We start from the raw sequence: 113,091 nt of genomic DNA, 5'->3' as shown, positions 1-113,091 counted from the left end.
GCGTGATCGCGTTCGGCGGCGGCAGTGGCCTGGACATGGGCAAGCTGATTGCCTTCATGAGCGGCCAGACCCGCCCGGTTTGGGACTTCGAAGACATCGGCGACTACTGGACCCGCGCCGACGACAGCCGCATCGCCCCGGTCATTGCCGTGCCGACCACGGCGGGGACGGGCTCGGAAGTCGGGCGTGCGGCGGTGATCATCGACGAGCGCACCCACACCAAACGCATCATCTTCCACCCGAAAATGATGCCGCGCGTAGTGATCAGCGATCCGGCCCTCACCGTCGGCATGCCGGCCAAAATCACCGCCGGCACTGGCATGGACGCGTTATCCCATTGCCTGGAAGCGTACTGCGCCCCCGGTTTTCACCCCCTGGCCGACGGCATTGCCGTGGAAGGCATGCGTCTGGTGGCCAACTCACTGGTGAAGGCGGTACACACGCCGTCGGACCTTGAGGCGCGCGCGCAAATGCTCGCGGCGGCGGCGATGGGCGCCACGGCATTCCAGAAAGGCCTGGGCGGGATGCATGCGCTCTCGCATCCGGTGGGTGCGCTGTACGACACCCATCACGGCATGACCAATGCCACCTTCATGCCCTATGTCCTGCAGTTCAATCGCACGGCCATCGAGGAGCGCATCACCCGCCTGGCGGCGTACCTGCGCCTGCCCTCACCCGGCTTCGACAGTTTCATGGCCTTCGTCCTCAAGCTGCGCAAGGACATCGGCGTGCCCCACACCCTGTTTGAACTGGGCGTGGATGACCGGCAGGCCGACCTGATCGCGGACATGGCGATTGTCGACCCCTCCGCCAGTGGCAACCCGCTGCCATTGACCCGGGACGGCGTGGCAAAGATTTTCGACGCGGCGTTTCACGGCCGCCTGTAGAGCAGTCGCCTGGCCAGCATTGCGCATGGACAGGTGTGATCCGTTGCAAACAGGAGCAGTACGACAAGGGGTTGAAAGCCAGCCCATCCGGCCACCCGGATGGTTGCGTATCAAAACCTGAAGGGGCACACATGATGAACCCAGCAAGCCAGCCGGGCACCGAAGCGCACGACGATGACGTCAAGGTGCTGCACAGCATGGGCTATGCCCAGCAACTCTCACGACGAATGGGGGTTTTCTCCAACTTCGCCATTTCCTTTTCGATCATCTGCATCCTCTCGGGTGGCATCAACTCCCTGGCCCAGGGCACCTCGGGCGCGGGGGGAATATCCATCGGCATCGGCTGGCCGATCGGCTGCCTGATCTCCGGGGTATTCGCCATGGCCATGGCGCAGATTTCCTCGGCCTACCCCACTGCTGGCGGCCTGTACCACTGGGGCTCGATTCTCGGTAACCGTTTCACTGGCTGGCTGACCGCGTGGTTCAACTTGCTGGGGCTGGTCACGGTGCTGGGCGCGATCAACGTCGGCACCTATTACTTCTTTTTCGGTGCCTTCGGACCGGCACTGGGCATGGAGGATACGACCACGGTCAGGGTGATTTTCCTGGCAATCCTCACCGGCCTGCAGGCCTTGTGTAACCACTTGGGGATCGGCCTGACGGCAAAGCTCACCGACTTTTCCGGCTACCTGATCTTCGCCACGGCGTTGGCCCTGACCATCGTCTGCCTGATGTCGGCACCCAGCTATGAATTCGCGCGGTTGTGGACCTTCAGCAACTATTCCGGCGAGGTGGGCGGCAGCGTCTGGCCGCAGGTCTCGAACGGCTGGGTTTTCATGCTCGGCCTGCTGTTGCCGATCTACACCATCACCGGCTATGACGCCTCTGCGCATACCTCCGAGGAAACCCGCAATGCGGCCATGTCGGTGCCGCGCGGCATGGTCATGTCGGTGGTCTGGTCGTTGCTGTTCGGCTGGCTGATGCTCAGCGCGTTCGTGCTGATGCTGCCGAACATGGACGAGGCGGCCAAGCAAGGCTGGAACGTGTTTTTCTGGGCCATGAACACCCAGGTCAACCCGACATTGAAACTGGTGCTTTACGTGGCGATTTTCATCTCGCAGGTGCTCTGCGGGCTGGCCACCGTCACCTCGGTTTCACGGATGATCTTCGCCTTCTCCCGGGACGGCGGCCTGCCCTGCTCAAAAGCGCTGTCCTCGGTCTCATCGACCCATCGCAGCCCGGTCGCGGCCATCTGGACCGGTGCCACCCTCGCGGTGTTGTTCGACTGGGGATCGTCGGTGATCTCGATCGGGGCAACGCCGGTCTATACCATCGTGGTGTCCTGCACGGTGATCTTCCTGTTCTTCTCCTTCGCCATTCCCATCGTGCTCGGCCTGTTTACCTTTGGGACGTCGAAGTGGCCGACCATGGGGCCGTGGAACATGGGGCGTTTCTGGTACTCGGTGTTCGCCATTCTCTCGATCCTGTCGATGATCATCATTTTCGTCATCGGCATCCAGCCACCGAACGACTGGGCGCTGTACATCACCATCGGCTTCCTGATCCTGACGGCCATCGTCTGGTTCGGCTTTGAAGCGCGGCGGTTCCAGGGGCCGCCGGTGGGCGACATGATCGCCAAGCGCCAGGCTGAAATCGCTGCGGCGGAGGCGGCGTTGAACAAGCAAACCGGAGGTTGATGGCGTGCAATGGTCTGGTCCTGAAACAGGTTTACCTCTGAGGCAGGGCCAGACATCCCGATTCCGCTGACAATTCTTAATCAAAAAAAGGAATCGCCCTACATACAAGCTATTTCATAAGCGAGTTAATTCCCGCCTTTGGGTTTGGCCAGGGGCATGGATGTGCATTTCCTGAGGCAAACACGGGTTGCTGATGCCGCAGGAAGCTTGTTAATGGAACTGACAAAGATTTTTTCGCCGCAGAACCGGCGGTTGATCACGTTTACCGCCCCGATTGCAAACCGGCAGGCACTGCTGCTCGAGCAGTTTTCCGGCTCCGAGGGTATGTCGACCTTATTCAGTTTCGAGTTGTCGCTGATCAGTCAGGATGCCTGCCTGGAACTCAAGTCGTTGATTGGGCAACCGGCATCGCTCGAGATTGAACTGGCGACCGGCGAGGCGCGCTACATTCACGGGTACATCAGTCGATTCAGCCTGCAAAAAAGCGACGGTGGCCTGGCCTACTATTCGGCCACCTTGAGCCCCTGGCTGTGGATGCTGTCGCGCCGCTTCGACTCGCGGATCTTTCAAGAGCAAACCCTCGAAGACATCCTGCGCACGGTATTCGCCCACTATGGCGCGCTGCCCAGGTTCGAGTTCCGCCTGGAGCAGCCGCTCAAGTCCCACAGCTACATCACGCAATACCGCGAGCACGATCTGGATTTCGTCCTGCGGCTGCTGGAGCGTGAAGGGTTGTTGTTCTACTTCGAGCATACGAAGGCCGAACACCGCCTGATCATCACCGACCATTCCCGCCACCTTGAGCCGTTAGCCCGGCAACCACGGATCCGCTACCACAGCGCTTCGGTCACCGAGACCGCCGACTCGATCACCCAATGGAGCAGCCACCGGGTGTTGCAGTCCGGCAAGATGGCCATCCAGACGTTCGACTACCGGCAACCGCGCAATCCGCTGCCGGTGAGCATGCCCAGCCTCAACGCCCAAGGTGAGGTGCCCGCCTACGAAATCTACGACTTTCCCGGTCACTACAGCCACGGTATGCCCGAAGATGGCGAAACGCTGGTGCGTCATCGACTCGAAGCCCTGGAAGTACAGGCCAAGACATTTCAGGGCGCCAGCAACTGTCGCAGCATGCTGCCCGGCTATACCTTCGAACTGACCCAGCACTTCGATCACGATGGTGATCCCGTTGAAGACCGCCATTTCCTCCTGCTCAAGGTGGAGCACCGCGGCCGCAACAACTACCTGACGGATCAACCGGCGAGTTACGACAACACCTTCGTCTGCATCCGCCACAAGATTGCCTATCGCCCACCGATCATGACGCCCCGACCGACGATTTCCGGGCCGCTCACCGCCATTGTGGTGGGCCCGAAAGGCGAGGAGGTGTTTACCGACGAGCTGGCGCGCGTGCAAGTGCGCTTTCATTGGCAGCGGGCGCAGGATGCTGCCCAAGGCACGACCTGGCTAAGGGTTGCCATGCCCAGTGCGGGCACCGGTTTTGGCCATCAATTTTTGCCGCGCATCGGTCAGGAAGTGCTGGTCACGTTCCTCGGTGGCGACATCGACCGCCCCCTGGTGACGTCGGTGCTCTACAACGCCGACCATTTTCCGCCGCACTTCAGTAACGCCACGGGGTTGCCGGGCAATCGAACGTTATCGGGAGTCCAGACCCGGGAACATCAGGGCAAGGGCTTCAACGAACTGCTCTTCGACGATACCCCCGGCGCGCTGCGCGCCCGACTGGGCACGACCCATCAGGCCACCGCGCTGAATCTGGGCAAGCTCGTCACGCCGCGAACCGACGGGCAGGCCCAGGCACGCGGCCAGGGCGCCGAACTGCGCAGCGATGCCGCGATTGCCTTGCGGGCGGCCCAAGGGATGTTGTTGACCACCTATGCTCGCCACGATGCGCAGGGTTCACAGTTGGACCGCGAAGAACTGCTCAAGCTATTGGCCGAGTGTGGCGAGCTGTTCCAGTCCCTCGGCCAGACCGCCGCTGCCCGTGGCAGTCGGCAGGTCGACACCCAGGGCATCGAGGTGTTACGCCAGTCGTTGAGTCAATGGCCTGAACCGACCAGCGACAGTCCGGGCGAACCGGTGGTCGCGGTGGCGGCTGAAGCCGGCATTGCCAGTGCCACGCCACGTTCGCAGGTGCATTACGCCGGTGAAAACCACGACACCACCGCCCAGGATCACCTGCAATTGACCAGCGGCGCGGCCATGCGCCTGCAAGCCGGTAAAGGCATCAGCGCCTTCGCCCAGGACGAAGGCATCAGCGCCATTGCCAATCGCGGCAAGGTGCTGGTGCAAGCCCAGGACGATGACATGGTGCTCAACGCACAAAAGCACCTGCACCTGTCGGCAGCCGAAGGCGAGGTGCTCATCACCGCCCCTACCATCCGCCTGGTGGCCGATGACGGCAGCTACATCAGGATCGGTGGCGGGGTCGAGATCGGTACGCAAGGCAAGGCCATTGTGCATGCCGGCGAGCATGACTGGGTGGGGCCCAAGACTGACAGCGCCGCCATTCCTGTTTTCGGACGGGACGGTGCTGACCAACGGCATCGTATGCACTACGAAGGTGATCCCACCGCAATTGCTCAAGGCCAACCTTACAAAGTCGCATTGGAAGACGGCAGCCTGGTGCAAGGCATCACGGGAACTGATGGTCTTACCGAGTTGCTTCAGCGAACCGGTATGCAACTCGCCGGTCTCGAGGTTTTCCGCAATCCATCGCCCCAGACAGCGAACCCCGGATCGAGCAGCAAAGGGACGGACGCCAATAGCGACGAAAACTGAGGGCATTGAAGCCTCTCGATAAAAGGACAGTGCTCCTCTATGGCTTAGCGGGAGGAGCATGATTTCAGAAGGATGTGGAACACATGAACTACATGGACAACACCGTGATCGCGACAAGCAGGAGTCGTTTGCTGCCGAATCGATCCACTGATCGCAACGTCGCTGTGCCGCGAGACCTGCCCGGCGTGGTGATTTTCCTCCACGGCGTGAATGACCCCGGGGCGTCCTATGAGTCGGTGGAAACCGGGTTGTGCCAGGGGGTTAACGAGCGGCTGGATCGGTCGGATTTGAAGGCGGGGCGGTATGGGGCTGATTACAATGCAGCTGAAGCGTTACCGCCTGAGTTGCGGGAGGATGAGCACAAGGCTGCGCTCGATGATCCGGACACTTACCTCTACCAGCGCGATACAAACTCCCCCAAGACCCGCAGCCTGATGATTCCGTTTTATTGGGGCTATCGGGCCGAGCCCGGCGAAATCAAGCGGGACAAAAATGGCGACCCGGCCCGGCTACGCGATCAATTCCAGGACCGGTTCGACAACCGTCTGGACCGTCACTTCGCCAAGGGCGGTGGATTTTTTGCTAACGCCACCAACAATTTGCTGGAGATGTACGAAGAAGGGTTCGCCAAATGGCTGCGCCATTGGGTACAACCCACGATGCCCAACTCCCTGTACATGGGCAAGGCGCCGCATCGACGGTATTTCGTGCTGGCCGCGACCCGGCTAGCGATGCTGATCAGCGAGATCCGCCGCGTTTCCCCCGATGAAACCATCACCATAATGGGACACAGCCAGGGCACGCTGATCACCTTGCTCGCCCAAGCCTTGCTGGCGGATCGCGGTGAACGCTGCGCCGACTGCGCCATCATGGTGGCCTCGCCCTATTCCGTATTGCCGGATGCCACGCCGAAAAATTTGCGAACCCTGAAAACCCTGATCGACATCGTGCAACACACCACCCAATCCCCCCATGCGCAACCACCGCTCAGTGCCCTGCGTTGTGGCGTGCCGGGTTATGGCGGTCGCACGGGGCCGCGCTGGTCACCCGAACAAGGCCAGCGCTTGGGTGCCGACGGGAAAATCGTGGTGTTTCCCGAGCGCGACAACCGCGGCAAGGTGTACCTGTATTTCTGCCCGGACGACACCACCGTGGCGCTGGATGATGTGCAAGGCATCGGCACTTACGGCGTGCCGGACGAGTTGCCCAAAGGCGAGCCGGCCATGAACGCGCTGCAATCCATGCGTTTCTACCAGCGCCTGTGGACCAAGCGCTTGCGCGACAGCGAGCCAGTACTCGTAGGCAAGGCTGCGCAACCAGACTTCACGCGCGCCGAAGGAGAGCCGCGCTATCCCGGTGGCTGGTCAGTGGCGGCGATAGCCTCGCAAGCCGGGATCAGTGAAGGCCAGACGCGCAACATCAATGCCGAACAACTGCACCCACCCCATGCGCCGCAGATGTTCGGCGGCGAAGCCGTGACGGGATCTACCCAGGAGGCAGGCAAGGATCGACCGGATGCGGTGTCGCAAAACGCTGCATTGGGCAACCCCGGTGCCTCTTTCAAATGGATTTATGTGACCAACAGTGACAAGCGACTCGACCTGGACGATGGGCTTGTTCGCTGGAATCACGGCAAAGAGCCGGACGACCAGACCGGAGCCCTGCGCCAGACGCCAGTGTCCGGCAACCCAATGCTCAATCGTAAGGACCACTACCGCATCTACCGCGAGGAAACCCCTAACGAAATCCGTGCGCGCATGCAGGTTGATCAGAAGGAATGGACTGACAACAGCTATCACTCGGCTGTGTTGCGTAGCCCGGAGAACCATCGCTGGGTGACGGCGATGGACATTGCGATTGGGCAGGCCAGGTGTCTGGATGATCCGGTGATGCGGGAGGTGTTGGTGGCGATTGCGGATTGGAAGATGGACAAAAAGCGGTTCTTTGATGAAGTCATGAAGATGGATGGTTGGTCACGGCTGAGTGCGCAGGCACGGACACTGGTGAAGGCCGCCTATCTGTATTACCAAAATGGCGAGTTCCCTTCCATCGATCTGGTGTCGTTGACGCCGCCAAGTTTGGTTTCGCCCCTCCCGAGAAAAGGAGTGTCTCAATGAGGGATCGCCAGCAGGACAAATCACAGCGGCCGAAGCTGAAGGGCTATCTCTGGACTGCGGGAATACTGACAGCTATTTGGCTTGGTTTTTTACTCATCATCTACACAGCACAGGCTATAAACAGGGAGTTGGGGGATATGAGCGCCGTGATGCTTAAGGGAATAGCAAGTATTTTTGGCGCACTAGTGTTGACCTACAGCGGGCACTGGTTTGGTAAGGCCGTAGCCTACGAAGAGGCAGAACTCGCGGCCTACAAATCAAAAATCATGGCCGAAAGAGCCGAGCACATCGCTACCCGGGAGCGTACTTATGCGTTGGAAATTCGAGGGGTGGGACTCGCAGTCCAAGGATGGTATCAATCATCGGTGTGGCAAAAAATCGAGAAAAAAGCAGACAACTTCGCTTCGATTTTTTCGAAGGACCCGAATGATTACAAGGCCTCATTAACCTCCAGAACAAACACCAATCGCCTAGCTGTGCGAGCTGCCTTCACCTATTCAGGCAGCGACTCGGTGGCCTATTGGCCAATCCCGGTATTCGCGATAGCACCGCCCAAGCAACCTGAAGACACGGGTGCTGCTGCAAATATTTTGGACGGGCGCAATGCTGCCACCTTGGGCGTCACGCTATTTCTCTGGCAAGACGCGGACAATACCACCCATGCCCAGAGCATGATCGAGCGTTTGTTCAAGTTCTTTGATGACAATCCACAGGTACCGCAGGCATTGATCGTGAGTGAGGACGGCGATGTCACTCGAAACGGCTACCGCGTGGCCGGCACGCCAGGACTGCAAAGCGTGCAAGTGGTGCCAGCGGTGTACACAAGCACAACCGGTCTGCTGGTCACCCGTTCGGATCGGGTAGACCGCTACATCCGCCCCTTTGCCACCCATGATTCGGAGGACAACCAGAACACAAACACCGACATGGGCAAGTTGTGGGCGTTTTACTGGAAACATTCGCCGCTGTTCAGAAAGGTGTACGAGGATGCTGAGCGTGCCAAAGGCGCTAAAGACCCGAACGGCCCCGGCACCATGTCCTCCACCTACTGGCAATCTCAACTCCCCACCCTCTGGCAAACCCTGAGCAACCGAGGCCCTGGCCACTTCGAACCCTCCGCATGGCTGCCGGTGCGCTGGGCCGAGCACCAAGTCCAAGAGTTCGATAAAGCCCCGGTCCTGGGCTACCTGCACCGCCCGATCAAAGTCTCGATGCATGACGACAACGGCAAACTGCTCAAGCCCGCGTTACAGGCCAAAGCCCTGCAAGCAGGCTGGCTGCTGGCACTGGAAACCCTGCCCAAAGGTGAAAAACCGGCACGGGTGTTCTACGACAGCACCGACAACACCCCTGGCGAAATCGCCCTGACCATCGCGCTGCATGGTCTCAATGTCGATGGAGCTGGCCTCGAACTGGGCAATGTCGACGAGGGCTACGACATCGGCCGGCGACTGGGCAACACCGGCGTCAGTAGCGCCCTTGTTGAAATCAACCTCGCCACGATTGCCAGCTATCAGGAAGGTGGTGTCAGCGCGGTGGTGTACACCGGCGAAGACGGCAGCGTCACCGTGCAAATGGTTCGCCCGCCAGACGAAGCCCGCAAAGCAAAAAACCAGCAAACCCACGGTGCCGACCCGTTCAGGTTTCGCATGCCGGGAGCAAAACCATGACCAATCCCATTTGCCTGGGTGATGCCACCAGCAGCGGCGGCACCGTCGTCTCCTGCCAGCTCGAAGGCACGCATACCCTCAATGGAAAAACACCGGCGGTGGTAGGCGACAAGGCTACCTGCCCGCTGCATCTGGGCGAGTTTGCCTTCGTCGAAGGGCATCCGCGCCGGCGTATGAACGGCATTCCGGTCGTATTGCAAGGCCATCTCCTGGCCTGCGGTTGTCATGCGGTGGCGAGCAAGGCTCAGAATGTGCAGGTGGTCTAGGCCGAAACACCGGGTTTTCTCTTTGTTGCGGGGCGGCTAGTGGCTCCCGGCGTCATGCCCGGTCTCATCAGCCGTTTTTTTTGCAGGCTGATGATCTATCCTGTGCCTCCCCGATTTCACCCCGGAGACACCTTGTGCCCGCCCTCACCGCCCGCGAGGTTTACCAGTCGTTGCGCGATGCCGCCCAAGGCATTTGCACTTTCCAGCGAGTCGACGACGCCTGCGAGTCCGGCCACGTTCGGATCGACATCGACGGCTGGCAACTGACACTGGAGGTCGATGCCGGTCACTTGCGCCACTGCCTGCACGGCCAAAGCCCCGACGGCCGTGAATATGTGTTCGACAACGGGCAACGCTTCGGTACCGACCCGGTGAGTTTGCTCAGTACCTGGGAGCTGGCGCAGATTGAACGGCTGCTGGCCTGAATCCTTCGCAACCTGTCGTTCCCTGTCTGCACTTGTGATACACAAGCCGGAGTGATTTCTGCGCCCAAGGAGGTTCCGCCCATGCCCCGTTCCCCTCGCCTGCCGCACTGGTTGGCCTGCACCCTGCTCGGCTTGTTCGCTGGCGGCGTGCAAGCGGACACGTCGCCCCCGGCGCCCAATGCCTTGCAACCCTTGCTGGCGACGATGAATGAGCGGTTGTACATCAGTGAACTGGTGGCGCTGACCAAGTGGGACAGCGGCAAACCGGTCCAGGACAACGCCCGGGAAGCGCAAGTCATCGCCAACGCCCGCAAGCAAGCCACCCAGCGTCAGCTTGACCCCGACGACGTCGCCGACCTCATCGCCGCCCAGATCGAAGCCAGCAAACTGGTGCAATACGGCCGAATCGCACAATGGCAAGCGGCGCACAAGGCACCGGACACGCCACGGCCGGACCTCATTAACGACATCCGGCCCAAGCTCGACACCCTGCAAAACCTGCTGCTCACGCAGTACGCCGCGTTCCTGCCCTATCGCAAAGACCCGAACTGCCCGCAATGGCTGGCCACCGAACGCTCCGCGCTGATCAAGGATTACCTGCATGGCCAGGCGATGATTCGTGCGACCGGAGAGCTGTGCGTTGTAGGTCGATGACAGCGAAGTGATCCAGACGAAGAGCCCGGCCCAATCGGCCGGGCTTTCATGGACGCTCTTTCTTCTTCAGTTCGCCGCCGCTTGAAACCGCTTGCGGTAAGCCGCCGGCAGTAGCCCGACGCGTTGTTGAAACAGCCTGCGAAACGAGTTGCCATCCTCGTAGCCCACGGCATAGGTGATGCTGTCCAGCGTCATGCGTGTGGATTCAAGCAACTGTTTGGCCTTTTCCAGACGCAAGGTCTGCAGGTAGGTAATCGGCGTGTAGCCGGTGGCGTCCTTGAAACGTCGCTTGAAGTTGCGCACGCCGAAGCCGAATTGTTGGGCCACATCATCGATCAACAACGGCTGATCGAAGCGTTCTTCCAGCCAGTTTTGCACCCGCAGGATGTCGCCATCACCATGGCTCTTGGGCATTGACCACATCACATACACCGACTGCTCGCTGCGCACCGAGTCGACCAACAGGTACTTGCCACACTTTTGCGCCAGTTCCAGTGACGCAAAGCGACGCACCAGGTGCAGCAACAGGTCCATGGCCGCACTCGCGCCGCCACTGGTGACCACGCGATTGTCCTCGCAAATGATTTGCCCTTCGTCCAGCAACGCTTCGGTATAGCGGCGACGGAAAAGCTCGGCAAAAGCCCAGTGCGTGGTCGCACGGGTGCCGTTCAATAGCCCGGCCTCACCCAACATGAACGCCGCCGTGCACATGGAAGCCACCACCGCGCCTTGGGCGTGCTGCTCACGCAGCCACGGTCCATAGGCGCAAAACGCCGGTAAGGCGTCCTTGAGGGTGAAGAGGAATCCCGGGATCAGGACCAGATCGGTTCGCGGGATCTCGCGAGTGGAACGGTTCACATGCAAGCGCTGCCCGCCCCAGGCGGCCACATCGGCGCCATCGAGCGAAGCGCTGACCACCCTGAACGGTGGTGGGTCGCTATCGGCGAACAGGTTGGCGGCACTGAGCACTTCCAGGGCCATGGTTGCGCTGGCGGCGGAGCATTGATCGGCCAGTAACAAGGTGATGTGCATAGCGACTCCCTTGCACTTTCCGCATGAAAAATGTCATTTGCGCACCTACCTTAGCCGATTTCCATGGCCTAAAGTGCAGCCATCAACCCAACGGTGGCGCACTTATGAATCTCTGGTTTCGACTTTTCCTTATGCTGTTGCGTCGCCCGTGGCGCAACCCCGTGGACGCCTCGGCGACCACCGTTGTGTGCATGCGCGTGTGGCCGCTGGATCTGGACCTCAACCGGCACGTCACCAACGGTCGCTATTTCACGCTGGCAGACATCGGGCGAATGGATTACGTACTGCGCAGCGGCGCCTTTCGCGTGGCGCTTCGTCATAAGGCCGTGCCGATTGTCGGCGATACCTGGGGCAAGTTCCGCCGAGAGTTGCGCCTGTTCGAAGCCTTTGAAATACATACCCGCATGCTTGGCTGGGACGACAAGTGGACCTTTATGGAGCACCGTTTCGTGAGCAAGGGCCGGGTGGTCGGCGTGGTGGTGATGCGCGGTCTGTTCCGCGCGGGCAGAGGCACGGTGGCACCCGGTGAATTCGCGCTGGAACTGGGTTTGCCAGAGCAATCGCCGTCGATGCCGCCATGGCTGACGGACTGGTCGCGTAACTGCAACGACATGAGCCATCAGTTGCGTACACAAGAGGCTCCGCCTGCGCGGCAACCGGAGACAGTCGGCTGACCGCCAACCTGTGTACGCTCTATTCTGTGCCTACCTCGCGCAACGGGCGAGTTGTGTGTTGTGTGTTGTGTGTTGTGAGTTGTGAGTCGATCACAGCGAAGTGATCCAGACGAAGAGCCCGGCCCAATCAGCTGGGCTTTTTCATGGGCCGGCCTCATCAATGTAAAACACCCTTTACATTCGCGAAATCTCCGGCGAGTATGTAAAGGGACTTTTACATCAGGAGGATGCAATGAAGCGCTACTACATCGAAATGGGCGTCGCGATTACGCTGTACACCGTGCTGTTGCTGGTGTCGGTGATCTTGCTTGAAGACCAGCAAGAAATGGCCATGGCGCTGAAGATCATCATCACGCTATTGCCTGTGATTCCTGCGGGGCTGATGTGTTGGGCGGTGGTGCGCAATATGCGGGCGCTGGACGAAATGCATTTGCGTATTCAGTACGAAGCTCTCGGTTTTGCCTTTGCCGCGTCGGCATTGCTGACCTTCACCTACGGTTTTCTGGAGAATGTCGGTTTCCCGCACGTGTCCTGGGTCTGTGTGTGGCCAGTGATGGGCCTGATGTGGATGGTCGGGCTCAGACTTGCCAAGCGGCGTTATCAATGAAAAACCGTCTCAAGGAACTGCGCGCCGAACGCAAGTGGTCGCAGGTCGATCTGGCGGCGTTGTTGAATGTTTCGCGGCAGACCATCAATGCCATCGAAAATGGTCGCTATGATCCCAGCCTGCCCTTGGCGTTTCAGATTGCCCGGGCATTTGCGCTGCCTATCGAGAGCATTTTCGATGATGAGTTCGCCGGCTGATCACCCTCTTCAATCAGGCAACTGCCCATGAGCCATACGGAAACCCTCGCCAGAATCCTCCTCGGCCCGCTGTTGCTGGTGCAGGGCCTGTACACGCGGCGGGTGACGCCTAGGTTGCCGGAGGCCGAAGGTGAACGCCAGGGCAAGACCGGCAGCGGTGACGTTCTGGGCTTGTTGATTGTTGGCGACAGCGCCGCTGCGGGTGTGGGTGCGGCAACTCAAGGTGAAGCCCTCAGCGGTCGGCTGGTCGAGCGTCTGGCCGATGATTATCAGGTGTCGTGGAAACTCTGGGCGCGCTCGGGTCTGGATTCGCAAGGGTTGCTGGAGTTGCTCGAGCAGCACGCCCCCGAGCCGTTCGATGTGGCGCTGTTGTCGATTGGCGTCAACGATGTCACCAGCTCACTCACCCTGGATCAGTGGCTCGCTCGGCAACGGTGTTTGATGGCGCTGTTGTGCGATAAATTCGCGGTGAGGCAGATTGTGGTGTCGCCGCTTCCGCCGATGCATTTGTTCCAGGCGCTGCCGCAACCCTTGCGCTGGTTCCTGGGTTTCAGGGCGCGACGTTTCAATGCACATTTGGCGGATCTGGCAGATCGTGTGGATCGATGTACGATGCTGACAACCCCGCTGGTGCCCGAACCGGGCTTGATGGCCAGCGATGGTTTTCATCCGGGGCCGATGCTCTACCGTCAATGGGCCGACGATGCCGCCAGGGTGATCGACCAACGCTTTCGCACCACAACAATAAAAAACAGGAGTTGAAGATGTCCGAGCTGAACCTGAACCACGACGTCGCAGCGTCCCTGGAGCAGTGGCACGCGATGATCGGCAACCGCGACTTGAGCGGCCTGCCCGAATTGCTCGATCCGCAGGCGGTGTTCCGCTCGCCGATGGCGCACACGCCGTATCCGGGAGCGCCGGTGGTGTCGATGATCCTCAACACGGTCATGAACGTGTTCGAGGATTTTGCCTATCACCGCGAGCTGGCGACAGCGGATGGCTTGAACGTGATTCTCGAATTCAGCGCCAAAGTCGGTGAGAAAGAGCTGAAGGGCATCGACATGATCCGCTTCAACGAACAGGGCAAGATTGTCGAGTTTGAAGTGATGGTGCGCCCGCTCAGTGGCTTGCAGGCGTTGGGTGAGGAAATGGGGCGGCGCCTCGGTGCTTATCTGAAGGCCAGCAAGGCCTGATTTTTTCTGATTCACCAAAATACCCTGTGGGAGCGAACTTGCTCGCGATGAGGGAGTGTCAGTCGGCATTTTGTTTACTGACCCACCGCTATCGCGAGCAAGCTCGCTCCCACAGGTTTTGTGTAAAGCCTGGAATCTTCACACCATCGGCTGATGACTGGTCACGCAATGAATCCCGCCACCACCCGCGGAGATCGCGTCGATGTCGAGCTGCACCACCTTGCGGTCCGGGTAGAGTTCGGACAGCAGGTCGAAGGCTTTGCCATCGGCTTCTTCGTCGCCGAACTCCGGCGCGATGATCGCGCCATTGATCACGAAGTAGTTGATGTAGCCCGCAGCGAAGTCCTGATTGTCTTTGCTGAACCGGCTGTTGCGCGGGTTGAGTGGTGGCGACACGGTATGCACCTGCAACTTGCGGCCATCGGCATCCGTGGCATTCTCCAGGATCTGCAGATGGGCTCGGGTGACCTTGTAGTCGTAGGACTCGGGGTCGTTGTCGAGGTTGGCGATGACCACGCCGGGCTTGACGAAGCGCGCATAGAAGTCGACATGGGCGTCGGTGATGTCCTTGTCCTTGATACCCGGCAGCCAGATGATTTTGCGCAGGCCCAGCCGTTGTTTCAGTTCCTCTTCGACCTCGGTCTTGCTCCAGTCGGGATTGCGATTGCGGTTGATCCAGCTGCTTTCGGTCATGACCCCGGTGCCGTGGCCATCCACTTCTATGCCACCGCCCTCGCCCACCAGTTCGCTGCGCAAGTATTGCGCCTTGGCGTTTTCGGCGACCAGGGCGGCCAGTTGCGCATCGTCCGCATGCTGCTGTTTGTTGCCCCAGCCGTTGAAGTTGAAGTCCACGGCGCCGAGGCCGCCGTTGCCATCGACGACAAAATTGGCCCCGATGTCGCGCATCCAGATGTCGTCCAGTTCGGTGATCACGAAGGTGGTGTTGTGGCTGCCGCATTTGGCTTCGGCCAGGCGCCGTTCGCTCTGGCGACAGAACACGGTGACTGGCTCGTATTCGGCGATGGTGCGGGCGATCAGGCCAAGAGCATCTTGCACGTGGGGCGTGAAGTCTTCCCAGATCGCGGCCTGCGCCCCGAAGGCGATAAAGGCCCGCTGGTGTTTTTCACCCTCATCCGGCATGTACCCGTTGCCTTTACCGGCCGCTCGCACCGGTGGGGAGGCAAAGCCCAATCCCATGGACGCTACCGCGCCCATTCCGGCGACGACCGATACCTGCTTGATGAATGTTCGACGTGTCGGCATGTGTTTTCCTGAAATCGAGGTTTGGCCGGCCCTCGGGCCGGCCGGTGATCATTTGACTGTAGCGGTCTTGAACTTGGTCCAGGTGCGCATGCGTGCCCGCATGTCGGCCTGGGGAATGTCCTTGCCGGGAATCAGCCGCGCGTAGGTGGCTTCATCAAGATAGATGTCCGGATTGTTGCGCATCGCGGCATCGACGTCCGGGCGTGCCTTGGCGTTGGAGGTCGGGTAGCCGGTGAAGTTGCTGATGGCCGCCATGTTCTGCGGGCGCATCACGAAGTTGATGAACGCGTAGGCGTACTCCGGATGCCGGGCGTCGACAGGAATGGCCATGGTGTCCATCCACACCGTGGTGCCTTCCCGGGGGATGCGGTAGTGGAAGGTGGTTGTCTTGCCGGCGCTGTCCGACGTGCGTTGCGCCTGGGTCATGTCGCCGCTGTAGCCCAGGGACATGCACAGGTTGCCGTTGACCAGGTCGGTCACTGGTTGCGACTGGAACTTGCGAATGTACGGCCGCGCCTTCATCAGCAAGTCACTGGCCGCCGCCAGGTCCGCCGGTTTGGCGCTGCGCGGGTCGCGGCCGAGGTAGTTGAGTACCACCGCCAGCACTTCGTCCGGCGAGTCGATCATCGAGATGCCGCAGTCGGCGAATTTCGCCGCCAGTTCCGGCTTGAACAGCATGTCCAGGCTATTGACCGGCGCGTCCGACGCACGCTTGGCGATCTGCTCGGCGTTGTAGGTCAGGCCGATGGTGCCCCAGGTATACGGGACCGTGGCTTGGCTCGAATGCTCATAGTGCGAGCGCAATTTCTGCAACCCCGGTTCGACGTCGTTCAGGGCGGTGATTCTGGACTGGTCCAGCGGTTGCAGGCTGCCGGCGCGCATCAGGCGTTCGGCCACGGTGTCACCGGGGAAGATCAGGTCATAGCCGCTGCCGCCAGCGAGCATCTTGGCTTCCAGGGTTTCACTGCCGTCCATGACGTCGTAGATCACCTTGATCCCGGTTTCGGCGGTGAACTTGCTGAGGGTGTCCTCGGCAAAATAGTCGGCCCAGTTGTACAGCCGCAGGGTTTTCTCCTCGGCGTGCAGTGCGGGTACCGCAAAGGTCAGCGCCAGCCCCATGGCCAGGCACAGCTTGTTGATCGCGTTCATGTCACACCCCTTGGGTTGCCCAGCGTGAGTGGATCTGGCGACCATCCTGGGTCAGCAATGCCCCGTACATTTCCGGACGGCGGTCGCGGTAGATACCCCAGGTCAGGCGGTCTTCGCGCATGGCCGCCAGGTCCAGGCTGTGGACCAGCACGCCGGTGCTGTCGCGGTCGGCTTCGGCGAGCAATTTGCCCTTGTGGTTGCAGATGAACGAAGAGCCGTAGAAGTTCATTTGTAAGGTCGGGTCGGTGGTCGCCGCTTCCCGGCCGACACGGTTGGCCGCCACCACCGGCAGCAGGTTGGCGGCGGCGTGGCCGCGCATGGTCATCTGCCAGTGATCCCGGGAATCGAGCGTGGCGCAGCCCGGCTCCGAGCCGATGGCAGTCGGGAACAGCAGCACTTCGGCGCCCATCAAGGCCAAGCAGCGGGCGGTTTCCGGGAACCACTGATCCCAGCAGATGCCCAGGCCGATGCGCCCGAACGCTGTGTCCCAGACCCGGAAACCGCTGTCGCCGGGGCTGAAGTATTCCTTCTCTTGATAGCCGATGGCGTTGGGGATGTGGGTCTTGCGGTACACGCCCAACAGGCGCCCGTCGGCGTCGGCCACGCTCAATGAATTGAAGTAGGCATTGCCGGCCTTCTCGTACCAGCTCAGCGGCAGCACCACGCCCAACTCTTTGGCCAATGCGGCAAAGCGCTGGAGCACATGGCTGTCGCGATACTCCTCGGCCAGCGCCAGGTGTTTGTGATGTTGCTCGATGCAGAAGTACGGCGTGGCGAACAGCTCCTGCAACAGGATGACCTGTGCGCCTTTGGCCGCGGCCTCGCGGACCAGTTGCTCGGCCTGGTCGAGGTTGTGTTTCAGGTCCCAGGTGCAAGGCATCTGGGTGGTGGCGATGGTCAGCAGTGTCATGGCATCAACCCCGCACCGGCCAGGCCGGCTGTTGCTGGGTGATGCAATGCACGCCCCCGCCGCCATGGGCCAGATGGTTGATTCGCACCGGCACCACTTCACGTCCGGGGAATGCCTGCGCCAGTACTTCGGTGGCGACCTTGTCGGCATCGATGCCGTAGGCCGGCATGATGATCGCGCCGTTGGCGATGTAGAAATTGGTGTAGGAGGCGCAGAACACTTCAGCCTCGGTGTCCACCGCGTCGCTGGCTTCATAGAGTTCGATCAGCTCGAACTTGCGGCCTTGAGCGTCGGTGGCCAGTTCAAGGGCACGACGGTTTTCCCGCGCCACTTCGGCGTACACCGATTGCTTGTCGTGGGTGGCGTCCACCAGCAACACGCCGGGGCGGGCAAAGGCGCACACGCCGTCGACGTGGCCGTCGGTCATGTCGCCGGTCACGTAGTCCGGATCGCCGGGCAGCCAGATGGTTTTCTTCACGCCCAGCAGGCGGCTGAAGATCTCTTCGATCTCAGCCTTGGTCACCCCCAGATTGCGGTTGGGGTTGAGCAACACCGACTCGGTGGTGATCAACGTGCCCTCGCCGTCCACATGAATCGCGCCGCCCTCGTTGCTCAGCGCCGTGCCGAAACACTCCAGCCCCAAATGGTTGAGCGCACGGCGGGCCAGGCTTTCGTCCAGATCGTGGGCCGACTTGCCGCCCCAGGCGTTGAAGCGCCAGCTCACACCGGCCAGACCCTGCTGCGGGTGGCAGACGAAGCTCGGGCCGGAGTCGCGGCACCAGCTGTCGTTGACCGCCAGTTCGATCAACTCGATGTTCGACCCGCACAAGGCCTTGGCGCTGGCGACGGCCGAAGGATCAACCACCAGTTTCACCGGTTCGAAGCGGGCGATGGCGTTGGCCACCCGGGCGAAGTCCTCTTGAACCTGTGGCAGCGTCACCCGCCAGCCTGACTCCCAAAGCGTCTTGTTGTGCGGCCAGACCATCCAGGTGGCGGCGTGGGTGACCCACTCGGCCGGCATCGTCCAACCGCTGTTTTGAATAACGTTCTGCTGCATGACAAGCACCTCTGAGTTAAGTCATTGTGTTCAATGAAAACGGCCTTGGCGGTCTTGGCATGCATGCTACGGCTGGTAAAACGGGCAAACAAACGATGGATTTTGCAGGTAACTGATTAGAGGAACTTATCGATATGCTCAAACACTGGCCGCCCCTGAGCACCCTGCGCGGCTTCGAAGCCGCCGCCCGGCTGGGCAGTTTTCACAAGGCCGCCGAAGAGTTGCACCTCACCCAATCGGCGATCAGCCAGCAGATCCGCAGCCTTGAGGCGTACCTGGAACAACCTCTGTTCCATCGCAGCGGGCGCAGCGTCAGCCTGACCGATGCCGGTCACGATCTGCTGAGCACTACCCAGGCGTTGTTGCAGCAACTGGCGGTGGGCATTCGCCGGCTGGGGCAGTACCAGAAACCCAATCAACTGGTGCTCAACACCACCCCGGCGTTTGCCCGGCACTGGTTGTTGCCACGCCTGGGGGATTTCCGTCGACAGCATCCGCAGGTCGATCTGTGGATTTTCAGCACCGATGAAGTGCCGGACATGGCCAGCCAGACCATCGACCTGGCGGTGCGTGACGACATCAGTTCCCAGGCCGAATGCAGCTTCAAGGTGCTGCACGCCGACCGCCTCTACCCGGCGTGCCACCCGAGCCTGTTGGCCGTGCCGGTGGAACAGCGCACCACCCTGCATGGCGAACGGGAAATGGACTGGAGCCACTGGGCGGTGGAATCGGGAATTGATGTGGGGCAGATGGATCAGGGGCTGAATTTTTCCGATCCGGGTTTGCTGCTGGACGCGGCCTGCACCGGGCTCGGCATTGCGCTGGTGAGCCAGTTGCTGAGTCGGCAGGCGCGGGCCACCGGGCTGTTGCAGCCGATGGTGGAGCAAACCATCCGCGGCCCGAACTGGGCGCTGCTGACCCACCGTGACAGCGAGAACACCCCGATGGCGCGGGCCTTCACCCAGTGGCTGGTCGACAACCTGGCGGCCGAGCAGCAGACCACGGCCTGATCATTGCGCCGGGAAGGTTTGCAGGTAGGCCAGCAGGTCTTCGATTTTTTCCGGGTCACTGAGGCCCCAGAAAATCATGCGGGTGCCGGGCACGACTTTCTTCGGCGCTTCGAGGTAGGCGATCAGGGTTTCGCGGTTCCAGACCAGGTTGGCGGATTTCATCGCATCGGAATACACGTAGTCCGTGGTGACGGCAGAAGGGCGACCGATCACGCCATTGAGCTGCGGGCCAAAGAAGGCGCGAGCCGATTCGCCGATCTGATGGCAGCCGCTGCAGAGGCGCTTGTACACTTTTTCCCCGGCCTGGACATCGCCCGCGGCAAGGCTGGGAGTGCTGAACAGTCCAGCGCTGAGGGCGAGGGTCAGGGCGGCGATTTTCTTCATGTTGCGTTTCCAGTCTGCGAGTACTCGCTATTGGAACATGACAGCTGAGGATCTCCAAAACGGTCAGGTGGGCGCCGTCCCCTGTGGGAGCGAGCTTGCTCGCGATAGCGATCTGTCAGACACCTTTGATGTCGACTGACACTCCCTCATCGCGAGCAAGCTCGCTCCCACAGGGGGTCTGTGTACTGAGTTATTTTTTGGTTCGGGAGGTATTGAGCTCAATGGCCGCCTGAATCAACGCCGTCAGCGCCGCTTCATCGATCGGCTCGCCCTCGCGAACATCGATGGCACGCCGTGTGTTCCCTTCAAGGCTGGCATTGAACAGCTTCGACGGATCATCCAGCGAAGCACCCTTGGCGAAGGTCAACTTCACCACTTGCTTGTAGGTCTCGCCGGTGCAAATGATGCCGGCATGGGACCACACCGGCACGCCGCGCCACTTCCATTCTTCAATCACGTCAGGGTCGGCCTGGCGGATGATCTTGCGGATGCGGGCCAGGGTTTCGCCGCGCCAGTCGGCCAGTTCCCGGATTCGCTCGTCGATGAGCCCCGAGGCTCCGTTTGATTCAACCTTGTCCGTTTCCATAACCGTCTCGACCCTCATCATGATGGTTGTGACCGATGAGGGTAGACGCTGTTCGAGGTTTTTCAGGAATCGCTGACTGACGGCGCCAGGGGCACGGGGCGGGTTTTCACGGTGACGAACATTTTGATCCGGTCGCCGATTTCCTGAAGGGTATGGCGGAACGGGTCGTGTCTTTCGCTGGTGGTCGGGTCTTCGAAACTCCAGACGATCACTTCACCGGTAAACGGTATGCGCGAGACCTCTTCGGAAGACTTGTCGCACAGGGTGATGACGTAGTCGAACGCCTGGCCTTCGAAATCTTCGAAGGACTTGCTGCGCAAGCCGCTGGCATCGACGCCGATGTGATCGAGGGATTCGAACGTGCGTGGATCGATCTCGGTAGCCTCAAGCCCGGCGCTGAAGGCCTGGAAGTCGGCAGGATCGGTGTGGCGAAGCAAGGCTTCGGCCATGGGTGAGCGGACATCGTTTCGGGCGCAGACGAACAGCACGCGACGGGGGTCGGTCATGGGTTTACCTCGGCTGGCGGACTTTAGTGTTTGCTCATCAATCCATGCATCACGCCGAACCGCAAACCCGGTTCAGACGCAATCATGTGCGTGATCCCGAACACCTTGAACGCCGCCAGCATCAACACCAGGCCGCCGGGCAAAATGCTCAGGCGATGGGTGGGCAAACCGGCCAGCTTGAGGTGTTTCACATGTTTGACTTCCAGCAGGCGCAACGACAGGCGCAACAGGCCGCCATAGGTGATGCCGCTTTGCCCGTCATCATTGAGGCCATTGGCCTTGAGCACCTTGGCCAGCATCCGCGCCGTCCCGGAAGAACCGATCGTCTGCTGCCAGCCCATGGCGCGGTAACGGCGGGCAATGCGTTCGAACTGCACGGTGGCCGCGCGTTCGGCTTCCAATAGCGCTTCGGCCACGATCCGCCCGCCATGGAAGTAACGTGCACCGAAGGTGCCGCTGCCGATGGCAATACTCTCGGTGACCAGCAATTGATCGCCACGGCCGATGATCATCTCCGTGGAGCCACCGCCGATATCCACCACCAGCCGCGTGCTTTGCGCCGGCAAGGTGTGGGCCACGCCGGCGTAGACCAGTTGCGCTTCTTCGTGACCGGAAATGACGTCGATGCGAAAGCCCAGGTGCCGTTCGGCACTGGCCAGGAACAGCGGCGCGTTGTCCGCTTCGCGTACTGCGCTGGTGGCCACCGCCCGCACGCGCCCGGCCTCGAAACCACGCAACTTTTTGCCGAATCGCGCCAGCGCCTGCCAGCCCCGGTCCAGCGCCAACTCATCGAGCGCCCCGCCCTGCAGGCCTTCGGCCAGACGCACCGGTTCACGCAGGGTTTTCACTTCCTGGATGACCATCTGCTGGTTCCGTCTTACCGACTGGCCAATCATCAGGCGAAACGCATTGGAACCCAGGTCAATGGCGGCAAACAGCGGGGCGTCTTTCATACGGGGGTTCCTTGCACATTCATCTGCCGGCGGACTGGCGGCCGTCGGGCACTCAAGACGGATTGCGAGGATCTTGCCATTACTTCGATGACACCCAGATGACACCACCGGGCATCACCACTTCGTAACAAACTGTGACTAACGTCGGCTGTGCCACCCATGACGCGAGTGTCTCACCATGCTTTCCAATCAGGACACCTTGATCCAGCGCATCCACCGCGAGTTGCTCGATATCAGTGACGAGGAGCTGGAACTGGAATTATCGGAAGACGGACACAACCTGGACGCCCTGTTCGATGAACACATCGAGGATGGCAGCGAGAAAGAAGCCCGGCGCCGTTACTTCGCCGAACTGTTTCGCCTGCAAGGCGAACTGGTGAAATTGCAGAGCTGGGTGGTGAAAACCGGGCATAAGGTAGTGATCCTGTTCGAAGGCCGCGATGCCGCCGGCAAGGGTGGCGTGATCAAGCGCATCACCCAGCGCCTCAACCCCCGGGTCTGCCGGGTGGCCGCCCTGCCCGCGCCCAACGACCGCGAGCGCACGCAGTGGTATTTCCAGCGCTACGTTTCGCACTTGCCCGCCGCCGGGGAAATCGTGCTGTTCGACCGCAGCTGGTACAACCGCGCCGGCGTTGAAAAGGTCATGGGGTTCTGCAATGACGACCAGTACGAAGAGTTCTTCCGCACCGTGCCGGAATTCGAGCGCATGCTCGCCCGCTCCGGCATCCAGCTGATCAAGTACTGGTTCTCGATTTCCGACCAGGAACAGAACCTGCGCTTCCTCAGCCGCATTCACGATCCGCTCAAGCAGTGGAAACTCAGCCCCATGGACCTGGAGTCGCGCCGGCGCTGGGAGGCCTATACCAAGGCCAAGGAAATCATGCTCGAACGCACCCACATCGCCGAAGCGCCATGGTGGGTGGTGCAGGCCGACGACAAGAAAAAGGCCCGGCTCAACTGCATTCATCACCTGCTCAGCCAGATGCCTTATGAAGAAGTCGAGCTGCCGGTGATTGAATTGCCCCAGCGCGAGCGCCAGAAAGACTATTCACGGGGACCTGTACCGCAGGAAATCATCGTGCCGGAGATTTACTGAAGCTCGCCACAGTTAATCACTCGTAGCAGGATTTTCGGCATCCTGATGAATAGCCATCAAGCTGTCATCGAATCGTCATGAACCGGGCGGCATAATCAAGTCATCCAATGCGTGCTTTAACTTTCTGCTGCCACTCCCGGCGGCTTTTTTTTTTGCCTGAAATTCTGCTTACAGACACTCCTGCGCCGCACGCTCGAACGTCGATGGCACGAACGCCGAGGCCAGCAGCTTGCGCTCGTAAAGGAACACCTTACCGCCATTCGAGGCTTTGTAGGTTTCCAGTACGTTGTCCGCCGCCACTTTGCTCGATACGACGATCCGGTAGCTGCGCTGGGTCTGCGACACCGTGGGCGCCAGCGCATCGTGCTGCAGCTTCGGCACCACGCAATGGGTGTATTCCTCGGGTGACTTGCTGGTCTGCAAGGTCATCGTCGGATCGTTCGGCGTGGCACAACCGGCCAGCAGCAGCGAGGCAAAGGCCAGGGTCGGGGCAAAAAAAGTGCGCATGGATCAGGTCCTGAAAAGAAATCTACGTTTGGTTAAGCACCCGCCGTTCAGTGGACGTCGGGCTTATTAATTTGTTGCTGCGGTTAAACCGGCCGTTACCAGCGCCTTCAACGACGCATCGAACTGTTTCAGCGCAGTCAGTTGCAGGTCGCGTTGCTGTTCGATTTGCGCGGCGATCTCGGGGGCAGCCTTGTCATGCACCCACACCGACGGCAGTTGTTTTTCCACCGCGCCTTCGGCCTTGCCGATGTACTGCAGGTTGGCGTCGTAGAACCGCGCGGCGAAACGCGCCTCGACCCGGTCATTACGCTGGGTCAGCAACTGGTTGTGGGTATCGAGCATCACCACCACATCCGGGCGAGCCTGCACCAGGGCATCGAGGCTGTCGTAGACCGTCACCGACAGAAAGCTGTGGTGCAATGAACTCATCAGCCAGTCGATGGCCAGGTCCGGATCAGAGCTGTTGACGAACGCCTGGCGAATCCGCGCATCCAGTGCGTTTTTCGCGCCACTCACCGCCACCGAGTGGTATTGCTCAAGGTATCGCAGGTTTTCCACGGTGTTTTCGCTGTAGAGCACCCCGACCGTCTGCCCGTATTGCAGCCCGCCCTGACTATTGGTGATGGGCGACAGATGGCAGGTGCGTGCGTCTTCGGCAAAGGCCGATGCGGTGGATGCAACACTGCCCAGCAACAGGGCAATCACAGCCAGTCGGGTCAAGATTTTCATCGCGCAGGTTCCTTGAGCAGCGTGTTCAATGCAGGCAATTTTCCGCCTTTGCGAAAAAAACAGAACTTGCGATTCTTGATGGTGACTATTGACTGAACCAATAGTGCGGCGGCGCCAGCCAAGGCGGTTGACGCAAACCTGCCGGTCAATGTCGAACAAGCGGCTGTGCCGGGCGCCCACTGTTGATTACAGTGGCGACTGCCCTCAATACCTGATCAAGGAACGAAACAATGGTGACCTGCTACCTGAAATACGTGCTCGATCCCTACCAGCTCGACGCTTTCGAGCACTACGGCAAGTTGTGGATGCCCCTGGTGGAAAAGTTCGGCGGCCAGCACCACGGCTACTTTTTGCCATCGGAGGGCGCCAACAACATCGCCCTGGCGCTGTTCACCTTCCCCAGCCTGGCGGCGTACGAACATTACCGGCAGCAGTCGATGAACGATCCGGAGTGCATCGCCGCTTTCAAGTACGCCGAAGAGAGGAAATTCATCCTCAGCTACGAGCGTTCGTTCATGCGGCCGGTGTTTGGCTGACAGGATCGCTGACTCAGTCTTTTTTCAGATCCAGGCAATAGGTGTAGTAACCGGGGTCGCGCACCCAGCCCAGGGATTCATACAGGCGCTGGGCGGTGAGGTTGTCGGTGGCGGTTTCCAGGGTCATGCCTTTGCCGCCGGCCAGCTTCGCAAAATCCCGGGCGGTGTTCATCAGCAGTGTGCCGACGCCTTTGCCCCGGGCGGCGGGCGTGGTGAACAGATCACCGAGCAACCAGGTGCGATGAGCATCGATGGAAGAAAAAGTCGGGAACAGCTGGACGAAGCCGAGGTTTTCACCGTCGGTGTCCTGGGCAAGAAATATCACCGATTCATCCCGGGCGAGTCGCTCGACAATGAAGGCGCGCGATTGCGCAAGGTTCGACGGCTGCTTGTAGAACATCCGGTAGGCGTCAAACAAAGGGGCGATCTGGTCGATGTGCGATGCGTCGGCGCGCAGGGCCTGAATAGCCATGAGGGTGCTCCATTGCGGTCTCAAGGAATTACAGACTAGCAATGGCGAAGGACCAGCGACGTAAAATTTTCTGAAAGCACCGAGATCCCTGTGGGAGCGAGCTTGCTCGCGATGGCGGTGTTTCATTCAACATTGAAGTCGACTGACACTCCGCTATCGCGAGCAAGCTCGCTCCCACATTAGATTTCCACATTGGATTGCGGGTTGCCGTCAGACCCGCACGTTACGCCCTGGCAGCGAAGTACGCTGGCTGCTTTCCCAGCCTTCGACCAGACCCACCGGCACATCCGCTGACGGCAACATCTGTGCGCCACGCACCAGATCGGACGCCCGCTCAGCAAGCATGATGGTCGGCGCATTGAGGTTGCCGTTCGGCTCGGTCGGGAACACCGACGAATCGATCACCCGCAGACCGGCGATGCCACGCACGCGCAATTCGGAATCGACCACCGCCATGTCGTCCTCGCCCATGCGGCACGAACCGCACGGATGGTAGGTGCTTTCCAGGTTGTCACGCACGAAGGCATCGAGGTCTTCATCGCTGGTCACCTGCGCGCCCGGGGCGATTTCGCCATCGCGGAAGCGGTCCATGGCTTTCTGCCCGATGATCTCGCGGGTCAGGCGAATGCAGCGGCGGAAGCCTTCGCGGTCCTCTTCCCGCTCCAGGTAGTTGAAGCGAATCTCCGGATGCTCGTACGGGTCGGCCGAGCGCACGCGCACATAACCACGACTTTTCGGTTTGTTCGGACCTGTGAGCACCATGAAGCCGTGGCCCTTGATCGGCTTGTTGCCGTCGTAGCGCATCGCCGCCGGCAGGAAGTGAAACTGGATGTCCGGCCAGCGCAGGCCCTTCTCGGAGCGGATGAAACCACCCGCCTCGAAGTGGTTGGTGGCGCCCAGGCCGTCCTTGAACAGCAGCCAGCGCAGACCGATCATCAGCTTGCTCAGCGGGTCCATCTTGCTGTTGAGGGTCACCGGCTCCTTGCAACCGAACTGGATGTACACCTCGGCGTGATCCTGCAGGTTCTCCCCTACTCCCGGCAGGTCGTGGCGTACGCCGATCCCGGCCTTGCGCAGGACGTCCGCCGGGCCGATGCCCGAGCGTTGCAGCAGGTGCGGCGAGCCGATCGGGCCGGACGAGATCAGCACTTCGCGGTTGCAATACACCTGGTGGGTCTGGCCGCCGTGGTCATACATGACCCCCACCGCACGCTTGCCTTCTAGAATGATCTGGCGCGTCATCGCATGGGTGATCACCGTCAGGTTCGGACGGCCCATGGCCGGGCGCAGGTAGGCGTTGGCCGTGGAGCAGCGCACGCCGTTCTTCACGGTCATGTGCATGGCACCGAAACCTTCCTGCATGTAGCCGTTGCAGTCTTCGGTCTTGATGTAGCCCGCCTCCGCGCCGGCTTCGACCCAGGCGCCGTACAGCGGGTTTTTCATGTGGTTGCCGTTGGTGGTGTGCAGCGGCCCGGTCTGCCCGCGATAGCTGTCGCCACCCGACTCATAGCTCTCGGCACGCTTGAAGTACGGCAGACAATTGCGATAACCCCAGCCTTCGGCACCCAGGGATTCCCACTCGTCAAAGTCCAGCGCGTGGCCACGGATGTATACCAGGCCGTTGATCGACGACGAACCGCCCAGCACCTTGCCCCGTGGGCAGTGAATGCGTCGGCCGTTGAGGTGGGTCTCCGGCTCGGTTTCGTAGCGCCAGTTGTACTTCTTGGTGTTCATCGGGATCGAGAAGGCACTGGGCATCTGGATCACTACGCTCTTGTCACTGCCGCCGAACTCCAGGACCAGCACCGAGGTGGCCGGGTCTTCGCTCAGGCGGTTGGCCAACACACAACCTGCCGAGCCTGCGCCAATGATGATGTAGTCGTATTTTTGCGTAGCCATGGTCATCTCCCGACCGTCGATTCAGTGAATACCGGCAGTGGTTGCTGTTTGTGGGTCAGCGTGTCGCCGGTGGTGTATTGCGGGGAGTTTTTCTCAATCTGCTGGATCACCGCTTCTTCGCGTTTCAGATCAATCGAGCGGCTAAGCAAGTAGTACGCCACGCCCGACACGATCAGCCCGACCAGCCAGGCGATGTCGATGCTGCCCAGCGCCTTGGCGAGCGGGCCGACATACACCTCGCGCTGTTCAACGCCGTCGAAGATGTAGAAGAACGGGATCATCGAGATAAAACCGATGGCATAGGCGGCGATGCCGCGCAGCCCCCAGCTGCCGTAGATGTTGCCGTGGGGCATGAAGAAGTGCGGGATGGCGTAGCGGCCCTTGCGCACGAAGAAGTAGTCAGTGAGGTTGACCGAGGTCCAGGGCACCAGGAAGTACAGCATCACCACCAGGTAGATCCCCAACACCGACAGGCCTTTGCCGGAACTCTGGATGCTCAGGGCCACGCCCAGTTGCAGCAGGATCACGAAGCCGATGGCCAGGATGCGTGCCCTGCGTGTTGGTTCGATGTGCTTGATCGAATCGACGCAGGTCAGCGTGGTCAACTTGGCGCTGTAGATGTTCATCGCGATCACCGGCAGGAACGCCAGGATGGTGACGACCACCACCGCCGTGCCCACCAGCGGCGACACGGTGTTGCCGACTTGCCCGAGGGCCACCAGCACGTCAGTGGAGTGCAGGTGGTCGGCGAGCCAGCCACCCACGGAAATCATCCACGCGCCGGACAGCGAAGCCCCGAGGAACACCACGGCGATCAGCTTGCCGCTGGAGGTGTTTTTCGGCAGGTAGCGCGAGTAGTCCGACACGTACGGGGCGTAGGCGATGTTGTAGCTGGCGGCCGCCGCAAACTGCGCGATGAAACCGGTCCAGTTGAAACCCAGCGGCTCCCGGGCCACTTCGCCTTCCGCGAGTGCCGGCAGCACCGCATCCGGCACCCAGCCCATCACCACCGCCACGGTCACCAGGCCATACAGCGGCAACGACAGGTACAGCGCCCATTTGAAGCTGCGGTGCATCCAGTCATGGCCGAGGATCGCCAGCACCGCCGCCGGTATGGTCACCGCCACCGCGATCACCGCCGGGTTGAACCCGAATAGCGTATGCAGCCCCTGCATCATCAGCACCAGGTTGACGATGTTGAAGCCGGCGAACACGAACAGCGTCGCCAGTAGCACCAGGATCACCCCGCGATAACCGAACTGCGCCCGGGACTGGATCATCTGCGGCAGGCCAAGGTGCGGGCCCTGGGAGCCGTGGAACGCCATGAACAGCGTGCCGAACATGATGCCCAGCGTGCCGGCGAGCGTGGTCCAGAGCGCGGTCAGGCCGACGCTTGGGCCAACGAAGCCGATGGTCATGGTGAAGAAGGTGAAATTGCCGAGGAACCAGAACGGGCCCTGACTGGCCAGCTTGTCAGTGCGCTCGTTCTCGGGGATGAAGTCAATCGAATGCCCCTCGACGACGGATTTTTCGTCGAGGCTGGACACGCTCGGGGCGGACTTGGCGTTAGTGTTCATGATGGACTCTTATTGTTGGAAGATCATGACGAGATAACCGCGTTCTTTCGGGTGAACGACTCCCCTGTGGCGAGGGCCACAGGTCCAGTGTTACCCGTGCCTACCTGGCGTTGTTGCTGGAACCGAAAACCTGTGGGAGCGAGCTTGCTCGCGATAGCGGAGGGTCAGGCAACACAGATGTTGAATGTGCAACCGTCATCGCGAGCAAGCTCGCTCCCACAGGGATTGAGTCAGCCTTGACTCAAGGCAGCGTGATCCACACCGCCTTGGTTTCGAGCAGGTAATCGAGCTGCTCGGCGCCCAGGTCCTTGCCGAATCCGGACTGTTTGTAGCCACCGAACGGCATCGACGGATCGAGGGTGCCGTGGGCGTTGACGTAGACCGAGCCTGCTTTCAAGCGTGGAATCAGGCTGTGCACCTTGCCCAGGTCGTTGGAATACAGTGCCGCCGCCAGGCCGTAAGGCGAGTCATTGGCCAGGGCCAGCGCCTCTTCTTCATCGTCGAACGGTGCGGTGACCAGCACCGGGCCGAAGATCTCTTCCTGGACAATGCGCATGTCGTTGCGGCAATTAGCGAAAATGGTCGGCTCGACGAAGAAGCCAGGACCATCGACCGGTTGGCCGCCGTAGACCAGTTCGGCGCCTTCGGCCTTGCCGGTTTCGATGTACTCGGTCACACGCTGCTTTTGCAGGGCCGAAACCAGCGGGCCGATGAAGCAATCAGGATCCAGGCCCGGGGCCATTTTCAGGGTGCGCGTGTAGGCGATCAACTCACGCAGGAATTCGTCGTAGACGCTGCTATGAATATAGGCCCGTGTACCGGCGTCGCATACCTGCCCGGAGTTGAAAAACACGCCATTGGCGACCGCTTGGGCGGCGGCCGGGATGTCGGCGTCGGCGCAGACGATGACCGGTGATTTTCCACCGAGTTCGAGGGTCAGGCGCTTCATGTCATCCAGCGCTGCGCGGCCGACAGTCTGGCCGACCGGGGTCGAACCGGTGAAGGTCAGTTTGTCGATGCCGGGGTGGGTGGCCATGGCCGCACCGACCACACTGCCGCGCCCGGTGACGATGTTGATCACGCCATCCGGAATGCCCGCTTCCTGCACCAGTTCAGCGAAACGCAGGGCCGACAGCGAAGTCAGTTCGGCGGGCTTGACCACCACGGTGCAACCGGTCGCCAGCGCCGCGCCGAGCTTCCAGGCCATTGTTTGCAGCGGGAAGTTCCACGGCACGATGGCGCCGACTACGCCTACCGCTTCCTTGCGGGTATAGGCCAGGTAATTGCCCGGTAGCGAAGGTTCGACGGTACGGCCGTGGAGCTTGGTGGCCCAACCGGCGAAGTAACGCAGGGTATCCACGGTGCCCTGGATGTCCACGTCCTTGGCGAAGGCCACGGATTTGCCCATGTCGATCGATTCGATTTCCGCGAGCTCCGCGGCGTTCTGTTCGATCAGGTCGGCCAGGCGTTGCATCATGCGCTCGCGCTCGGCCGGTTTGGCCTGGCGCCAGGCGCCACCGTCGAACTGCGCGCGGGCGGCTTGCACGGCGCGGTCCAGGTCATCGGTGGTGCCCATGGGAATGCGGGTGATCAGGCCTTCGGTCGACGGCTCGATCACATCGGAAGTCTGGCCGTCACTGGCTTCGACCCAGGCGCCGCCGATGAACATTTTCTGGACCTTGCTGAGGAAGGTCTGGGTGGCTTCGCTGACGCCGAATTTTTGCAGGTAACTTTTGACGATCGTGTCCATTTTTGTTCTCTCTGCCCGGCAGTCAGAGCCTGCCGGGTCACTGGTTTCGATGATCAGGCTGATGCGGCTTCGCTCTCGGCGGCTGCCCGCACCTTGCCACGCTCGTGGAAGATGAAACCGATGCTGTTGAGCAGCAGTTGCGCGGCCAGGATCGAGGTCATGCCGGTCGGGTCGTAGACCGGTGCCACTTCCACCAGATCCATGCCGACGATGTTGCCTTTGCTGCGCTTGGCCAGGGCCTGGATGATTTCCAGCACTTCGTAGTAGAGGAAGCCGCCGTGGCTCGGGGTGCCGGTGCCGGGGGCGATGGACGGGTCGAAACCGTCGATGTCGATGGTGATGTAGTAGTTGATGTCCTGCGGGATCAGCGCCAGCACACCCTCGACGCCAAGGCGACGCACGTCACGCACCGAGAGGATTTTCGAGCCGGCTTCGTGGGCCGCTTCGTAGTCGTCGCGGTTGGACGACGAGACGTTGCGGATGCCCATCTGGGTCATGCCGACAATGTGGTTCATTTCCGAGGCGCGGCGCAGCGGGTTGCCGTGGCCGTAGCGAACACCGTGGCGTTCGTCGACGAAATCCAGGTGCGCATCGAAGTGAATGATATGGATCGGGCCGCGGCCTTCGAAGGCCTTGATCACTGGCGCGTGCACCGAGTGATCGCCGCCGAGCACCACTGGCATGACACCAGCGTCGAGGATCTTGCGCACGGCGTATTCGGTGTTCTTGTTGCTGGTGGCCATGTCGGTGTGGACGATGTCGGCATCACCGACGTCGACCATGCGCACGTCCGATGCGGTGAGGTACATCACGTCATCTTCGTGGTCGTAGGCGCCGGCGTGGCCGAAGGAAAACAGCGTCGATGCTTCGCGAATCCCGCGTGGTCCGAAGCGTGCGCCGGAGCGCCACTGGGTGCCCATGTCGTTGGGCACGCCGAGCACCGCGACGTCGGCATCCAGTGCATCCCAATCGGTGCACACCGGGGATTTGCCAAAGGTGCAATGACCCACGAATGGCAGGTTCAGGCGACCGGATTCATAACCGTTGTTCGACATTTCTAGCCTCTCCACTTCTTGTTATCGGCTTGGCGGACTGCAAGGCGACCGCCGTTGGAAAGACTATGGGCGCAGGTTTTCGTGGAAAAAATGCTAAACATCAGATACTCATATCGGTATTCCCGATGCGTCCCCATGCCGGAGGTCCAAGATGATCCAGCTGCACGATGTCGACCTGAAACTGCTCAGGGTGTTTGCCACGATTGTCCGCTGCGGCGGCTTCTCGGCCGCGCAGGCGGCGTTGAATGCAGGGCAATCGACGATCAGCGAACAGATGACCCATCTGGAAACCCGCCTCGGGGTCAAGCTGTGCCAGCGCGGCCGCAGCGGCTTCCGCCTGACCGAGCAAGGGGTGGCGATCCATGAAGCCACCCAGCGCCTGCTGTCGGCGGTGGAAAACTTCTGCATGGACGCCGACGTGCTCAAGCAGCACATCAGCGGCAAGCTCAACCTGGGGATCATCGACACCACGATCACCGACCCCGACTCGCCGATCCCGCGCACCACCCAGCGCTTCGTTTCACGGGGCCATGACGTGCACCTGAACGTGTACGTCGGCACCCCGGCTGAACTTGAAGAACGGGTGCTCGACGGTCGCCTGCACCTGGCCATTGGGCACTTTCCGATCCATGTGCCGGGCCTGCTGCAATCACCGCTGTACCAGGAAGCCCTGGGCTTGTATTGCGGGCGGCGTCACCCGTTGTACGGCAGCCACGCTGAAGGTGAGGAGCTGCTCGAAGAAGTCGCTGCGGGGCGCATCGTCGTGCGCGGCTACATGCAGCAATACGACCTCGAACACCTGGGCGTCAGCAAGGCGGCAGCCACCGTGGACAACATCGAAGCCACGGCGATCCTGATCATCTCCGGCGCCTATCTGGGCTTTCTGCCTGAGCACTTCGCCGCCCAGTGGGTCAAGAGCGGCGAGATGCACCAGTTGGCCCCGGGGAGTTTGCGTTTGAAGTCGCCGTTCGACGTGATCACCCGTCGCGGCACGGCACCGCCACCGATCCTCCAGGCGTTCCTCGAGGACCTGGCCGCCAGCGCCCGTAAAACCGGCAAGCCGTGATGTGACACTCGCCAAATTCAAATTTTGCCGGGCATACTGATTCGGTTCTCCAACCTTGCAGGCCCGTCATGCGTATCCACGTCACCTTCATCGACCGCGTCGGCATCACCCAGGAAGTGCTGGCCCTGCTCGGTGGTCGCAGTTTCAACCTGGACGCCGTGGAGATGGTGCCGCCGAACGTTTACATCGACGCCCCGACCCTCGGCTCCGAGGTGCTCGAAGAATTGCGCGAGGCGCTTTTCGACGTGCGCGGCGTACAAGCGGTGACCATGGTCGACATCCTTCCGGGGCAGCGCCGGCGCCTGCAACTGGACGCGTTGCTGGCAGCCAGTTCCGACCCGGTGCTGGCGGTGGATGACCGTGGTCACGTGCTGCTGGCCAACCCGGCGCTGATCGCCTTGTGCGGGCGCGAACCGGCCGGTGAGTCGTTGACCGCACTGTTCGACGATGCCGATTTGCAACGCACCCTGATCGCTCAGCATTTCCGCCTGCCGATGCACGAGGTCAGCCTCGGCGGCCAGACCTTGCTGCTCGATGCGATGCCGATCACCGACGCGGGCGCCCTGCTCACCCTGTATCAACCCAATCGCATTGGCGAACGCCTGTCGGCGCTGCATCACGACCATGCCGAAGGCTTCGATGCGCTGCTCGGCGAATCGCCGCCGATCCGTGCGCTCAAGGCCCGCGCGCAACGGGTGGCGGCCCTCGATGCGCCGTTGCTGATCCAGGGTGAAACCGGCACCGGCAAGGAGCTGGTGGCCCGCGCCTGTCATGCCATCAGCCCACGGCACGACGCGCCGTTTCTGGCCCTGAACTGCGCGGCATTGCCAGAGAGCCTGGCCGAAAGCGAGCTGTTCGGCTACGCCCCCGGCGCCTTCACCGGCGCGCAACGGGGCGGCAAGCTCGGCCTGCTGGAACTGGCGGATCAGGGCACGGTGTTCCTCGATGAAGTGGGAGAAATGTCGCCCTATCTGCAAGCCAAGTTGCTGCGTTTCCTGAGCGATGGGTGCTTCCGTCGGGTCGGTGGCGACAAGGAAGTTCGGGTCAATGTGCGGGTGCTCAGCGCGACCCACCGTGACCTGGAAAAAATGGTCGCCGAAGGGCGTTTTCGCGAAGACCTGTTCTACCGCCTCAACGTGCTCAACCTGCAAGTACCGCCGCTGCGCGAACGCGGTCACGACATCCTGTTGATGGCCAATCACTTCATGCAACAGGCCTGCGCGCAGATCCAGCGACCGGTGTGTCGTTTGGCACCGAGCACCTTCAGCGCCCTGCTCGGCAACCGCTGGCCGGGCAACGTGCGGCAATTGCAGAACGTGATCTTTCGCGCGGCGGCGATTTGCGAAAATCCGCTGGTGGACATCGATGACCTCGACATTGCGCGCACGGCGGTAGAGCGGCAGAACGACGGCGAAGTCGGCAGCCTGGAAGAGGCTGTGGGCGACTTTGAAAAGAACCTGCTGGAACAGCTGTATCGCAGCTATCCGTCCAGTCGGTTGCTGGCTGCACGACTGCAGACGTCCCATAGCGCTATTGCTATTCGCTTGCGCAAATACGGGATTCCCGGCAAGCCCTGAGTGATCTGTCGGAACACATTGTCACCGACAACACATTCCCCTGTGGGAGCGAGCTTGCTCGCGATGAGGCCGTGTCAGTCGATATCAATTTTGCCTGTCACACCGCAATCGTCGGAACGCCGCCCGGAGCAAGCTCGCTCCCACAGGGGGATCAGTGGTGTTGCTGAATTCTTCGTCTGCAAATCGATACAGCGTAGCGAAATCAAGACAAAACCCTTCCCACCCGCATTTACGGCGTCTGCGCCCACAGCCCTGCTTGTCTGTATTGATTTCAATACGAATGAAATCTATCGCACTTAATAAAATCACTTCAAGCCATTGATTTAAAACAACTAATCAACCTTGGCACCACCCTTGCTTTCACTCCTCCAACCCCGCTCGTCGCCCCGCCACGAGCCTTAAAACAATAAGGAGTTGATATGAGCCAATTGCGTTTTACCGTCGATCACGAATGGTTGCGCCTTGAGAGCAATGGCCTGGTCACCGTCGGCATCACGGCGTTTGCCCAGCAGGCGCTGGGGGATGTGGTGTTCGTTCAGGTGCCTGAACTGGGCGCCTTCGAGGCAGGCGCTGAAGTGTCGGTGCTGGAATCGGTGAAAGCCGCCAGCAGTATCGGCATGCCGCTGGACGGTGAAGTGGTCGAGATCAACGCGACGCTGGAGAGCACCCCGGAACTGGTCAACGAAGACCCATTGGGCGAAGGCTGGTTCTTTCGCTTCAAACCGGTCGATGCCCTGGCGCTGGGAGATCTACTGGATCAAGACGCCTACGAACGCCTGACCGCAGAACACGCCGACGCTTGAAGCCCCCTGGGCATTTCCCGAATCCGCAAAAGGACCACACCATGTTCAGCAAGCACGACCAGATCAAAGGCTACGACGACGAACTGCTGGCGGCGATGAACGCCGAGGATGCGCGGCAGGAACACCATATCGAACTGATCGCCTCGGAGAACTACACCAGCCAGCGGGTGATGGAGGCACAAGGCAGCGGCCTGACCAACAAGTACGCCGAAGGTTATCCGGGCAAGCGTTACTACGGCGGCTGCGAGCATGTCGATGTGGTCGAACAACTGGCTATCGACCGCGCCAAGCAGCTGTTCGGCGCCGACTACGCCAACGTCCAGCCGCACTCCGGCAGCCAGGCCAACGCCGCGGTTTATCTGGCTCTGTTGCAAGCCGGCGACACCGTGCTGGGCATGAGCCTGGCCCACGGCGGTCACCTGACCCACGGCGCCAAGGTGAGTTTTTCCGGCAAGCTGTACAACGCCGTGCAGTACGGCATCGACACCACCACGGGCCTGATCGACTACGACGAAGTCGAGCGCCTGGCGGTCGAGCACAAGCCGAAGATGATCATCGCCGGGTTCTCGGCCTATTCGAAGACCCTGGACTTCCCGCGCTTCCGCCAGATCGCCGACAAGGTCGGCGCGTACTTCTTCGTCGACATGGCCCACGTCGCCGGGCTGGTGGCCACGGGTCTGTACCCGAATCCGCTGCCCTACGCCGACGTGGTCACCACCACCACACACAAGACCCTGCGCGGTCCGCGTGGAGGATTGATTCTGACCAAGGCCAATGCGGAGCTTGAGAAAAAATTCAACGCCGCGGTGTTCCCCGGCGGTCAGGGCGGCCCGCTGATGCACGTGATCGCCGCCAAGGCCGTGTGCTTCAAGGAAGCGCTGGAACCAGGCTTCAAGACTTATCAGGCACAAGTGATCCGCAACGCCCAGGCCATGGCGCAGGTGTTTATAGAGCGCGGTTATGACGTAGTGTCCGGTGGCACCGACAACCACCTGTTCCTGGTCAGCCTGATCCGCCAGGGCCTCACCGGCAAAGACGCCGACGCCGCCCTCGGCCGTGCCGGCATCACTGTGAACAAGAACGCCGTGCCCAACGATCCGCAATCGCCCTTTGTGACCTCCGGTTTGCGCATCGGCACGCCGGCGATCACCAGCCGTGGCTTCAAGGAAGCGCAAAGCATCGCGTTGGCGGGCTGGATCTGCGACATCCTTGATCACCTCGGCGATGCCGACATCGAGGCCAATGTCGCCCGCCAGGCTGCTGCCCTGTGTGCCGACTTCCCGGTCTACCGCGACTGATTGCACCACACAAAAACCCTGTGGAAAAAACCCTGTGGGAGCGAGCTTGCTCGCGATGAGGCCATTACATTCAGCATTGATGTTGAATGAAAGTCCGCCATCGCGAGCAAGCTCGCTCCCACAGGGTCTGCTCCCTGCTGCACAAGGAAAGCATCATGAATGACATTGTCGAATCGACCGGCAACAGCCCTGCCAAAGTAGAAATCGGCACCAAACTGCGCGGTGCGGAAAAGGTCGCGCGGATTCCGGTAAAGATCATTCCCACGGATGAATTCCCGCGCAAACCCGACTGGATTCGCGTGCGCATGCCGATCTCTCCCGAGGTCGACCGGATCAAGCAGCTGTTGCGCAAGCACAAGCTGCACAGCGTTTGCGAAGAAGCCTCGTGCCCGAACCTCGGTGAATGTTTTTCCGGTGGCACGGCGACCTTCATGATCATGGGCGACATCTGCACCCGTCGCTGCCCGTTCTGCGATGTCGGCCATGGCCGGCCCAAGCCGCTGGACGCCAACGAGCCGATGAACCTGGCCGTGGCCATTGCCGAGCTACGCCTGAAGTACGTGGTGATCACCTCGGTGGACCGCGACGATTTGCGCGATGGCGGCGCCCAACACTTTGTCGATTGCCTGCGCGAGATCCGCAAGCTGTCGCCCGGCATTCAACTGGAAACCCTGGTGCCGGACTATCGCGGACGCATGGACGTGGCCCTGGCGATCACCGCCAATGAGCCCCCGGATGTGTTCAACCACAACCTGGAAACCGTACCGCGCCTGTACAAGGCCGCGCGGCCGGGTTCGGACTTCGAGTGGTCGCTGGACTTGCTGCAAAAGTTCAAGCAAGCGGTGCCGCAGGTGCCGACCAAATCCGGCCTGATGCTGGGCCTTGGCGAAACCGATGAGGAAGTTATCGAGGTCATGCAGCGCATGCGCGAGCACGACATTGACATGCTGACCCTCGGCCAATACCTGCAACCCTCGCGCAGTCACTTGCCGGTGCAGCGTTTCGTGCATCCGGACACCTTTGCCTGGTTCGCCGAGGAAGGCACGCGCATGGGTTTCAAGAACGTGGCGTCCGGGCCGCTGGTGCGTTCGTCCTATCACGCCGATCAACAACTTCATGGAGGTACGGACGGTTTCAAGCCATGATGGAATGACTGGTCATGCATGGAGCCGTTTCCGATGTTTCGTTCACCCTGTCTGTTGTTGCTGTGCCTGAGCCTTGCCACGCCGTGCATGGCCGACGAGTCGAAACCCGGGCACATGGTGTATGTGCGCAGCGTCGACCCGGGCATCGCGCAGGACATCCGCTACGCCAGCGCGCACAATTTCACCGGGCACCCGCTCGACGGCTACCAGGCCGCAGAGTGTCTGTTGTCGGCAGACGCGGCCAAGGCCCTGGCCCGGGTGCAAACGGCCCTCAAGGCCGAAGGCTACGGCTTGAAAGTATTCGACTGCTATCGACCCAAGCGTGCAGTGGCCGACATGGGCCGCTTCGCCACCGAACCCGGCGACCCGCTCAAGACCGAGTTCTATCCACGGGTCGACAAGCAGGACTTCTGGCACCTGGGTTATGTGGCCCGGGTGTCCAATCATTCCCGGGGCAACACCGTCGACCTGACGATGACCGGCTCCGACGCCCTGCCCGCCGACACCTGGACGCCTTCGGTCACGCCAGTGGATTGCACCGCCCCGTACGGCCAGCGCTGGCACGACGGCGCCCTCGACATGGGTACCGGTTTCGATTGCTTCGATGAGCGGGCCCACACCGACTCGGCGCTGATTAACGCCACGGCCAAAGCCAATCGCCAGCGCCTGACCAGTGCCATGGCCAAGGAAGGCTTCGTGGGTTATTCGGCCGAGTGGTGGCACTTCACGTATAGCGGGAATGCGCAGAAGCCGGACGTCATGGATTTCCCCATCACGCCGCTTGTGCCATGAACATTCTGCTCAAGACCCTGTTGGTGGCGTTTTTTCCGCTGGCCGCAATGGCCCAGGGACTCGACGGCCGCGACCAACTGATCGTGGTCACCAGTAAAAACTGGGATGACATCCAGGGCACTGCCCAGCGCTATGAGCGGCACGGGCAGACTTTGCAGAAATTCGAAGCGCCCTTTGCAGTGGTGCTCGGCAAGAACGGCATGGGCTGGGGCAAGGGGCTGCTCGATATCGGGCAACCTGAAGGGCCGGTCAAACAGGAAGGCGACGGCAAGGCCCCGGCTGGAATGTTCAAACTGGGCACAGCGTTTGGCTACGAGCCTTCCACCGAAACCCGCCTGCCTTATCTGGCGTTGACGCCGACCATCGAATGCGTGGATGACAGCCAGTCGGTGCGCTACAACGAATTGGTCGACGGTTCGGTCATTGCAAAAGACTGGACCAGTTCCGAACGCATGCGCCGCAGCGATGATTTGTACCGCCAAGGCATTTTTATCCAGCACAACACCCCGGCCACTCCCGCCGTTGGCTCATGCATTTTCTTCCACATCTGGCGCGGCCCCACGGCACCGACCCGTGGCTGTACGGCCATGGATCCGGCGGATATCGCGCGGCTGTTCAACTGGCTGGACCCGGGCAAATCCCCGGTGCTGGTGCAACTGCCTGAAGCGCAGTACGAGCAGTTGCGTGAGCGATGGAAGCTTCCCGAACGTTGATCAGGTGCAACACCAAACCTGTGGCAAGCTCCCTCGCCACAAGAACTCGGTGCTCTGACGGGCATCAACCCCGCTCAACCACCACGCCACTCATCGACGGCTTGGCCAGCGCGTAATAGATCACACCCGGCACCAACAACCCGACAATCCACGAAATATCCACGCCGCCCAGTTGCGCAACCATCGGCCCGGAGTAGAAATGGGTGTCGACAAAGGGCAGTTGGATCAACACACCGATCACGTACACGCTGATCCCCAGCACGTTCCAGCGACCGTAGCGCCCGTTCGGGTCGGACAGCGCCGGAATGTCGTAACGCTCCTTGTTGATGAAGTAGTAATCCACCAGGTTGATCGCGCTCCACGGGGTGAAGAACGTCAGCAAAAACAGGATGAAGTACTTGAACGAGTTGAGGAACGAGTACTGCCCCAGCACTGCCAGCGCGGTGGACGCCGCGACGATCAGCAGCACAAACAGCATGCGCTGGCGGGCGGTGATTTCCAGGCGACGACGAAAGCCACTGATGATGGTGGCGATGCACATGAAACTGCCATAGGCGTTGAGGGTGGACACCGTGACCTTGCCGAACACAATGCTCAGGTACAGCAAGGACGCAATCACACCGCTACTGCCCAGGCCGACAATGGTCGCCACTTCGTGCCCACGGAAATTGGCCCCGGCCAGTGCGGCGGCGAACACCCCCAGCACCATCGAAGTCTGAGCCCCCAGCACTGTGCCGAGGCCCACGGCGGTGAAGGTTTTCCAGGACGAAGTCTTGCTCGGCAGATAACGCGAGTAGTCCGCCACGTAGGGGCCGAAGGCGATCTGCCAGGATGCCGAAAGCGAAACCGCCAGCAGGAAGGTGCTCCAGGCAAAATGACGATTATCGAGCAGCAGGCCGATGTCGTTGAGGGTCACCAACCGGGTGAACAGGTAGGCGAAGGCGATGATGCCCAGCACGCTGGCCACCCGCCCGACCAGGTGAATCACCCGATAACCGAAGATCGTCAGGAACGCGATGCACGCCGCGAAAATCAGGATGCCGGTGCTGTCGCTGACACTGATCAACTGCGCAATCGCCTGCCCCGACAAGACCGCGCCGGTGGCGCTGAAACCCAGGTACATCAGGCACACCAAAACAATCGGGATCGCCGCGCCATACACCCCGAACTGCACGCGACTGGAGATCATCTGCGGTAAGCCGAGCTTCGGCCCTTGCGCCGCGTGCAGCGCCACCACGGCACCGCCGAGCACCTGCCCGATCAGCAAGCCGATCAGCGACCAGAACACATCGCCGCCCAGCACCACGGCCAGGGCACCGGTGACGATGGCGGTGATTTGCAGGTTGGCGCCGAGCCACAGGGTGAACTGGCTGTAGAGACTGCCGTGTCGCTCAGCCTCGGGAATGAAATCGATCGAGCGGGTCTCGATCAGGGGACTGCGTTGCGCACTCATGACGGTGTTTCCTTTGTGAAACTGTTTTTGTTGTCAGGGACGGGATTTAAAAGGTCTTGGTGGCGCTGGCTACAACTGTCGCCGAACAGAGGTCGTCATAACCGTACCAACTGCTGCACTCGCTTTTCGACAAGTCGGTGTCGACGTAGCTCAGCCCCCAGGTCACGCCGACGAAGTCGCGGGTCAGCTTGGCTTCCCACTCGTAGTAAGACTCACGGCTATCGCCATTGGCGGACCAGAACGCGGGGTCATTCACATCGTTGCGCCCAAAGCGCAGGTCCAGGCCGACTTCGGCCGGCAAATCGATTTTGTAGCCCACGTAGGTGTAAAGGGTGTCCTGGTCCTCGCCGAAGAAGTTCGGCGTGTCCTTGGAGTAATAGGCACCCAGCTTCACGCCGTACAGGTCGAGAACGGCGTACGCCTCGCTGAGGTTGAATTCGGAATTTTTCGGGTAGTCGTACTTGATGTAGCCCAGGTCCAGGCTGATGGCGTCCGTCGCCTGCCAGTAGTAACCGGCGTAGTACTCACGCTCCTGGCGGGTGTCGAAGCCGCCGCCAAAATCGACGTTGGAGGTCCAGGCGCCGATGTACAGGCCGCTGCTGTGCAGCAGCGTTGCGCCGCCCTGTACCGCCGGATCGCCCAGGGTCTGCGAGATGCCCCGGGTGCGGTAGTCGCTGACGACGCCCAGGGTCATCTCCAGGCTGAAGTCATCGTTGAGTGTCAGGGCCTGGCTGGTCAGAGGGATCAATGCCAGTGTCGCGAGGGTCAATGCTGAAAGTGCGTTCATACAGTTCTCTTGTTGTTATGGCGTACGGGGAATTTCAGGCATGGCGATGCCAGGCCCCTCGCGCTACGAGGGGCTGGCTGGTTTTTTGCGTGTGTTGGGTGTTCGCAGGTCAGGATGCGGGGGCGTAGACCTGCTTGCCGGCGAAGAAGGTGTTCAGGACTTTGGTTTCGAACAGGTCGTCATCGCTGACCTTGAACACATCGCGGTCGAGGATGATCAGGTCGGCCTGCTTGCCCGGTGCCAGCGAACCGATCTGCTGCTCCAGGCGCAGGGTTTTCGCCGCGTTGATGGTATAGGCGTAGAACATGGTCTGGCGGTCGATGCTTTCCTTGGCATTGAGTACGCCCAACGGACCTTTGCGCGTGCTGGCCTGGGCAATGGCGTTGAACGGATTAGCGCTCGACACCGGCCAGTCGCTGCCACCGGCAATCGTCGCGCCGGCGTTATGCAGGGATCGCGCGGGATACTGGTAACCGTAGGCAAAGGCGCTGATGTAGGGTTTGACCAGTTCGACGGTGTAGGACTCGCCGGTGGCCCACAGCAGTTGCATCGAGGCGATCACGCCCAGTTGCTTGAAGCGCGGAAACTCCTTGGGGTTGACCAGTTGCAGGTGCGCGATGCTGTGGGGTACAGGCGTCGGGCTGATCTTGCGCGCATACGCCACGCCATTGAGCGCTTCACGCACCGCGCGGTCGCCGACGGCGTGCATGTGCACGATCCAGCCGCGTTTTTCCGCCGCCACCACCAGTTCGCCGAAATGCGCCGGGTCGGTCAGCAGTTGACCGTCCTTGTGGCTGTTCTTGTACGGCACCACGACCGCCGCTGTTTGCCCGGGGAATTCGAGAATACCGTCGACAAACACCTTGACGCCGGGGAACGTCAGGTTAGGCACACCCTCGAATTGCTTCATCACCGTGGCGATCACTTCCAGGTCGGCGGGTTTGCTCTTCGGGTTGGTGACCATCAACGCGGCGACGTGGGCACTGAGTTCGCCGTTCTGCGCCAGCTCCTTGTACAGCGGCAGCACGCCGACACTTTCCGCGGTGGCATGGAAATCGAACAGCGAATCTTCACTGCCGCCGTTCGCCGCCGCATCCATCCAGGCGGTGACGCCGTATTGATTGTTGATCTTCACCGCCTCGCGAGCAGCCTTGAGCATGGCCTCCGGGCTGGGCGCCGGAATACCGTTGCGCACCACGTCCCAGCGGGATTCGGCAAAGTAGCCGTTAGGGGTGAAGTCCGCTTCATGGCCAATGTAGCCGCGTTCTTTTTCCGGCAGACTTTTCACCAGCGCCGCGTCGATGTTCAAGCGCTTGAGCATCGCGTTGTTGGCCCAACCGGTGTGGCCGTCGATGCCGCTGAAGACGATGGGCTGATCGGCCCAGCGTCCCTGGTTGAACACCTTGCCCAGTTCACGACTCTTCTCCCAGTAGGCCGAACTGACCCCGGCCACGCTGATCACATCACCGGACCGGGCACGTCCGGCCTTGTCTTCTTCGATCAACCATTGCTCCAGTTCCGGCAAGGGTTTGACCTCGTCCAGCAGGTTGGCCTTCATGCTGTCGAAAGCGCCCGAGACCGGGTGGCTGTGGGTGTCGATCATGCCCGGCATCAACACTTTGCCCGCCAGGTCGATGCGCTGGGTCTTGGCATCGGCCAGGGCATTGATTTCGGCATCGCTGCCCACTTTCAGAATCTTGCCGTCTTGCACCGCAACAGCCTGCACCAGCGCCTGGCCGGGTTCAGCGGTAAAGACCTTGCCGTTGAACAACACCAGGTCGGCGGCGGCCATCGCCTGCACCGACGACAAGGCCAGCGCGGCGGCCAACAGGTTTGGAATCAATCGCATCGGAACGCTCTCTCGTTATTATTGGGCGGATCGGGAAGTGACGGTCTGGGCGACAGCCTGTGGCGCCAGCCCGAGGAACGGCGCCCTGGCCCACACGACCTTGCCGCCGACCAGCGTCAGCAGCACGTCATTGCGGCCCAACTCCTCCTCGGGCACCTGCATGAAGTTCTTGTCGAGCACGATCAGGTCAGCGAACTTGCCGACTTCGACCGAACCCAGCACCGCGTCCAGCTTCAACTGCTCGGCGGAACTGAGGGTGATGCTGCGCAGCACTTCGGCTCGCGACAGCGCCGGATCGGCATTGAGTCGCCCGGCATACTTCGGACCATAGCTGTGCGGATTGGTGGGGTCGCCGGAACGGGTGACACCGACTTTCAGCGCCAGGAACTCATCGAGGGGATCGACCGGCCAATCGCTGCCAAATGCCACTCGACCGCCGGCATGGGCGATGCTGCCCGAGGGCTCCATGCGTTCGAATCGCTCGGCGCCAAGGTGATCACTGGTGCCATCGACCGTGGACGGTGCCTGCTGAGCCCACTGGAACGACATGGTGGCCGTGACGTCCAGTGCCTTGAAACGCGAATAGTCGGCAGGATCGACTGACTCGGCGTGCGCGATGGCCGGGCGGAAATCAGTACCGGGCAGTTCCTTGCGCACATAGGCGACGCTGTCCAGTGCATCGCGTACCGCGCGCTCGCCGGTGGCGTGCAGGTGCGGATCGAAACCGGCCTTGACCGCTTGCAGCAACAACGGATTGAGCACTTGCGGCGGGAAATACAGTTCGCCCAGGTTCTTGCCCGGCGTCCACTTCGGCGCCTGGTCGGTGCCGCTGTTGTGCAGGTATGGGGTCAACATGGCGCCGGTGTCCGCCGGGGCATTGATGATGCCGTCCATGAACAGTTTGACGTGGCGCATGTTCACGCCCGGCGCGACATGCACTTCGCCCTGGTCATAGGTGCTGGCCAGGGCCTTGGCCTCGGCGATGGTTTTCACCGGGTCGACGGCAGCGGCGGCCGGGTCCAGTTTGATCGCCAGCAAGGCCCGGGCGGTCAACTCGCCGGACTTTTGCAGGCTGGTGAAGGCTTTACCGTTTTCCGGGCCGGACAGCGCATCCATGAAGCTGGTGATGCCTTGCTGGCGCATGGCGTCGAGAGCTGCGCGAACCTGATTGAGTTTTTCCGCGTCGGTGGCAGGCGGTACCACGGCGGCCAACGATTCGGCGGCGCCGTCTTCGCAGATGCCGTTCGGGTTGCCGGCGCTGTCGCGGCGGTATTTGCCGTCTTCCGGGTCGGCGGTGTTCTTGTTGATGCCGGCCAGTTCCAGGCCGCGAGAGTTGGTCAGCACGGTGTGGAAGTCGGTGGAGCGCACCTGGATCGGGCGCTTGGTCTTGAGCGCGTCCAGGGTCGATTTGTCGGCGTCGCCGTCGAGCCCGGTCATGCCCATGCGGTCCCAGCTGCCGACTTCGAGCCAGACGTCCGGGCCCTTGTCCTTGTCGGCATCGAGGCAAGCCTGGATGCTCGCCTGAAACTGCGCGCGGGTCATGGTCTGGTATTTCAGGTCGCACAAGGTCATGGCCCGACCGCCATCCCCCGGGTGCATGTGCGCATCGACGAAGCCCGGCATCAGCATGCGCCCGGCCAGGTCGATCAGTTGTGTTTGCTTGCCGATGTAACCGTCGACCCCGGCATCGCTGCCGACATAGACGATCTTGCCCCCCGCAATGGCAATGGCCTGCTGCACGGAGTTCTGGCCATCGACGGTGTAGACGTAGCCATTGCGCATGACCGTGTCGGCGGGTGTCGCCGCCAACGCCATACCGGAAAATGCCGTCGTCGCCGCAACGGCGACAAAAAGCCTGGAAAGTCTCAAATGCCTCACCCCTGTTCTTATTGTTTTGAAGCGGCCCGAAGCGACTGCGCAAGCCCCCGATAGACAGGGCCTACCCTATAGGGCGCAGCGTTCGAATGGACCTCTGCAAATGAGGAGGGGTAAGGCAAATAATTGAAACGGCTGGGATTAATCCCGGCGCACGGACTCCGCCAGCGCACCCGGCGAACGCAGGACGGAGCCCAGCTCCACCTTGCTTTTCACACCGAGCTGCAGGTAGCAGTTACGCAAATAGGTGCGCACGGTCGCGGGGCTCAGGACGAGGATTTTGGCGATTTCCTTGTAGGAGTGGCCAGCGGCGAACAGCATCGCTGCGGTGCGTTCCCGTGGTGCCAGGCCATCCCCGCCTGATGGCGCGTCGAGGGAGAGGATGACGTGTTCGGCGTTGGGGCTGAGGGTCAGGGCGCAGCGGCCCAGGCGGATCACGCAGGGGGCTTTCGATAATTGCGCAATGGCTTCGACCGGCAGTGTCGAACCGCTCCAGCCGGGTAACTCGCGCTGAATCGCGGCACACAGGCGGGCGCCCACATAGAGCAGACTGCCATCCATGCGCGCGACGCCAAAATCACTCGCGCCGTTTTCGCTATCGAAGCGGATCATGTCCTGCACCTGAAACCGCCACAGCTGGAAAAGGTGATCGCAGAACGCCGAAAACAGCTCGGCTTCGTTCTCCTCGAACGCCTGTTCATCCAGGCCACGGTAGAGACAGACGAAAAACATCAAGCCGCTTTCGGGCAGCTCAAAGGTGATGCTCATCAAATGGTAGAGATCGTAGCGCCGGGCGAAAGCGTTGACCTCCTCGCAAGGGTCATTGAAACCCTCGTCGCGCACCACCTCACCGGGACGATTGAGCGTGGCGTGGGAGAACTGATCGTTTGCCGCCACCGGATGCCATTCGGCGGCAAAGGATTCGGGGAGATTGATGCTGCCGTGCATCCAGCTTTGAAGGGGCACATCAGGACCTGGCGTAGACATTTCGCCCCACCAGGCAGACGCGAAGGGCACCAGTTGACCGAATGCCTGCAGGCCATCGGCGATGAATCGCGACGCCCCGCTCTCCCGCGCCAGCCGGCCAAGGTGCAATACGCAATGATTGAACGCCTTGAGCGTGACCATCGTCGCGTCACCGTCGACTCTATTTCCCTCCCCCATCATTGCGATCCCGTTCACTGCATGGCCTTTGGTTTCGACGATGCCATAGGCCCGTGACGGGCGTCCAGCAGGCAATGACATCAACGGTTACAAAGTGCTGTTCAACCCATACAACTGCGGCCTGCGGTCCTGATGCAGGTCATTGCGCGCACTGATGCGCTTGTTGCGCGCCTCGGCGAGGTTCAGGGTGGCCAGCAACATCTGCTCACCGCCCTGCTCCGCCGGCCCGGCCAACGGATAGCCGTCAGCATCGACGATGACCGAGCCCTGGACCCAGCCGACACCGCGTTCATGGCCATAACGATCGCATGCCGCGATGAACATGCGGTTCACCGAGGCATTGGCCTGCACCCGCAGCACTTCGGCCGGGCGTTCGGTCTGTGGTCGCGGACCGTCGGGCCAATTGACCGGCGCACACAGCAGATCGGCCCCGGCCAGCGCCGCAAGACGCACCCACTCAGGGAATTCCAGGTCGTAGCAGATCAGCATGCCGAGCCGTCCATGCACCGTTTCGACCACAGGCGGTTGCACATCGCCGGCCGTGAAGATGTCCTTCTCGGCATCCCACAGATGCGCCTTGCGATACACCGCGCGCAGGCCATTGGCGTCGATCATCGCCGCGCTGTTAGCCAGCTCATCACCGGGCAGGCGCTCGCAGAATCCGCCGACGATCACCAGATTCAGCTCTCGGGCCAGGGCCTGCCAAAGCTGCAATATCGGGCCATCAGTGGTTTCCGCCAGCGACAGCGCCTCAAAGCGGTCGGCAAACAGATAGCCGCTCTGCACCAGCTCGGGCAACACGATGATTTGCGCGCCCTGAAAGGCTGCCTGGCGAATCGCCCGCTCGGTGAGCGTGCGATTGTGGGCCAGGTCACCTATTTTCGGCGCCAGCTGGCAACAGGCGACCACGGTATTTTTTACACTGCTCAACGTCCTGCCTCCGCAGATGAATGGGTCATGGCGACGATGTCGCTTTCAGTCAGCGCGTCGATCACCCGGCGTTCGGCGGCCAGATCAATCGAGCGGCTGAGCAGGTAATAGGTCAGCCCCGAGACCACCAGGCCCACCAGCCAGGCGATGTCCACGCCTTCCAGCACCCGCGCCAGTGGACCGACGAAAACCTCTTTGCCGGCGGCGGCATCGAAGATGTAGAAGAACGGCACCATCGCGGCAAAGCCGATCAGGTACGAAACGATGCCGCGAAATTGCCAGGCGCCGTAGATGCCATTTGGCGTGAAGAAATGCGGGATCGCATAACGGCCCTTGCGCACGCAGAAGTAGTCCACCAGGTTGACGGCGGTCCACGGCACCAGGAAGTACAGCAACAACACCAGGAAGGTGTTCAACAGGGCGATACCGTCACCTTTGATCGACAGCACGCAGGTCAACAGGATGGCGCTGATCACACTGATCGACAGCACCCGGGCGCGGGGTGTCGGGGTGATTTTTTTGATTGAGTCGACACCGGTCAGCAGCGTCAGCATGGCGCTGTAGGTGTTGAGGGCGATGATCGGCAGGAAACCCGCCACCGAGACGATCACCAGCAGATTGCCCAGCCCTGGCACCATCGAGGAGCCGACCTGGTTCAACGCCACCAGCGCATCCGCTGCTTTCAGCTCCTGGGCCAGCCAGGCGCCAAGGCCGATCATCCAGCTGCCGGACAACGAGGCGCCGATGAACACCGCCGCGATCAGTTTCGCCCGGCTGGTGTTTTTCGGCAGATAACGGGAATAGTCAGACACGTAGGGTGCATAGGAGATGTTGTAGCTCGCACCGATAGCGAACAGCGTGGCGAAGGCCACCCAGTTGAAGCCCAGGTCGGTCGCCGGCGTGACGCCTTCCTGGCCCGCACCGAACATCAGGGCGATGGTCACCAGTGCGTACAGCGGCAAGGTCGCCAGCAAGGCCCACTTGAAGGCCTTGTGCATCAGGTCGTGGCCGTAGATCGACAACAGCGCGCCGATCAGCACCACCACGACGGCGACGATGGTCGGGTCGATGCCAAACACATGTTCAAGGCCGTTCATGATCAGCGAGATGTTCACCACGTTGAAACCGACGAACACAAACATGGTCGCCATCAAGGCCAGGATCACCCCGCGATAGCCGAACTGGGCGCGGGACTGGATCATCTGCGGCAGGCCCATTTCCGGGCCCTGGGAGCCGTGGAACGCCATGAAGATAGTGCCGAACATGATGCCCAATGCACCCGCCAGCATCGTCCACAACGCCGATAGACCGAGGCTCGGGCCGACAAAGCCGATGGAGATGGTGAAAAAGTGGAAATTGCCCAGGAACCAGAAAGGTCCCTGGCTACTGAGTTTGGCGTGGCGTTCGTTTTCCGGGATGTAGTCGATGGAGTGGCCTTCGATGGCCAACCCGCTGCTCGCCTCGGCGGCGTGCGCAGACACTGGGGAACCTGACATACGATTGTTCCTATGCTGTTGTTTGTTGTTTTTGTGGGTACAGCGCTCGCTACGACGTCCAGATCGGGTGAAACTCCATAAAAAGCTGACGATGATGCAGGCTTCACGGCAATGTAGGGCGTGAGTCCGGGCAATAAAATATCGCAGGCACACTGTTCACATAGATCGGCATCTATGTAAGCGAGAATCGGGAGCCCCCATGCTGGGAACTGTAACGGAGCTGGATCTGCGCCTGATCCGGGTATTTCTGACCGTCGTCGAAGCGGGTGGCATATCGGCGGCGCAAACCGCCCTCAACACCACGCAACCCACGATCAGCGCGCAACTGGCGACGCTGGAAGCCCGGGTCGGTTTCCGCTTGTGCGAACGCGGGCGCGGCGGGTTTTCGGTCACGCCCAAAGGCATTCAGTTCATCGACGCGGCCCGACGCTTGCTGGCGGCGGCCGAGGGTTTTCGGGTCGAGGTGCAGCACATCAACCGCAAAGTCTCGGGCAGTATCAACATCGGTTTGCTGGGGCAAATCGACCCGGTGGCGAACAAGAAAATCGGCCAGGCCATTGCCCGTTTGCGGGCTCGGCACGAGGGGCTGTACTTCCATTTCACCGAGCTGTCGTCGTCGCTGCTGGAAGAAAAAATCATCAACGGCCATATCGACCTGGCCATCGGTTACTTCTGGCATCGCTTGCCCAGCATCGATTATTTCCCGTTGTTCCCGGAAACCCAGATTGCCTACTGCGCGCCCTCGCATCCGCTGTTCGGGCAAGTCGGCGCACTGACCCGCGAAGATGTCAGCGGGTTCGATTGGGTCTGGCCGAGCCATCCGCTGCCGGAAATGCCGGCCCCCACGTCCATCGAGCGCCTGACCGTACTCACCGACAGCATGGACGGCGCGGCCCTGCTGATCCTGTCCGGCCAGCACCTGGGGTTTCTGCCGCAACACTACGCGACCCGCCATGAACAGCTGGGGCAATTACACCCGCTGAACCCGGACCTGTTGCGCTATGAGGTCAGCTTTCATGCGGCGGTAAGGCATTCGGCGCGGCAACGGGATCTGGTGAGCGCGTTCCTGAACGAGTTGATCGAGATTTTCGGAGCGCTGTAGGTCCTGTGGGAGCTGTGGGYCAGCYGACATCAATGCTGGCTGTAATGACGCCATCGCGAGCAAGCTCGCTCCCACAGGGGTTGGTGGGTGTACRCAAGATCYGSGAGCAACCGGGATTACTGTGGGAGCGAGCTTGCTCGCGATAGCGGTGGGYCAGCCGATATCAATGTTGAATGTGCTGGCCTCATCGCGAGCAAGCTCGCTCCCACAGGGAAACAGGGTGGGTTCAGAAGTGGATGTCCTTGGCCGGGACCACATCGATCCGCGCCACGGAACCGGTGAGATGCGCCAGGTCCTTGTTGTGCTCGGCAATGATGTCTTCGGCGCTGAGGTTGCCGTTGTCGACGGTGGAATGCGCGTCGCCCGCCAGCACCACGTCATAGCCCAGTTTCAGCGCCTGACGCACCGTGGCATTGACGCAATAGTCGGTCTGCAGGCCGCAGATGACCAGGCGCTCGAAGTCCTCTTTCGGCAACAGTTTTTGCAGATTGGTCTGGTAGAACGAATCCCCGGTGGTCTTGCGTACACGCAGGTCCTTGGGCGAGGTTTCCAGCCCTTCGGCCAGTTGCCAGCCGGCAGCGTCATGCGCCAGCGGACTGCCTGCTTCTTCGTGCTGGATCAGTACCACGGGCACTCCGGCCTTGCGCGCCCGGGCAGAAAGGTCATTGATGGTGTCGATGACCCGTCCAATCTGGAAGCACTCGTACTCACCGGAACACAAAGCCTGTTGAACGTCGATGATTAACAACGCAGTGATCATGATTTCCTTCCTTGATATGCCGAGGGATCAGGGGACGAACATAAGCCCGTCCCCCTCCGGACACAACCCTCAATAACCCAGCGACAACCCGGTGTTACGCCGTGGGTCGTTCGCCCCGTAGAAACGGTTCTTGCCAACCGGTTTGCCACCCAGGGACGGCGCGCCGAACAGGATCGCCGCCAGGTGGTTGGCGTCCTGGGGACCGGCGAACTTGTGGCCCCAGCTTTCGAGGATTTTCACCGTGTCCGGACTGGTGGTGAAGGCTTTCAGGTTGGTTTCCTCCGGCAGCCACTGCTGGTGGAAACGCGGTGCATCCACCGCTTCCTGGATGTTCATGCCGTAGTCGATCACGTTGAGCATGGTCAGCAAGGTCGCGGTGATGATGCGACTGCCACCCGGCGTGCCGACCACCATCACCACTTTGCCATCCTTGGTCACGATGGTCGGGCTCATGGACGACAGCGGCGCTTTGCCGGGCGCGATGGCGTTGGCCTCGCCCTGCACCAGGCCGTACATGTTCGGTACGCCGATTTTCGAGGTGAAGTCGTCCATTTCATCGTTGAGGATGACCCCGGTCTTGCTCGCCATCACGCCGGCACCGAACCAGTCGTTGAGGGTGTAGGTCACCGACACTGCGTTGCCCCACTTGTCGACGATGGAGTAATGGGTGGTGTTGTTGCCTTCATGGGGCGCTACACCGGGCTTGAGTTCGCTGGATACCGCGCCGCCGGAACTCGGTGGCGGTGCGGAAACCTCGTGGTAGTCAAGTATGGTCGGGTTTACGTATTGCGCCTCCCCGTCGAGACAGTATCCTTAACGCCTGTTCAGCAATTTCGCGTGTGCCCTGACATGACCTATACCTGCATCACCGTGGCTTCCCCGGTCGGCCAGTTGAAGCTGGTGGCGAACGGTTCACGACTGGCGGCCATCCTCTGGGAAAACGACAAACCCGGCCGGGTGCGTCTGGGGCCGATGAGCGAAGCGCCGGACAATCCGATCCTGGTGCGCACGGCTGCGCAGTTGCGCGAATATTTTTCCGGCACCCGCGATCGCTTCGAACTGGATCTGGATTTTGCCGGCACGCAATTCCAGAAGAAGGTCTGGGCGGCGCTGCTGACCATCCCGTTCGGCGAGACCCGCAGCTACAGCCAGATCGCCGAACAGATCGGCAACCCGGCGGCGGTCAGGGCGGTGGGCGCGGCGAATGGCAAGAACCCGATTTCGATCGTGGCGCCCTGTCATCGGGTAATTGGCGCGTCGGGCAAGCTCACCGGGTTTGCCGGTGGTCTTGAGGCGAAGGAGTTGTTGCTGACGCTGGAGGGTGGGCAATTGCCCGGCACCGCGCGCCTGCCAGGCTTTTGATCATGCTTGGACGAAGAGGTCTTTCATCGCCGCATACTGCAACAACATGATGGTCTTGGCGTCGCAGATTTCGCCGCGGTAAAACGCTTCGAGCGCGTCCTCGAACGCCCACTCCAACACTTCCAGTTCCTCGGTTTCCGCCTCCAGCCCACCACCGTCGCTGACTTTCGACTTCGCGTCGTATTCAGCAATGAAGAAGTGCAGTTTTTCCGTCACCGAACCGGGGCTCATGTACGCCTCGAACACCTTCTGCACATGGTGCACGCGGTAACCCGTCTCTTCCTCCGCTTCATCGCGGATGCGGTCTTCGGGTGCTGCGCCTTCCAGCAGCCCCGCCGCCACTTCGATCAACAGCCCATCGTGACCATTGACGAACACTGGCAGGCGAAATTGCCGGGTCAGTACCACGGTTTTCTTTTCGCGGTTGTACAACAGAATCGCCGCGCCGTTGCCACGGTCGTAGACCTCTCGCGTCTGGCGTTGCCACTCGCCGTTGTTGCGCTGGTAATCGAAGGTGATTTTCTTGAGCAGGTACCAGTCGTGGGACAACACCTGAGACTCAAGGATGTTGACCCGCTCGGCTGTGTTCGACATGACAACGCGTCCTGTTATTTGTCTGAGGGTCCACATGTTAAGTGAAAACGGACAGCGTTTGCCCCCTCAATCAGGCTGCGCGTTGGCGACGGTTCAACTTTTCCGGGGATGGAACAATCGCTGCAACCGGGATAGGCTGCGGCTTCCATGCCATAAGGATATAGCCATGAACCTGCGTATCGAGCTGTCGCAAAACCCCACGGATGAACAACGCCAGGCCATCCTCAAACCCTTGCGCGCCTACAATGGCTCGAAGGCAGAAGGTAACGTGCCTGAGCACATCGCCTTGCTGGTGCGCGACGACAACGACGAAATCCTCGGCGGCCTGCATGGCCGACTGTTTTACCAGTGGCTGTACATCGACTTGCTGGTGGTGCCGGAACAGGCGCGTGGGCAAGGCATGGGAACGAAGCTGATGAATATGGCCGAGGACCTGGCGCGGGAACGGCGCTGCGTCGGGCTGTGGCTCGACACCTTTGAATTCCAGGCGCCGGCGTTCTACAAGAAATGCGGCTACAGCGAGATCGGGCACATTGCCGATTACCCGCCGGGCCATAAGCACTTCTTCTTCCAGAAGCGCCTGAATTACTGACTCGACACAAAACCTGCGGGAGCGCGCTTGCTCGCTCCCACAGGGGACTTGCGTTAGCCATCAGGTCACAGGCAAGTCGCCAACGCCGCCAACCGGCGCTTGGCCACGAAATCATCCTTCTGTGCGTAGTAGCTCAACACCGTGCCCGAGGCATCGGTGGTCACGTCGACGAAGGACTCCGCCGAACGGGTGTAAACAGTAGTGCCGCCCTTCTCGCCAGGTTGCAAATAGGCAGCGGCATCGACACCGAACACGGCCTCGTCCTGCCAGGAAAACTGCACGCACTGGGCGACGTCTTTTGCCGGTTTTTCCGAGTTCAGGGTCTTGTACGGGGCCTTGGTGCGGGCATCGTTCATCGCCGAGCCGGCGCATCCCGCCAGCAACGTCACGGCCAGCGCCACCATCAGAATTCGCATTGCATTCACTCATCAGGAAAAAGCGGACTTTATCACCCCGGTAGCCCGTACCGTTCTGCTTTACTGCATTTATACCGCGACAGCGTGCAACGATTCGCGCACCCTGTCGCGCCAATAACGCCGCATCGCGCCTATCACTGGAATTCTGATGACACCCAATGCCGAGTTTTACAAACCGACCGCTGAATATGCCGACAAGCTGATCAGCCAGATCGGTCAGACGCCTTCATGGATCGCCAAGCGAATCGGCGTTACCGACAAGCGGATTCGTTACATCCTCAACGGCGAAAGAACCGTCAAAGGCGAAACCACGCCGATCCAGATGACCTACACCGAACAATTTGCCCTCGAATGCCTGGCGGCAGCGGCCAAGGCCAGCAAGAAGCAATCCTCGTAATCCGTTCTCAAGGAGCGACCATGGCGGCAAGCGAACAGCAACATGAACAGGCATTGAAGCGGTTTCTCGACGAACGCCCCGAGTTGCGCCACGACCTCGATCATCTCAACCCGTTGCTGGCCCAGGCCAAGGGCGAAACCCCGGCGCAGTACCGTGACGAACGCTTGCACGAAGCCTTCGAAGCCGAAGCCGAGCGCCTCGGGCTGTTCGCCTGGGAACTGACCCTGAAATTGACCGCCGCCACCCCCCGGGACTATGAGGCCCAGCGCCTTGAAGTACACCGCGAAGTCGCGGAAATGGCCGGGATGGATTGGCTGGAGTATTGCGACCTGTACGGGATAGCACCCTAGCCAGCACTCCCGGCGAGAAAGCTTTATCATGGCCGCAGTTTCGCTGATCGAGTCCGTCATGAAATTCGCCATAGCCGTGTTTTCCGCCGCCCATGCGCCCTCCTCGCGCCGCGCCTTGCTGTTCGCCCAAGCGGCACTGGCCGGCGGGCATGAGATTGTCCGGCTGTTTTTCTATCAGGACGGCGTCTACAACGCCTCCGCCAGCGTGGTCACGCCCCAGGATGAACTGGACTTGCCCAAGCAATGGCGCGCCTTCGTCAGCGACCATCAACTCGATGGCGTGGTGTGCATCGCTGCCGCGTTGCGTCGTGGCGTGTTGAACGAGGAAGAAGCCAGGCGCTATCAGCGCGAAGCTGTTGCCGTCGGTCCGCCGTGGGAATTGTCCGGCCTCGGCCAATTGCATGATGCGGCGCAGGATGCCGACCGTCTGATCTGTTTCGGAGGCGCATGACATGGCCAAATCCTTGTTGATCATCAGCCGCCAATCGCCATGGTCCGGCCCAGGCGCGCGGGAAGCGCTGGATATCGTGCTGGCCGGCGGCGCCTTCGACCTGCCGATTGGCCTGTTGTTTCTCGATGACGGCGTATTCCAGCTGGCCACCCGTCAGGACGCCAGAGCCCTGCAACAGAAAGACCTGAGCGCCAACCTGCAAGCCCTGTCGATGTTCGGTGTCGAAGACTTGTTCGCCTGCGGCGACAGCATCACCCAGCGCGGCCTTGACCCGAGCGGCCTGTCACTGGAAGAAGCCCAGGTATTGGCCGCCCACGAAATCACCGCCCTCATTGACCGTTACGATCAGGTGATCACCCTCTGATGTCGACTTTGCATGTGTTGTCTCATTCCCCGTTCGGTGACGAACGCCTGACCAGTTGCCTGCGTGTGATCGGCGCCAACGATGGCTTGCTGCTGTCGGGCGACGCGACCTATGCGTTGCAGCCAGGCACCGCGCCGTTCACTGCGCTCAGCGCACGAGGCCTGAAGCTGTTCGTCCTGGCCGAAGATACCCAGGCCCGTGCGCTTGTGGTTCCAGACTGGGCCAAGGCCATCGATTACCCGGCCTTCGTCGAACTGTCGATTCACTACGACAAGGTCAACAGTTGGCTATGAATGCATTGACGGTCGGCGCCCGCGCCATCGAGCTGGACAAGGATGGTTTCCTGGTCGAACTGAGTGACTGGTCCGCCGATGTGGCCAGCGCCCTGGCGGCTGCCGAAGACATCGAGTTGACGCCCGATCACTGGGAAGTCCTCGAACTGCTGCGCAGTTTCTACGCCGAATTCCAGCTGTCACCGGCCACCCGCCCGTTGATCAAATACACCGCCCTGAAACTCGGCCCGGAGAAAGGCAACAGCCTGCACCTGAACCGACTGTTCAAAGGCACTCCCGCCAAACTCGCCGCGAAACTGGCGGGCCTGCCCAAACCGACGAATTGCTTATGACCGATTACCCAGCACTGACACTCGAAACGCCCGCCGAGCATCCGTTCGCCCAGTTCGTGCGGATCCTTGGCAAAGGCAAACGCGGCGCCCGTGACCTGACTCGGGTCGAGGCCCGTGAAGCCATGGGCATGGTGCTCGATGAAAAGATCGAGGAAACCCAGCTCGGCGCATTCCTGATGCTGTTGCGGCACAAGGAAGAAAGCTTCGAGGAGATGGCGGGCTTCACCGAGGCATTGCGCGAACGCCTGAATCCTCCGGCGCTGGCGGTAGATCTGGATTGGCCGACCTACGCCGGCAAGAAGCGGCACTTGCCGTGGTATCTGTTGGCGGCCAAGTGCCTGGCACAAAACGGCGTGCGGATTTTCATGCACGGCGGCGGTGCCCACACGGCCGGTCGCTTGTACAGCGAGCAACTGCTGGGCGAACTGAACATCCCGCTGTGCCGCAACTGGCAACAGGTGGGTTCGGCACTGGATAACGGCGGCCTGGCCTTCATGCCATTGATGGACTGGGCACCACAGCTGCAACGGATGATCGACCTGCGCAACACCCTGGGCCTGCGCTCGCCGATCCACTCCCTGGCGCGGATTCTCAATCCGCTGGGCGCCCGTTGCGGTCTGCAAAGCATTTTCCACCCGGGTTATCAGGCCGTGCATCGCGATGCCAGTGGACTGCTCGGTGATACCGCCATCGTGATCAAGGGCGATGGCGGCGAAATCGAGATCAACCCGGATGCCGACAGCCACCTGTACGGCACCACCGGCGGTGTTAGCTGGGATGAGGAATGGCCGCAGCTGTCCGCGCAGCGCCATGTCAAACCGGCCTCGCTTGAACCTGAACATTTGAAAGCGGTGTGGCGTGGTGACGTGGTCGACAGCTACCCGCAAATGGCCTTGATTTCGACAATGGCCCTGGCCCTGCGTGGCCTCGGACAGAGCCGCGATCAGGCCTTCGAAACCGCTGAAAAATACTGGGCTGAGCGGGACAAATCGATTTAATCGATCATTCGCGCCCGATCTTTGCGCTTTTTGTTCGAACTCATCGGAATAGACTCAGCCCCAACGATTATGGGTTTCGGGAGTCTTGAACATGGGTTTGTTAGTCGATGGCCGCTGGCAGGACAAGTGGTACGAAAGCAGCAAGGACGGCGCGTTCCAGCGTGAACAGGCGCAGCGTCGCCACTGGTTGACCGCTGACGGCAAGCCGGGACCGACCGGGGTCGGTGGTTTTGCGGCCGAACCCGGGCGCTATCACCTGTACGTGTCCCTGGCCTGTCCGTGGGCCCATCGCACGCTGATCCTGCGCAAACTCAAAGGCCTCGAAAACCTGATCGACGTTTCGGTGGTCAGTTGGTTGATGCTGGAAAACGGCTGGACCTTCGACCAGAGCCTGGGTTCGACCGGCGACAAGCTCGATCACTTCGACTTCATGCACCAGCGCTACACTGCCGACACCGCCGACTACACCGGCCGCGTCACCGTACCGGTACTGTGGGACAAACAGCAAAAGCGCATCGTCAACAATGAATCATCGGAAATCATCCGCATGTTCAATGGCGCTTTCGATGATTTGACCGGCAATGACCTGGACTTCTATCCGGCGCCATTGCGGGGTGAAATTGATGCGCTGAACGAGCGGATCTACCCGGCTGTGAACAACGGCGTGTACCGCGCCGGGTTTGCCACGTCGCAACAGGCTTATGAAGAAGCGTTCGACGATGTGTTTGCCGAGCTGGATCGACTGGAGCTGTTGCTGAGCGCCAACCGTTACCTGGTGGGCGAGTACCTGACCGAAGCGGACATCCGCCTGTTCACCACGCTGATTCGCTTCGATGCGGTGTACTACGGGCACTTCAAATGCAACCTGCGGCGGATCGCGGATTATCCGAACCTGTCGAACTGGCTGCGCGAGATCTATCAGTGGCCGGGTGTTGCCGAGACGGTGGATTTCACCCACATCAAGCACCACTACTACGCCAGCCACCGCACCATCAACCCGACGGGTGTGGTGCCGAAAGGCCCGGCACAGGACTTCACCGCGCCCCATGATCGGGAGCGGTTGAATGGGAAAGGGGTTTGGCGCAAGGCCTGAGATTTGTGCAGGTTTTGAAGGCCTCATCGCGAGCAAGCTCGCTCCCACATTTGATTTGTGTCGTTCACAAATCCCCTGTGGGAGCGAGCTTGCTCGCGATGGGGGCAACTCGGTCTAGACCTGCCCCTGAGCCCCTTCAAACCACGCCAGTTTCTCGCGCAGTTGCACCACTTCACCCACAATCACCAATGTCGGCGCATGCACTTCATGCTCCGCCACCAGCCGTGGCAGGTCTGCCAGGGTGCCGGTAAACACCCGCTGGTTGACCGTGGTGCCCTGCTGGATCAACGCTGCCGGGGTATCTTTGCTGCGACCATGCTTGATCAACTGCTCGCAGATGATCGGCAAGCCCACCAGTCCCATGTAGAACACCAGGGTTTGCGCCGGGGCGACCAGGTCGGCCCATGGCAAATCGCTGGAGCCGTCCTTGAGGTGGCCGGTGATGAAACGCACCGACTGTGCATAATCGCGGTGAGTCAGCGGAATCCCGGCATAGGCCGCGCAACCGCTGGCCGCGGTGATGCCCGGCACCACCTGGAACGGAATGCCTTGGGCCGCCAGTTCTTCGATCTCTTCACCGCCACGACCGAAGATGAACGGATCGCCGCCCTTCAACCGCACCACACGCTTGCCCTGTTTGGCCAGATCCACCAATTGCTGGTTGATCTGATCCTGCGGCACCGCGTGATCGGCACGGCGCTTGCCGACGTAAACCCGCTCGGCGTCGCGGCGGCACAGTTCGAGAATCGCCGGTGCGACCAAACGGTCGTACAACACCACGTCGGCTTGCTGCATCAGACGCAATGCCTTGAACGTCAGCAGGTCGGGGTCACCCGGCCCTGCGCCCACCAGATAGACCTCACCGGTCGCCACTGGCGCTTCGCCATCGATTTTCGCCTGGAGCAGACGCTCGGCTTCACCGCCCTGCCCGGCCAGTTGCCGATCGGCAACCGGGCCCTGGAAAACATCTTCCCAGAACGCCCGACGCTGCTGCACATCCGGAAACAGGCCTTTGACCTGATGACGAAACCGCGCCGCCAGCCCGGCCAATTGACCGTAGGTGGAAGGAATCCAGGTTTCGATCTTGGCCCGAATCAAACGCGCCAGCACCGGCGCATCGCCGCCGCTGGACACCGCGATGATCAGTGGGGAACGGTCGACGATCGCCGGAAAGATCACGCTGCACAGGGCTGGCGCGTCCACCACGTTGACCGGCACGCAACGCCGATGGGCATCGGCGGAGACTTGTGCGTTCAGCGCTTCGTCGTCGGTGGCGGCAATGATCAGCCCGCAACCGTCCAGGTCCGTTTCTGTGTAGCCGCGCAACAGGCACTCGCCACCGCTGCCGGCAACCAGTTCGCGCAGTTGTGCTTCGATTTCAGGTGCAACCACCCGCAGCAGCGCACCGGCATCGGCCAGCAGGCGGGATTTGCGCAAGGCAATTTCCCCCCCGCCGACGACCAACACACGACTGCCGCGAAGGTTGTGAAACAGCGGCAGATAGTTCATTTAGCCGATGACCTCAAGGCCACCCATGTACGGCTTCAGCACGTCCGGTACGCGGATCGAACCGTCGGCCTGCTGGTAGTTTTCCAGCACCGCGACCAAGGTACGACCCACCGCCAGGCCGGAGCCGTTCAGGGTGTGCACCAGTTCCGGCTTACCGGTTTCCAGGTTGCGGAAACGCGCTTGCATGCGACGGGCCTGGAAGTCGCCGCAGTTGGAGCACGACGAGATTTCGCGGTACTTGTCCTGGCTCGGGATCCACACTTCCAGGTCGTAGGTCTTGACCGCGCTGAAGCCCATGTCGCCGGTGCACAGCGCCAGGGTGCGGTAAGGCAGTTCCAGCAGTTGCAGGACTTTCTCGGCGTTGGCGGTCAGGCCTTCCAGCGCTTCCATCGACTTCGACGGTTCGACGATCTGCACCATCTCGACCTTGTCGAACTGGTGCTGGCGGATCATGCCACGGGTGTCACGACCCGATGCGCCGGCTTCGCTGCGGAAGCACGGGGTGTGGGCAACGAACTTGATCGGCAGCAGTTTCGAATCGACGATTTCGCCGGCGACGATGTTGGTCAGCGACACTTCGGCGGTCGGGATCAGGTACAGGTCGGCTTCGCCTTCGCGCGCGATCTTGAACAGGTCTTCTTCGAATTTCGGCAACTGGCCGGTGCCTTGCAGCGCCGGTGCCTGGACCAGATAAGGCGTGTAGGCCTCTTCATAGCCGTGCTCGGTGACGTGCAGGTTGATCATGAACTGCGCCAGGGCGCGGTGCAGACGGGCAATCGGGCCACGCAGCAGGGCGAAACGGGCGCCGGACAGTTTGGCGGCGGTTTCGAAGTCCAGCCAGCCGAACTTCTCGCCCAGGGCCACGTGGTCCTGAACCGGGAAGTCGAAAGCGGTCGGGGTGCCCCAGCGGCGCACTTCGACGTTGCCGTCTTCGTCTTCGCCAACCGGCACGGATTCGTGCGGCAGGTTGGGGATGCCGAGCAGGATCGAGTCCAGTTCGGTCTGGATCGCGTCCAGTTCGACTTTTCCGGCGCTCAATTCGCCCGCCATGCGCTCGACGTCCGCCATCAACGGCGCGATGTCTTCGCCGCGCTGCTTGGCCTGACCGATGGATTTGGAGCGCGCATTGCGTTCAGCCTGCAGTGCTTCGGTGCGGGTCTGGACGGTCTTGCGCTGTTCTTCCAGCGCTTCGATGCGCGCAACATCCAGGGTATAGCCACGGGATGCCAGGCGGTCCGCTACGTCCTGAAGGTTGCTACGTAACAGTTTGGAATCGAGCATGTCGGTTTCTCGTTTATCAAAGTTTGGTCAAGGACAGGCCGGCCCAGGTGGCAAGCAGCCCGCCGAATACGCTGAGCGCCGCATAGCCCAGGGCCAGCGGCACTTGCCCGCTTTCCAGCAGGCGCACCGTATCCAGTGAAAAGGATGAAAAAGTCGTCAGCCCCCCGAGGAAGCCGACCATCAACCCGGCACGGACCTCGATGGGCACCTCCGGGCGTATCAAAAACAGACCGTATAGAACGCCGATCAGCAAACAGCCCACGATATTAACGGCCAGCGTCGCGGTATAGAAGTGCCGCGGCCAATTCGCGTTGATCCAGTTGCCCGTGGCAAAGCGCAACAGAGTGCCGGCCATCCCGCCGACGGAAACCGCAACGATCAAAGGAAGCACTATTTTCTCCGCTGCCTTGGGCTTAAACGATCGAGTTTCGCCAGGTGGTTGAGCTTCTCGCCGATTTTCAACTCAAGGCCACGGGGGACCGGTTGATAGAACGGGATCGGGTCAAGTTCTTCCGGGAAATAGTCTTCGCCAGCGGCATAGGCATCCGGCTCATCGTGGGCATAACGGTATTCATCGCCATAGCCCAGTTGCTTCATAAGCTTGGTCGGCGCATTGCGTAGATGCAGCGGCACTTCCAGCGAACCGTGCTCGGCGGCGGCGCGCAATGCAGTCTTGAAGCCCATGTACACCGCGTTGCTCTTTGGCGCGCAGGCCAGATAGGTGATGGCCTGGGCCACCGCCAACTCACCTTCGGGGCTGCCGAGGCGCTCCTGCACTTCCCAGGCCGCCAGGCACAGGCTCAGGGCGCGTGGGTCGGCATTGCCGATGTCTTCGCTGGCCATGCGCACAACGCGCCGGGCCAGGTACAAGGGGTCGCAACCGCCGTCGATCATCCGAGCAAACCAGTACAGCGCGCCGTCCGGATTGGAGCCGCGCACCGATTTATGCAGCGCGGAGATCTGGTCGTAGAACGCTTCGCCACCCTTGTCGAACCGCCGGCGGGTGTCACCGAGCAGGCTTTGCAGGAGCTCGGTGCCGATTTCGCTGTTGTCTTCAGCCAGGTCCGAGGCGTTTTCCAGCAGGTTGAGCAGGCGTCGACCATCGCCGTCCGCGGCCGACAGCAGCATCTGGAAGCCTTCGTCGCTGAGGGTCAGGTTGCGCTTGCCCAGGCCCCGCTCTTCGGTCAGGGCGCGGTGCACCAGTTTGCGCAGGGCCGTTTCGTCGAGGCTTTTCAGCACATAGACCCGCGCCCGGGAGAGCAAGGCGTTGTTGAGTTCGAACGAGGGGTTTTCCGTGGTCGCACCGATGAAAATCAGCGTGCCGTCTTCGACATAGGGCAGGAACGCATCCTGCTGGGATTTGTTGAAACGGTGCACTTCATCGACGAACAGAATGGTGCGGCGGCCGTACTGCGCGGCCTGCTGCTTGGCGATTTCCACCGACTGGCGGATCTCCTTGACCCCGGCCAGCACCGCAGAGACCGTTTCGAAGTGCGCGTCCGAGACTTCCGCGAGCAATCGCGCCAGGGTGGTTTTGCCCACGCCGGGCGGCCCCCAGAAAATCATCGAATGCAGGGCACCCTGCTCCAGCGCTTCGCGCAGGGGCTTGCCGCGAGCGAGCACGTGTTCCTGACCGACGTACTCGTCCAGATTGGCCGCACGCAGGCGGGCGGCCAAGGGCTGGGCGATGGGGGTGCTGCGAAACAGATCCATGGCGTACGTTTAAAACCTCGGGTTACTTAATGCCTGCGAGCCAAAACACTGATCCTGTGGGAGAGAGCTTGCTCGCGATTACGGCATCACATTCAACATTTATGTCGACTGACCCAACGCTATCGCGAGCAAGCTCGCTCCCACAGGTTTTGCGTCAGCCGGTTATTCCTGGATCACATCCGCACCCTTGGGGATGTCGAATTTGAACTTGGAGGCCGGGATCGGCTCGTTGGCCTTCACCCCGGTGAACAGGATATTGGTGCGCTGACCGACGCTGTCGATCAGTTGCATGTCATTGACCAGGCCATTGCGGAACGAAAGACGCAGGCTGTCGAACAAAGTGTCCTTGGTTTTCGGCTTCAGGGTGAAGTCGATCACGCCGCCGGCTTCCTTGGCACTGATGTCGAAGCTCTGGCTGATCTTGGACACGTCACCGGACAGCAGCAAGGCCGGCGTCTGGGTCAGGCGCTGGTCGAGTTTCTTGATGGTGGCCTGCTCCAGGTCCGGGTCCCACAGGGTGACTTTCTTGCCATCGGAGATCATGGTCTGTTCGGCCGGCGCATCGGTGTGCCAGTAGAATAGGCCCGGACGCTGCAGCGACATCTCGCCGGCGGTTTCCTGCAGCTGGGTGCCGGTGCCATCAAGGGTCAGTTGTGAGAAGCGTGCAGTCAGGGTCTGGGATTTTTCCAGCAGTTGGGTCAGGCGTGCCACGTCCTTGTCATCGGCGTTAGCCTGGAGCGTGGTCAAAGCCAGTACCGGCAGCAACAGCATGCGGATCAGACGCATGGGAGTCCTCATAACATTCGTGGGAGTGCGGGCGGCGCCAATGGGCGCCACCCCTTTCATACTCGGGTCAGTCACGCACCGGGCCCGGGGCCAGGACTTCACGCGAACCGTTGGTGTTCATGGACGTCACGACGCCGGCCATTTCCATGGCTTCGATCATGCGCGCAGCGCGGTTGTAGCCGATCTTCAGCTTGCGCTGAACTGCGGAAATGGAGGCGCGACGGCTTTCCAGTACGAACTGAACCGCCTCGTCGTACAGCGCGTCAGCCTCGGGATCGTCACCGTCGCCGCCACCGCTGCTACCTTCGAAGCCGCTACCCGCCTCTTCGACGCCATTGAGAATGTCGTCGTTGTATTCCGGCGCGCCACGCAGCTTCCAGGCTTCCACCACGCGGTGCACCTCATCGTCGGACACGAAAGCACCGTGAACACGAATCGGCAGGCTGGTGCCCGGCGGCATGTAGAGCATGTCACCGTGGCCCAGCAGTTGTTCGGCGCCGCCCTGGTCGATGATGGTCCGCGAGTCGATCTTGCTCGATACCTGGAACGCCATACGGGTCGGAATGTTGGCCTTGATCAGACCGGTGATCACGTCCACCGACGGACGCTGGGTCGCGAGGATCAAGTGGATACCGGCCGCACGCGCCTTCTGGGCGATACGGGCGATCAGCTCTTCAACCTTCTTGCCGACGATCATCATCATGTCGGCGAATTCGTCGACCACCACGACAATGGTCGGCAGTTTTTGCAACAGCGGCGCTTCGTCGTGGATGCTTTCGCGCTTGTACAGCGGATCGCTCAACGGCTCGCCGGCGTCCTGGGCTTCCTTGACCTTGGCGTTGAAGCCCGACAGGTTTCGCACACCCATCTTGGCCATCAGCTTGTAGCGTCGCTCCATCTCGGCAACGCTCCAGCGCAGGGCGTTGGCCGCATCCTTCATGTCGGTGACCACCGGGCATAACAGGTGCGGAATGCCTTCGTAGATCGACAGTTCCAACATTTTCGGGTCGATCATGATCAGCTTGGCGTCTTCCGGGCCGGACTTGAACAGGATCGACAGGATCATCGCGTTCACACCCACCGACTTACCGGAACCGGTGGTACCGGCCACCAGCAAGTGCGGCATTTTCGCCAGGTCGGTGATGACCGGCTTGCCGCCGATGTCGTGGCCCAGGGCCAGGGTGACCGGCGACTTGAAGTTGTCGTACTCGGGGGTCGACAACACCTCGGAGAAACGCACGATCTGCCGGTCTTCGTTGGGAATCTCGATACCGACCGTGGTCTTGCCCGGAATCACTTCCACCACGCGCACGCTGGTCACGGCCAGGGAGCGCGCGAGGTCTTTGGCCAGGTTGGAGATACGACTGACCTTGACTCCGGCCGCTGGCTGGATTTCGTAACGGGTAATCACCGGACCAGGGTGGATCGAGTCCACGGTCACTTCGACGCCGAATTCCTTGAGCTTGATTTCCAGCAAGTGGCCAACCGCCGCCAGGGATTCAGGCGAGTAATTGAGCTGTTTCTTTTCTGCGGGATCGAGAATCGAAATCGGCGGCAAGGTGCCTTCCACGGCGCTGTCGACGAACAGCGGCGTCTGCTTCTCTTTTTCGACGCGTTTGCTCGGTGCGGCGGGCTTTGGCGGCGCGGGCGCAATCACCGGCGGCACCTGCTTCTCGCGCTCGGACATGTGCTTGCTCAGGGCTTGCTCACGCTCGATCAGGCGCTCCTTGACCTTGGCCTGCTCGCGCTTGTCGGTGACGGTCGGCGCGACCACTTCATCCATACGGTCGTCGACTTCACGCAACTGGGCGACCAGTTGCTTGCGCTCGCTACGGGCCGCCCACCAGCGATTGGCCGCGCCCTGGAACAGTTCGAACAGGTCGAGCGTGATCTTGCCGGTGATGTCCATCACCTTGAACCACGACAGGTCGGTAAACACGGTCAGGCCGAACAGGAACAACGCGATAAACAGCAGCGTACTGCCCTGGATATTCAGGGCGTTCCTGGCCAGGTCGCCGAGGCTTTCGCCCAGCGCACCGCCCGCACCGGCCGGCAGACCGGTCGCGGCATGGAAATGGATATGGGCCAGAGCGGCGCCCGACAGTACCAGGAACACTAGGCCGATCAGGCGCCAGGAGAAAAGCCAGCCGCTCCACTGCCACGGTTCGTGACGCTGGCGGAAGATCTGGTACGCCTTGATCGCCAGCAGCAACGGGAAGATGTAGGCGAAGTAACCCAGCACCATGAACAGGATATCGGCGCTGTAGGAGCCCGCTGGCCCGCCGAAGTTCTGCACGTCGTCGATCTTGCTGTTATGACTCCAGCCCGGATCATCCTTGCCATAGGTCAACAAGGCCATCATCAGGAACAGGCACAAGGCACCGATGGCGATCAGCGCACCTTCCTTGAGTCGGTAGTGCAAGTGCTGGCGCCAGAGCGGAACGACGGCTGGTTTAGGTGCTGCGGTGGATTTCTTCAAAACGCTTCTTTTCCTGCGCCATGGGCGCGTCCATCTAGTGAATGTCTATAAAAACTGCCGAAAAACTACCCAATCCAGGCAGGTAAAAAAGTTAACACACGTAACCGGGACTACTTTTAACACTGCGCCCCGGTTTTTATAAACACGGCGCGCACTGAATATAGTTAATACGCAGGGCATTGTACGGGTTTGTACGCACGACGCCATGCTTGAGACCCTTGGGTGTAGCATAGTCAACAGCACATGACATACCGTTCAATTTGAGCATGCATTCTCTTTTGTGACAAAGGCTTATGAGGTGTTTTTATGAGCGAAGCGAAGCATTCCCGCCTGATTATCCTGGGCTCCGGCCCTGCCGGTTACAGCGCAGCCGTTTATGCCGCCCGCGCCAACCTTCAACCCGTTGTCATTACCGGCATACAGGCAGGTGGCCAGCTCACCACCACCGTCGAGGTGGATAACTGGCCAGGCGACGTCGAAGGCCTGACCGGGCCGGTGCTGATGGACCGCATGCAAAAACACGCCGAGCGCTTTGCCACCGAGATCGTTTACGACCACATCCATACCGCCAAGTTGCAACAACGACCGTTCGAGCTGATTGGCGATGGCGGAACCTACACCTGCGACGCACTGATCATTGCCACCGGCGCTTCCGCGCAATATTTGGGCCTGCCGTCGGAAGAAACGTTTGCTGGCAAAGGGGTGTCGGCGTGCGCGACCTGTGATGGGTTTTTCTATCGCAATCAGGTGGTTGCCGTGGTCGGCGGCGGTAACACGGCGGTCGAAGAAGCCTTGTACCTGTCGAACATCGCCAAAGAAGTACACCTGGTTCATCGGCGCGACAAACTGCGTTCGGAGAAGATCCTCCAGGACAAACTCTTCGAAAAAGCCGCCAATGGCAACATCCGCCTGCACTGGAACCAGAACCTGGATGAAGTGCTCGGCGATGCCAGCGGCGTGACCGGCGCCCGCCTGCGCGACAGCCAAACGGGTGAAACCAAAGAGCTGCCGCTGGCCGGGGTGTTTATCGCCATCGGCCACAAACCCAATACCGACCTGTTCACGGGCCAACTGGAAATGCGTGACGGGTATCTGCTGGTCAAGGGTGGCAGCGAAGGCGATGCCACCGCTACGGCGATTGCAGGTGTGTTTGCCGCCGGTGACGTGGCCGACCACGTTTATCGCCAGGCCGTTACGTCTGCCGGGGCCGGTTGCATGGCGGCGCTGGACGCCGAAAAATACCTCGACGACATTCCTGCCGTTTGAAGGCAAACTTTACGACGGGTCAACACCCGCCACTGCCCTCCCCTTCTGCAAGCCCGGATGCCATGCTGACTTGGTTACAACGCAATACCTTGCATTTCCCACCACTGGAAAAGGCCATGCGCGACCCCAACGGGCTTCTGGCTGCCGGTGGCGACCTGTCCGCCGATCGGCTGATCTCGGCTTATCGCCACGGCTGCTTCCCATGGTTTTCCGAAGGCCAGCCGATTCTCTGGTGGTCTCCGGACCCGCGCACGGTTCTGTTTCCCGACGAACTGCATGTCTCGCGCAGTCTGAACAAACTGCTGCGCCAGCAACGCTATCAAGTGACCTTTGACCAGGACTTTGCGGCCGTCATCCGTGCCTGTGCCGCGCCCCGGGATTACGCCGACGGCACCTGGATCACCGAGGCCATGCAGGACGCTTATATCGAGCTGCACAGGCGCGGACACGCGCACTCGGTGGAAGTGTGGGACGGGGACGAACTGGTCGGCGGACTCTACGGCCTGGCGATGGGCCAGCTGTTTTTCGGCGAGTCCATGTTCAGCCTCGCTGACAACGCCTCGAAATTCGGTTTTGCCACCTTGGTGCGGCATCTGAAAGACTCGGGTTTTGTGTTGATCGACTGCCAGATGCCGACCGATCACCTGCATAGCCTGGGCGCCCGGGCGATTCCGCGCCGCGAGTTTGCCGATTATCTGGCCAGACACCTTGACCAACCCAACCATGCCACCTGGGTTTGCTGAGCGACTTTTGCGCGCGTGGCTTACACTTATTCAAAAGCATTATCCCGAGGGTTGATCATGACCGAGTTGGCGCGTTTGAAGTTCTATGCCACTCAGCCGCACTCTTGCAGTTATCTGCCCGATGAGCAGGCCACAACCCTGTTCCTCGACCCTAGCCAGCCCATGGATGTGCATGTCTATGCAGACCTGTCGGAGATGGGGTTTCGTCGCAGTGGCGATCATCTCTATCGGCCGCATTGCCAGAATTGCAATGCGTGCGTTCCGGCGCGCGTTCCCGTGGGGCAGTTCACGCCCAACCGACAACAGAAACGCATCTTCAAGCGCAACATGGATTTGCAGGTGCGCCCGGCCAGGCCCGGCTTCAACGAAGAGTACTTCGACCTTTACCAGCGCTATATCGAACAGCGTCACGCCGATGGCGATATGTACCCGCCGAGTCGCGACCAGTTTTCGACATTCCTGGTGCGGGACCTGCCGTTTTCAAGATTTTATGAATTTCGCCTGAACGGACGGCTGCTGGCCGTCGCCGTCACCGATCTACTGCCGAACGGTCTTTCGGCGGTTTATACCTTCTACGAGCCTGCCGAAGAGCGTCGCAGCCTTGGGCGCTATGCAATTCTCTGGCAAATCGCCGAGGCCAGACGGCTGGGGCTGGATGCGGTCTATCTCGGCTACTGGATCAAAAACTGCAAAAAAATGAACTACAAGACTCAATATCGCCCTATTGAGTTGCTGATTAATCAGCGCTGGGTGGTTCTAAACTAGAGCCGGCCCTAAACCCCTTGGCTTAAACCCCACTTTTCGGGCACAATGCACGCCGCTTTTGCCTGGCGCAGTTGCACCGGGCCATTCATTGGACACCGAGGGCTTTACTGCATGTCGAAAGAAGACAGCTTCGAAATGGAAGGCACTGTCGTCGACACCCTGCCCAACACCATGTTTCGTGTGGAGTTGGAAAATGGGCACGTCGTAACCGCGCACATCTCCGGCAAGATGCGCAAGAACTACATCCGTATTCTTACCGGCGACAAAGTGCGCGTAGAGCTGACTCCCTATGACTTGAGCAAAGGGCGCATCACTTACCGCGCTCGCTAATCAAGTCAAATCAAAAGATCGCAGCCTTCGGCAGCTCCTACAGACAGCAAAAAGGCGCCAATTGGCGCCTTTTTGCTTTATTGCGGTTTAACGTCAAGCCATCTCGGCCGTGGTCTCGAACTCGAAGGTCAGCTCGCCGTCCTTGATGTCGATGTGCACTACACCGCCATGCTCGGCCAGTTCGCCAAAGAGAATCTCCTCCGCCAGCGGACGCTTGATCTTGTCCTGGATCAGGCGAGCCATTGGGCGAGCACCCATTGCCGCGTCGTAGCCACCTTCGGCCAGCCAGTTACGAGCTGCATCGGTGACCTCCAGCAACACACGCTTGTCTTCCAGCTGCGCCTGAAGCTCGGTAAGGAACTTGTCCACCACGCTCTTGATGACCTCATGACTGAGGCGACCAAACTGGATGATGGTGTCCAGACGGTTGCGGAACTCCGGCGTGAAGCTCTTCTTGATCACTTCCATCGCATCGGACGAGTGATCCTGATAGGTGAAACCGATCGAAGCACGGGCTGCGGTCTCGGCACCGGCGTTGGTCGTCATGATGACGATCACGTTACGGAAATCCGCCTTGCGCCCGTTGTTATCGGTCAGCGTACCGTGGTCCATGACCTGCAGCAGCAGGTTGAAGACTTCCGGATGCGCCTTCTCGATCTCATCGAGCAACAGCACGCAGTGTGGCTGCTTGGTGATGGCTTCGGTTAGCAGACCGCCCTGATCGAATCCGACATAACCCGGAGGCGCACCGATCAGACGCGATACGGTGTGGCGCTCCATGTACTCGGACATGTCGAAACGAATCAGCTCGACACCCAAGGCCTTGGCCAACTGACGCGCCGCTTCGGTTTTACCGACACCGGTAGGCCCGGCGAACAGGAACGAACCGACAGGCTTGTCAGGGGACTTGAGGCCGGCACGGGACAGCTTGATCGCAGTAGCCAGCGAGTCGATCGCGGCATCCTGACCGAACACGGTCAACTTCAGGTCACGCTCGAGGTTACGCAACAGTTCCTTGTCGGAGCTGGTGACGTGTTTTGGCGGAATCCGCGCGATTTTCGCGACGATATCCTCGACTTGCGGCACTTCGATGCGCTTCACACGCTTCTCGACCGGTTGCAGGCGCTGGTAGGCACCCGCCTCGTCGATGACGTCGATGGCCTTGTCCGGCATATGACGGTCATTGATGTAACGCGAGGCCAGTTCGGCAGCCGCGCGCAGGGCTTCATCACTGTATTCGATATTGTGATGGCTTTCGAAACGCCCCTTCAGGCCGCGCAGAATGCCAATGGTGTCTTCCACCGAAGGTTCCGACACATCGACCTTCTGGAAACGCCGGGCCAAAGCACGGTCCTTCTCGAAGATCCCGCGGAATTCCTGGAACGTTGTGGAACCGATGCAGCGGATATCACCGGACGACAGCAGTGGCTTGAGCAGGTTCGAGGCATCCATGACGCCACCGGACGCGGCACCCGCACCAATGATGGTGTGGATCTCGTCGATGAACAGGATCGCCTGCGGGCGTTTTTTCAGCTCATTGAGCAGCGCCTTGAAGCGCTTCTCGAAATCGCCACGGTACTTGGTACCAGCCAGCAAGGCACCCAGGTCGAGGGAATAAACCACGCTGTTGGCCAGCAGGTCTGGCACCTGGTTGTCGACAATGCGCTTGGCCAGGCCTTCGGCAATCGCGGTTTTACCCACGCCCGCCTCGCCCACCAGCAGCGGATTGTTTTTGCGCCGACGCGCGAGGATCTGCGCGACACGCTCGACTTCCAGCTCACGCCCCACCAACGGATCGATACGACCCTGGCGCGCCAGTTCATTGAGGTTACTGGCATAAGCATCCAGGGGATTGCCCGAGGAAGAAGACTCACCGCCCTCGTCGTCTTGCATATCTTGCTCACCTTCAGAGTGATCGCCATGCCCCGGCACCTTGGAGATGCCATGGGCGATGTAGTTGACGACATCTATACGGGCAACGCTCTGCTGTTTCAGCAGGAACACCGCCTGACTCTCTTGCTCACTGAAGATCGCGACCAGCACGTTGGCGCCAGTCACTTCGCGTTTGCCCGAGCTCTGTACGTGAAACACAGCACGTTGCAGTACACGCTGGAAGCCCAGGGTTGGCTGGGTTTCGCGATCCTCGTCATGCACGGGGATCAATGGCGTGGTGGAGTCAATGAACTCCTGCAGGTCATGCTTGAGTTTGTCGAGGTTTGCGCCGCAGGCACGCAAAACGGTGGCGGCAGCCTCATTGTCCAATAGGGCCAGCAAGAGGTGTTCGACGGTCATGAACTCATGACGCTTCGAACGGGCCTCCTTGAAGGCAAGATTGAGGGTGACTTCGAGCTCGCGGTTTAACATAGCTTCACCTCATACCCAAGTGGTCGGCGATTAACCGTCCTTCTCGATTTCACAGAGTAGCGGATGCTGGCTTTCCCTGGCGTACTGGTTGACCTGCATGGCCTTGGTCTCGGCGATGTCGCGGGTAAACACTCCACATACTGCCCGCCCTTCTGTATGGACGGCCAGCATGACCTTGGTCGCCAGCTCGCGATTCAGGTTAAAAAACACCTCGAGCACTTCGACGACGAAATCCATCGGTGTGTAGTCATCATTGAACAAAACCACCTTGTACATCGGCGGCGCCTGAAGTGCAGGCTTTGCCTCCTGAACAGCAATGCCTGTGGAATCGTCGTCGTGTAAATCAGGGCGATCCTGATTGAATGTTAGTCGAATCTGGCTGATTGCATGCATGGAAAGAAAGGTTCGTCAGTTGTTCAAATTCAGTGGTGGGGGCGGCTATCAGCGATTTCAACTCCGACTGCCGGGTCAGCTTGACTATCGGCAAAACGGTGTTACAACCAATAGAGCCCACAGTGGGTAAAAAAGGTCCGCGGAGTCAATCTTATTTACAGATTCGACTGCGGATGTACTGGATGATACTCCAGTGATGGAGTCTGTTGCAGAGGGAGTTGGGTATGTCAGGCGGCAAGGTCAGCGGCAAGGTCAAATGGTTCAACAACGCCAAGGGTTACGGTTTCATCATTGAGGATGGCAAGACAGAAGATCTGTTTGCACACTACTCAGCCATTAAAATGGATGGTTATAAAACCCTGAAAGCCGGGCAAGCCGTCGTATTCGATATCATCCAGGGCCCCAAAGGCCTGCACGCGGTCAACATCGGCAACCCGGCGGATGCTTCGAAGGCCACCACACCCACCACTGAACAGACCGTTACGGTTTAACACCGCAACGTCATCCAGTCATAAAAAAACCGCCTGATTCAACGTACTGAATCAGGCGGTTTTTGTGTGCCTGCGTTTTCTTACATGTGCGAGATCAGCGCATCGCCGAAGCCGGAAGACGAAACCAGCTTCGCACCCTCCATCAGACGTTCGAAGTCATAGGTCACGGTCTTGGCGGAAATCGCGCCGTTGGTGCCCTTGATGATCAGGTCGGCTGCTTCGGTCCAGCCCATGTGGCGCAGCATCATTTCAGCGGAGAGGATCAGCGAACCCGGGTTGACCTGGTCCTTGCCGGCGTACTTCGGTGCCGTACCGTGGGTGGCTTCGAACATGGCCACGGTGTCGGACAGGTTGGCACCCGGCGCAATACCGATACCGCCCACTTCCGCTGCCAGAGCGTCGGAGAGGTAGTCGCCGTTCAGGTTCAGGGTTGCGATCACATCGTACTCGGCCGGGCGCAGCAGGATCTGCTGGAGCATGGCGTCGGCGATGGCATCCTTGACGATGACGTTCTTGCCGGTTTTCGGGTTCTTGAACTGCATCCACGGACCGCCGTCGAGCAGGGTCGCGCCGAACTCTTCAGCCGCCACTTCGTAGGCCCATTCCTTGAAGGCACCTTCGGTGAACTTCATGATGTTGCCTTTGTGCACGATGGTCAGCGAATCGCGATCGTTGTCGACCACATATTGCAGGGCCTTGCGTGCCAGACGCTTGGTGCCCTGCAGGGAAACCGGCTTGACGCCGATGCCGCAGTTCTCGTCGAAACGGATCTTGGTAACGCCCATTTCTTCTTTCAGGAACTTGATGACCTTGGTGGCTTCCGGCGTACCGGCCTTCCACTCGATGCCCGCGTAGATGTCTTCGGAGTTCTCGCGGAAGATGGTCATGTCGACATCGCCTGGCTTCTTGACCGGGCTGGGCACGCCTTCGAACCAGCGCACCGGGCGCAGGCAGACGTAGAGGTCGAGTTGCTGACGCAGGGCCACGTTCAGGGAACGGATGCCGCCACCGACCGGGGTGGTCAGCGGGCCCTTGATGGAAACCACGTAATCCTTGACCGCGTCCAGGGTTTCCTGAGGCAGCCAGGTGTCCTGATCGTAAACCTGAGTCGCTTTCTCCCCGGCGTACACTTCCATCCAGGAAATCTTGCGCTCGCCACCGTAAGCCTTCTTAACAGCAGCATCGACAACCTTGATCATGACCGGGCTGATGTCGACACCAATGCCGTCGCCTTCGATGAAGGGGATGATCGGGTTATTAGGAACATTGAGAGAATGGTCTGCATTGACGGTGATTTTGTCGCCGACGGCTGGAACCTGAATCTTCTTGTAACCCATGCTGAACTCCATTGATTGGATTGAACATCTGGCTTGGTTCGAGCGTAACCCAGTTGAATCGGCGCGCAAACCCTATGTTCCGCCCATCTGCCGCAAAGCCTCACAACTCGCGAGCTACAAGCCTGAAAGCAAAGGGAAAAGCGCCAAACTCAAGCACGACGAATGACCTTACGCCGTGTTGGCCCCTGCGACCTTTAGACCAATGGACGACATTCGTTGCGTATGAACCATCGGCAGATTGCCAGCTACCTATGTATAATGCCGCCGCTGACTAAAGGGTCACGACTGGCTGAGCAGCTCTACGACGAGTGTTTACGCCCGATAGATCGGTCTGTTACCGCAGCCCGGTTGCTTGACACCCTACTGATGCACCCAACATCACAGCAACGAAACCTCGATATTCGGCTCATGGATGACTTTGAACGAACGCGCTTACCCGGCGCCCTCGAGTTTCTGCGCACGCTTTAGCAAAGAAGAGAGAGTTAATCCGAATATGCCCACCCGCTCGAAGATCATCTATACCTTCACCGACGAAGCTCCTGCCCTCGCCACCTATTCACTGTTGCCTATCGTAGAGGCGTTCACCGCCTCGGCTGATATCGCCGTTGAAACCCGCGATATCTCTCTTGCAGGGCGCATCCTGGCCAGCTTCCCCGAGCAACTGGGTGACAAAGCCGTAGCCGACCACCTCGCCGAACTGGGCGCCCTGGCCGTTACGCCTGAAGCCAACATCATCAAGCTGCCGAACATCAGCGCTTCGGTTCCACAACTGCAAGCCGCGATCAAAGAGCTGCAAGCCCAGGGCTACAACCTGCCGGACTACCCGGAAACCGTGACCTGCGACGCCGACAAAGAAGCCAAGGCGCGTTACGACAAGATCAAGGGCAGCGCCGTGAACCCGGTTCTGCGTGAAGGCAACTCCGACCGCCGCGCTCCACTGTCGGTCAAGAACTACGCACGCAAGCACCCGCACAAAATGGGCGCGTGGGCCAAGGACTCCAAGTCCCACATCGCGCACATGAACACCGGCGATTTCTACGGCAGCGAAAAAGCCGCCCTGATCGACGCCGCTGACGCCGTGAAAATCGAACTGATCGCTCAAGACGGCACCGCCACCGTCCTGAAAGAAAAGACCAGCGTACAAGCCGGTGAGATCCTCGATTGCGCGGTATTGAGCAAAAACGCCCTGCGCAGCTTCATCGCGGCCGAAATCGAAGACGCCAAGGCACAAGGCGTGCTGCTGTCGGTTCACTTGAAAGCCACCATGATGAAGGTTTCCGACCCGATCATGTTCGGCCAGATCGTTGCCGAGTTCTATAAAGACGCACTGGCCAAGCACGCTGACGTGCTGGCACAGATCGGCTTCAACCTGAACAACGGCATCGGCGACCTGTACGCTCGCATCAAGGCATTGCCTGTCGAGCAGCAAGCGCAGATCGAAGCTGACATCCAGGCGGTCTACGCCGCTCGCCCTTCCCTGGCGATGGTCAACTCCGACAAAGGCATCACCAACCTGCACGTGCCGAGCGACGTCATCGTCGACGCCTCGATGCCGGCGATGATCCGTGACTCCGGCAAGATGTGGGGCACCGACGGCCAGCTGCACGACACCAAGGCCGTGATCCCGGATCGCTGCTACGCCACCATCTACCAGGCTGTGATCGAAGATTGCAAAGCCAACGGTGCGTTCGATCCGACCACCATGGGCAGCGTGCCGAACGTTGGCCTGATGGCGAAGAAAGCCGAAGAGTACGGCTCCCACGACAAGACCTTCCAGATCAAGGCTGACGGCGTGGTTCGAGTGACCGACAGCAAAGGCACCCTGCTGATGGAACAGGCTGTTGAAGCCGGCGACATCTTCCGCATGTGCCAGACCAAAGACGCGCCGATCCAGGACTGGGTCAAACTGGCCGTCAACCGTGCTCGCGCAAGCGCGACCCCGGCGATCTTCTGGCTGGACCCGATGCGCGCCCACGACGGCGTAGTGATCGAGAAAGTTCAGGCTTACCTGAAGGATCACGACACTGCCGGTCTGGACATCCAGATCATGGCGCCGGTCGACGCGATGAAGTACACCCTGCAGCGCACCCGCTCTGGCCTCGACACCATCTCGGTGACCGGCAACGTACTGCGCGACTACCTGACCGACCTGTTCCCGATCATGGAACTGGGCACCAGCGCCAAGATGCTGTCGATCGTGCCGCTGATGAACGGCGGTGGCCTGTTCGAAACCGGCGCTGGCGGTTCGGCTCCGAAGCACGTTCAGCAGCTGCTGGAAGAAAACTTCCTGCGCTGGGATTCGCTGGGTGAATTCCTGGCCCTGGCCGCGTCCCTGGAACACCTGGGCGTGACCTACAACAACCCCAAGGCGCTGGTTCTGGCCAAGACCCTGGACCAGGCCACCGGCCAGTTCCTGGACAACAACAAGTCGCCATCGCGCAAAGTCGGCAACATCGACAACCGCGGCAGCCACTTCTACCTGGCGCTGTACTGGGCTCAAGCCCTGGCTGCCCAGACCGAAGACGCTGCACTGCAAGCGCAGTTCGCGACCCTGGCCAAAACCCTGACCGAGAACGAGGCGACCATCGTTGCCGAACTCAACGCCGTTCAGGGCAAGCCAGTGGACATCGGCGGTTACTACCACGCCGACGCCGAGCTGATCAGCAAAGCCATGCGCCCAAGCGCAACCTTCAACGCGGCTGTCGCTGCGCTGGTTTAAGGTTGTAAGGGAACACCACAAACCCCGGCCCTGTGCCGGGGTTTGTGTTTCTGGCGAAGATCAAAAGATCGCAGCCTTCGGCAGCTCCTACACCGATCCTTGTAGGAGCTGCCGAAGGCTGCGATCTTGGCAATTCCGAATACACCGAAGACCTTACCGAGGAAAACCCATGGACTGGAACCCCCACATCACCGTCGCCACCATCGTCGAAGACGACGGTCGCTTCCTGATGGTCGAAGAACACAAGGCCGGTCGTAACGTGCTCAACCAGCCCGCCGGCCATCTGGACCCGAACGAAACCCTGACCGAAGCCGCCGTGCGCGAAACCCTTGAGGAAACCGGCTGGGATGTCGAACCGACCGGCGTACTGGGCATTTATCTCTACACCGCCCCGAGCAACGGCGTGACCTACCAGCGGGTCTGTTTCATTGCCAAACCACTGAAACACCACCCGGATTACCAACTGGACGACGGCATCGTCGGCGCCAAGTGGTTGACCCGCGAGGAATTAATCGAGCAGCGCGACAACTGGCGCAGTGAGCTGATCATCCGCTGCATCGACGACTATCTGGCAGGCATTCACTTCGGCCTCGAATTGATCCGTCCTTCTCTTTAGCCTTGCGGGCCTGAGCCTGTTAGAATCGCGTCCTTTTTCAAGACACTCATTGAATCCCTATGCGTGATCCAGCCCCTTCTGACACACAAAAGAAGCGCGTCATTGTCGGCATGTCCGGCGGCGTGGACTCTTCCGTTTCCGCCCTCCTGCTGATCGAGCAGGGTTATGAGGTGGAAGGCCTGTTCATGAAGAACTGGGAAGAGGACGATGGAACGGAATACTGCACCGCCATGGATGACCTGGCGGACGCCCAGGCCGTGTGCGACAAGATTGGCATCAAGTTGCACACCGCCAACTTCGCCGCCGAGTACTGGGACAACGTGTTCGAGCATTTCCTGGCCGAATACAAGGCCGGACGCACGCCGAACCCGGACATCCTGTGCAACCGCGAAATCAAGTTCAAGGCGTTCCTCGACTACGCCATGATGCTTGGTGCCGACCTGATTGCCACCGGTCACTACGTGCGTCGCCGCGACATCGATGGCCGCACCGAACTGCTCAAGGGCCTGGACCCGAACAAGGACCAGAGCTACTTCCTGCACGCCGTCGGCGGCGAACAGATCGCCAAGACCCTGTTCCCGGTCGGCGAGCTGGAAAAACCGCAAGTGCGCGCCATCGCCGAGAAATACGAGCTGGCGACCGCGAAGAAAAAGGATTCCACCGGGATCTGCTTTATCGGCGAGCGCCGCTTCAGCGACTTCCTCAAGCAGTACCTGCCGGCGCAACCGGGCGAGATCAAGACCACCGAAGGTGAAATCATCGGCCGTCACCACGGCCTGATGTATCACACCATCGGCCAGCGCCAGGGCCTGGGTATTGGCGGTCTGAAAGATGCCAGCGATGAGCCGTGGTACGTGCTGATCAAGGACCTGGAACACAACGAACTGATCGTTGGCCAGGGCAATGATCACCCGTGGCTGTTCTCCCGCGCCCTGCTCGCTTCGGACATTTACTGGGTCAACCCAATCGATCTGAGCCAGCCACGCAAGCTGACCGCCAAGGTTCGTTATCGCCAGAGCGACCAGCCCTGCACCCTGGAAAAAACCGCCACCGGTTATCGCGCAACCTTCGATGACCCGCAACGCGCGGTCACTCCGGGCCAGTCCGTGGTGTTCTACGACGGTGAAATCTGCCTCGGCGGCGGCGTGATTGAAGTAGCCGAGCCGTGGACGAGCAAGGGCCAAGCCCTATGAACCCGATTCAGGAGCAACTGACGGCACTGGGCGGCGTGTTTCTCGCCGCGGTGCTGGTGGACAGGATCGCCAAGACCGGCCAGACCAACGAAGCCGGCCTGACCTGCATGCTCGGCAGCCTGCTGATCCGCGACCCCAAGGACACTTTGGAGGTTTACGGCGGCGACGACATCAACCTGCGTGAAGGCTACCGCGCGCTGATCGGCGCCCTCGAACGCGATCCAAGCGCCCTGCAGCGCGAGCCACTACGTTATGCCCTGGCCATGCTCGGCCTTGAGCGTCAGCTGGCCAAGCGCAATGACATGCTCGACGTGATCGGCAAGCGCCTGCCGCAGATTCAGTCCCAGGTCGAACACTTCGGCCCGGCCCACGAAAACGTGGTCGCCGCCTGCGGCGCGCTGTATCAGGACACCCTGAGCACCCTGCGCCAACGCATCCAGGTGCACGGTGACATGCGCAACCTGCAACAACCGAGCAACGCCTCGAAAATTCGCGCCCTGCTGCTGGCCGGCATCCGTTCGGCACGCCTGTGGCGGCAATTGGGCGGTCATCGCTGGCAGTTGGTGATCAGCCGCCGCAAATTGCTCAAAGAGCTTTACCCCTTGATGCGTAACGAATAACCCGCATCGACAGCACCGAACTTAGCAATACGCGTAATACGCCGGTCAGTTGGCGACGGACCGGCGGATTTTTTCATGTATGATACGCGCCCCATTTCGTTGCCCGACTGTCCGAGAACACCCCATGCAGCTCTCTTCGCTCACTGCGGTTTCCCCTGTTGACGGCCGCTACGCCGGCAAAACCCAGGCCCTGCGCCCAATTTTCAGCGAGTACGGCCTGATCCGTGCCCGCGTTCTGGTTGAAGTGCGCTGGCTCCAGCGCCTGGCCGCTCACCCTGCCATCAGTGAAGTGCCGGCGTTCTCCGCCGAAGCCAACACTGTGCTCAACACCCTGGCGGAAAACTTCTCTCTGGAGCACGCCGAGCGCGTCAAAGAGATCGAGCGCACCACCAACCACGACGTCAAGGCCATCGAATACCTGCTCAAAGAGCAAGCGGCCAAACTGCCGGAACTGGCCAAGGTCAGCGAGTTCATCCACTTTGCCTGCACCAGCGAGGACATCAACAACCTGTCCCACGCCCTGATGCTGCGCGAAGGCCGTGATGACGTAATGCTGCCGCTGATGCGCCAGACCGCCAACGCCATCCGCGAACTGGCCATCCGCTTCGCCGACGTACCGATGCTGTCGCGCACCCACGGTCAACCGGCCTCGCCGACCACCCTGGGCAAAGAGCTGGCGAACGTGGTTTACCGTCTGGAGCGTCAAATCGCTCAAGTCGCTGCCGTTCCGCTGCTGGGCAAGATCAACGGCGCTGTCGGCAACTACAATGCCCACCTGTCGGCCTACCCCGAGATCGACTGGGAAGCCAACGCCCGCGCCTTCATCGAAGACGAACTGGGCCTGGGCTTCAACCCGTACACCACGCAGATAGAACCGCACGACTACATTGCCGAGCTGTTCGACGCGATCGCCCGCTTCAACACCATCCTGATCGACTTCGACCGCGACATCTGGGGCTATATCTCCCTGGGTTATTTCAAACAGCGCACCATCGCTGGCGAAATCGGTTCGTCGACCATGCCGCACAAGGTCAACCCGATCGACTTCGAAAACTCCGAAGGCAACCTGGGTATCGCCAACGCACTGTTCCAGCACCTGGCGAGCAAGCTGCCGATCTCCCGCTGGCAGCGCGACCTGACCGACTCCACCGTACTGCGCAACCTCGGTGTCGGCTTCGCCCACAGCGTGATCGCGTACGAAGCCAGCCTCAAGGGCATCAGCAAGCTTGAGCTCAACGAGCAGAAGATTGCCGCTGACCTGGACGCCTGCTGGGAAGTATTGGCCGAGCCGATCCAGACCGTGATGCGTCGCTACAACATCGAAAACCCGTACGAAAAGCTGAAAGAACTGACCCGCGGCAAGGGCATCAGCCCAGAAGCGCTGCAGACTTTCATCGATGGCCTGGACATGCCAGCCGCCGCCAAGGCCGAGCTGAAATTGCTCACCCCGGCCAACTACATCGGCAACGCTGTAGAACAAGCCAAGCGCATCTGATCGACCGCTAGACCCTTTTAAGACGCCCGGCCGCGCCGGGCGTTTTTATTCCCGTCTGAAAAGTGCATTTTTTCAATAGGTTACACATGAATCCTGATATTCCTCTTCAACTTCTGGGCGGCATCACGGCACGGGAATTCCTGCGCGACTACTGGCAGAAAAAGCCGCTGTTGATCCGTCAGGCGATTCCTGATTTCGAAAGCCCGATCGACGCCGACGAACTGGCCGGCCTGGCGCTGGAAGAAGAAGTCGAATCGCGCCTGATCATCGAGAATGGCGAGCGTCCGTGGGAACTGCGTCGCGGCCCGTTCGCCGAAGATGAATTCAGCAAGCTGCCTGAAACTGACTGGACCCTGCTGGTTCAAGCTGTGGATCAGTTCGTCCCGGAAGTCAGCGAACTGCTGGAAAATTTCCGCTTTCTGCCGAGCTGGCGCATCGACGACGTGATGATCAGCTACGCCGCGCCAGGTGGCAGCGTTGGTCCGCACTTCGACAACTACGACGTGTTCCTGCTGCAAGGCCACGGCAAGCGCAACTGGAAGATCGGCCAGATGTGCAACACCGAGAGCCCGATGCTGGCCCACGCCGACCTGCGCATCCTCTCCGAATTCGAAGCCACCGATGAATGGGTGCTGGAACCGGGCGACATGCTCTACCTGCCACCGCGCCTGGCCCATTGCGGCGTTGCCGTTGATGAATGCATGACCTACTCGGTCGGCTTCCGCGCACCGAGCGCCGCTGAAGTGCTGACCCACTTCACCGACTTCCTCAGCCAGTTCCTGTCGGACGAAGAACGCTACACCGACGCCGACGCCTTGCCGACTGCCGATCCTCACCAGATCCAGCGCGACGCACTCGACCGCCTGAAAGGCCTGCTGGCCGAGCACATGGGCGACGAGCGCCTGCTGCTGACCTGGTTCGGCCAGTTCATGACCGAGCCACGCTACCCGGAACTGGTGGTGGGCCCGGAAGAGGTCGAAGAAGAGGACTTCATGTCCGCCCTGGAGCAAGGCGCGATCCTGATTCGCAACCCGAGCGCACGCCTGGCGTGGTCTGAAGTCGATGACGACCTGCTGCTGTTCGCCAGCGGCCAGAGCCGCTACCTGCCGGGCAAACTGCGCGAACTGCTGAAGATGATCTGCGCTGCCGACTCCCTGCACGCCGACAACCTTGGCGACTGGCTGAGCGACGAAGACGGTCGCGGCCTGCTGTGCGAACTGGTCAAGCAAGGAAGCCTGGGGTTTGCCGATGAATAAGATTCACGTACGTGTCGCAGACTGGCAGAAGGACAACGCCGAGATCCGGCGCATTCGTGAGACGGTGTTCGTCGCCGAGCAATCCGTTCCGCCCGAGCTGGAATGGGATGCCGATGATGTAACTGCCGTGCATTTCCTCGCCCTCGAAGGCGACTTTCCGATTGGCACCGCCCGCCTGTTGCCTGACGGTCACGTCGGCCGGGTGTCGGTACTCAAGGACTGGCGCGGCCTGAAAGTCGGCGACGCGCTGATGCAGGCAGTGATCGGCGAAGCCGAAGAGCGCGGACTGAAGCAGCAGATGCTCAGTGCTCAAGTGCAAGCCACGGCGTTCTATGAGCGGCTGGGCTTTCACATGGTCAGTGAGGAGTTCCTGGAAGCCGGGATTCCGCATGTGGACATGGTGCGGCACTCGGCTTGAGGCCGAGGCGCGGCCTTCGCGAGCAGGCTCGCTCCCACATCAGATTTGTGAGTTGCTGAAGACTCTGGCAACACCATCGATCCCTGTGGGAGCGAGCTTGCTCGCGATGGCGGCCTGAAGAACACCACAAAACGCCCCGCTATCTTCGGATACCGGGGCGTTTTGCTGTCTACCATTCAACTTGCCCCATCCCGGGCCGACAAACTGACAATATCAACATTTGTAGGAGCGAGCTTGCTCGCGATGGACTTGAGAGCGCCGCGGGGTGTCAGGCTTCACGCATTATCGTTGACGACCATCGCGAGCAAGCTCGCTCCTACACAAATCAAATGGCGGAGATAACGGATATGCCCCTACGCACCCTGCTCACCACCCTGCTGGTGACCTGCAGTTTTTCGGTCTTGGCAGCCACCGAAATCGTGCCCCTGAACTACCACACCAGCGCCGATATGCTGCCGGTGGCGCAAGATTTCATCGGCAAGGACGGACAGGTCAGCACCTACGGCAATCAACTCATCGTCAACGCCGATCAGCGCAAGATCGACGAACTTAAAGCCCTTCTTTCGCAACTCGACACCGCACCCAAGCGCCTGCTGATCACCGTCGATACCAGCGACAACAACTTCCAGGGCGACCAGGGTTATTCGGTGAACGGCGCCAAGCCCAGCCAGACCCGCATCATCAACTACAGCACCGACAGTCGTGACGGCGGCATCCAGCAAGTGCAGGCCAGCGAAGGTGCACCGGCGCTGATCCAGGTCGGCCAGAGCGTGCCGATTACCAGCAGCCAGACTGATTCCTACGGTGGTTACAGCAGCGAGACCCAATACCGCAACGTCACCCAGGGTTTCTATGTCACAGCAAACGTCACCGGCGACATCGTTCACCTGTCGATCAGCACCAACCGTGACCGCATGAGCCAGGAACGTCCCGATGTAGTGAACGTACAAAGCACCGACACAACCGTCACCGGCCACCTCGGTGAGTGGATCCTGCTGGCCGGGGTCAACGGCCAGACCCAGGCCGACAAACAGGGCCAGACCCGCAGCTACTCGACCCAGAGCCGCAACGACATGACATTGCGGGTGAAAGTCGACACCTTGGACTAAAGCACCAAAAACTGACTGACGAGTCGTATTAGACCAAAGATGTAGTGCCTTAAAAAAAGCACTACAAAACGTTTGACGAGCCAAAAAAGCAAAGGCATGATGGCCTCGCTCCCGCTAATCAGAGGCCCTGGCAAGGGCCTTCGAGGCGATGTTCGCACCTACCCCCGCGAACCGCTTCGTGTCTGTACCGCCCACAAGGTGTGTTTGACGAGGTTGTCGACTGGAACGAAGTTGTCCCGAGGGACGGAAGCGTAATAGGTAACCCGGCACCACACTGATGTTCGCACCAAGGCCCACGACGCCCGAATGCGCCCGCAGTTCGCCTTTACCTGCTCACTTCCCCTCGAGCCGATCGTTCATCCCGTCGCCCTCCCCGCCGAATCCGACTTGACCGCTTAAGCTTCTGGTCAGCGAGCGCAGGAATTTTCCACCGCAGAACAACTTTTCATAAAGACGCGACGAGGTTTATCTCCCATGGCACTGACACGCGAACAGCAAATTGCAGCCCTCGAAAAAGACTGGGCTGAAAACCCGCGCTGGAAAGGCGTGACACGCACTTACTCCGCTGCTGACGTCGTCCGCCTGCGTGGCTCGGTTCAACCTGAGCACACCTTTGCAAAAATGGGCGCCGAGAAGCTGTGGAACCTGGTGACCCAGGGTGCCAAGCCAGCCTTCCGTCCTGAGAAAGATTTCGTCAACTGCATGGGCGCCCTGACCGGCGGCCAGGCTGTGCAACAAGTCAAGGCCGGCATCCAGGCGATCTACCTGTCTGGCTGGCAAGTGGCTGCGGACAACAACTCCGCCGAATCGATGTACCCGGACCAGTCGCTGTACCCGGTGGACTCGGTTCCAACTGTGGTCAAGCGCATCAACAACTCGTTCCGTCGTGCCGACCAGATCCAGTGGAAAGCCGGCAAGAACCCGGGCGACGACGGCTACATCGACTACTTCGCACCGATCGTGGCTGACGCCGAAGCCGGTTTCGGCGGCGTACTGAACGCTTACGAGCTGATGAAGAGCATGATCGAAGCAGGCGCCGCCGGCGTTCACTTCGAAGACCAACTGGCTTCCGTGAAGAAATGTGGCCACATGGGCGGCAAGGTACTGGTTCCTACCCAGGAAGCCGTACAGAAGCTGACCGCTGCTCGCCTGGCTGCTGACGTTGCCGGTACTCCGACCATCATCCTGGCCCGTACCGACGCTAACGCCGCTGACCTGCTGACGTCCGACTGCGACCCGTACGACCAGCCATTCGTGACTGGCGAACGTACCCAGGAAGGCTTCTACAAAGTGCGCGCCGGTCTGGACCAGGCCATCGCTCGCGGCCTGGCCTACGCCCCGTACGCCGACCTGATCTGGTGCGAAACCGCCAAGCCAGACCTGGACGAGGCTCGTCGCTTCGCTGAAGCGATCAAGAAGGAATACCCGGACCAACTGCTGTCGTACAACTGCTCGCCTTCCTTCAACTGGAAGAAAAACCTGGACGACGCGACCATCGCCAAGTTCCAGCGCGAACTGTCCGCCATGGGCTACAAGCACCAGTTCATCACCCTGGCCGGCATTCACAACATGTGGCACAGCATGTTCAACCTGGCGCACGACTACGCCCGCAACGACATGACTGCCTACGTGAAGCTGCAAGAGCAGGAATTCGCTGACGCTTCCAAGGGTTACACCTTCGTGGCGCACCAGCAGGAAGTAGGCACCGGCTACTTCGACGACATGACCACTGTGATCCAGGGTGGCTCGTCCTCGGTAACCGCACTGACCGGCTCGACTGAAGAAGAGCAGTTCCACTGATCTGCTTCGCTTGAGACATCAGCCGTTGCGGGCCGAATAGAAAGCTAACCGCAGCGCTGCACATCTGACGCCCCGACTGGTTCGGGGCGTTTTTTTTGCCTGCGATTCAACAAACACCGCAAAAACCTGCGGGAGCGGCGATCTGAAAAACATTGATCCAGAGCGGTACGACTGTCAGAAAAATTCGCTAAAACGCTCACCGCCGCTACTTGCTGTAACGCCCATATAAGACAACTTCCAGAGTATCCGAAGGGCAAGCAGTTTGAAAAACGATCCAAATAATACTGATTATCATTTATAGGCAGAAATGTTCGTTACATTCCCTACAAAACATAATTGACGAAATGCCGGCTAATGCCCGAGCCGCAAGGCCTGTGGGGGTTTTGAGGCCTGCTATGTCCTTATTCCTATAATAAATTTCGCTATAGGAATTTTACTTGCCGGGTGTTTAGCCATAAAATCAGCTGGATTGATTGCTGCGACATATCGTCACTGCTTTTGTTTCTTTTCAAGCTCAGAGACCCTTGCTCTCTGTTAAGGATTACCAGCATGCCCGAAGCGACAGGACTCATGGCCCATAACTGGGGCTTTGCCATTTTCCTTCTAGGCGTCGTCGGCCTCTGTGCCTTCATGCTGGGCGTCTCCAGCCTCCTTGGGTCAAAAGCCTGGGGCCGCAGCAAAAACGAACCGTTCGAGTCCGGCATGCTACCTACAGGTGGCGCCCGCTTGCGGCTCTCAGCCAAATTCTATCTGGTCGCGATGTTGTTCGTGATCTTCGATATCGAAGCCCTCTTTCTCTTTGCATGGTCTGTGTCCGTCCGCGAAAGCGGCTGGACCGGATTCGTCGAAGCTCTCGTTTTCATAGCAATTCTGTTGGCAGGCCTTGTCTACCTATTCCGAGTGGGCGCCCTTGACTGGGCTCCGGAAGCTCGGCGCAAGCGGCAAGCGAAGCTGAAACAATGAGGCTTTGGCAATGCAATACAATCTCACCAGGATCGACCCCGATGCTCCTAACGAGCAGTATCCGATTGGCCAGCGGGAAACCGTTTCCGATCCGTTAGAAGATCAAGTCCACAAAAACATTTTCATGGGCAAGCTCGAAGACGTGCTTAACGGCACGATCAACTGGGGGCGCAAGAACTCCCTGTGGCCGTATAACTTCGGTCTTTCGTGCTGCTACGTGGAAATGACTACCGCCTTCACGGCGCCCCACGACATCGCGCGCTTTGGCGCCGAGGTTATCCGGGCATCGCCGCGTCAGGCGGATTTCATGGTTATCGCCGGTACCTGCTTCATCAAGATGGCGCCGATCATTCAGCGTCTCTACGAGCAAATGCTCGAGCCTAAATGGGTCATCTCCATGGGTTCGTGCGCCAACTCCGGTGGCATGTACGACATCTACTCCGTCGTTCAAGGGGTGGACAAGTTCCTGCCCGTGGACGTCTACGTGCCTGGCTGCCCGCCCCGTCCTGAAGCTTTCCTGCAAGGCTTGATGCTCTTGCAAGAGTCGATTGGACAGGAGCGTCGCCCGCTTTCCTGGGTCGTCGGCGATCAAGGCGTATACCGCGCCGAGATGCCTTCCGAGAAGGAAAAGCGCCGCGAACAGCGAATCGCAGTCACCAACCTGCGCAGCCCCGACGAAGTCTGATCCAGATCTGCTTCTTTAATAGAACGAGAACCTGGCTTCATTCTTTACGTTGACCGAAAGCGATAAAATAACCATGACTACAGGCAGTGCTCTGTACATCCCGCCTTACAAGGCAGACGACCAGGATGTGGTCGTCGAACTGAACAACCGTTTTGGCCCGGAGGCGTTTACCGCCCAGCCTACCCGCACCGGCATGCCGGTGCTTTGGGTTGCCCGCGCCAAACTCGTCGAAGTGCTGACGTTCCTGCGTAACCTGCCCAAGCCGTACGTCATGCTCTATGACCTGCACGGTGTGGACGAGCGTCTGCGCACCAAGCGTCAAGGGCTGCCGAACGGCGTCGACTTCTCCGTGTTCTATCACCTGATGTCGATCGAACGTAATAGTGACGTCATGATCAAAGTCGCCTTGTCCGAGAGCGACCTCAGCTTGCCGACCGTCACCAGCATCTGGCCGAACGCCAACTGGTACGAGCGTGAAGTCTGGGACATGTTCGGCATCGACTTCAAAGGCCACCCGCACCTGTCGCGCATCATGATGCCGCCGACCTGGGAAGGTCACCCGCTGCGCAAGGACTTCCCGGCCCGTGCCACCGAGTTCGACCCTTTCACCCTGGACCTGGCCAAGCAGCAGCTCGAAGAAGAGTCCGCGCGCTTCAAGCCGGAAGACTGGGGCATGAAGCGTTCCGGCCCGAACGAGGACTACATGTTCCTCAACCTCGGCCCGAACCACCCGTCCGCACACGGTGCGTTCCGCATCATCCTGCAGCTGGACGGCGAAGAAATCGTCGACTGCGTACCGGACGTCGGTTACCACCACCGTGGTGCCGAGAAGATGGCCGAGCGTCAGTCCTGGCACAGCTTCATCCCGTACACCGACCGTATCGATTACCTCGGCGGTGTGATGAACAACCTGCCGTACGTGCTCTCGGTCGAGAAGCTGGCCGGCATCAAGGTGCCAGAGAAGGTCGACGTCATCCGCATCATGATGGCCGAGTTCTTCCGGATCACCAGCCACCTGCTGTTCCTGGGTACCTACATCCAGGACGTCGGCGCCATGACCCCGGTGTTCTTCACCTTCACCGACCGCCAGCGCGCGTACACGGTGATCGAAGCCATTACCGGTTTCCGCCTGCACCCGGCCTGGTACCGCATCGGTGGCGTCGCCCACGACCTGCCGCGCGGCTGGGAAAAACTGGTCAAGGATTTCGTCGAGTGGATGCCCAAGCGTCTGGACGAATACCAGAAAGCCGCACTGGACAACAGCATCCTGCGTGGCCGGACCATCGGCGTCGCCGACTACAACACCAAAGAGGCCCTGGAATGGGGCGTCACCGGTGCCGGCCTGCGTTCGACCGGTTGCGATTTCGACCTGCGTAAAGCGCGTCCGTACTCGGGCTACGAGAACTTCGAATTCGAAGTGCCGCTGGCCGCCAATGGCGATGCCTATGACCGTTGCATCGTGCGTGTCGAAGAGATGCGCCAGAGCATCAGGATCATCGACCAGTGCCTGCGCAACATGCCGGAAGGCCCGTACAAGGCGGATCACCCGCTGACCACGCCGCCACCGAAAGAGCGCACCCTGCAGCACATCGAAACCTTGATCACGCACTTCCTGCAGGTTTCGTGGGGCCCGGTCATGCCGGCCAACGAATCCTTCCAGATGATCGAAGCGACCAAGGGCATCAACAGTTATTACCTGACGAGCGATGGCGGCACCATGAGCTACCGCACCCGGATTCGTACCCCAAGCTTCCCGCACCTGCAGCAGATCCCTTCGGTGATCAAAGGCAGCATGGTCGCGGACTTGATTGCGTACCTGGGTAGTATCGATTTCGTTATGGCCGACGTGGACCGCTAAGCATGAACAGCACGCTTATCCAGACAGACCGTTTCACCTTGAGTGAAACCGAGCGCTCGGCCATCGAGCACGAGTTGCATCACTACGAAGACCCGCGCGCGGCGTCGATCGAAGCCCTGAAGATCGTCCAGAAGGAACGTGGCTGGGTGCCGGACGGCGCTCTGTACGCCATCGGCGAGATCCTCGGCATCCCGGCCAGCGACGTTGAAGGCGTGGCGACTTTCTATAGCCAGATCTTCCGTCAGCCAGTGGGCCGTCACATCATTCGCGTCTGCGACAGCATGGTCTGCTACATCGGCGGCCACGAGTCCGTGGTCAGCGAAATCCAGAGCAAGCTGGGCATCGGCCTGGGTCAGACCACCGCCGACGGTCGTTTCACCCTGCTGCCGGTCTGCTGCCTCGGCAACTGCGACAAGGCGCCGGCGTTGATGATCGACGACGACACTTTCGGTGATGTACAGCCAGCCGGCGTTGCCAAATTGCTCGAGGGCTACGTATGACCCTGACTTCCTTCGGTCCTGCCAACCGCATCAAGCGTTCGGCAGAGACTCACCCGCTCACCTGGCGTCTGCGTGACGACGGCGAAGCCGTCTGGCTCGACGAGTACCAGGCCAAGAACGGTTACGCCGCTGCGCGCAAGGCCTTCGCCGACATGGCTCAGGACGACATCGTCCAGACCGTGAAAGATTCCGGCCTCAAGGGTCGCGGCGGTGCAGGCTTCCCCACTGGCGTGAAGTGGGGCCTGATGCCAAAGGACGAATCCATCAACATCCGCTACCTGCTGTGCAACGCGGATGAAATGGAACCCAACACCTGGAAAGACCGCATGCTGATGGAGCAACTGCCCCATCTGCTGATCGAAGGCATGCTGATCAGTGCCCGCGCGCTGAAAACCTACCGTGGCTACATCTTCCTGCGTGGCGAGTACACCACCGCCGCCAAGCACCTGAACCGTGCCGTGGAAGAAGCCAAGGCAGCTGGCCTGCTGGGCAAGAACATTCTGGGCAGCGGCTTCGATTTCGAGCTGTTCGTCCACACCGGCGCCGGGCGTTACATCTGCGGTGAAGAAACCGCATTGATCAACTCCCTGGAAGGCCGCCGCGCCAACCCGCGCTCCAAGCCGCCCTTCCCTGCCGCCGTAGGCGTGTGGGGCAAGCCGACTTGCGTGAACAACGTCGAGACCCTGTGCAACGTGCCGGCGATCATCGCCGACGGCGTGGACTGGTACAAATCGTTGGCTCGCGAAGGCAGCGAAGACATGGGCACCAAGCTCATGGGCTTCTCCGGCAAGGTCAAGAACCCGGGCCTGTGGGAGCTGCCGTTCGGCGTCACCGGTCGCGAGCTGTTCGAAGACTACGCCGGCGGCATGCGCGACGGTTACAAGCTCAAGTGCTGGCAGCCTGGCGGCGCCGGTACCGGCTTCCTGTTGCCGGAACACCTGGACGCACAAATGTACGCCGGCGGCATCGCCAAAGTGGGCACCCGTATGGGTACCGGCCTGGCCATGGCGGTGGACGACAGCGTCAACATGGTGTCCCTGCTGCGCAACATGGAGCAGTTCTTCGCCCGCGAATCCTGTGGTTTCTGCACCCCGTGCCGCGATGGCTTGCCATGGAGCGTCAAGCTCCTGATGGCCATCGAGAACGGCGAAGGCCAGCCAGGCGACATCGAGACCCTGCTGGGTCTGGTCGGCTTCCTCGGCCCGGGCAAGACCTTCTGTGCTCACGCACCGGGCGCCGTGGAGCCGTTGGGCAGCGCAATCAAATACTTCCGTCCAGAGTTCGAAGCCGGTATCGCGCCAGTCAGCGCCGCCGTCCCGCCTCTGGCAAGGCCGATTCTAGTCGGCGCGTAAACGCTTAAAAAAGGCGAAGGGTCCGTGCCCTTCGCTTTTCGTGTGATGACGCCTTTAACGGCTGTGTTGATTCACGCGGATAACAAGATTCCATTAGCCACGCCCGCTGACACCGGGCCAACGAAGAACTTTGAACCATGGCCACTATCCACGTAGACGGCAAAGAGCTCGAAGTCGACGGGGCAGACAACCTGTTACAGGCATGTCTGTCGCTAGGCCTCGATATCCCTTATTTCTGCTGGCACCCTGCCCTTGGCAGCGTTGGCGCTTGCCGCCAGTGCGCGGTCAAGCAGTACACCGACGAGAACGACACCCGTGGTCGTATCGTAATGTCCTGTATGACCCCTGCCACCGACGGCACCTGGATCTCCATCGAAGATGAAGAATCCAAGGCCTTCCGCGCCAGTGTTGTCGAATGGTTGATGACCAACCACCCTCACGACTGCCCGGTCTGTGAAGAAGGCGGTCACTGCCACCTGCAAGACATGACGGTAATGACCGGCCACAACGAGCGCCGTTACCGCTTCACCAAGCGTACCCACCAGAACCAGCAACTGGGCCCGTTCATTTCCCACGAGATGAACCGCTGCATCGCTTGCTATCGCTGCGTGCGCTTCTACAAGGACTACGCCGGCGGCACCGACCTCGGCGTGTACGGCGCCCACGACAACGTGTACTTCGGACGCGTTGAAGACGGCACCCTGGAAAGCGAGTTCTCCGGCAACCTCACCGAGGTCTGCCCGACCGGTGTGTTCACCGACAAGACTCACTCCGAGCGCTACAACCGCAAGTGGGACATGCAGTTCTCGCCGAGCATCTGCCATGGCTGCTCCAGCGGTTGCAACATCTCCCCGGGCGAGCGTTACGGCGAACTGCGTCGCATCGAAAACCGTTTCAACGGTTCGGTGAACCAGTACTTCCTGTGCGACCGTGGCCGTTTCGGCTATGGCTACGTCAACCGCGAAGACCGTCCACGTCAGCCGCAGCTGGCGGGTGGCACCAAGCTGAGCCTCGACGAAGCGCTGGATAAAGCCGCCGACCTGCTGCGCGGTCGCAACATCGTCGGTATCGGTTCGCCACGTGCCAGCCTCGAAAGCAACTACGCGTTGCGCGAACTGGTCGGCGCCGAGCACTTCTACTCGGGTATCGAAGCTGCCGAGCTGGAGCGCATCCGCCTGGTCCTGCAAGTGCTGAAAGACAGCCCGCTGCCAGTGCCGAACATGCGCGACATCGAAGACCACGACGCCGTGTTCGTCCTCGGTGAAGACCTGACCCAGACGGCTGCGCGCATGGCCCTGTCCCTGCGTCAATCGGTCAAGGGCAAGGCCGAAGACATGGCCGACGCCATGCGCGTCCAGCCTTGGCTCGACGCCGCGGTGAAGAACATCGGTCAGCACGCGCTGAACCCGCTGTTCATCGCAAGCCTGGCTGAAACCAAGCTCGACGACATCGCCGAAGAATGTGTTCACGCCGCTCCAGACGACCTGGCCCGCATCGGTTTCGCCGTGGCTCACGCCCTCGACGCCAGCGCTCCAGCCGTTGAAGGCCTGGACTGCGAAGCACTCGAGCTGGCCAAGCGCATCGCCGACGCCCTGCTCGCAGCCAAGCGTCCACTGATCATCGCCGGTACTTCCCTGGGCTCCAAAGCCTTGATCGAAGCCGCCGCGAACATCGCCAAAGCTCTGAAGCTGCGCGAGAAGAACGGTTCCATCAGCCTGATCGTGCCAGAGGCCAACAGCCTCGGCCTGGCCATGCTCGGTGGCGATTCGGTCGACGCCGCGCTGCAAGCCGTGATCTCTGGCCGTGCCGACGCCATCGTCGTGCTGGAAAACGATCTGTACACCCGTACCGACAAGGCCAAGGTCGATGCTGCACTGACCGCCGCCAAAGTGCTGATCGTCGCCGACCATCAGAAGACTGCCACCAGCGATCGCGCGCACCTGGTTCTGCCAGCCGCCAGCTTCGCTGAAGGCGACGGTACCCTGGTCAGCCAGGAAGGTCGCGCCCAGCGCTTCTTCCAGGTCTTCGATCCGAAGTACATGGATGCGAGCATCCTGGTTCACGAAGGCTGGCGCTGGCTGCATGCCCTGCGCGCGACCCTGCTGAACCAGCCGATTGACTGGACACAACTGGACCACGCCACCGCCGCCGTCGCTTCCAGCACATCGATTCTGAACCGCATCGTCGATGCCGCACCGTCCGCCGCGTTCCGCATCAAGGGCATGAAACTGGCCCGCGAACCGCTGCGTTACTCCGGTCGTACCGCCATGCGCGCCGACATCAGCGTGCACGAACCGCGTACCCCGCAGGACAAGGACACCGCGTTCAACTTCTCGATGGAAGGTTACTCGGGCTCGGCCGAACCGCGTCAGCAAGTGCCATTCGCCTGGTCTCCGGGCTGGAACTCGCCGCAGGCCTGGAACAAGTTCCAGGACGAAGTCGGCGGGCACATCCGCGCTGGCGACCCGGGCACCCGCCTGATCGAAAGCAGCGGTGACTCGCTGAACTGGTTCGCCAGCGTTCCGCGTGCGTTCAACCCGGCCCAGGGCACCTGGCAGGTTGTGCCGTTCTTCCACCTGTTCGGCAGCGAAGAGAACTCTTCGAAAGCCGCTCCGGTTCAGGAACGCATTCCGGCTGCTTATGTTGCTCTGGCCAAGTCCGAAGCCGACCGTCTGGGCGTCAACGACGGTGCCATGCTGAGCCTGAACGTGGCCGGCCAGACCCTGCGTCTGCCACTGCGTATCAATGAAGAGCTGGGCGCCGGTCTGGTGGCATTGCCTGCGGGCATCGCCGGCATTCCGCCAGCCATCTTTGGCAAATCCGTTGACGGTCTGCAGGAGGCAGCGCAATGACCTTGTTCACTCCTGAAGTGATCGACATCATCATCGCGGTCCTCAAGGCCGTGGTGATTCTGCTCGCCGTGGTGGTTTGCGGCGCCCTGCTGAGCTGGGTCGAGCGTCGTCTGCTCGCCCTCTGGCAGGACCGTTACGGTCCGAACCGCGTCGGCCCGTTCGGCGCGTTCCAGATCGCGGCCGACATGATCAAGATGTTCTTCAAGGAAGACTGGACCCCGCCGTTCGCCGACAAAGTGATCTTCACCCTGGCACCGGTCGTGGCCATGAGCGCCTTGCTGATTGCCTTCGCGATCATCCCGATCACCCCGACCTGGGGTGTGGCGGATATCAACATCGGCATCCTGTTCTTCTTCGCCATGGCCGGTCTGTCGGTCTACGCGGTGCTGTTCGCCGGCTGGTCGAGCAACAACAAGTTCGCCCTGTTGGGCAGCTTGCGGGCCTCGGCGCAAACCGTGTCGTACGAAGTGTTCATGGGCCTGTCGCTGATGGGCATCGTGATCCAGGTCGGCTCGTTCAACATGCGCGACATCGTTGAATATCAAGCGCAGAATCTGTGGTTTGTCATTCCGCAGATCTTCGGTTTCCTGACCTTCTTCATTGCTGGCGTCGCCGTGACTCACCGTCACCCCTTCGACCAGCCGGAAGCGGAACAGGAACTGGCCGACGGTTACCACATTGAATACGCCGGCATGAAATGGGGCATGTTCTTCGTCGGCGAGTACATCGGCATCGTGCTGATTTCGGCGCTGCTGGTGACGTTGTTCTTCGGTGGCTGGCACGGTCCGTTCGGCATCCTGCCGCAGATCCCGTTCATCTGGTTCGCACTGAAAACCGCGTTCTTCATCATGTTCTTCATCCTGCTGCGCGCCTCGATTCCGCGCCCACGGTATGACCAAGTGATGGATTTCAGCTGGAAGTTCTGCCTGCCGCTGACCCTCGTCAACATGCTGGTGACCGCTGCGATCGTGTTGCTCAACACGCCCGCCGTCGCGGCTCAGTGAGGATAGAGAATCATGAAGTACATATTTGACATCGTGCATGGCTTCTACACCCAGCTTCGCAGCCTGGTGATGATTTTCGGCCACGCCTTCCGCAAGCGCGATACGCTGCAGTACCCGGAAGAACCGGTCTACCTGCCGCCGCGCTACCGTGGACGTATCGTCCTGACCCGCGACCCCGACGGTGAAGAGCGTTGTGTTGCGTGCAACCTGTGCGCCGTGGCGTGCCCGGTCGGTTGCATCTCGCTGCAGAAAGCTGAAACCGAAGACGGTCGCTGGTACCCGGACTTCTTCCGCATCAACTTCTCGCGCTGCATTTTCTGCGGCCTCTGCGAGGAAGCCTGCCCGACCACCGCGATCCAGCTGACGCCGGATTTCGAAATGGCCGAGTTCAAACGTCAGGACCTGGTTTACGAGAAAGAAGATCTGCTGATCTCCGGCCCCGGCAAAAACCCTGATTACAACTTCTATCGTGTTGCAGGTATGGCGATTGCCGGGAAGCCGAAAGGCTCCGCGCAGAATGAAGCCCAGCCGATCAACGTGAAGAGCTTGCTGCCTTAAGGAAGAAAGATGGAATTCGCTTTCTATTTCGCATCGGGTATCGCTGTGGTGTCCACGCTTCGCGTGATCACCAACACCAACCCTGTGCACGCCCTGCTCTACCTGATCATTTCGCTGATCGCCGTGGCGATGACGTTCTTCGCCCTCGGCGCACCGTTTGCCGGTGTCCTGGAAGTGATCGCCTACGCCGGCGCCATCATGGTGCTGTTCGTGTTCGTGGTGATGATGCTGAACCTGGGCCCGGCCTCGGCTCAGCAAGAGCGCGCCTGGCTCAAGCCCGGCATCTGGGGCGGCCCGGTCGCCCTCGCAGCCTTGCTGCTGGTGGAACTGCTGTACGTGCTGCTCTCCCACCAGAGCGGCCAGGCCGTCGGCCACACCACCGTAGACGCCAAGGCCGTGGGCATCAGCCTGTTCGGTCCTTACCTGCTGGTGGTCGAACTCGCCTCGATGCTGCTGCTCGCCGCAGCCGTCACGGCGTTCCATTTGGGCCGTAACGAAGCCAAGGAGCAATGACGATGCCTGCTATCCCTATGGAGCATGGTCTGGCGGTCGCCGGCATCCTGTTCTGCCTCGGTCTGGTCGGCCTGATGGTCCGCCGCAACATCCTCTTCGTGCTGATGAGCCTGGAGGTCATGATGAATGCCTCCGCTTTGGCGTTCATCGTTGCCGGTAGCCGCTGGGCGCAGCCGGATGGACAGATCATGTTCATCCTGGTGATCAGCCTGGCAGCCGCCGAGGCCAGTATTGGCCTGGCGATCCTGCTGCAACTGTATCGCCGCTTCCACACGCTCGATATCGACGCTGCCAGTGAGATGCGCGGATGAACCTTCTCTATCTGACTTTCCTGTTCCCTCTGATCGGTTTTGTGCTGCTGGCGTTCTCCCGGGGACGCCTCTCGGAAAACCTCTCGGCGCTAATCGGCGTCGGCTCCATTGGCCTGTCTGCGATCGTCGCGTCCTATGTGATCTGGCAATTCAACGTCGCCCCGCCGGAAGGTGGTCACTACACTCAGGTGCTGTGGCAATGGATGGCGGTGGAAGGCTTCACGCCGAACTTCGCCCTGCACCTGGACGGCCTGTCGGTGACCATGCTCGGTGTGGTCGTCGGCGTCGGCTTCCTGATCCACCTGTTCGCCTCCTGGTACATGCGCGGTGAAGACGGCTACTCGCGCTTCTTCGCCTACACCAACCTGTTTATCGCCAGCATGCTGTTCCTGGTCCTGGCCGATAACCTGCTGTTCGTGTACTTCGGCTGGGAAGGCGTGGGCCTGTGCTCGTACCTGTTGATCGGTTTCTACTACAGCAACCGCAACAACGGTAACGCCGCACTCAAGGCCTTCATCGTGACCCGTATCGGCGACGTGTTCATGGCCATCGGCCTGTTCATTCTGTTTGCCCAACTGGGCACGCTGAACATTCAGGAGCTGCTGGTGCTGGCTCCACAGAAATTCCAGTCCGGCGACTTCTGGATGGTCCTGGCCACCCTGATGCTGCTGGGCGGCGCTGTCGGTAAATCCGCACAACTGCCGCTGCAAACCTGGCTGGCGGACGCAATGGCCGGCCCGACTCCGGTTTCGGCACTGATCCACGCCGCAACTATGGTGACCGCGGGCGTCTACCTGATCGCCCGTACCCACGGCCTGTTCACCCTGGCACCGGAAATCCTGCACCTGGTAGGAGTCGTCGGTGGCGTGACCCTGGTTCTGGCAGGCTTCGCGGCTCTGGTTCAGACCGACATCAAGCGTATCCTCGCCTACTCGACCATGAGCCAGATCGGCTACATGTTCCTGGCCCTGGGCGTCGGTGCCTGGGATGGCGCGATCTTCCACCTGATGACCCACGCCTTCTTCAAGGCCCTGCTGTTCCTTGCGTCCGGTTCGGTGATCGTTGCCTGCCACCACGAGCAGAACATCTTCAAGATGGGCGGCCTGTGGAAGAAACTGCCACTGGCCTACGCCAGCTTCATCGTCGGCGGCGCGGCCCTGGCGGCCCTGCCTCTGGTGACCGCGGGCTTCTACTCCAAGGACGAAATCCTCTGGGAAGCGTTCGCCAGCGGCAACAACGGTCTGCTCTATGCAGGTCTGGTCGGCGCGTTCATGACTTCGCTCTACACCTTCCGCCTGATCTTCATCGCGTTCCACGGTGAAGTGAAGACCGAAGCCCACGCCGGTCACGGCATTGCCCACTGGCTGCCACTGTCGGTGCTGATCGTATTGTCCACCGCCATCGGCGCGATGATCGTTCCACCGCTGCACGGCGTGCTGCCGGAAAGCGTCGGCCATGCCGGCGGCGAAGCCAAGCACAGCCTGGAAATCGCCTCGGGCGCCATCGCCCTGTCCGGTATCCTGCTGGCCGCGCTGCTGTTCCTTGGCAAGCGTCGCTTCGTGACTGCGATCGCCAACAGCGGCATCGGCCGTTTCCTCTCGGCCTGGTGGTTCGCTGCCTGGGGCTTCGACTGGATCTACGACAAACTGTTCGTCAAGCCATACCTGGCGATCAACCATATCCTGCGCAAAGACCCGCTCGACCAGACCATCGGTCTGATCCCGCGCATGGCCAAAGGCGGTCACACCGCCCTGAGCCGTACCGAGACCGGTCAACTGCGTTGGTACGCCGCCTCGATGGCTGCTGGTGCCGTGCTGGTCATTGGCGCCGTCGTGCTGGTAGCGGTCTGACATGAACCTTGCGAATTTGCGAAAGGAAACGAACCCGTCATGATTCTGCCTTGGCTAATCCTGATCCCCTTCATCGGCGGCCTGCTGTGCTGGATGGGTGAGCGCTTCGGCGCTACCCTCCCGCGCTGGATTGCGCTGATCACCATGTCCCTGCTGCTCTCCCTCGGCCTCTGGCTGTGGGCCAACGGTGACTATTCATTTGCACCGGCACCTGGCGCCGATCCGACCTGGGTGATTGAATTCAAGCACGTCTGGATCCAGCGCTTCGGCATCAACGTGCACCTGGCCCTCGACGGCCTGTCGCTGTTGATGATCCTGCTGACCGGCTTGCTGGGTGTGCTCTCGGTACTCTGCTCGTGGAAAGAGATCCAGCGTCATGTGGGCTTCTTCCACCTGAACCTGATGTGGATCCTGGGCGGTGTCGTCGGCGTGTTCCTCGCCCTCGACCTGTTCATGTTCTTCTTCTTCTGGGAAATGATGCTGGTGCCGATGTACTTCCTCATCGCGCTCTGGGGTCACAGTTCTTCGGACGGCAAGAAAACCCGGATCTACGCGGCGACCAAGTTCTTCATCTTCACTCAGGCTTCCGGCCTGATCATGCTGGTGGCGATCCTGGGCCTGGTACTGGTCAACTTCAACGACACCGGCGTAATTACCTTCAACTACGCCGACCTGTTGAAAACCAAGATGTCGATGACCACCGAGTACATCCTGATGCTCGGCTTCTTCATCGCCTTCGCGGTCAAGCTGCCGGTCGTACCGTTCCACTCCTGGTTGCCTGACGCTCACGCCCAGGCGCCGACCGCAGGTTCCGTCGACCTCGCCGGTATCTTGCTGAAAACCGCTGCCTACGGCCTGCTGCGTTTCGCTCTGCCGCTGTTCCCGAATGCTTCGGCCGAGTTCGCGCCGTTTGCGATGACCCTGGGTCTGATCGGGATCTTCTACGGTGCGTTCCTGGCGTTCGCGCAGACCGACATCAAGCGTCTGATTGCCTTCTCGTCCGTTTCCCACATGGGCTTCGTACTGATCGGCATCTACTCCGGCAGCCAACTGGCGCTGCAGGGTGCGGTGATGCAGATGCTGGCCCACGGTCTGTCGGCCGCGGCACTCTTTATCCTGAGCGGCCAGTTGTACGAACGCACCCACACCCGCGACATGCGTGAAATGGGTGGCCTGTGGTCGAAGATCGCTTACCTGCCGGCCCTCAGCCTGTTCTTCGCCGCCGCGTCGTTGGGCTTGCCGGCGACCGGTAACTTTGTCGGTGAGTTCCTGATCCTGATCGGCACCTTCGCCAGCGCGCCATGGGTCACCGTGATCGCGACGTCCGGTCTGGTGTTCGGTTCGGTCTACTCGCTGATCATGGTACACCGTGCCTTCTTCGGCCCGTCCAAGTCGGACGCGGTACTGCATGGCATGGACGGTCGCGAACTGATCATGGTGGTCGGTCTGGCCGCACTGCTGATTTACATCGGCGTGTACCCACAACCGTTCCTCGATACCTCTGCCGCTACGATGCATGGCGTGCAGCAGTGGCTCGGCACCGCCTTCACTCAACTCGCTTCGGCCCGGTAAGAGCGCTATGGAATTCACGACTCAACACTTTATCGCGCTAGCGCCGCTGTTGATCACCAGCGCCACGATCATCGTGGTGATGCTGGCGATCGCCTGGCGCCGCAACCACTCCCAGACCTTCCTGCTCTCGGTGGCGGGTCTGAACCTGGCTTTGCTGTCGATCCTGCCAGCCTTGAAGGTCGCGCCATTGGCTGTGACCCCACTGCTGCAAATCGATAGCTTCGCTTGCTTGTACATGGCGCTAATCCTGGTCGCCACCCTCGCTTGTGTGACCCTCGCCCATGCCTACCTCGGCGATGGCGGCACGGGTTACCCGGGCAACCGTGAAGAACTGTACCTGCTGATCCTGATGGCCGCCGCCGGTGGCCTGGTGTTGGTCAGCGCGCAGCACCTGGCCGGGTTGTTCGTCGGTCTGGAACTGCTCTCGGTACCGGTCTACGGTCTGGTGGCCTATGCCTTCTTCAACAAGCGCTCGCTGGAAGCCGGCATCAAGTACATGGTGCTGTCGGCGGCCGGTTCCGCGTTCCTGTTGTTCGGTATGGCCCTGCTCTACGCTGACGCCGGTTCCCTGAGCTTTGTCGGTATCGGCCAGGCCCTGGCGGCTACTGGTCTGCCAAGCTCGCTGGCGCAACTGGGCCTGGGCATGATGCTGATCGGCCTGGCGTTCAAGCTGTCGCTGGTACCGTTCCACCTCTGGACTCCGGACGTGTACGAAGGTGCTCCGGCACCGGTGGCAGCGTTCCTGGCTACCGCTTCCAAGGTTGCCGTGTTCGCAGTGATGGTGCGTCTGTTCCAGATCTCGCCAGCGGCGAGCAGCGGCGTGCTGAGCAACGTGCTGACCATCATCGCCATCGCGTCGATTCTGTTCGGTAACCTGCTGGCCCTGACCCAGAGCAACCTCAAGCGTCTGCTGGGTTACTCGTCCATCGCCCACTTCGGCTACCTGCTGATCGCCCTGGTGGCGAGCAAGGGTCTGGCCGTGGAAGCCATCGGCGTGTACCTGGTCACCTACGTGATCACCAGCCTCGGCGCGTTCGGCGTAATCACCCTGATGTCCTCGCCGTACAAAGGCCGTGACGCAGACGCCCTGTACGAATACCGCGGCCTGTTCTGGCGCCGTCCGTACCTGACCGCCGTACTGACCGTGATGATGCTGTCCCTGGCCGGTATCCCGCTGACCGCGGGCTTCATCGGCAAGTTCTACATCATCGCCACCGGTGTCGAATCGCACCAATGGTGGCTGGTCGGCTCCCTGGTACTGGGCAGCGCCATCGGCGTGTTCTACTACCTGCGTGTGATGGTCACCCTGTACCTGATCGAACCGAACCTGCGTCGCGTCGACGCCCAGCTGCACTGGGAACAACGTGCAGGCGGCGTGATGCTGCTGGCCATCGCGGTCCTGGCGTTCTTCCTCGGCCTGTACCCACAACCGCTGCTGAACCTGGTTCAACAGTCGGGCCTGGCGGGTTGATCACTTGAGCGACACTTGGTAGAAAACGGAAACGGCACCTTCGGGTGCCGTTTTTGCGTTTGGGAATTCAAAAGCAAAGATCGCAGCCTGCGGCAGCTCCTACAACAGGATGGCCTACACCCTGTAGGAGCTGCCGCAGGCTGCGATCTTTTGAACTTCTTACCCTACCCCTTTCAGGAAGATGCTTGCACGACGGTATGCAATAGCTGACATCCGATCATCGCTACCGAGCGCTATGGTGCGTGAAAAACCATTCGGAGCACTCCATGAAACGGGAAACCTATACGTTGCGGGACAGCAGTTTTGATTACTCACCCAATTTGACACATGACGATTTGACCTATCGTCAGCTTGCCTTTGTCGGCGCCCTAAATTCTGGCTATATTTGTCCAGAATTCAGGAGAAACGCCATGATCGTCGTTCCGCTGGCCGAAGCAAAAAACAACCTGTCCAAACTCGTCGATGACGCGGCTGCCGGACAGATCATCACGATTGCCAAACATGGTCGGGCCCTTGCGCGTCTGGTTCCGGTGGGAAAAACCCGCGGACAGCGTATCGGAGCGATGAAAGGCAAACTGGTGCTTCCCGAAGACTTTGACGCCTCACTGCCGGACGACATGCTCGATGCTTTTGAAGGCACTCAAGAATGAGGCTTCTGCTCGACACGCATATTCTGCTCTGGACGCTCAGCGATGACCCCAGGCTATCCGGCAAAGCCAGAAAGCTCATTGAGAGTGCTGCCGACATTTACATCAGCGCAGCGACATTCTGGGAGATGGCGATCAAGGTCGGGCTGGGAAAGCTGAACGTTGACCTGGAAGAAATCCGCCAGTACTGCCTCGACAGCGGGTTCATCGAGCTGCCTGTGACCTCAGAACACGCCATTGCCGTGAAGGACCTCGAACATCACCATCGGGACCCGTTTGACCGCCTCATTGTTGCAACGGCCATGACAGAACCCATGAAACTTCTCACCGCCGATCCATTGGTTGCCAGGTACACGGATCTGGCTGTTTTGGCCTGATCGGGCAACACCAGATGCACATGACGAAATTGTAATCCCCCCATCACCTTGGCTTTATCCGCAGCTTGCAACGATGTCACCCGGCGACCATGCCGGCGGGCCCTTGCCCGCCGAACAACAAAACCGTCGGTACAGGGCGGTCGTAGATTGAGAATCTGTAGGGGGGATCCGATGTCAGACAGGTGGAAGCGGTGTCAGCCGCCACGATTGCGGCAATCGCCTGCCACGGTGTATTCGATGGTGTTGAGCTGGCCCTTTGAATCTTCATAGGTCATGGCAGTAGGCACCACGGCACAAGCAACTTGCGGCCGCACAACGCTCACCACTTTCACCACATCCAGTTTCATCCCGTATTCGTAGTCTTTCACCACTGGCGCAGGTTTGCCCTGGTTGGCCGCGTACTGCTCCATGGCTTTGACGTTGGCACTGAACGCCCTCTCAAACGTCCTATCACCGCCGCCTTCTGCCAGCGCATTCAACGACATCGCCATCACACCGACGAACGCCATCAACTTAAAAACTCTCATATCCAATATCTTCAAATCCAGGCTCAAAAAAAAGCCCACCATCGGCATTCGATGACGGGCTAGTTCCACTGCGACACGCTTACAAGTCTTTGGTCTTGCCGTCCTTCTTTTCATTCAACACGACGGGGTCACGCGCCTGTTCTTTGGCGACAAACGTCTCCACCGAACGGTCATTGGCCGCCATCATTTTTTCAAAGGCTCTGTCGCCGCCACCTTCAGCCAAAACAACAGAAGACATCACCAACGCCGCTGCAAACGCACTCAGTTCTGCAAGTTTCATGTTTGATTCCTCGTTTAATTAACTAACGAGGTCAAGGTAACAATCCGAACCTTTCATGACGGTGGCGCGGAAATTACATATCCGTTATGTAGCCTGAAAGGTATCTGTGGCGAGGGAGCTTGCTCCCGCCGGGTCGCTTGCTCGCGAAAGCGGTCCATCAGGCACAAAGTAAAACGGCACCTTTCGGTGCCGTTAGCGTTTCACATCACAGACGATTACTTACGCGCCGCCTCCCAAGACTTCAGCAATTCGGCATAGCTCACGGTCTCGCCCTTAGGCTTCTCGTTCGCCAGTTTCGGCTTCGGTGCGCCCGGCTGGTCGAACCAGTATTGAGCGTCGCGCTCGGGGTTCATTTTCGGGGCGCAGGTGGCTTGTGCCTTCGAGCGTTCCAGACGGGTCATGATTGCGTCCTGATCCTTGGCCAGGCCGTCCAGCGCCTCTTGCGGGGTTTTCTCGCCGCTGGCGGCTTCGGCGATGTGGCTCCACCACAACTGCGCGAGGCGAGGATAATCAGGCACGTTGGTCCCGGTCGGGGTCCATTGCACACGGGCCGGGCTGCGATAGAACTCCACCAGGCCACCGAGCTTCGGCGCCAGGTCGGTCATCGCTTGCGAGTTGATGTCCGACTCGCGGATCGGCGTCAGGCCGACGATGGTTTTCTTCAGCGAGACGGTTTTCGAGGTCACGAACTGCGCGTAGAGCCAGGCCGCGAGTTTCTGTTTCTCAGGCGTGGATTTCATGAAGGTCCAGGAACCCACGTCCTGATACCCCAGCTTCATGCCCTCCTCCCAGTAAGGCCCGCGCGGTGACGGCGCCATGCGCCATTTCGGCGTGCCGTCGGCGTTCATCACCGCCAGGCCCGGTTTGGTCATGTCGGCGGTGAAGGCGGTGTACCAGAAAATCTGCTGGGCGATGTTGCCCTGGGATGGCACCGGACCCGATTCGGAGAAGGTCATGCCCGCCGCTTCCGGTGGTGCGTACTTCTTCAACCAGTCAACGTATTTGGTGGTGGCGAACACCGCCGCCGGCCCGTTGGTGTCGCCGCCGCGGGTCACGCTGGAACCGACCGGATGGCAGTCCTCGACACGAATGCCCCACTCGTCCACCGGCAAGCCGTTGGGGATGCCCTTGTCGCCGCCACCGGCCATGGAGAACCAGGCATCGGTGAAGCGCCAGCCCAGGGACGGGTCTTTCTTGCCGTAGTCCATGTGCCCGTAGACACGCTTGCCATCGATTTCCTTGACGTCTTCGCTGAAGAACTTGGCAATGTCTTCATAGGCTGACCAGTTCACCGGCACGCCCAGGTCATAGCCGTACTTTTCCTTGAACTTGGCCTTGAGGTCTGCGCGTTCGAACCAGTCGGCGCGGAACCAGTACAGGTTGGCGAACTGCTGGTCAGGCAATTGATAGATCTTGCCGTCCGGCGCGGTGGTGAACGAGATGCCGATGAAGTCCTTGATGTCCAGGGTCGGCGAGGTGAAGTTCTTGCCCTCGTTGGCCATCAGGTCGGTGATCGATTCGGTCTTGCCGTAGCGAAAGTGCGTGCCGATCAGGTCCGAGTCGTTGACCCAGCCGTCATAGATGCTCTTGTCCGACTGCATCACGGTCTGCAGTTTTTCCACCACGTCGCCTTCTTGCAGCAAGTCGTGGGTCACTTTGATGCCGGTGATTTCGGTGAAGGCCTTGGCCAGCACCTTGGACTCGTACTCGTGGGTGGCAATGGTTTCCGACACCACCTTGATGTTCATCCCGCGGAACGGTTCCGCCGCCTTGATGAACCACTTCAGTTCTTCCAGTTGTTGTTCGGCCGTGAGTGTGGACGGCTTGAATTCACTGCCGACCCATTTCTTCGCGGCATCTTCGTAGGCATCGGCCCAGGCCGAAGCGCTCAAACCGCTGAGTGCCAGCATGGCTGCCAATGAAATGCTATGTCGCAGCTTATTGTTTTTGTCGAACATAGAGACCTCCTGTTTAGATTTCGGAGCAACATTGCCGAGCGATTCGACTAGCCCCAACGCATCACAGCCAACAGCCACACCAGGGACATCGCGAAAGCGACCCAGATGCTCCAGTCGGTGACGCCGATTACCAGCAAGTGCAGGTAGGCGCTGCCGAGAAGACCGATAAACAAGCGATCGCCACGGGTGGTGGCAATCGGCAGAAAACCACGCCGAAGGATGCTCGGCGAACGTAATTCCCAGGTGGTCATGACCACCAGGAACAGGGCAATCACGCTGAAGAATGCCGCCGTGGGGACGGTCCAGCTCATCCATTCCATCATCAGTTCCTCATACCCGACCCAGGGCAAAGCCCTTGGCCACGTGGTTGCGAACAAACCAGATCACCAGCATGCCTGGCAGAATGGTCAACACCCCCGCCGCCGCCAGCACCCCCCAGTCGATACCGGACGCCGAGACGGTGCGGGTCATCACCGCCGCGATCGGCTTGGCGTTCACCGAGGTGAGGGTTCGCGCCAGCAGCAGTTCGACCCAGGAAAACATGAAGCAGAAGAACGCCGTCACGCCGATGCCGGAGCCGATCAGCGGGATGAAAATCTTCACGAAGAACTTGGGAAAGCTATAACCATCGATGTAGGCGGTTTCATCGATTTCCTTGGGTACGCCGGACATGAAGCCTTCGAGGATCCACACCGCCAACGGCACGTTGAACAGGCAGTGGGCCAGCGCCACGGCGATGTGGGTGTCGAACAAGCCGATCGACGAATACAGCTGGAAGAACGGCAACAGGAACACCGCCGGTGGTGCCATGCGGTTGGTCAGCAACCAGAAGAACAAGTGCTTGTCGCCAAGGAAGCGATAGCGCGAGAAGGCATAGGCCGCCGGCAACGCCACGGTCAGGGAAATGATCGTATTGAGGCTCACGTAGTACGCCGAGTTGATGTAACCGGTGTACCAGCTCGGATCGGTGAAGATCACCTTGTAGTTAGCCAGGGTGAAATCCTGTGGGAAAAGCGTCAGGCCGCCGAGGATTTCAGTGTTGCTCTTGAAGGACATGTTCAGCAGCCAGTAGATCGGCACCAGCAGGAACAGGATGTAGAGCAGCAAGGGGATAAGCTTTCTTTTGCTCATGGCGCAGGCCTCAACGGTTGGCGTCAGAGTGAGTCATGGCGGTGTAGAACAGCCAGGACACCAACAGGATGATCAGGAAGTACACCAGCGAGAATGCCGCTGCCGGCCCCAGGTCGAATTGCCCTACGGCCATCTGGGTCAAGGTCTGACTGAGGAAGGTCGTGGCATTGCCCGGACCGCCGCCCGTGAGTACGAACGGTTCGGTGTAGATCATGAAACTGTCCATGAAGCGCAGCATCACGGCGATCAGCAGCACACTCTTGAGCTTGGGCAACTGGATATGCCGGAACACCGCCCAGGCTGAGGCACGGTCGATCCGCGCCGCCTGGTAATACACATCCGGAATCGCTCGCAACCCGGAGAAGCACAACAGCGCCACCAGCGAGGTCCAGTGCCAGACGTCCATGATCAGCACCGTGACCCAGGCGTCCATGGTGTTCGCCGCATAGTTGTAGCTGATGCCCATGGCCTTGAGACTCGCCCCCAGCAGGCCGATATCGGCGCGGCCGAAGATCTGCCAGATGGTGCCGACCACGTTCCACGGGATCAGCAACGGGATCGCCAGCACGATCAACACCACCGAAGACCAGCGGCCCTTGGTCGGCATGGTCAGGGCGATGGCGATGCCCAGCGGAATTTCGATCAGCAGCACACATGCCGAATAGATGAACTGGCGCAGCAACGAGTCATGCAGCCTAGGGTCGAGTAGTACCTGCTTGTACCAGTCGGCGCCGACGAAATAGCGGCTGGACTGGTCGAAGATGTCCTGCACCGAATAGTTGACGACGGTCATCATCGGGATCACCGCACTGAACGCCACCAGCAGGAACACCGGCAGCACCAGCCACCAGGCCTTGTTGTTCTGCACCTTGTTCATGGCTGCACCTCAATGTTGGCTTGGGTTTCCAGGAGGAATTCGTCGACATAGACCATCAGCCATTGCGCCGGAAAACTGATGTAGGCCGTGCCTTGCGGCACCGGTTTGTCTTCGGCCAGACGCACCTTCAGGGGGGCGCCATCGAGGTTGAGGGTCATGATCTTGTAGGTGCCCAGATCTTCGACGTGTACGACCTGTGCCCGCAGCGCGTCATCAAAGGCTTCGTCCCACACATGGACGAACTCCGGACGAATGCCGACCTTGAGGGTTTTCCACTCGGATTCAGCAATACGCTGCTGCATGGCCTCGGACAGCGGTAGATGGGTCGAGGCGAACCCGACGCCACCCGGTTGCGGCTGCACGTCGATCAGGTTCATTCCCGGACTGCCAATGAAATAGCCGACAAAGGTGTGGCTCGGACGCTCGAACAACTCCCTTGGCGTACCGAACTGCACGATCTGCCCGCCGTACATCACCGCAATCTTGTCGGCGAAGGTCGAAGCCTCGAGTTGATCGTGGGTGACGTAGACCATGGTGATGTTGAATTGCTCGTGGATCTGTTTGAGCTTGCGCCGCAGCTTCCACTTCAAGTGTGGGTCGATCACCGTCAGCGGCTCGTCGAACAGGATCGCCGATACGTCATCGCGCACCAGCCCGCGGCCCATGGAGACTTTCTGTTTTTCGTCGGCGGTGAGGTTGCGCGCCTTTTTGCTCAGCAGGTTCTGCAGGTCGAGGACTTCGGCGATCTCCTGCACCTTGGTATGAATTCTTGCCTCGGCCATGCCCTGGTTGCGTAACGGGAAGGCCAGGTTGTCGAACACCGTCATGGTGTCGTAGACCACCGGAAACTGGAAAACCTGGGCGATGTTGCGCTTCTCCGGGGTCAGGTCATTGACCGCTTTGCCGTCGAACAGCACATGGCCCTGGGACGGGCTGAGCAGCCCGGAAATGATGTTGAGCAAGGTTGATTTGCCGCAACCCGATGGCCCGAGCAAGGCGTAGGCGCCGCCCTGCTCCCAGATGTGATCCATCTCGCGGATCGCGTAATCCTCAGGTCCCACCGGGGTCTTGGTGTAACTGTGGGCGAGGCTCTGCAAACGGATTTCGGCCATCAGGCAACCCTCATGACACGCCGGCCCGGCGCCTGGACCAGCCGCCCCTGCGTATCGAACACAAACAGTTTATGGGTCGGGATGTAGATGCGGATCGGCGCATCGACGTCGTATTCGTGAACACCCGGCAAGTGCAGCACCAACAGGAAGTGCTCGTTGCGTACGTGCAGGAAGGTTTCCGAGCCGCTGATCTCAGCCACCTCGACGGTCACCGCCAGTTCAAGATCATCATCATTGCTCGGCACCAGCGAGATATGGCTGGGCCGCACGCCGAAGCGAAACTCGCCCTCGCCCACCGGACGCAAATCGACGTTCAGCGGGAAGTGCACGAAGTTGGCGAAACTCACTTCGTTGCCGGCAATGCGCCCCGGCATCAGATTGATCGGCGGCTCGGAGAACAGCTCGGCCGCCAGCACCGTTTGCGGCTGGTGATAGACCGAGGAAGACCGGCCGCTCTGGATCACCCGGCCTTCATGAAGAATGGTCGTGGTACCGCCCAGGGCCAGGGCCTCGTTGGGTTCGGTGGTGGCGTAGATCGCGATGGTATGGCGCGCCTTGAACAGCTCGCGCATTTCCTGGCGCAGCTCTTCACGCAACTTGTAGTCGAGGTTGACCAGTGGCTCGTCGAACAGGATCAGCTCGGCATCCTTGACCAGCGCCCGGGCCATGGCCGTGCGCTGCTGCTGGCCGCCGGAGAGTTCGAGGGGATGGCGCTGGAGGAATTTCTCGATGCGCAGCATCTTCGCGGTTTCCAGCACCTTGCTCTGGATCAGCTCGCTGGATACACCGGCCTGGCGCAGCGGCGAGGCGATGTTCTCGAATACGGTCATGGTCGGATAATTGATGAACTGCTGATACACCATTGACACGTTGCGCAGGCGCACCGGGCGCTGGGTGACATCGACGCCGTTCATCAGGATGCGGCCGCTGTCGGGCTTGTCCAGACCGGCCATCAGGCGCATCAGGCTGGTTTTGCCGGACAAGGTGCGACCCAGCAAAACGTTGAAGGAACCGGGTTCAAAACTCAGGTTGGCATCGTCGATCCAGGTCTGGCCCTCGACGGTGCGGCTGACGTGCTCCAGGGTGAGTGACATGGCTCGGCCTTTTTTGTTTTTGGAGTCAAGCGACCGGAGCGATAAAGCGACATCCGTGCCAAAAATTTCAAGCCATTGATTCACCTTGAAATTATTGAAAACCACGGCAAAACAGCGTTCGTTGCTGAACACAAATGAACAATCGGAAATGAACAATTGAACAGTTCACCCATTGACAGTGAACAATAGTGAACAACAATCTAGACACCGTTCACGCCCCCCTGTAGGAGCTGCCGAAGGCTGCGATCTTTTGATCTTGTTTTTGAGGGCAAAATCAAAAGATCGCAGCCTGCGGCAGCTCCTACCGGGATCGGCGTTACCCCATAAAAACAATAAGAATGCTGATTCAGAGATCGACTGCCATGGCCGCACCCGCATCGCCGCTGTCCCACGACGCCATCATCCAGGACTCCTGGTCCCGATGCCGCGCGTTCGGCCTCAGTCATCAGAGCACGCCGGCATTCGACCAATTGCCGGCCGAGGGCATCGCGCAACTGCTGGAGAGTCAGCATTCGCTGGTGCAAACCACCCACCAGGAAGTGTTGCCCTACTACGAGAACATCCTGAGCAATTCCAATTGCCTGATCATGCTCGCCGACCATCACGGCCAGGTGCTCACGTCTTGGGGAACACAGCGCTTTATCGAACCCAAACTGGCCCGGGGTTTCAGCACCGGCGCCAGCTGGATGGAACGCTGCACCGGTACTAACGCCATTGGCACTGCCCTGGCCTGCGAGCAAGCGGTGCACATCGAGCACGACGAACATTTCCTCAAGGCCAACCGCTTCATGACCGGTTCCGCCGCGCCGATTTTCGATGCCGAGCGCAAGGTGATCGCGGTGCTGGACGTGTCCAGTGACAGCTACCTGCCGCCTTCCCACACCCTGGGCATGGTCAAGATGATGAGCCAGTCCGTGGAAAACCGGCTGATCCTCAACCTGTTCCATGGCCGGCATTTCCAGCTCACGTTCAATACCGGCCTGAACAACCTCGACAGCCAATGGGCCGGCTTGCTGATCTTCGATGAAACCGGCCAAGTGCTATCGGCCAATCGGCGGGCCGACAATCTGCTGGGCATCAGCCTGTCGCGGGTCAGTGTCGAGAGCCTGTTCAAGGTCTCGCTGCTGGAACTGCTCAATCAGCCCGAAGGCCTGCCCTTCGCCCTGCAAACCTCTGGGCACAACCGCTTCCAGTGCCTGCTGAAAAGACCGAAGCAGGTTCCGATTCAGCCGCGGCTTTTTTCAGAAAACAAGAGTGCTGAAAACAAGAGCGCCGAACCTGCCGTGACGGGCCCGACACCGGCGCCCATCAGCCTCAACACCCTGCATTTCGGCGACAGCCGCGTGGAAAAAGCCGTGCGTCAGGCCGAGCGCTTGCTGGAAAAAGACATTCCATTGCTGATCCACGGCGAAACCGGCGTCGGCAAGGAAGTGTTCGTCAAAGCCCTGCACCAGGCCAGCTCGCGCAGCAAACAAGCGTTCATCGCCGTCAACTGTGCGGCGATTCCCGCCGAACTCGTGGAATCCGAGTTATTCGGTTATGAGAAAGGCGCGTTCACCGGCGCCAACCAGAAAGGCAGCATCGGGCTGATCCGCAAGGCTGACAAAGGCACGCTGTTCCTTGATGAAATCGGTGATATGCCGCTGCCAACACAGGCGCGACTGTTGCGGGTGTTGCAGGAGCGTTGCGTGCAGCCGGTGGGCAGCAGCGAGTTGTTCCCGGTGGACTTGCGCATCATTTCAGCGACCAATCGCTCGTTGCGCGAACAGGTACAACTGGGGCGTTTTCGCGAGGATTTGTACTACCGCATCGGCGGTTTGACCCTGGAGTTGCCACCGCTGCGCGAGCGCAGCGACAAGCAGGCGCTGTTCAAACGTCTATGGGAGCAGCACCGAGAGCCGAGCCAGTGGGCCGGTTTGAGCCGTGAGGTGCTGGAGTTGTTCGACCGCCATCCCTGGCCGGGCAACCTGCGCCAGGTCAGCAGCGTGATGCAGGTAGCGCTGGCCATGGCCGAGGAACAACCGGTGCGGCCGGAGCATTTGCCGGATGACTTTTTTGTCGATCTGGAGATGGGGCCGGTGGAGTCGCAAGAGCCACTGGCGGTTGATCTTGATGATGCCGAGGAGTTGAATCGGCAGTTACAGGCGGTTGGGGGGAATATTTCCCATCTGGCGCGGCGGTTGGGGGTTAGCCGCAATACCCTTTACAAGCGATTGCGCCAGTCGGAGTGACGGGTGGACCTCACCCTTTGTGTTTGGCTTGAGACCATCGTCGGATCGCCGCCCGGAGCAAGTCAGATCGCCGCACCGCCGCTCCCAGTGGTATCTAGAGGACTTTCACCTCCAAGTCACCAGCGAGGCCACCACAGCCAAGTTGGTTGCGCTTACGCGCAATGCGCCATGCCTGGCGCACAAAAAAATAGGGGCCGAAGCCCCTGTCACGAATGACGCAAGTTCTACACACTATATTTTTGCGGAGCGCATTGAATTTTCTGAATTAGTTTATAACCGAAACTAATACCTTGCCGCTCAATCAACCTCTCGGTAATAACGGCAATTAAATAAGTAAAGAGAACCACCAAAACATAAGACACCAAGAACTTAAGCAAGGGATTGATATCACTAAAAAAATGGCCAAAAAACAAAGGCACAACATTCCAAGCAAAGACAAAGTGAAATATATACATAGAGAATGACAGGCGACCGATTTTTCCTATAGCGGCCTTATGACTACCTATCCTCGACACCAACTCCATCAGAGAGGTGAAAAGAACCGCGGAGAGCCCTGGCGTAAAAGCGGCTGCCGATTCAGATACCCAAAACCAACACCCAACCAGCAGAATCCCGACCACAGCAGAAACAATAGCCAGATGCAAATTAGATATGTCATCCCTGTTATCTTTAAAATAAAAATATGCCCCCATCCCAACAAGAAAAACCGGAAGCTGATTAATTATATTAAAGTAAAGAAAGCCGTTGTTTACGAACTGCACCTTAAAAACCCTGCTTAAAACCTCCCTTTCCAGAATTAGATTAACCACCAAAACGGAGATAAGAAGCAGCGCTAAAAATTTTATATCTCTATGCTTAACGACTTTCTTTACAACAGGAAAAAGCATTGGGAATATTAAATAAAACGCCATTTCCGTTCCGATCGACCAACCGCCTGGCACAATCGTATTATTCGCACCAGGCACAAACCCATGAACAAAAAAAACATTAGCCATTATATTTTTTAAGTTATAACTACCCACACCAAAAAGCGCAGTAGCTGAATACTGACTATCCAAATATCTAACAACAAAATAAATCACTATACCCATATAATACAAAGGCGCAATTCTGAAAAAACGGCGAATATAGAATGCAGACACGCTATTCCTCTCGCCACTTCTACGCTCGAATGACATACAAAGTGTATAAGCAGATACCACAAAAAACAGCTGAACCCCGAACTGGCCCAGCCCTATGAATTTTCTAGCCAGCTCTCCTATACCGGGTACAAGCTGTGATGTATGCACAAACATCACCAGTAAAATTGCTACACCTCGCGCCGCATCAATGCTGTTTTCTTTCTGATGCACAGTCTCGCCCCCTTCCACAGAAAAATCTGTGCAAAATGTTAGCACGGGCGAAGCGGAGGCTGGCTCCTTTGTCTGTTTCCCAAGCCGTAAAAGAAGCGAGAAACATAGAACACACAAGCAATCAAGCAGACTACTGCAAACACTTCAAATTTATCACCACCGAAAGCGAACTCCGAAATATTTAGAGCGTGATTGTTTGTAGCTTGGCAGGAAGTGATGCAGCTCTTGTGGCATCAGCTATGAATGCTGCCGCATCACTCGGACTCGGCGCCGGTCCAGGAACATGAGTGTGCGCAGCCAACTGGCTGTTCATTTGCCGCACCAGGTCAATAGGGCGGCTAGGTGGGCTCTGGTACCTCCCCCGGCAAACTAGCTATCCTTCACGCAAGCAATCTGTGTGGGGCTCAATGTGGGGCTAATACCGCACACATTTTTTTAATTCATGTAAAACAATAAGTTATGTAATAAAAAAACCCGCACAAGGCGGGTTTTGTTTTATAGCCAACAAGGCAATCAGTCAGCCAGACGCCAGGTCGTGCCGCCCTTGCCGTCTTCCAGCACCACGCCCATGGCGGTGAGCTGGTCGCGGATACGGTCGGACTCGGCCCAGTCCTTACCGGCACGTGCTGCCAGACGCGCAGCGATCAGCGCCTCGACTTCGGCGGCATCCACACGCCCTTCGGCGCCGGCCTGCAGGAAGTCATCGGCTTCGAGCTGCAACACACCCAACACGCTGGCCAGTTCTTTCAAACGGGCCGCCAGGCCGGCCGCTGCGTTGAGATCGCTCTCGCGCAGGCGGTTGATCTCGCGGACCATCTCGAACAGCACCGCGCAGGCTTCCGGCGTACCGAAGTCGTCGTTCATCACCTGGGTGAAGCGTTCGACGAAGGCTTCGCCGCCCGCTGGCGCCACGTTCGGCAGGCCTTTCAACGCGTGGTAGAAACGCTCCAGGGCGCCCTTGGCGTCCTTGAGGTTGTCTTCCGAGTAGTTGATGGCGCTGCGGTAGTGGCTCGACACCAGCAGGTAACGCACGACTTCCGGGTGATACTTATCGAGCACGTCGCGAATGGTGAAGAAGTTGTTCAAGGACTTGGACATCTTCTCGCCATTGATGCGGATCATGCCGCAATGCATCCACGCGTTGGCGTAGGTCTTGCCGGTGGCCGCTTCGCTCTGGGCGATTTCGTTTTCGTGGTGCGGGAACTCCAGGTCGCTGCCGCCGCCATGAATGTCGAAAGTCTCGCCCAGGCAGCAGGTCGACATCACCGAGCACTCGATGTGCCAGCCCGGACGCCCGGCGCCCCACGGCGATTCCCAGCTCGGCTCGCCCGGCTTGGCAGCTTTCCACAGCACGAAGTCCAACGGGTCCTGCTTGGACTCGTCGACCTCGATGCGCGCGCCGATGCGCAGGTCTTCGATCTTTTTGCGCGACAGCTTGCCGTAGCCCATGAACTTGCCGACGCGGTAGTACACGTCGCCATTGCCCGGGGCGTAGGCGTAGCCCTTGTCGATCAAGGTCTGGATCATCGCGTGCATGCCCGGGATGTGATCGGTGGCACGCGGCTCCATGTCCGGCTTCTTGATGTTCAGGCGCGCTTCATCTTCGTGCATCGCCGCGATC

General features: G+C 60.2%; 110 protein-coding genes and 1 pseudogene (2 of these 111 only partly in view). 65 read left to right on the top strand and 46 right to left on the bottom strand.

Annotated features, from left to right (window positions below; genetic code table 11):
• From AC1D1M_RS24740 to AC1D1M_RS24705, 8 genes are all read left to right on the top strand, one after another.
• On the top strand, window positions 1-887 hold the 3' portion of the coding sequence (locus tag AC1D1M_RS24740; RefSeq protein ID WP_477777630.1) for an iron-containing alcohol dehydrogenase. The gene continues 274 nt to the left of window position 1, outside the view; the window shows 887 of its 1,161 coding nt (coding positions 275-1,161); the start codon falls outside the window, past its left edge; its stop codon occupies window positions 885-887.
• A 134-nt stretch (window positions 888-1,021) separates the two neighbouring features.
• Complete coding sequence (locus AC1D1M_RS24735) at window positions 1,022-2,584, top strand: amino acid permease (protein ID WP_477777667.1); 1,563 nt, start codon at window positions 1,022-1,024, stop codon at window positions 2,582-2,584.
• Window positions 2,585-2,791: 207 nt separating this feature from the next.
• The gene (locus AC1D1M_RS24730) at window positions 2,792-5,386 is read left to right on the top strand and encodes a type VI secretion system Vgr family protein (RefSeq protein ID WP_477777629.1); all 2,595 of its coding nucleotides are present in this window, start codon (window positions 2,792-2,794) and stop codon (window positions 5,384-5,386) included.
• Window positions 5,387-5,469: 83 nt separating this feature from the next.
• Window positions 5,470-7,503, top strand: coding sequence for a T6SS effector phospholipase Tle3 domain-containing protein (locus AC1D1M_RS24725; RefSeq protein WP_477777628.1), 2,034 nt, complete (start codon window positions 5,470-5,472; stop codon window positions 7,501-7,503).
• Window positions 7,500-9,173 carry a type VI lipase adapter Tla3 domain-containing protein gene (locus AC1D1M_RS24720; RefSeq protein WP_477777627.1) on the top strand — a complete coding sequence of 558 codons (1,674 nt, stop codon included), beginning with the start codon at window positions 7,500-7,502 and terminating at the stop codon, window positions 9,171-9,173. Before AC1D1M_RS24725 ends, AC1D1M_RS24720 begins: the two co-directional genes overlap by 4 nt.
• Entirely contained in the window at window positions 9,170-9,439 is a 270-nt protein-coding gene (locus AC1D1M_RS24715; RefSeq protein WP_477777626.1) for a PAAR domain-containing protein, read from the top strand. Before AC1D1M_RS24720 ends, AC1D1M_RS24715 begins: the two co-directional genes overlap by 4 nt.
• A gap of 134 nt (window positions 9,440-9,573) precedes the next feature.
• Window positions 9,574-9,864 carry a DUF7693 family protein gene (locus AC1D1M_RS24710; RefSeq protein WP_477777625.1) on the top strand — a complete coding sequence of 97 codons (291 nt, stop codon included), beginning with the start codon at window positions 9,574-9,576 and terminating at the stop codon, window positions 9,862-9,864.
• A gap of 81 nt (window positions 9,865-9,945) precedes the next feature.
• Complete coding sequence (locus AC1D1M_RS24705; protein ID WP_477777624.1) at window positions 9,946-10,518, top strand: chorismate mutase; 573 nt, start codon at window positions 9,946-9,948, stop codon at window positions 10,516-10,518.
• 66 nt (window positions 10,519-10,584) lie between these two features.
• Here the strand turns inward: AC1D1M_RS24705 and AC1D1M_RS24700 are convergent, their stop codons facing one another.
• Entirely contained in the window at window positions 10,585-11,550 is a 966-nt protein-coding gene (locus tag AC1D1M_RS24700) for a GlxA family transcriptional regulator (RefSeq protein WP_347911768.1), read from the bottom strand.
• A gap of 104 nt (window positions 11,551-11,654) precedes the next feature.
• On the opposite strand from AC1D1M_RS24700, the gene AC1D1M_RS24695 reads away from it, so the two are divergent.
• The 5 genes from AC1D1M_RS24695 (at window position 11,655) to AC1D1M_RS24675 (ending at window position 14,221) form a co-directional block, all read left to right on the top strand.
• Window positions 11,655-12,224, top strand: a complete 570-nt coding sequence (locus tag AC1D1M_RS24695; protein ID WP_347911767.1) for a thioesterase family protein — start codon at window positions 11,655-11,657, stop codon at window positions 12,222-12,224.
• Between the two features lie 232 nt (window positions 12,225-12,456).
• Window positions 12,457-12,831 carry a hypothetical protein gene (locus AC1D1M_RS24690; RefSeq protein ID WP_477777623.1) on the top strand — a complete coding sequence of 125 codons (375 nt, stop codon included), beginning with the start codon at window positions 12,457-12,459 and terminating at the stop codon, window positions 12,829-12,831.
• Entirely contained in the window at window positions 12,828-13,028 is a 201-nt protein-coding gene (locus AC1D1M_RS24685; protein WP_007988375.1) for a helix-turn-helix transcriptional regulator, read from the top strand. The genes AC1D1M_RS24690 and AC1D1M_RS24685 overlap by 4 nt, the downstream gene beginning before the upstream one ends.
• Window positions 13,029-13,055: 27 nt before the next feature.
• Entirely contained in the window at window positions 13,056-13,790 is a 735-nt protein-coding gene (locus AC1D1M_RS24680) for an SGNH/GDSL hydrolase family protein (RefSeq protein WP_477777622.1), read from the top strand.
• A 2-nt stretch (window positions 13,791-13,792) separates the two neighbouring features.
• Window positions 13,793-14,221, top strand: coding sequence for a nuclear transport factor 2 family protein (locus AC1D1M_RS24675; RefSeq protein ID WP_477777621.1), 429 nt, complete (start codon window positions 13,793-13,795; stop codon window positions 14,219-14,221).
• 138 nt (window positions 14,222-14,359) lie between these two features.
• Here AC1D1M_RS24675 and AC1D1M_RS24670 read toward each other — a convergent pair whose 3' ends face one another.
• The 4 genes from AC1D1M_RS24670 to AC1D1M_RS24655 are packed head-to-tail and all read right to left on the bottom strand — an operon-like array spanning window position 14,360 to window position 18,600.
• On the bottom strand, window positions 14,360-15,484 hold the full coding sequence (locus tag AC1D1M_RS24670) for an agmatine deiminase family protein (RefSeq protein WP_477777620.1): 1,125 nt from the start codon (window positions 15,482-15,484) through the stop codon (window positions 14,360-14,362).
• Between the two features lie 48 nt (window positions 15,485-15,532).
• Window positions 15,533-16,633: an extracellular solute-binding protein gene (locus AC1D1M_RS24665; RefSeq protein ID WP_477777619.1), complete on the bottom strand. Its 1,101-nt coding sequence runs from the start codon at window positions 16,631-16,633 to the stop codon at window positions 15,533-15,535.
• 1 nt (window position 16,634) lies between these two features.
• Window positions 16,635-17,543: an N-carbamoylputrescine amidase gene (gene aguB, locus AC1D1M_RS24660; protein WP_477777618.1), complete on the bottom strand. Its 909-nt coding sequence runs from the start codon at window positions 17,541-17,543 to the stop codon at window positions 16,635-16,637.
• Window positions 17,544-17,547: 4 nt separating this feature from the next.
• Window positions 17,548-18,600: an agmatine deiminase family protein gene (locus AC1D1M_RS24655; RefSeq protein ID WP_477777617.1), complete on the bottom strand. Its 1,053-nt coding sequence runs from the start codon at window positions 18,598-18,600 to the stop codon at window positions 17,548-17,550.
• A 134-nt stretch (window positions 18,601-18,734) separates the two neighbouring features.
• Between AC1D1M_RS24655 and AC1D1M_RS24650 the strand changes: the two genes are divergently transcribed.
• Window positions 18,735-19,610 (top strand): LysR substrate-binding domain-containing protein, encoded by an 876-nt coding sequence (locus AC1D1M_RS24650; protein WP_477777616.1) that lies wholly within the window; start codon window positions 18,735-18,737, stop codon window positions 19,608-19,610.
• On the opposite strand, the gene AC1D1M_RS24645 is transcribed toward AC1D1M_RS24650, so the two are convergent.
• The 4 genes from AC1D1M_RS24645 to AC1D1M_RS24630 form a co-directional block, all read right to left on the bottom strand.
• Window positions 19,611-19,994, bottom strand: a complete 384-nt coding sequence (locus tag AC1D1M_RS24645) for a c-type cytochrome (protein ID WP_477777615.1) — start codon at window positions 19,992-19,994, stop codon at window positions 19,611-19,613.
• A 190-nt stretch (window positions 19,995-20,184) separates the two neighbouring features.
• Complete coding sequence (locus AC1D1M_RS24640; RefSeq protein WP_477777614.1) at window positions 20,185-20,580, bottom strand: DUF1801 domain-containing protein; 396 nt, start codon at window positions 20,578-20,580, stop codon at window positions 20,185-20,187.
• A 62-nt stretch (window positions 20,581-20,642) separates the two neighbouring features.
• Window positions 20,643-21,086, bottom strand: coding sequence for an arsenate reductase ArsC (locus AC1D1M_RS24635; RefSeq protein ID WP_477777613.1), 444 nt, complete (start codon window positions 21,084-21,086; stop codon window positions 20,643-20,645).
• A 23-nt stretch (window positions 21,087-21,109) separates the two neighbouring features.
• Window positions 21,110-22,039 carry a Ppx/GppA phosphatase family protein gene (locus tag AC1D1M_RS24630; protein ID WP_477777612.1) on the bottom strand — a complete coding sequence of 310 codons (930 nt, stop codon included), beginning with the start codon at window positions 22,037-22,039 and terminating at the stop codon, window positions 21,110-21,112.
• 178 nt (window positions 22,040-22,217) lie between these two features.
• Between AC1D1M_RS24630 and ppk2 the strand changes: the two genes are divergently transcribed.
• The gene (ppk2, locus tag AC1D1M_RS24625; RefSeq protein WP_347911755.1) at window positions 22,218-23,135 is read left to right on the top strand and encodes a polyphosphate kinase 2; all 918 of its coding nucleotides are present in this window, start codon (window positions 22,218-22,220) and stop codon (window positions 23,133-23,135) included.
• 168 nt (window positions 23,136-23,303) lie between these two features.
• Here ppk2 and AC1D1M_RS24620 read toward each other — a convergent pair whose 3' ends face one another.
• Both AC1D1M_RS24620 and AC1D1M_RS24615 read right to left on the bottom strand, forming a co-directional pair.
• Complete coding sequence (locus AC1D1M_RS24620; RefSeq protein ID WP_477777611.1) at window positions 23,304-23,642, bottom strand: YgdI/YgdR family lipoprotein; 339 nt, start codon at window positions 23,640-23,642, stop codon at window positions 23,304-23,306.
• Between the two features lie 66 nt (window positions 23,643-23,708).
• Window positions 23,709-24,371, bottom strand: coding sequence for an ATPase (locus AC1D1M_RS24615; RefSeq protein ID WP_477777610.1), 663 nt, complete (start codon window positions 24,369-24,371; stop codon window positions 23,709-23,711).
• Between the two features lie 230 nt (window positions 24,372-24,601).
• On the opposite strand from AC1D1M_RS24615, the gene AC1D1M_RS24610 reads away from it, so the two are divergent.
• Complete coding sequence (locus AC1D1M_RS24610) at window positions 24,602-24,907, top strand: NIPSNAP family protein (RefSeq protein WP_477777609.1); 306 nt, start codon at window positions 24,602-24,604, stop codon at window positions 24,905-24,907.
• A gap of 13 nt (window positions 24,908-24,920) precedes the next feature.
• Here AC1D1M_RS24610 and AC1D1M_RS24605 read toward each other — a convergent pair whose 3' ends face one another.
• The 5 genes from AC1D1M_RS24605 to speB form a co-directional block, all read right to left on the bottom strand.
• Window positions 24,921-25,379 carry a GNAT family N-acetyltransferase gene (locus tag AC1D1M_RS24605; protein ID WP_477777608.1) on the bottom strand — a complete coding sequence of 153 codons (459 nt, stop codon included), beginning with the start codon at window positions 25,377-25,379 and terminating at the stop codon, window positions 24,921-24,923.
• Window positions 25,380-25,589: 210 nt separating this feature from the next.
• Window positions 25,590-27,278 (bottom strand): choline dehydrogenase, encoded by a 1,689-nt coding sequence (gene betA / locus AC1D1M_RS24600; RefSeq protein WP_477777607.1) that lies wholly within the window; start codon window positions 27,276-27,278, stop codon window positions 25,590-25,592.
• Between the two features lie 2 nt (window positions 27,279-27,280).
• Window positions 27,281-28,855 (bottom strand): purine-cytosine permease family protein, encoded by a 1,575-nt coding sequence (locus AC1D1M_RS24595; protein ID WP_477777606.1) that lies wholly within the window; start codon window positions 28,853-28,855, stop codon window positions 27,281-27,283.
• Between the two features lie 241 nt (window positions 28,856-29,096).
• Entirely contained in the window at window positions 29,097-30,605 is a 1,509-nt protein-coding gene (locus AC1D1M_RS24590) for an aldehyde dehydrogenase family protein (protein ID WP_477777605.1), read from the bottom strand.
• 53 nt (window positions 30,606-30,658) lie between these two features.
• Window positions 30,659-31,660 (bottom strand): agmatinase, encoded by a 1,002-nt coding sequence (gene speB, locus AC1D1M_RS24585; RefSeq protein WP_409079408.1) that lies wholly within the window; start codon window positions 31,658-31,660, stop codon window positions 30,659-30,661.
• 151 nt (window positions 31,661-31,811) lie between these two features.
• Here speB and AC1D1M_RS24580 point away from each other — a divergent pair, with 151 nt between their 5' ends.
• The 7 genes from AC1D1M_RS24580 (at window position 31,812) to AC1D1M_RS24550 (ending at window position 39,054) form a co-directional block, all read left to right on the top strand.
• Window positions 31,812-32,726: a LysR family transcriptional regulator gene (locus tag AC1D1M_RS24580; protein WP_477777604.1), complete on the top strand. Its 915-nt coding sequence runs from the start codon at window positions 31,812-31,814 to the stop codon at window positions 32,724-32,726.
• A 68-nt stretch (window positions 32,727-32,794) separates the two neighbouring features.
• On the top strand, window positions 32,795-34,303 hold the full coding sequence (locus AC1D1M_RS24575) for a sigma-54-dependent transcriptional regulator (protein ID WP_477777603.1): 1,509 nt from the start codon (window positions 32,795-32,797) through the stop codon (window positions 34,301-34,303).
• 419 nt (window positions 34,304-34,722) lie between these two features.
• Window positions 34,723-35,106: a glycine cleavage system protein GcvH gene (gene gcvH, locus AC1D1M_RS24570; RefSeq protein WP_477777602.1), complete on the top strand. Its 384-nt coding sequence runs from the start codon at window positions 34,723-34,725 to the stop codon at window positions 35,104-35,106.
• 41 nt (window positions 35,107-35,147) lie between these two features.
• Complete coding sequence (glyA, locus tag AC1D1M_RS24565; RefSeq protein ID WP_477777601.1) at window positions 35,148-36,404, top strand: serine hydroxymethyltransferase; 1,257 nt, start codon at window positions 35,148-35,150, stop codon at window positions 36,402-36,404.
• A gap of 155 nt (window positions 36,405-36,559) precedes the next feature.
• Window positions 36,560-37,549 carry a lipoyl synthase gene (gene lipA, locus AC1D1M_RS24560; RefSeq protein WP_477777600.1) on the top strand — a complete coding sequence of 330 codons (990 nt, stop codon included), beginning with the start codon at window positions 36,560-36,562 and terminating at the stop codon, window positions 37,547-37,549.
• Between the two features lie 33 nt (window positions 37,550-37,582).
• Window positions 37,583-38,341: a M15 family metallopeptidase gene (locus AC1D1M_RS24555; protein WP_477777599.1), complete on the top strand. Its 759-nt coding sequence runs from the start codon at window positions 37,583-37,585 to the stop codon at window positions 38,339-38,341.
• Window positions 38,338-39,054: a L,D-transpeptidase family protein gene (locus tag AC1D1M_RS24550; protein WP_477777598.1), complete on the top strand. Its 717-nt coding sequence runs from the start codon at window positions 38,338-38,340 to the stop codon at window positions 39,052-39,054. The genes AC1D1M_RS24555 and AC1D1M_RS24550 overlap by 4 nt, the downstream gene beginning before the upstream one ends.
• A gap of 64 nt (window positions 39,055-39,118) precedes the next feature.
• On the opposite strand, the gene AC1D1M_RS24545 is transcribed toward AC1D1M_RS24550, so the two are convergent.
• The 7 genes from AC1D1M_RS24545 to AC1D1M_RS24515 form a co-directional block, all read right to left on the bottom strand.
• Entirely contained in the window at window positions 39,119-40,507 is a 1,389-nt protein-coding gene (locus AC1D1M_RS24545; RefSeq protein ID WP_477777597.1) for a purine-cytosine permease family protein, read from the bottom strand.
• Window positions 40,508-40,553: 46 nt separating this feature from the next.
• Complete coding sequence (locus tag AC1D1M_RS24540) at window positions 40,554-41,294, bottom strand: TorF family putative porin (RefSeq protein ID WP_458371049.1); 741 nt, start codon at window positions 41,292-41,294, stop codon at window positions 40,554-40,556.
• A gap of 109 nt (window positions 41,295-41,403) precedes the next feature.
• Window positions 41,404-43,143: an amidohydrolase gene (locus AC1D1M_RS24535; RefSeq protein ID WP_477777596.1), complete on the bottom strand. Its 1,740-nt coding sequence runs from the start codon at window positions 43,141-43,143 to the stop codon at window positions 41,404-41,406.
• A gap of 18 nt (window positions 43,144-43,161) precedes the next feature.
• Window positions 43,162-44,958 carry an amidohydrolase gene (locus tag AC1D1M_RS24530; RefSeq protein ID WP_477777666.1) on the bottom strand — a complete coding sequence of 599 codons (1,797 nt, stop codon included), beginning with the start codon at window positions 44,956-44,958 and terminating at the stop codon, window positions 43,162-43,164.
• A gap of 201 nt (window positions 44,959-45,159) precedes the next feature.
• On the bottom strand, window positions 45,160-46,182 hold the full coding sequence (locus tag AC1D1M_RS24525; RefSeq protein WP_477777665.1) for a helix-turn-helix transcriptional regulator: 1,023 nt from the start codon (window positions 46,180-46,182) through the stop codon (window positions 45,160-45,162).
• Between the two features lie 87 nt (window positions 46,183-46,269).
• Entirely contained in the window at window positions 46,270-47,112 is an 843-nt protein-coding gene (locus tag AC1D1M_RS24520; protein WP_477777595.1) for a nitrilase-related carbon-nitrogen hydrolase, read from the bottom strand.
• Window positions 47,109-48,608: a purine-cytosine permease family protein gene (locus tag AC1D1M_RS24515; protein WP_477777594.1), complete on the bottom strand. Its 1,500-nt coding sequence runs from the start codon at window positions 48,606-48,608 to the stop codon at window positions 47,109-47,111. Before AC1D1M_RS24515 ends, AC1D1M_RS24520 begins: the two co-directional genes overlap by 4 nt.
• 199 nt (window positions 48,609-48,807) lie before the next feature.
• On the opposite strand from AC1D1M_RS24515, the gene AC1D1M_RS24510 reads away from it, so the two are divergent.
• The gene (locus AC1D1M_RS24510; RefSeq protein ID WP_477777593.1) at window positions 48,808-49,710 is read left to right on the top strand and encodes a LysR family transcriptional regulator; all 903 of its coding nucleotides are present in this window, start codon (window positions 48,808-48,810) and stop codon (window positions 49,708-49,710) included.
• A 226-nt stretch (window positions 49,711-49,936) separates the two neighbouring features.
• Here AC1D1M_RS24510 and AC1D1M_RS24505 read toward each other — a convergent pair whose 3' ends face one another.
• Window positions 49,937-50,470, bottom strand: a complete 534-nt coding sequence (locus AC1D1M_RS24505) for a cysteine hydrolase family protein (RefSeq protein ID WP_477777592.1) — start codon at window positions 50,468-50,470, stop codon at window positions 49,937-49,939.
• A gap of 69 nt (window positions 50,471-50,539) precedes the next feature.
• A pseudogene (locus tag AC1D1M_RS24500) lies at window positions 50,540-51,208 on the bottom strand (gamma-glutamyltransferase); the annotation flags it as partial.
• A gap of 111 nt (window positions 51,209-51,319) precedes the next feature.
• Here AC1D1M_RS24500 and AC1D1M_RS24495 point away from each other — a divergent pair.
• Window positions 51,320-51,832: a methylated-DNA--[protein]-cysteine S-methyltransferase gene (locus AC1D1M_RS24495; RefSeq protein WP_477777591.1), complete on the top strand. Its 513-nt coding sequence runs from the start codon at window positions 51,320-51,322 to the stop codon at window positions 51,830-51,832.
• Here the strand turns inward: AC1D1M_RS24495 and AC1D1M_RS24490 are convergent, their stop codons facing one another.
• On the bottom strand, window positions 51,833-52,426 hold the full coding sequence (locus tag AC1D1M_RS24490) for an NUDIX domain-containing protein (protein ID WP_477777590.1): 594 nt from the start codon (window positions 52,424-52,426) through the stop codon (window positions 51,833-51,835).
• Between the two features lie 166 nt (window positions 52,427-52,592).
• Between AC1D1M_RS24490 and AC1D1M_RS24485 the strand changes: the two genes are divergently transcribed.
• Window positions 52,593-53,018 (top strand): GNAT family N-acetyltransferase, encoded by a 426-nt coding sequence (locus tag AC1D1M_RS24485; RefSeq protein ID WP_477777589.1) that lies wholly within the window; start codon window positions 52,593-52,595, stop codon window positions 53,016-53,018.
• 65 nt (window positions 53,019-53,083) lie between these two features.
• Here the strand turns inward: AC1D1M_RS24485 and AC1D1M_RS24480 are convergent, their stop codons facing one another.
• Window positions 53,084-53,434, bottom strand: coding sequence for a hypothetical protein (locus AC1D1M_RS24480; protein WP_477777588.1), 351 nt, complete (start codon window positions 53,432-53,434; stop codon window positions 53,084-53,086).
• Window positions 53,435-53,582: 148 nt separating this feature from the next.
• Here AC1D1M_RS24480 and AC1D1M_RS24475 point away from each other — a divergent pair, with 148 nt between their 5' ends.
• The 8 genes from AC1D1M_RS24475 (at window position 53,583) to AC1D1M_RS24440 (ending at window position 57,712) form a co-directional block, all read left to right on the top strand.
• Window positions 53,583-53,831 (top strand): hypothetical protein, encoded by a 249-nt coding sequence (locus tag AC1D1M_RS24475; protein ID WP_008000820.1) that lies wholly within the window; start codon window positions 53,583-53,585, stop codon window positions 53,829-53,831.
• A gap of 20 nt (window positions 53,832-53,851) precedes the next feature.
• On the top strand, window positions 53,852-54,181 hold the full coding sequence (locus AC1D1M_RS24470; protein ID WP_477777587.1) for a DUF6388 family protein: 330 nt from the start codon (window positions 53,852-53,854) through the stop codon (window positions 54,179-54,181).
• A 58-nt stretch (window positions 54,182-54,239) separates the two neighbouring features.
• Window positions 54,240-54,632, top strand: coding sequence for a sulfurtransferase complex subunit TusD (gene tusD / locus AC1D1M_RS24465; RefSeq protein WP_477777586.1), 393 nt, complete (start codon window positions 54,240-54,242; stop codon window positions 54,630-54,632).
• Between the two features lies 1 nt (window position 54,633).
• Window positions 54,634-54,996 (top strand): sulfurtransferase complex subunit TusC, encoded by a 363-nt coding sequence (gene tusC / locus AC1D1M_RS24460; RefSeq protein WP_477777585.1) that lies wholly within the window; start codon window positions 54,634-54,636, stop codon window positions 54,994-54,996.
• On the top strand, window positions 54,996-55,289 hold the full coding sequence (tusB, locus tag AC1D1M_RS24455; RefSeq protein WP_477777584.1) for a sulfurtransferase complex subunit TusB: 294 nt from the start codon (window positions 54,996-54,998) through the stop codon (window positions 55,287-55,289). The genes tusC and tusB overlap by 1 nt, the downstream gene beginning before the upstream one ends.
• Window positions 55,286-55,621 (top strand): TusE/DsrC/DsvC family sulfur relay protein, encoded by a 336-nt coding sequence (locus AC1D1M_RS24450; protein WP_108217871.1) that lies wholly within the window; start codon window positions 55,286-55,288, stop codon window positions 55,619-55,621. The genes tusB and AC1D1M_RS24450 overlap by 4 nt, the downstream gene beginning before the upstream one ends.
• Window positions 55,618-56,619: a glycosyl transferase family protein gene (locus AC1D1M_RS24445; RefSeq protein ID WP_477777583.1), complete on the top strand. Its 1,002-nt coding sequence runs from the start codon at window positions 55,618-55,620 to the stop codon at window positions 56,617-56,619. The genes AC1D1M_RS24450 and AC1D1M_RS24445 overlap by 4 nt, the downstream gene beginning before the upstream one ends.
• A 91-nt stretch (window positions 56,620-56,710) precedes the next feature.
• A complete protein-coding gene (locus AC1D1M_RS24440; protein WP_477777582.1) occupies window positions 56,711-57,712 on the top strand; it encodes a glutathione S-transferase family protein in 1,002 nt (333 codons plus the stop codon).
• A 114-nt stretch (window positions 57,713-57,826) separates the two neighbouring features.
• Here AC1D1M_RS24440 and cysG read toward each other — a convergent pair whose 3' ends face one another.
• The 6 genes from cysG to AC1D1M_RS24410 form a co-directional block, all read right to left on the bottom strand.
• Window positions 57,827-59,221, bottom strand: coding sequence for a siroheme synthase CysG (gene cysG, locus AC1D1M_RS24435; RefSeq protein ID WP_477777581.1), 1,395 nt, complete (start codon window positions 59,219-59,221; stop codon window positions 57,827-57,829).
• A complete protein-coding gene (serS, locus tag AC1D1M_RS24430) occupies window positions 59,222-60,502 on the bottom strand; it encodes a serine--tRNA ligase (protein ID WP_477777580.1) in 1,281 nt (426 codons plus the stop codon).
• Window positions 60,503-60,518: 16 nt separating this feature from the next.
• Window positions 60,519-60,893 carry a fluoride efflux transporter CrcB gene (gene crcB / locus AC1D1M_RS24425; RefSeq protein ID WP_008049383.1) on the bottom strand — a complete coding sequence of 125 codons (375 nt, stop codon included), beginning with the start codon at window positions 60,891-60,893 and terminating at the stop codon, window positions 60,519-60,521.
• Window positions 60,893-62,215 carry a replication-associated recombination protein A gene (locus tag AC1D1M_RS24420; protein ID WP_253559877.1) on the bottom strand — a complete coding sequence of 441 codons (1,323 nt, stop codon included), beginning with the start codon at window positions 62,213-62,215 and terminating at the stop codon, window positions 60,893-60,895. Before AC1D1M_RS24420 ends, crcB begins: the two co-directional genes overlap by 1 nt.
• 162 nt (window positions 62,216-62,377) lie before the next feature.
• Window positions 62,378-63,001, bottom strand: coding sequence for an outer membrane lipoprotein periplasmic chaperone LolA (gene lolA / locus AC1D1M_RS24415; protein WP_223453983.1), 624 nt, complete (start codon window positions 62,999-63,001; stop codon window positions 62,378-62,380).
• Between the two features lie 67 nt (window positions 63,002-63,068).
• Complete coding sequence (locus AC1D1M_RS24410; RefSeq protein WP_477777579.1) at window positions 63,069-65,480, bottom strand: DNA translocase FtsK; 2,412 nt, start codon at window positions 65,478-65,480, stop codon at window positions 63,069-63,071.
• A gap of 306 nt (window positions 65,481-65,786) precedes the next feature.
• Between AC1D1M_RS24410 and trxB the strand changes: the two genes are divergently transcribed.
• From trxB to infA, 4 genes are all read left to right on the top strand, one after another.
• Entirely contained in the window at window positions 65,787-66,746 is a 960-nt protein-coding gene (gene trxB / locus AC1D1M_RS24405) for a thioredoxin-disulfide reductase (RefSeq protein WP_477777578.1), read from the top strand.
• Window positions 66,747-66,808: 62 nt separating this feature from the next.
• Window positions 66,809-67,489, top strand: a complete 681-nt coding sequence (aat, locus tag AC1D1M_RS24400; protein ID WP_477777577.1) for a leucyl/phenylalanyl-tRNA--protein transferase — start codon at window positions 66,809-66,811, stop codon at window positions 67,487-67,489.
• Window positions 67,490-67,546: 57 nt separating this feature from the next.
• Window positions 67,547-68,254: an arginyltransferase gene (locus AC1D1M_RS24395; RefSeq protein ID WP_477777576.1), complete on the top strand. Its 708-nt coding sequence runs from the start codon at window positions 67,547-67,549 to the stop codon at window positions 68,252-68,254.
• Window positions 68,255-68,365: 111 nt separating this feature from the next.
• Window positions 68,366-68,584, top strand: a complete 219-nt coding sequence (gene infA / locus AC1D1M_RS24390) for a translation initiation factor IF-1 (RefSeq protein WP_002553999.1) — start codon at window positions 68,366-68,368, stop codon at window positions 68,582-68,584.
• Window positions 68,585-68,677: 93 nt separating this feature from the next.
• On the opposite strand, the gene clpA is transcribed toward infA, so the two are convergent.
• Together clpA and clpS are read right to left on the bottom strand one after the other, a co-directional pair.
• Window positions 68,678-70,948, bottom strand: a complete 2,271-nt coding sequence (clpA, locus tag AC1D1M_RS24385; RefSeq protein ID WP_056723817.1) for an ATP-dependent Clp protease ATP-binding subunit ClpA — start codon at window positions 70,946-70,948, stop codon at window positions 68,678-68,680.
• A gap of 30 nt (window positions 70,949-70,978) precedes the next feature.
• Complete coding sequence (gene clpS / locus AC1D1M_RS24380; RefSeq protein ID WP_032829596.1) at window positions 70,979-71,341, bottom strand: ATP-dependent Clp protease adapter ClpS; 363 nt, start codon at window positions 71,339-71,341, stop codon at window positions 70,979-70,981.
• 224 nt (window positions 71,342-71,565) lie between these two features.
• Here clpS and cspD point away from each other — a divergent pair, with 224 nt between their 5' ends.
• A complete protein-coding gene (gene cspD / locus AC1D1M_RS24375; protein WP_477777575.1) occupies window positions 71,566-71,832 on the top strand; it encodes a cold shock domain-containing protein CspD in 267 nt (88 codons plus the stop codon).
• A gap of 80 nt (window positions 71,833-71,912) precedes the next feature.
• Here cspD and icd read toward each other — a convergent pair whose 3' ends face one another.
• Window positions 71,913-73,169 carry an NADP-dependent isocitrate dehydrogenase gene (gene icd, locus AC1D1M_RS24370; protein WP_007972065.1) on the bottom strand — a complete coding sequence of 419 codons (1,257 nt, stop codon included), beginning with the start codon at window positions 73,167-73,169 and terminating at the stop codon, window positions 71,913-71,915.
• On the opposite strand from icd, the gene AC1D1M_RS24365 reads away from it, so the two are divergent.
• The 25 genes from AC1D1M_RS24365 to AC1D1M_RS24245 all read left to right on the top strand — a co-directional run bounded on the left by AC1D1M_RS24365 (window position 73,168) and on the right by AC1D1M_RS24245 (window position 100,908).
• Complete coding sequence (locus AC1D1M_RS24365) at window positions 73,168-73,335, top strand: hypothetical protein (RefSeq protein ID WP_477777574.1); 168 nt, start codon at window positions 73,168-73,170, stop codon at window positions 73,333-73,335. The two genes, icd and AC1D1M_RS24365, sit on opposite strands and share 2 nt — an antisense overlap.
• Before the next feature lie 327 nt (window positions 73,336-73,662).
• Complete coding sequence (locus AC1D1M_RS24360) at window positions 73,663-75,888, top strand: NADP-dependent isocitrate dehydrogenase (RefSeq protein WP_477777573.1); 2,226 nt, start codon at window positions 73,663-73,665, stop codon at window positions 75,886-75,888.
• A gap of 169 nt (window positions 75,889-76,057) precedes the next feature.
• On the top strand, window positions 76,058-76,504 hold the full coding sequence (locus AC1D1M_RS24355; protein WP_477777572.1) for an NUDIX hydrolase: 447 nt from the start codon (window positions 76,058-76,060) through the stop codon (window positions 76,502-76,504).
• Window positions 76,505-76,563: 59 nt separating this feature from the next.
• On the top strand, window positions 76,564-77,697 hold the full coding sequence (mnmA, locus tag AC1D1M_RS24350) for a tRNA 2-thiouridine(34) synthase MnmA (RefSeq protein ID WP_007972086.1): 1,134 nt from the start codon (window positions 76,564-76,566) through the stop codon (window positions 77,695-77,697).
• Complete coding sequence (hflD, locus tag AC1D1M_RS24345; RefSeq protein WP_008053455.1) at window positions 77,694-78,317, top strand: high frequency lysogenization protein HflD; 624 nt, start codon at window positions 77,694-77,696, stop codon at window positions 78,315-78,317. Before mnmA ends, hflD begins: the two co-directional genes overlap by 4 nt.
• A gap of 124 nt (window positions 78,318-78,441) precedes the next feature.
• Window positions 78,442-79,812: an adenylosuccinate lyase gene (gene purB, locus AC1D1M_RS24340; RefSeq protein ID WP_477777571.1), complete on the top strand. Its 1,371-nt coding sequence runs from the start codon at window positions 78,442-78,444 to the stop codon at window positions 79,810-79,812.
• 86 nt (window positions 79,813-79,898) lie between these two features.
• Complete coding sequence (locus AC1D1M_RS24335) at window positions 79,899-81,068, top strand: ribosomal protein uL16 3-hydroxylase (protein ID WP_477777570.1); 1,170 nt, start codon at window positions 79,899-79,901, stop codon at window positions 81,066-81,068.
• Window positions 81,061-81,486 (top strand): GNAT family N-acetyltransferase, encoded by a 426-nt coding sequence (locus AC1D1M_RS24330; RefSeq protein ID WP_150812619.1) that lies wholly within the window; start codon window positions 81,061-81,063, stop codon window positions 81,484-81,486. Before AC1D1M_RS24335 ends, AC1D1M_RS24330 begins: the two co-directional genes overlap by 8 nt.
• Before the next feature lie 347 nt (window positions 81,487-81,833).
• On the top strand, window positions 81,834-82,595 hold the full coding sequence (locus tag AC1D1M_RS24325; RefSeq protein ID WP_477777569.1) for a secretin N-terminal domain-containing protein: 762 nt from the start codon (window positions 81,834-81,836) through the stop codon (window positions 82,593-82,595).
• A 474-nt stretch (window positions 82,596-83,069) separates the two neighbouring features.
• Window positions 83,070-84,395: an isocitrate lyase gene (gene aceA, locus AC1D1M_RS24320; RefSeq protein WP_034146910.1), complete on the top strand. Its 1,326-nt coding sequence runs from the start codon at window positions 83,070-83,072 to the stop codon at window positions 84,393-84,395.
• Between the two features lie 549 nt (window positions 84,396-84,944).
• Entirely contained in the window at window positions 84,945-85,358 is a 414-nt protein-coding gene (locus AC1D1M_RS24315; RefSeq protein ID WP_003223812.1) for an NADH-quinone oxidoreductase subunit A, read from the top strand.
• A 10-nt stretch (window positions 85,359-85,368) separates the two neighbouring features.
• Complete coding sequence (locus AC1D1M_RS24310; protein ID WP_046037844.1) at window positions 85,369-86,043, top strand: NuoB/complex I 20 kDa subunit family protein; 675 nt, start codon at window positions 85,369-85,371, stop codon at window positions 86,041-86,043.
• 73 nt (window positions 86,044-86,116) lie between these two features.
• Window positions 86,117-87,901, top strand: a complete 1,785-nt coding sequence (gene nuoC / locus AC1D1M_RS24305) for an NADH-quinone oxidoreductase subunit C/D (RefSeq protein ID WP_477777568.1) — start codon at window positions 86,117-86,119, stop codon at window positions 87,899-87,901.
• 2 nt (window positions 87,902-87,903) lie between these two features.
• Window positions 87,904-88,401, top strand: a complete 498-nt coding sequence (gene nuoE / locus AC1D1M_RS24300; protein WP_008020715.1) for an NADH-quinone oxidoreductase subunit NuoE — start codon at window positions 87,904-87,906, stop codon at window positions 88,399-88,401.
• Window positions 88,398-89,753, top strand: coding sequence for an NADH-quinone oxidoreductase subunit NuoF (nuoF, locus tag AC1D1M_RS24295; RefSeq protein WP_008053446.1), 1,356 nt, complete (start codon window positions 88,398-88,400; stop codon window positions 89,751-89,753). The genes nuoE and nuoF overlap by 4 nt, the downstream gene beginning before the upstream one ends.
• 137 nt (window positions 89,754-89,890) lie before the next feature.
• Complete coding sequence (gene nuoG / locus AC1D1M_RS24290; RefSeq protein ID WP_477777567.1) at window positions 89,891-92,605, top strand: NADH-quinone oxidoreductase subunit NuoG; 2,715 nt, start codon at window positions 89,891-89,893, stop codon at window positions 92,603-92,605.
• Window positions 92,602-93,609, top strand: a complete 1,008-nt coding sequence (gene nuoH / locus AC1D1M_RS24285; RefSeq protein WP_046037838.1) for an NADH-quinone oxidoreductase subunit NuoH — start codon at window positions 92,602-92,604, stop codon at window positions 93,607-93,609. The genes nuoG and nuoH overlap by 4 nt, the downstream gene beginning before the upstream one ends.
• Window positions 93,610-93,621: 12 nt before the next feature.
• Entirely contained in the window at window positions 93,622-94,167 is a 546-nt protein-coding gene (gene nuoI / locus AC1D1M_RS24280) for an NADH-quinone oxidoreductase subunit NuoI (protein ID WP_015094374.1), read from the top strand.
• Between the two features lie 9 nt (window positions 94,168-94,176).
• Window positions 94,177-94,680, top strand: coding sequence for an NADH-quinone oxidoreductase subunit J (gene nuoJ, locus AC1D1M_RS24275; protein ID WP_477777566.1), 504 nt, complete (start codon window positions 94,177-94,179; stop codon window positions 94,678-94,680).
• Between the two features lie 2 nt (window positions 94,681-94,682).
• The gene (gene nuoK, locus AC1D1M_RS24270) at window positions 94,683-94,991 is read left to right on the top strand and encodes an NADH-quinone oxidoreductase subunit NuoK (protein ID WP_007946416.1); all 309 of its coding nucleotides are present in this window, start codon (window positions 94,683-94,685) and stop codon (window positions 94,989-94,991) included.
• Window positions 94,988-96,841, top strand: a complete 1,854-nt coding sequence (nuoL, locus tag AC1D1M_RS24265; RefSeq protein WP_477777565.1) for an NADH-quinone oxidoreductase subunit L — start codon at window positions 94,988-94,990, stop codon at window positions 96,839-96,841. The genes nuoK and nuoL overlap by 4 nt, the downstream gene beginning before the upstream one ends.
• Window positions 96,842-96,880: 39 nt before the next feature.
• Entirely contained in the window at window positions 96,881-98,413 is a 1,533-nt protein-coding gene (nuoM, locus tag AC1D1M_RS24260) for an NADH-quinone oxidoreductase subunit M (RefSeq protein ID WP_258615901.1), read from the top strand.
• A gap of 7 nt (window positions 98,414-98,420) precedes the next feature.
• On the top strand, window positions 98,421-99,884 hold the full coding sequence (gene nuoN / locus AC1D1M_RS24255) for an NADH-quinone oxidoreductase subunit NuoN (RefSeq protein ID WP_108217843.1): 1,464 nt from the start codon (window positions 98,421-98,423) through the stop codon (window positions 99,882-99,884).
• Between the two features lie 266 nt (window positions 99,885-100,150).
• Complete coding sequence (locus AC1D1M_RS24250; protein WP_477777564.1) at window positions 100,151-100,534, top strand: type II toxin-antitoxin system Phd/YefM family antitoxin; 384 nt, start codon at window positions 100,151-100,153, stop codon at window positions 100,532-100,534.
• Entirely contained in the window at window positions 100,531-100,908 is a 378-nt protein-coding gene (locus AC1D1M_RS24245) for a type II toxin-antitoxin system VapC family toxin (RefSeq protein ID WP_477777563.1), read from the top strand. The genes AC1D1M_RS24250 and AC1D1M_RS24245 overlap by 4 nt, the downstream gene beginning before the upstream one ends.
• Before the next feature lie 194 nt (window positions 100,909-101,102).
• On the opposite strand, the gene AC1D1M_RS24240 is transcribed toward AC1D1M_RS24245, so the two are convergent.
• From AC1D1M_RS24240 to AC1D1M_RS24205, 8 genes are all read right to left on the bottom strand, one after another.
• Window positions 101,103-101,435 (bottom strand): DUF2790 domain-containing protein, encoded by a 333-nt coding sequence (locus tag AC1D1M_RS24240; protein ID WP_477777562.1) that lies wholly within the window; start codon window positions 101,433-101,435, stop codon window positions 101,103-101,105.
• Between the two features lie 79 nt (window positions 101,436-101,514).
• Window positions 101,515-101,715: a co-regulatory protein PtrA N-terminal domain-containing protein gene (locus AC1D1M_RS24235; protein WP_477777561.1), complete on the bottom strand. Its 201-nt coding sequence runs from the start codon at window positions 101,713-101,715 to the stop codon at window positions 101,515-101,517.
• A 215-nt stretch (window positions 101,716-101,930) separates the two neighbouring features.
• Window positions 101,931-103,673, bottom strand: coding sequence for an ABC transporter substrate-binding protein (locus AC1D1M_RS24230; protein WP_477777560.1), 1,743 nt, complete (start codon window positions 103,671-103,673; stop codon window positions 101,931-101,933).
• Between the two features lie 47 nt (window positions 103,674-103,720).
• Complete coding sequence (locus AC1D1M_RS24225; protein ID WP_477777664.1) at window positions 103,721-103,993, bottom strand: DUF2160 domain-containing protein; 273 nt, start codon at window positions 103,991-103,993, stop codon at window positions 103,721-103,723.
• 10 nt (window positions 103,994-104,003) lie between these two features.
• A complete protein-coding gene (locus tag AC1D1M_RS24220) occupies window positions 104,004-104,804 on the bottom strand; it encodes a carbohydrate ABC transporter permease (RefSeq protein WP_110662253.1) in 801 nt (266 codons plus the stop codon).
• Between the two features lie 10 nt (window positions 104,805-104,814).
• Window positions 104,815-105,681: a carbohydrate ABC transporter permease gene (locus tag AC1D1M_RS24215; RefSeq protein WP_477777559.1), complete on the bottom strand. Its 867-nt coding sequence runs from the start codon at window positions 105,679-105,681 to the stop codon at window positions 104,815-104,817.
• Entirely contained in the window at window positions 105,678-106,793 is a 1,116-nt protein-coding gene (locus AC1D1M_RS24210; RefSeq protein ID WP_477777558.1) for an ABC transporter ATP-binding protein, read from the bottom strand. The genes AC1D1M_RS24215 and AC1D1M_RS24210 overlap by 4 nt, the downstream gene beginning before the upstream one ends.
• Window positions 106,793-107,887 carry an ABC transporter ATP-binding protein gene (locus AC1D1M_RS24205; protein WP_477777557.1) on the bottom strand — a complete coding sequence of 365 codons (1,095 nt, stop codon included), beginning with the start codon at window positions 107,885-107,887 and terminating at the stop codon, window positions 106,793-106,795. Before AC1D1M_RS24205 ends, AC1D1M_RS24210 begins: the two co-directional genes overlap by 1 nt.
• A 362-nt stretch (window positions 107,888-108,249) precedes the next feature.
• On the opposite strand from AC1D1M_RS24205, the gene AC1D1M_RS24200 reads away from it, so the two are divergent.
• Window positions 108,250-110,118 (top strand): sigma-54-dependent Fis family transcriptional regulator, encoded by a 1,869-nt coding sequence (locus tag AC1D1M_RS24200; RefSeq protein WP_477777556.1) that lies wholly within the window; start codon window positions 108,250-108,252, stop codon window positions 110,116-110,118.
• 224 nt (window positions 110,119-110,342) lie between these two features.
• Here AC1D1M_RS24200 and AC1D1M_RS24195 read toward each other — a convergent pair whose 3' ends face one another.
• Both AC1D1M_RS24195 and cysS read right to left on the bottom strand, forming a co-directional pair.
• The gene (locus AC1D1M_RS24195) at window positions 110,343-111,470 is read right to left on the bottom strand and encodes an acyltransferase family protein (RefSeq protein WP_477777555.1); all 1,128 of its coding nucleotides are present in this window, start codon (window positions 111,468-111,470) and stop codon (window positions 110,343-110,345) included.
• Window positions 111,471-111,983: 513 nt separating this feature from the next.
• Window positions 111,984-113,091, bottom strand: partial view of a cysteine--tRNA ligase gene (gene cysS / locus AC1D1M_RS24190; protein WP_007970481.1) — the 3' portion only. It continues 275 nt past the right edge of the window; the window shows 1,108 of its 1,383 coding nt (coding positions 276-1,383); its start codon lies off the right edge, out of view — the gene reads right to left on this strand; the stop codon is at window positions 111,984-111,986.

The sequence above is a fragment of the Pseudomonas sp. P1_F7 genome (assembly GCF_056405655.1).
This window is presented reverse-complemented; position numbering and strand designations above follow the sequence as displayed.

Bases quoted from the DNA above. Each gene is read 5' to 3' on its own strand.
- AC1D1M_RS24595 (WP_477777606.1), bottom strand. From the start codon at position 28,855: ATGAACACTAACGCCAAGTCCGCCCCGAGCGTGTCCAGCCTCGACGAA.
- AC1D1M_RS24480 (WP_477777588.1), bottom strand. From the start codon at position 53,434: ATGCGAATTCTGATGGTGGCGCTGGCCGTGACGTTGCTGGCGGGATGC.
- nuoK (WP_007946416.1), top strand. From the start codon at position 94,683: ATGCCTGCTATCCCTATGGAGCATGGTCTGGCGGTCGCCGGCATCCTG.
- AC1D1M_RS24530 (WP_477777666.1), bottom strand. From the start codon at position 44,958: ATGGCGTTGGCGGCGACACCCGCCGACACGGTCATGCGCAATGGCTAC.
- AC1D1M_RS24665 (WP_477777619.1), bottom strand. From the start codon at position 16,633: ATGAACGCGATCAACAAGCTGTGCCTGGCCATGGGGCTGGCGCTGACC.
- AC1D1M_RS24675 (WP_477777621.1), top strand. From the start codon at position 13,793: ATGTCCGAGCTGAACCTGAACCACGACGTCGCAGCGTCCCTGGAGCAG.
- AC1D1M_RS24335 (WP_477777570.1), top strand. From the start codon at position 79,899: ATGAATCCTGATATTCCTCTTCAACTTCTGGGCGGCATCACGGCACGG.
- AC1D1M_RS24205 (WP_477777557.1), bottom strand. From the start codon at position 107,887: ATGTCACTCACCCTGGAGCACGTCAGCCGCACCGTCGAGGGCCAGACC.
- cspD (WP_477777575.1), top strand. From the start codon at position 71,566: ATGTCAGGCGGCAAGGTCAGCGGCAAGGTCAAATGGTTCAACAACGCC.
- nuoE (WP_008020715.1), top strand. From the start codon at position 87,904: ATGAACAGCACGCTTATCCAGACAGACCGTTTCACCTTGAGTGAAACC.
- tusC (WP_477777585.1), top strand. From the start codon at position 54,634: ATGGCCAAATCCTTGTTGATCATCAGCCGCCAATCGCCATGGTCCGGC.
- hflD (WP_008053455.1), top strand. From the start codon at position 77,694: ATGAACCCGATTCAGGAGCAACTGACGGCACTGGGCGGCGTGTTTCTC.
- AC1D1M_RS24575 (WP_477777603.1), top strand. From the start codon at position 32,795: ATGCGTATCCACGTCACCTTCATCGACCGCGTCGGCATCACCCAGGAA.
- AC1D1M_RS24735 (WP_477777667.1), top strand. From the start codon at position 1,022: ATGAACCCAGCAAGCCAGCCGGGCACCGAAGCGCACGACGATGACGTC.
- AC1D1M_RS24645 (WP_477777615.1), bottom strand. From the start codon at position 19,994: ATGAAGAAAATCGCCGCCCTGACCCTCGCCCTCAGCGCTGGACTGTTC.
- gcvH (WP_477777602.1), top strand. From the start codon at position 34,723: ATGAGCCAATTGCGTTTTACCGTCGATCACGAATGGTTGCGCCTTGAG.
- AC1D1M_RS24630 (WP_477777612.1), bottom strand. From the start codon at position 22,039: ATGAAAGACGCCCCGCTGTTTGCCGCCATTGACCTGGGTTCCAATGCG.
- speB (WP_409079408.1), bottom strand. From the start codon at position 31,660: ATGTCGAACAACGGTTATGAATCCGGTCGCCTGAACCTGCCATTCGTG.
- AC1D1M_RS24655 (WP_477777617.1), bottom strand. From the start codon at position 18,600: ATGCAGCAGAACGTTATTCAAAACAGCGGTTGGACGATGCCGGCCGAG.
- AC1D1M_RS24490 (WP_477777590.1), bottom strand. From the start codon at position 52,426: ATGTCGAACACAGCCGAGCGGGTCAACATCCTTGAGTCTCAGGTGTTG.
- AC1D1M_RS24700 (WP_347911768.1), bottom strand. From the start codon at position 11,550: ATGCACATCACCTTGTTACTGGCCGATCAATGCTCCGCCGCCAGCGCA.
- glyA (WP_477777601.1), top strand. From the start codon at position 35,148: ATGTTCAGCAAGCACGACCAGATCAAAGGCTACGACGACGAACTGCTG.
- AC1D1M_RS24315 (WP_003223812.1), top strand. From the start codon at position 84,945: ATGCCCGAAGCGACAGGACTCATGGCCCATAACTGGGGCTTTGCCATT.
- trxB (WP_477777578.1), top strand. From the start codon at position 65,787: ATGAGCGAAGCGAAGCATTCCCGCCTGATTATCCTGGGCTCCGGCCCT.
- AC1D1M_RS24225 (WP_477777664.1), bottom strand. From the start codon at position 103,993: ATGGAATGGATGAGCTGGACCGTCCCCACGGCGGCATTCTTCAGCGTG.
- AC1D1M_RS24605 (WP_477777608.1), bottom strand. From the start codon at position 25,379: ATGGCTATTCAGGCCCTGCGCGCCGACGCATCGCACATCGACCAGATC.
- clpS (WP_032829596.1), bottom strand. From the start codon at position 71,341: ATGCATGCAATCAGCCAGATTCGACTAACATTCAATCAGGATCGCCCT.
- AC1D1M_RS24620 (WP_477777611.1), bottom strand. From the start codon at position 23,642: ATGCGCACTTTTTTTGCCCCGACCCTGGCCTTTGCCTCGCTGCTGCTG.
- AC1D1M_RS24250 (WP_477777564.1), top strand. From the start codon at position 100,151: ATGAAACGGGAAACCTATACGTTGCGGGACAGCAGTTTTGATTACTCA.
- AC1D1M_RS24240 (WP_477777562.1), bottom strand. From the start codon at position 101,435: ATGAGAGTTTTTAAGTTGATGGCGTTCGTCGGTGTGATGGCGATGTCG.
- AC1D1M_RS24210 (WP_477777558.1), bottom strand. From the start codon at position 106,793: ATGGCCGAAATCCGTTTGCAGAGCCTCGCCCACAGTTACACCAAGACC.
- AC1D1M_RS24220 (WP_110662253.1), bottom strand. From the start codon at position 104,804: ATGAGCAAAAGAAAGCTTATCCCCTTGCTGCTCTACATCCTGTTCCTG.
- AC1D1M_RS24690 (WP_477777623.1), top strand. From the start codon at position 12,457: ATGAAGCGCTACTACATCGAAATGGGCGTCGCGATTACGCTGTACACC.
- AC1D1M_RS24555 (WP_477777599.1), top strand. From the start codon at position 37,583: ATGTTTCGTTCACCCTGTCTGTTGTTGCTGTGCCTGAGCCTTGCCACG.
- AC1D1M_RS24245 (WP_477777563.1), top strand. From the start codon at position 100,531: ATGAGGCTTCTGCTCGACACGCATATTCTGCTCTGGACGCTCAGCGAT.
- aguB (WP_477777618.1), bottom strand. From the start codon at position 17,543: ATGACACTGCTGACCATCGCCACCACCCAGATGCCTTGCACCTGGGAC.
- tusD (WP_477777586.1), top strand. From the start codon at position 54,240: ATGAAATTCGCCATAGCCGTGTTTTCCGCCGCCCATGCGCCCTCCTCG.
- AC1D1M_RS24610 (WP_477777609.1), top strand. From the start codon at position 24,602: ATGGTGACCTGCTACCTGAAATACGTGCTCGATCCCTACCAGCTCGAC.
- AC1D1M_RS24695 (WP_347911767.1), top strand. From the start codon at position 11,655: ATGAATCTCTGGTTTCGACTTTTCCTTATGCTGTTGCGTCGCCCGTGG.
- ppk2 (WP_347911755.1), top strand. From the start codon at position 22,218: ATGCTTTCCAATCAGGACACCTTGATCCAGCGCATCCACCGCGAGTTG.
- icd (WP_007972065.1), bottom strand. From the start codon at position 73,169: ATGGGTTACAAGAAGATTCAGGTTCCAGCCGTCGGCGACAAAATCACC.
- AC1D1M_RS24545 (WP_477777597.1), bottom strand. From the start codon at position 40,507: ATGAGTGCGCAACGCAGTCCCCTGATCGAGACCCGCTCGATCGATTTC.
- nuoF (WP_008053446.1), top strand. From the start codon at position 88,398: ATGACCCTGACTTCCTTCGGTCCTGCCAACCGCATCAAGCGTTCGGCA.
- aceA (WP_034146910.1), top strand. From the start codon at position 83,070: ATGGCACTGACACGCGAACAGCAAATTGCAGCCCTCGAAAAAGACTGG.
- AC1D1M_RS24550 (WP_477777598.1), top strand. From the start codon at position 38,338: ATGAACATTCTGCTCAAGACCCTGTTGGTGGCGTTTTTTCCGCTGGCC.
- AC1D1M_RS24515 (WP_477777594.1), bottom strand. From the start codon at position 48,608: ATGTCAGGTTCCCCAGTGTCTGCGCACGCCGCCGAGGCGAGCAGCGGG.
- purB (WP_477777571.1), top strand. From the start codon at position 78,442: ATGCAGCTCTCTTCGCTCACTGCGGTTTCCCCTGTTGACGGCCGCTAC.
- AC1D1M_RS24310 (WP_046037844.1), top strand. From the start codon at position 85,369: ATGCAATACAATCTCACCAGGATCGACCCCGATGCTCCTAACGAGCAG.
- serS (WP_477777580.1), bottom strand. From the start codon at position 60,502: ATGCTCGATTCCAAACTGTTACGTAGCAACCTTCAGGACGTAGCGGAC.
- betA (WP_477777607.1), bottom strand. From the start codon at position 27,278: ATGGCTACGCAAAAATACGACTACATCATCATTGGCGCAGGCTCGGCA.
- AC1D1M_RS24580 (WP_477777604.1), top strand. From the start codon at position 31,812: ATGATCCAGCTGCACGATGTCGACCTGAAACTGCTCAGGGTGTTTGCC.
- AC1D1M_RS24715 (WP_477777626.1), top strand. From the start codon at position 9,170: ATGACCAATCCCATTTGCCTGGGTGATGCCACCAGCAGCGGCGGCACC.
- AC1D1M_RS24420 (WP_253559877.1), bottom strand. From the start codon at position 62,215: ATGGATCTGTTTCGCAGCACCCCCATCGCCCAGCCCTTGGCCGCCCGC.
- nuoI (WP_015094374.1), top strand. From the start codon at position 93,622: ATGAAGTACATATTTGACATCGTGCATGGCTTCTACACCCAGCTTCGC.
- AC1D1M_RS24720 (WP_477777627.1), top strand. From the start codon at position 7,500: ATGAGGGATCGCCAGCAGGACAAATCACAGCGGCCGAAGCTGAAGGGC.
- AC1D1M_RS24330 (WP_150812619.1), top strand. From the start codon at position 81,061: ATGAATAAGATTCACGTACGTGTCGCAGACTGGCAGAAGGACAACGCC.
- AC1D1M_RS24680 (WP_477777622.1), top strand. From the start codon at position 13,056: ATGAGCCATACGGAAACCCTCGCCAGAATCCTCCTCGGCCCGCTGTTG.
- nuoH (WP_046037838.1), top strand. From the start codon at position 92,602: ATGACCTTGTTCACTCCTGAAGTGATCGACATCATCATCGCGGTCCTC.
- AC1D1M_RS24485 (WP_477777589.1), top strand. From the start codon at position 52,593: ATGAACCTGCGTATCGAGCTGTCGCAAAACCCCACGGATGAACAACGC.
- AC1D1M_RS24200 (WP_477777556.1), top strand. From the start codon at position 108,250: ATGGCCGCACCCGCATCGCCGCTGTCCCACGACGCCATCATCCAGGAC.
- AC1D1M_RS24705 (WP_477777624.1), top strand. From the start codon at position 9,946: ATGCCCCGTTCCCCTCGCCTGCCGCACTGGTTGGCCTGCACCCTGCTC.
- clpA (WP_056723817.1), bottom strand. From the start codon at position 70,948: ATGTTAAACCGCGAGCTCGAAGTCACCCTCAATCTTGCCTTCAAGGAG.
- AC1D1M_RS24365 (WP_477777574.1), top strand. From the start codon at position 73,168: ATGCTGAACTCCATTGATTGGATTGAACATCTGGCTTGGTTCGAGCGT.
- AC1D1M_RS24650 (WP_477777616.1), top strand. From the start codon at position 18,735: ATGCTCAAACACTGGCCGCCCCTGAGCACCCTGCGCGGCTTCGAAGCC.
- nuoN (WP_108217843.1), top strand. From the start codon at position 98,421: ATGGAATTCACGACTCAACACTTTATCGCGCTAGCGCCGCTGTTGATC.
- AC1D1M_RS24215 (WP_477777559.1), bottom strand. From the start codon at position 105,681: ATGAACAAGGTGCAGAACAACAAGGCCTGGTGGCTGGTGCTGCCGGTG.
- AC1D1M_RS24475 (WP_008000820.1), top strand. From the start codon at position 53,583: ATGACACCCAATGCCGAGTTTTACAAACCGACCGCTGAATATGCCGAC.
- AC1D1M_RS24615 (WP_477777610.1), bottom strand. From the start codon at position 24,371: ATGAAAATCTTGACCCGACTGGCTGTGATTGCCCTGTTGCTGGGCAGT.
- AC1D1M_RS24445 (WP_477777583.1), top strand. From the start codon at position 55,618: ATGACCGATTACCCAGCACTGACACTCGAAACGCCCGCCGAGCATCCG.
- AC1D1M_RS24395 (WP_477777576.1), top strand. From the start codon at position 67,547: ATGACCGAGTTGGCGCGTTTGAAGTTCTATGCCACTCAGCCGCACTCT.
- lolA (WP_223453983.1), bottom strand. From the start codon at position 63,001: ATGCGTCTGATCCGCATGCTGTTGCTGCCGGTACTGGCTTTGACCACG.
- nuoC (WP_477777568.1), top strand. From the start codon at position 86,117: ATGACTACAGGCAGTGCTCTGTACATCCCGCCTTACAAGGCAGACGAC.
- tusB (WP_477777584.1), top strand. From the start codon at position 54,996: ATGTCGACTTTGCATGTGTTGTCTCATTCCCCGTTCGGTGACGAACGC.
- lipA (WP_477777600.1), top strand. From the start codon at position 36,560: ATGAATGACATTGTCGAATCGACCGGCAACAGCCCTGCCAAAGTAGAA.
- AC1D1M_RS24505 (WP_477777592.1), bottom strand. From the start codon at position 50,470: ATGATCACTGCGTTGTTAATCATCGACGTTCAACAGGCTTTGTGTTCC.
- AC1D1M_RS24440 (WP_477777582.1), top strand. From the start codon at position 56,711: ATGGGTTTGTTAGTCGATGGCCGCTGGCAGGACAAGTGGTACGAAAGC.
- AC1D1M_RS24470 (WP_477777587.1), top strand. From the start codon at position 53,852: ATGGCGGCAAGCGAACAGCAACATGAACAGGCATTGAAGCGGTTTCTC.
- AC1D1M_RS24685 (WP_007988375.1), top strand. From the start codon at position 12,828: ATGAAAAACCGTCTCAAGGAACTGCGCGCCGAACGCAAGTGGTCGCAG.
- AC1D1M_RS24535 (WP_477777596.1), bottom strand. From the start codon at position 43,143: ATGCGATTGATTCCAAACCTGTTGGCCGCCGCGCTGGCCTTGTCGTCG.
- AC1D1M_RS24355 (WP_477777572.1), top strand. From the start codon at position 76,058: ATGGACTGGAACCCCCACATCACCGTCGCCACCATCGTCGAAGACGAC.
- AC1D1M_RS24670 (WP_477777620.1), bottom strand. From the start codon at position 15,484: ATGCCGACACGTCGAACATTCATCAAGCAGGTATCGGTCGTCGCCGGA.
- nuoG (WP_477777567.1), top strand. From the start codon at position 89,891: ATGGCCACTATCCACGTAGACGGCAAAGAGCTCGAAGTCGACGGGGCA.
- infA (WP_002553999.1), top strand. From the start codon at position 68,366: ATGTCGAAAGAAGACAGCTTCGAAATGGAAGGCACTGTCGTCGACACC.
- AC1D1M_RS24230 (WP_477777560.1), bottom strand. From the start codon at position 103,673: ATGTTCGACAAAAACAATAAGCTGCGACATAGCATTTCATTGGCAGCC.
- mnmA (WP_007972086.1), top strand. From the start codon at position 76,564: ATGCGTGATCCAGCCCCTTCTGACACACAAAAGAAGCGCGTCATTGTC.
- nuoM (WP_258615901.1), top strand. From the start codon at position 96,881: ATGATTCTGCCTTGGCTAATCCTGATCCCCTTCATCGGCGGCCTGCTG.
- AC1D1M_RS24725 (WP_477777628.1), top strand. From the start codon at position 5,470: ATGAACTACATGGACAACACCGTGATCGCGACAAGCAGGAGTCGTTTG.
- nuoL (WP_477777565.1), top strand. From the start codon at position 94,988: ATGAACCTTCTCTATCTGACTTTCCTGTTCCCTCTGATCGGTTTTGTG.
- aat (WP_477777577.1), top strand. From the start codon at position 66,809: ATGCTGACTTGGTTACAACGCAATACCTTGCATTTCCCACCACTGGAA.
- AC1D1M_RS24235 (WP_477777561.1), bottom strand. From the start codon at position 101,715: ATGAAACTTGCAGAACTGAGTGCGTTTGCAGCGGCGTTGGTGATGTCT.
- cysG (WP_477777581.1), bottom strand. From the start codon at position 59,221: ATGAACTATCTGCCGCTGTTTCACAACCTTCGCGGCAGTCGTGTGTTG.
- AC1D1M_RS24525 (WP_477777665.1), bottom strand. From the start codon at position 46,182: ATGGGGGAGGGAAATAGAGTCGACGGTGACGCGACGATGGTCACGCTC.
- AC1D1M_RS24635 (WP_477777613.1), bottom strand. From the start codon at position 21,086: ATGACCGACCCCCGTCGCGTGCTGTTCGTCTGCGCCCGAAACGATGTC.
- AC1D1M_RS24640 (WP_477777614.1), bottom strand. From the start codon at position 20,580: ATGGAAACGGACAAGGTTGAATCAAACGGAGCCTCGGGGCTCATCGAC.
- AC1D1M_RS24510 (WP_477777593.1), top strand. From the start codon at position 48,808: ATGCTGGGAACTGTAACGGAGCTGGATCTGCGCCTGATCCGGGTATTT.
- AC1D1M_RS24325 (WP_477777569.1), top strand. From the start codon at position 81,834: ATGCCCCTACGCACCCTGCTCACCACCCTGCTGGTGACCTGCAGTTTT.
- AC1D1M_RS24495 (WP_477777591.1), top strand. From the start codon at position 51,320: ATGACCTATACCTGCATCACCGTGGCTTCCCCGGTCGGCCAGTTGAAG.
- AC1D1M_RS24540 (WP_458371049.1), bottom strand. From the start codon at position 41,294: ATGAACGCACTTTCAGCATTGACCCTCGCGACACTGGCATTGATCCCT.
- AC1D1M_RS24590 (WP_477777605.1), bottom strand. From the start codon at position 30,605: ATGGACACGATCGTCAAAAGTTACCTGCAAAAATTCGGCGTCAGCGAA.
- AC1D1M_RS24360 (WP_477777573.1), top strand. From the start codon at position 73,663: ATGCCCACCCGCTCGAAGATCATCTATACCTTCACCGACGAAGCTCCT.
- AC1D1M_RS24450 (WP_108217871.1), top strand. From the start codon at position 55,286: ATGAATGCATTGACGGTCGGCGCCCGCGCCATCGAGCTGGACAAGGAT.
- nuoJ (WP_477777566.1), top strand. From the start codon at position 94,177: ATGGAATTCGCTTTCTATTTCGCATCGGGTATCGCTGTGGTGTCCACG.